Here is a 115,343-nt window from a genome sequence, read left to right as displayed (position 1 = left end):
CCCAAATTATTCGCATTATAAAAATGAAAAATTTGATCAATTGTATCTCAATTCTTTCAAGGAAAGCGATGAATTAAAAAGAGAAAAAATGTACAGAGAAATGGACAGTTTGATGATGAAATCGGCACCGATCGTTCCGCTTTTCTATGACCAAACGAGTATTTTTCTTCAAAAAAATGTAAAAGGATTTACGATGAGTCCTGTCAAATTATTGGATTTAACTAGAGTTTATAAAACGAAATAAATGAATATACCGGAAATAAATCTTAAACGAATTGTCATAATCGGAGGTGGATTTGGTGGACTACGATTGGCCAAAAAGCTTTCAACTAAAGATTATCAAATTGTTTTGCTCGACAAACACAATTACCATGCGTTCCAACCTCTCCTTTACCAAGTTGCAACAGCCGGATTGGAGCCTGATTCCATTGCACATGCTATAAGACAGATTTTTGCAGGGAAAGAGAATTTTTATTTCCGAATTGCAAATGTAGATCGAGTCGATACCAATTCGCAGAAAATTTATTCCGACATCGGAGATTTAGACTATGACTATTTGGTCATTGCAACAGGTTCTGACACCAATTATTATGGAAATCAAAACATCGAAAGAAATGCGATGCCTATGAAATCCATTCCCGAAGCTTTGGATTTAAGGAGTTTGATTTTACAAAATTTAGAAAAAGCCTTGTTAACCAATGATTTGGACGAGCGATCAAGATTGATGAATTATGTCATCGTCGGTGGTGGCCCAACCGGAGTGGAATTGGCCGGAGCGATGGGTGAATTGAAAAAACACATCTTACCGCATGATTATCCGGATTTGGATATCCGTCGGATGAATGTGCATTTGATACAGGGTGCAGACCGATTGTTGCCAACCATGTCCCAAAACGCTTCAGAAAAATCATTTAAATATTTAGAAGATTTAGGCGTTCAGGTTTGGTTTGATATGATGGTGAAAGATTATGACGGAAAAATCATCACAACCGATAAACGGCCTTTTGAAGCGACAACTTTGATTTGGGCAGCCGGTGTAAAAGGAAGTTTAATTCCGGGTATTGAAGGTGAAGGCTTGATAGTCGGTGGTCGTTATGTGGTCAATGAATTTAACCAAATGAAAGGATTTGATAATTTATTTGCCATCGGAGACGTTGCATTGATGATTACGGAAGAAAATCCCAAAGGTGACCCGATGGTTGCCCAAGTATCCATCCAACAAGGGAAATTGTTGGCTGAAAACTTCAATAAACTCAAATTGAAAAAAGCCTTAAAACCTTTCCGATATAAAGACAAAGGTTCCATGGCTACAATTGGTCGTGACAAAGCTGTGGTGGATTTACCCGGTTGGAAATTCCAAGGTTGGTTTGCCTGGTTTGTTTGGATGTTTGTGCATTTGGTTTCTTTGGTAGGATTCCGAAATAAAGTCGTAGCATTGATGAATTGGGTCATCCAATATTTCCAATACAACAAAAGCGTGCGCTTGATCATCCGGCCATATAAAGGTAAAAATGGCCAAACCGGCGATGACCCAAATGTTTTCTCTTAATCTTTAATAAATCTTATACTTCCAAATGAAAAACCTTTTGTATTTGTCCGTTCTGCTCGTTTTCTTTTCCCAATGCAAAAGCAATGCGCAAACACCTGATCCGATTCCTGCACACGATTCGTTGAAAATTGAATCCAAAGAAGTCAACGAAACGAGGGTAATCAACATTTGGTTGCCGGAAGATTATACAACTTCAGGTCTCACCTATCCGGTTTTGTATATGCCGGACGGCGGAATTAAGGAAGATTTTCCACACATTGCCAATACGCTTTCCGAAATAATTTCATCCAAAAAAATTCCACCGCATATTTTGGTGGGAATCGAAAATACAGAGCGTCGACGCGACCTCACACCTCCGACTCAAGTCGAAAAAGACAAAGAAATTGCCCCAGTCGTGGGAGGTTCGGCTGAGTTCCGGGCTTTTATTCAAAACGAATTAATCCCCGAAATCAATAATCGCTATCGGACTACTTCTAAAAAAGGAATCATCGGCGAATCTCTCGCCGGACTTTTTGTAATGGAAACTCTGATAATTCAACCCGAACTTTTTGATTTCTATATTGCATTTGATCCATCCCTTTGGTGGAACGATAAATATGTAGAAAAAAATGCACCGAATTTTTTAACCCAATTTCCAACGGAACAAAAGAAGCTTTGGTTTGCGGGTTCAGATGCCAAAGACATTTATAAATCCACTCGAAAATTGGCGGATATTTTAAAAGAAAATGCACCCGAAAATTTGACTTGGACGTATTCAGACGAACCCAAAGAAAAACACAGCACCATTTTCCGTGCTACAAAAGAAAAAGCGATGATTTGGACGATGAATGAATATCAGCCCAATTAGAATAATAACAATTCGTAAATTCGCAAAAAAATTCGTTTGGAAAATTTCAGAATGCAAGCCAAAACCTTTTTCGGATTCGAAACCGTTTTGGCAGAAGAATTAAAAGCTTTGGGCGCAGCCGATGTGGAAATCAAAAACCGTTTGGTCGAATTTAATGGTGACATCGGTTTTCTATATAAAGCCAATTATAGTTTGTATACGGCAATAAGAATTTTAATGCCAATTCATTCTTTTTCAGCCAAAAACGAATTTCAATTATATGATCGATTTAAGAAGTTTCCTTGGGAAGATTTTCTCGATTTGAACCAAACTTTTATCATCGACTCGACGGTTCATTCGGATTATTTTACGCATTCGCATTATGCTTCGCTAAAAATGAAAGATGCGCTGGTAGACCGTTTTCAAGAAAAATTTGGGAAACGACCGAGTGTCGACAAACGCGATCCCGATGTGTATTTTAATCTACACATCAGCCATGACAGGGTTACTCTTTCACTAGACAGCAGCGGTGAATCTCTTCATAAAAGAGGTTATAAAACCGAACATGGAAAAGCACCGATCAATGAAGTTCTAGCCGCCGGATTGTTAAAAATTGCAGGTTGGGATGGAAAAGGAAATTTACTCGATCCCATGTGTGGTTCGGGAACGATTTTGACAGAAGCAGCTTTGATTGCAGCCAATATTCCACCACAAATCCATCGGAAAAGATTTGCTTTTGAGAATTGGAAGAATTTTGACAGTGATTTATTTGACAAAATTAGAGAAACAAGACTGAACCGCGTGCGGGAATTCAATGGAAAAATAGTCGGATATGATCTCAATCCTACCATGCTTAAAATCGCGGAAGAAAACATTACACACGCTGATTTAGAAGATTTTATCGAAGTTAAAATGAAAGATTTCTTCAAATCTGAAAAAGACATGTTTCCGGTTTTGGTGGTTTTCAATCCACCGTATAATGAACGTATAGAAAGCGACAATGAAGTGCTCTATAAATCCATCGGTGATACGCTGAAAAACCATTATCCCAACACCTTTGCGTGGTTCATTACCTCTGATTTATCCGCCAAAAAATTCGTAGGACTCAAACCTTCCAAAAAGGTGAAAGTGTTCAACGGTAAACTGGAATGCGATTTTTTGCGCTACGATATTTATGAAGGCAGTAAAAAGAATTCGAAGAATTAATAATTATTTACATTCTTTGTGAACATTGTCCCCTCTTTGTGCACTTTGTGGTTTTATTAGCATTTTTCAAATATACTTTTAACCACAAAGAACGCAATGATTTAACCCTAAGAACACAAAGTTTTTAATTCTTATTATAACACCCTAAACACCGGATATTGCATAAATCCGGGTTCCATCCAAGGTGAATTTTCATATACAAAAACAAGCTGCGCATAGGCATTTTTAGCAAATTCAGGATCGCTCTTTTTCTTTGCTTCCAATTTATTACGCAATTCCGGATTTTCCTTCAAATAATCTGCCGCTAAATCTTCAAAAACATAAGGTGAAAATCCTTCTTTTTGCTGTAAAATCCCATCAAAAAAATTCCAAGCGAAATAGGAATCCATGGCTTGAGGTTCCAGCGTTTCCATGAGAAAACGATTGGCTTTTTGGTTCATCGGAATGTACCAATCCCCTTTTCTGAATTTCTTTTTCTGAATGGTTTTAGAAATTTCGACTTTTGAATTGATGTGATGAGATTCGTAAGCAAGCGGCGAAGATTCATAATTTTCAATTTTATAAACTTCCACTTCTATTTCCGTATCTTTTTCCAATTGCCGCATTTCAATCTGGTTCAATTTTAACAACTCAATGACTTTCCACCACCCTTGTGGAATGATATAGGCTTTTGGTTTTTCTACTACCAATTCAGCATCAAAATGATTGTAAATCGGGATTTGTTTTTCGTAAGGTTTGTTTCGGTCGTAGTACAATCTCTCCAAACCGGAAACTTCGCTTTTTTTATAGCCGGCTTCAAATCCCTTGAACAGATAATTCTGAAATTTCTCCGGATTATGTTTCCAAGCAATGGGAAATTCTTTCTGCGAAATTTCCTTTGCAATGGTTTGATTTCGAAGTGATTTTATTTCCTGACTGTTTGCTGAAGTGAATTCTATAAAGGAAACCATCAGCTCATAAGTCGCATCCACACGTTGTTTGTACGGCTTCAGCATATGCGTCTCCGGTACGAAACAAAAAGTGCTCCATAGCGTCCCGAATCCGCTCGAATAACGAGGCGAATCGACATATTCATTCCAACCGTCATCAGGCGTTTTTCCCCAAACGTTTACATACGGAATCAGATCATAACCTTTTTTTTGCATGGATTTATAGAGAGCAGGTTCAAAAATTTGGTTAATGTATTTTCCCATTTCGCCACCCAGCTTGCTGTGCTGTGTGGTCAAAAGCGTCATCACATGCTGATAATCCGCACCGTTGCTCACATGATTGTCCACAAAAATATCGGGATCGAGTTCATGAAAGATTTGGGTAAAGGAACGCGCATTTTTAGAATCGCATTTTATATAATCCCGGTTCAAATCCAGATTTTGTGCATTTCCACGCGATCCAACTTCGTCCGGGCCATTTTGATCCACACGGTAAAATTCACTTCGTTTTAAAGTTCCGCCTATGTTGTAAACCGGAATGATCGCCAAAATCACGTTGTCCGGTAATTTGTATTTTCCCACTGTGATGTCCCGACCAAGCAGCATACTGGCATCGATTCCGTCCGGTTCGCCGGGATGGATTCCATTGTTGATCAGAAGGATGGTTTTTCCTTTTTGATGGGCTTTTTTGATGTCAAATTCTCCCGAATTATCGATCAAAACCAAATGAAGTGGAAATCCGGAATCGGTTATTCCTTTTTCCATCATTTTGATTTTCGTCGAATTTTCATCCAAATTCTTCCAAAAATCGATGACTTCAAAATAGGTCGATGTTTTATTTCCGTCGGTCAATTCAAATGGAATTTTTATATTTTGAGCATATTGAAGTTGGAAGGTCAAAAAGACGATTCCCCAGATTATTTTTTTCATTTCAACACAGCCTTCAGTTTATAGCCTTTCTTTTTCAATAAATTGATTACGCCTTCCTTTCCGCCCAAATGCGCCGCCCCTACTCCTATCAAAGTAGGTTTGGATTGGATTTCTTTTTCGATAACGGGAATCCAATTTTGATTTCGTTTATCCAAAAATTCGACTAAACTTCCCTGCGGAAATTTTGGATCTTCAAAACTTTTTTTGGTGAAATCGTATAAACCTTGCACATCTTGATTTCGATAATATTCCACCATTTTTGACAATTCGGATTGTGCTTCCGGAAAATTATTGACCAAATATTTGATGGCTTGAATGGATTCTTCATCCGGTTGGGAAAGAAGAAGTTCAATCTGGCTGTCCATCGATTCCAATCCTTTTATTTCTTTTTTTGCGTTTTGGGCTTCCGTCAACAACATCATATCGTAGCCTAAATCCATAGGACAATCCAATGCGGTTAAACCCAATTGCATGGAGAGTGTCGGCAGATTTAAATTGTCAAACATCATGAGTCCCATTCCCATTTTGGCTTGCAGAAGCGAGTCTACTTTTTGGGTTAAATCCGGACCTAATTTCTCGGACACTTTTTTTCCATCTTTGGAAAGAGAAGCTTCCATCATTTTCCCCATCATGCCGGGATCGTCCATATCCAATTCCAAAACGAGTTGTTCGGTTTGGTCAAAAGCAGATTGAAGTTCTGGAGACATGAGAACTTCACCCTGACAAGCAATGTGAATCGTCCCAAACAAATAAGAAGGTTTTTCCAAACCATTTCCGGAAATCTCCCAAAGAAGGGATTTTTCTTTGATTTCTTGGGAAATACCAAATTGGAAAATAGACAATAAGAGTAAAAGGAAGTATTTTTTCATAAGCTTACTATTGGATAAATTTTTCTTTTAATTCTGGAGTGGGCAACCAACAACTTTCTTGTTTTCCAAACCATTTGTATCGGTTTCTGGATACGAAATCATAAACAGAATTTCGGATGAATTTAGGGAAAGCAAATAAAAGTCCTGAAAGTTTGTACAATCCCTTTAGCTCTTTTCCTATGCGCAAAGCAGCATCAGACCGAGTATAAAACTTTTCTCCATCTACTAAAATCATCGAGTTGAATTCGTCTTTTGACAAATGATTATTTTCTAAGAATTTTTGACCGAATTCGGATTGGAGCGAAGCAAATTTGAATTGGTTTTTTGCGTCATTTTCAATCACTTTTTGAACCGTAGAATTGCATAAATTACAAACTCCGTCAAATAATATGATTTTTTCTGAATTCATCCTCAACTTCTTTACAAAAATCAATCCTTTTTAACCGATTTCACATAAAAATTCCGGTCAATTTTAAAACCCTTTTCTGTTCCACTTTTTAATTTTTCCGTTTTCCAATCGGCCGTAGGGAAAAGCCATTGATCAGAATTGGCAACTTTTACCGGCATATCAAATTTCTCTACAATATTTGTCCATCGGTAGGTGATTTCGTCACCTTTTATTTTGTATTCGAGTGTTGGTACCAACGTAGTTCGTAGATATTGATTAAAAAACTCGGTCAAATCGATTTTACTCATTTGACTCATATAGTCTTCGATTTGTTTTGTTGTAACGGTTTGATGATAAAATTTCTCGTTCAACCCACGTAAAATTCGCAGAAACAAATCATCATCTTCAAGCAAATGACGGAAAGTATGGATCATATTGGCGCCTTTATAATAAATATCGCCGCTTCCTTCTTGGTTCACACCATAAATCCCAATCATCGGAATATCATTTAAAATATTCATTCTCGTACCGATCACATAATCATTCCCAGCTTCTATACCGAAAAGTTCTTGTGTGTGAAGGGTTTCGGAATACGCCGTAAAACTCTCGTGCACCCACATATCGGCCACATCTTGGGTCGTGATGTTATTACCAAACCATTCGTGACCTGATTCATGTACCAATATAAAATCCCACTTCAATCCCCATCCGGAACTCGACAAATCTCTTCCCAAATATCCATTTTCGAAATGATTTCCATACGCAATTGCACTCTGGTGTTCCATTCCCAAATGAGGCGCTTCTACCAGTTTGTATCCGCCTTCATAAAAAGGATAAGGTCCAAACCATTTCTCAAATGATTTCAACATGGGTTTTGTTTGTTCAAATTGTTTTTCTGCTTTTTCCCGATTGTAATCCAACACCCAATAATTCAAAGAAAGCTCTCCTTTTTCACCTTTGTAAGCATCTTTTATTTCGGTATAATGACCTATATACGGAATGATATTGTAATTGTTAATGGGATTTTTTACCTCCCAAACAAATTCTAATTTATCATCGATTTGATTCATATCCACCAACTTACCATTTCCGATCGCAATCAAATCCTCCGGTACGATCATCGATAATTTTGCACCCAAATCCGGTTCATCGCCCTGGTAATCTTTATTTGGAAACCAAACACTTGCGCCCAAACCTTGGCAAGCTACCGACATAAAAGGACGACCTTTTGCGTCTTGTTCAAAAATCCAACCGCCATCCCAAGGTGGTTGAACCGCTACACGAGGGTTTCCAGAAAATTCGAGTTCTAAAATGTGTTTGGAATTGGTTTTCCATTTTTTATCGGTTTTGATAAAATATACATTTCCTTCACGACGAATATTTTGAGAATTAATTTCAACATCATCCAATTTTACTTTCCCCAAATTCATCGGTTCTTGTAAATCAATTTGAATGATTTCTCTAGAAAGATTTTCAGTAATTTCAAATTGGATTGCATTTTTTCCTTTGATAAATCGTTTTTCAAAGTCTGGTTCAACTTGAATGTCATAATGCAAAACATTCCACCAATTCCTAAATTCGTTGTTGCTCCCGCGCAAAGAATCTTGTCGTGTAAATTCTTTTTTGTGATTAAGTATTTGGGCATCAACCGTTAACGAGAAAAATACAATTAGGATATAAAACCACTTCATAGAATTAATTTGAGAATTCGAATTTACGAATAAAGCCGGATTGAAAACAATTTGAAATTTTTAGTGCATTTTCACGCAACCTTTCCTTATTTTCACATCTTATTAACAAATACTCTACCCATGCTTCAAAAACTTATATTCAGCTTTTTTTATATCTTCTTGATTTTCTTCATCGTATGTGAAAATTTCTTCCAATCCAAAAATGGAAACATCATCAGCGACCTGATGGATTAAAATTCACTTACGAAATGAAGTTTTACGGAAGGATATTTTTCTTGTGTCATCTGTATGGTAAAAGATGAATCTGCGAGAAAAACCAATTGCCCAAATTTATCATGGGCCAAATATTTCTGCTTCACTCTTTTGAATTCCTGAAACTCCGCTGATTTCTCATCTTCCACTTCTACCCAACAAGCTTTAAAAATCGAAATCGGTTCATAAGAAACTTTGGCTCCGTATTCATGTTCCAAACGGTACTGGATTACTTCATATTGCAAAGCTCCTACAGTCCCGATGATTTTCCTGTTGTTCATTTCTAAAGTAAACAACTGAGCTACACCTTCATCCATCAATTGATCAATTCCTTTTTCTAATTGTTTGGCTTTCAACGGATCAGCATTATTAATATAACGGAAATGTTCCGGTGAAAAAGATGGAATTCCTTTGAACATCATTTTTTCACCTTCGGTCAATGTATCACCAATTCGGAAATTTCCAGTATCATGAAGACCGACGATATCACCTGCAAAACTCTCATCCACGATTTCCTTTTTATCAGCAAAAAAAGCATTGGGACTACTGAATTTCATGTTTTTACCTTGTCTTACATGCAGGTAATTTTTATTTCGTTCAAATTTACCTGAAACGATTTTCACAAATGCCAAACGGTCTCGGTGTTTGGGATCCATATTAGCATGGATTTTAAAAACAAATCCTGAAAAATTATGCTCAAACGGTTCTACAATTCTTGTAGTTGTTTCTTTGGATTGCGGATGGGGAGCGATGTCCACAAAAGCATCTAACAATTCTCGTACTCCGAAATTATTTAAAGCCGAACCAAAAAATACAGGCTGTAAACGACCACTCATGTATTCTTCATTATCAAATTTCGGGTAAACTTCAGTTACCAATTCGATTTCATTTCTTAAATTTTCCGCAAAACTTTCTCCTATGATGGTATCCAATTCAGGATCATCTAAATTGTCAAATGCGATGGATTCTGAAATTTTTTGTTTGTTCTCGTTTGAAAATAGTCCGATGTTTTTCTCCCAAATGTTATAAATCCCCTTAAAAGTTGAACCAATTCCAATCGGCCAGGAAAGAGGTGTTACACGTAAACTTAGCTTTTGTTCGATTTCGTCCATCAAATCAAATGCATCTTTACCTTCGCGATCCATTTTATTGACAAAAACGAGCATCGGGATGTTACGCATACGACAAACTTCTACCAATTTTTCTGTCTGCTCTTCTACTCCTTTAGCGACATCCACAACCACGATTACCGAATCTACTGCAGTCAGAGTACGAAAAGTGTCTTCAGCAAAATCTTTGTGTCCCGGCGTATCGAGAATGTTGATTTTTTTGTTTTTATAATCAAAAGCCAAAACGGAGGTAGCCACAGAAATCCCTCTTTGACGCTCTATTTCCATAAAGTCAGAGGTTGCTCCTTTTTTGATTTTATTGCTTTTTACAGCTCCGGCTTCTTGGATTGCTCCTCCAAACAACAATAATTTTTCAGTTAAAGTCGTTTTTCCGGCATCAGGGTGCGCTACGATTCCAAATGTTTTTCTACGGCTGATTTCTGTTTCTAAGGACATAAATAAAATTTGCGGATGCAAAGATAAGATTTAGAAATTAGAATTTAGAAGTAGAATGCTAGAATCAAAGCATCATGACATCTTGAATTCCGGAAGCCGATTTATAATAATGGATAACTTGATCTGCATCCAAAACATATACGACAGCAGTCACTGATGTATATTTTCCGTTTTTGGATTCTTTCATAGAGAATTGTGGACGAGCTCCGTCAAATAATCGCTGGACTTCCGCTATCCTTTTATTGTCCGTAGGTACGATGAACTTAAAGGTATAATTGGAAGGGAATTCGGTTGTATCATCCAATCGTTCTTTAAAATTTTTGTAGAATTCTTCTTGATTTGGTGTTTGTTCGTTCATCTTTAAATTAGATTTCGTTTTTCAATAATCCGTCCAAAATAGCAACCAATTCTTGGTTGACTTGTCCGGTGACATGATCCATAGGCCGAGGCGGATTTTCATTGAGGATTTCTCCGTCTTTTCCGATGATTAAAAACTTAGGAATGGATGAAATCTCATAATCCCGCTGAAATGAAGTTCCTTTTCCAGCAAACAACTGAACTCCAGCCATTTGTTTGTCCCGGACCATTTTCTGCCACTTTCCTTTATCACGATCACTATCTATGGAAATACTGACAAATTCTATATTTTGATCACGGTATTTTTCTTCCAATTCTTTCATGGCAGGAAGCTGTTGCAAACAAGGACGACACCATGTAGCCCAAATGTCCACATACAAATATTTTCCTTTTAAATCTTCCAAACCCACTTGAGATCCATCGATCGATGCCAATTGAAAACTTGGGGCGTAATCTACGATGGAAGCGATTTCTTCCGGTGAACGTTCGGTGATTTCACCTATGGAAATTTCTTCTTTTTTTGAATCACATTGGATAAAAATAAAGACAAAAAACAATAATGGGATAGTTTTAAATGGCATACAAATCATAATTAGAACAGCAAATTTAAACAATTCCCAAAAGCTTGTCAATTAATTAGCTGTTTACTTGACTTTCGGGTATTCAGGATTGTATATTTGCGCCAAAATTTTGCGATATGAAAATGAAAACTTCCGATTTTAATTTTAAACTGCCTGAAGAACTTCTAGCGGAGCATCCATCTGAACAACGTGATGAAGCCCGATTAATGGTTCTGGACAGAAAAACGGAAACCATCGAACATAAGTTATTCAAAGATTTGATCGATTATTTTGACGAAGGTGATGTCATGATCATGAACAACACCAAAGTTTTTCCGGCTCGTCTGATGGGTAACAAAGAAAAAACCGGAGCCAAAATCGAAGTTTTCTTGCTTCGCGAATTGGATGCTGAGACTAGACTTTGGGACGTTTTGGTAGATCCTGCAAGAAAAATCAGAATTGGAAATAAATTATTTTTTGGAGATGATGATAGTTTGGTTGCCGAAGTTGTAGACAACACGACTTCACGTGGGCGAACTTTACGTTTTCTATTTGATGGAAGTTATGATGAATTTCGTCAAGCTTTGGAAGATTTGGGAGAAACTCCCCTTCCCAAATACATCAAAAGAGACGTCATTCCGGAAGATGCGGAACGCTATCAAACCATTTATGCCAAACATGAAGGTGCAGTAGCGGCTCCTACCGCCGGATTGCACTTCTCCAAACATTTATTGAAACGACTGGAAATCAAAGGAGTAGATTTTGCTGAATTGACTTTACATGTCGGACTTGGAACTTTTGCTCCTGTTGAAGTAGAAGATTTATCCAAACATAAAATGGAATCAGAACAAGTGATCATTTCTGAAGAAACTGCAAAACTTGTCAATCATGCCATAGATGAGAAAAAAAGAGTTTGCGCTGTAGGAACGACTTCTATGCGTGCCATTGAAAGTTCAGTTTCGGCCAATAACCATTTGAATCCTTTCAATGGTTGGACCAACAAATTCATTCATCCGCCATATGAATTCGGTGTTGCCAATTGTATGATCACCAATTTCCACACCCCAAAATCAACGCTAATCATGATGATCAGTGCTTTTGCAGGTCATGATTTTCTGATGAAAGCTTATAAAGAAGCCGTGAAAGAAAAATACAAATTCTACTCATACGGTGACGCCATGTTAATAATCTAAATTGACAACCAAAAAAAAAGATATCAGAAAACTAAATCTTGAAGATTTAGAAACGCATTTGACTTCGATAGGAGAAAAATCTTTCAGAGCCAAACAAATTTATGAATGGCTCTGGAAGAAAAATGCGCATAGTTTTGATGATATGACCAATTTGTCTAAAAAATTAAGAGATGAATTGGATCAAATTTTTACCATCCAAAACGCTAAAGTAGATCTACTCCAAAAATCAAACGATGGCACCATCAAAAACGGAGTGAAACTCCATGACGGCTTGATGGTCGAATCTGTCCTGATACCAACTGAAACTCGCACCACAGCTTGTGTTTCTTCTCAAGTAGGATGTTCTTTAAACTGCGAATTTTGTGCTACTGCTAAACTAAAACGGATGCGCAATTTAGATGTTGCAGAAATTGTGGATCAAGTCGCTTTAATCGACAAACAAAGTCGAGAATATTTTGATCGTCCGCTTTCAAACATCGTATTTATGGGAATGGGCGAACCCATGATGAATTATAAAAATCTGGTAGACGCCATACGGAAAATCACGACCGACGAGGGATTTGGGATGTCTGCAAGAAGAATCACCGTTTCGACTTCAGGGATTCCAAAAATGATCAAGATGCTTGCTGATGAAAAGTTAAAAGTGAAATTAGCACTTTCCCTTCACACAGCAATTGAAGAAAAAAGAAATGAAATCATGCCTTTTTCGGAAAAATTTCCCCTTACCGAAATCATGGAGAGTCTTCAATATTGGTACAAAGAAACCGGATCCAAAATTACGTTTGAATATTGTGTTTGGGGTGGAATAAATGATGGTGATGAAGACATCAAAGCATTGATTAAATATTGTCGTCAAGTACCGAGCAAAGTCAATTTGATCCAGTATAATCCTATCGGTGAAGGAAAATTTGACCATAGAAATATAAAAGCAGAACAACGCTATGTCAGCGAATTGGAAAAAGCCGGAATCACGGTTATGGTCCGAAAAAGCCGCGGTGGTGATATCGATGCTGCTTGTGGACAATTGGCCAATAAAACGGTAGAAGTTTAAACTTCTTTAATTCTCAAGTCGTACACTAAATCTTTAACTTCCAACAACTTAAAATGCTTAAGTTCAACCAAAGGATTAATGATGTAATTGAATTCTTCCGGAATGACGATAGAGGGAATTTTTAAAATTGGAACTTCTTTTTCAAATAATTTCGTTCCAAATTCTTTGGTTGAAAATGGCGCAGGAGTTTCTTTCCAATCTCCTGGTAAATCTTTAACCTTGATTTCTTTAATTTGATTTTCATCTATTTCAAAAACACAAATGCTCAAAGCCCGAGGGATAAAATCCACATTGACATTGACCGAATATTCCAAAACCGCCAATGAACGACTTTCTGCTGTATAGATACAAGGCGTATCGATTTGGTTCCATCGACCCCCGAAAAGTTTAGCCCCGGTTCCGTTTAAATCTTTGGCGTATTGCGTTTTACTTAATCGATAAACCAACATACCTAAGAATAAACACCATAAGCAATCCTTCCTATCAAATTCCGAACCTCCTCTTTTCCATAGTAGTTATCGATAATATCAAATGGCGCCATACCACCAAGTGCCTGGTTAGGAACAAACATCCATTTATTAAAGCGGTCTTTATCCTCAAAAGACTCATAACCAAACGAATACAAGTCCGCAAGTGATACAATTTTCTCGCTGATTTGGTTGCTGAATTTCTGATCACCCTTTTTATTTATCAAAGTAGCGCGTGTGACAGAAAGAGCACCTGCCAATGAGTCATAGTCTAAAGATGTCGTCTTTTTTAAAGTTTCCAAATAACTTTTTGAAATACCGTTCCGTATGATTTTCATTTTTTGAATAGAAGTCAAATCATTTAAAGGTATAGCAGCATTTCCGTCATAATACATAGTAGGTGCATCATTTACGAAATGATCTGTTTCTGATTGTTTATATCGCAAAGCCATAATAGTATATTTTTAAACTTTTTACAATTCAAATTTATACATATTATTTTAATTTTCCAATTCTTTTTACAGTATTTTCTACAATTTATTTAGCTCGACCTCAGCTGCTTAAATAGTTTGGAGTTCTAATTATGATATTTACATTGAAAAACTCTTCGTAGAGCTTCGAAGAATTAGTTAGAATTATAAAAATAAAAGCTACCTCGATTTTAGAGATAGCTTTTCTTACTATTTAATTGGTAGAATATAATACTCACTTCCAACTTTTCCCTGAGTCAAGGATAGAGCAGACTTACATATTTCGTCTGTACTTTCCTCCTACGTTGAAAAGTGAATTGGTAATTTCACCCAATGAATTATATTTCACCGCTTCCATAATTTGTTCAAAAAGATTTCCGTTGTTTAGTGCTACTTCGTTCAGTTTACCCAAACTTTTTTGGGTATGTTCCGCGTTTGATTTTTGATAATTCTTCACGGCTTCTATCTGAAACTGTTTTTCCTCTTCGGTCGAACGAATGACTTCCTTCGGTGTAACCGTAGGTGAACCATCCGCCCCCAAAAAAGTATTCACACCGATAATCGGGAATTCGCCGGTATGTTTCAAATGTTCATAATACATACTTTCTTCCTGAATTTTACCTCTTTGGTACATCGTTTCCATTGCACCCAAAACGCCTCCTCTATCTGTTAATCGGTCAAATTCTGCATAAACGGCCTCTTCCACCAAATCGGTTAATTCTTCAATGATAAAAGAACCTTGAATCGGATTTTCATTTTTAGCTAACCCCAATTCTTTGTTGATGATCAACTGAATTGCCATTGCACGACGTACCGATTCTTCGGTCGGTGTTGTGATGGCTTCATCGTAAGCATTGGTATGCAAAGAATTGCAATTGTCATAAATCGCATACAAAGCTTGCAAAGTCGTACGGATGTCGTTAAATGCAATTTCCTGTGCATGTAGCGAACGACCAGAAGTTTGGATATGGTATTTCAGCATTTGGGAACGTTCATTTCCGCCGTATTTCAACTTCATTGCTTTGGCCCAAATTCGCCTCGCTACACGACCGATTACTGCGTATTCCGGGTCGATTCCATTGGAGAAAAAGAAAGATAAATTCGGCGCAAAATCGTCGATGTGCATTCCTCTCGACAAATAATATTCAACGTACGTAAATCCATTGGCCAATGTAAATGCCAACTGCGAAATCGGATTAGCTCCGGCTTCTGCGATATGATAACCCGAAATGGAAACCGAATAAAAATTTCGGACTTTCTGTTCAATGAAATATTGCTGCACATCACCCATCAGACGAAGCGCAAATTCGGTTGAGAAAATACAAGTATTTTGCGCTTGGTCTTCTTTTAAGATATCAGCCTGAACCGTTCCACGAACTGTAGAAAGCGTTTTGGTTTTGATTTCATTGTAAACATCATTTGGCAAAACCTCTTCACCAGTTAATCCTAACAACATCAATCCTAAACCATCATTTCCTTCTGGAAGATGACCATTGTATTCGGGACGTTTCAGTCCATGGTCATCGTATTTTTCTTTGAGTTTTTCTTCAACTTTTTCTTCTAATTTATTTTCTTTGATGTAGCGTTCACATTGTTGATCAATTGCCGCATTCATAAAGAATCCGAGCAACATCGGCGCAGGTCCGTTGATGGTCATAGACACCGAAGTCGTCGGGGCACAGAGATCAAAACCGGAATAGAGTTTTTTCGCATCATCCAGCGTTGCGATCGAAACGCCTGCATTTCCGATTTTTCCGTAAATATCGGGACGAACAGCGGGATCTTGCCCATACAAAGTCACACTGTCAAATGCTGTCGACAAACGCGCTGCCGGCATTCCCAAACTCACATAGTGAAAACGACGATTAGTCCGTTCCGGTCCACCTTCCCCGGCAAACATCCTTGTTGGATCCTCTCCTGTGCGTTTGAACGGATAAATTCCGGCGGTGTACGGAAACTCACCCGGTACATTTTCCTGCAAACTCCATTTTAAAATGTCACCCCAGGCTTCATAACGAGGCAATGAAACTTTTGGAATTTGAAGGTGCGAAAGGGATTCAGTATGGGTTTGGATTTTGATTTCTTTGTCCCGAACTTTGAACGAATAAATTTCGTCTGTGTATTGTTTTTTCTTTTCTTTCCAATTCTGAATCAGCGCTTTATTTTCGGCCGATAATTCTTGGTATTTATTTTCTTTAATAGACTCTAAATCAATTGATTGATTATTATCTTTTAAAATTTTAGTTGAAAGCTCCAATGCATAGATTTCCTGGGCAATTTGGCTTTGCGCATCTGCCCATTTGTCATAGCTGTGGTTGTTCTCGACGATTTCAGAAAGGTATCGAATTCGTTTCGGCGGAATGACTGCCGTTACTTGTTCTTTGGCCACTTTGTCAAAGGTTAAATTCGACTCAAATTTCCCATCAGAATATTCATTCAAACGGTTCATCAAAGCTTTGTACAATTGGTTAGTTCCGGCATCATTAAATTGTGAAGCACGCGTCGGATACACCGGCATATTTTCTGGCGATTCGTTGAAACGTTCGTGGTTGCGTTGGAAGGTTTTTTTCACATCACGCAATGCATCTTCAGCACCTTTTTTATCAAATTTATTTATGGCTACAATTTCCGCAAAGTCTAACATGTCAATCTTCTCCAATTGCGTAGCAGCACCGTATTCCGGCGTCATCACATACAGTGGAACGTCTGCATACTCCATCACTTCCGCACCCGATTGGCCGATTCCTGAAGTTTCCAAAATGATCAAATCAAATCCCGCCGCTTTCAAAACATCCAAAGCCGGGGCAATATGTTTGGAAATGGAAGAATTCGCCTGGCGCGTTGCCATCGAACGCATATACACACGCGGATTATTGATGGAATTCATCCGGATTCTATCTCCGAGAAGTGCGCCACCCGTTTTACGTTTGGTTGGATCTACAGAAATAATCCCGATGGTTTTCTCCGGGAAATCCAATAAATATCGTCTAACTAATTCGTCAACCAATGAAGATTTACCGGCTCCACCCGTTCCGGTCATTCCGAGAATCGGGGAATGGTTTTCTTCTGCCAATTTTTTGACTTCTTTGTAATAGGAATCGTATTGGTCGATGTTGTTTTCAAAAGCTGAAATGGTTTGTGCCAAATGATGATTGTCTTTATTATCCAACGCATCGATCATTTCTTGTGTCAATTTATCGCCTGTCGGAAAATCCGATTTCATCACCAAATCGTTGATCATTCCTTGCAATCCCAACTCCCGTCCATCGTCGGGCGAATAAATGCGGCAAATTCCATACTCCATTAAATCTTTGATTTCAGAAGGAAGAATAACACCTCCACCCCCACCAAAAATTTGGATGTGTCCGGCTCCTTTTTCCTGAAGCAAATCATACATATATTTAAAATATTCGTTGTGACCGCCCTGATACGAAGTCATCGCAATGGCTTGTGCATCTTCCTGGATGGCGGTATCCACCACTTCTTCTACGCTTCGGTCGTGTCCGAGATGGATAACTTCCACTCCGGTGCGTTGAATCATACGCCGCATAATATTGATGGCGGCATCGTGTCCGTCAAAAAGGGAAGCTGCCGTTACGACACGGATGGCATTTTGAGGTTTATAAACATCTTTACGGATATCGAATTCTTTTTTTTCTATGGTATCTGACATTTGTTTTGCTTTTAAATGAAGTCTCAAAAGACTTGGTTTCAAAAATACGATAATTCGATAATTCGGCAATAAGGTTTCAAACTTTGCCAAAAGGACAGATCGAATGGATTTATTTTATTATTTTTGGATTCCAACCGGGAAACGCTCTGCATTCCAACTACCCAAACTGATTTCCTTTGTGTCTATTGTAGTCGCCCATTCCGGAATGTTTAACTGATTATAAGTATTTACACTTGAATAAACAAAACACTACCAACCTTTTATTAGTTTTCAAACGTTTGGTTGCGTTGCGTATATTTGGGAGTTGTGCGTCATTTTGGAAAAACGAACCATAAAATAAATATGAAACAGAAATTACTTTTTTTGAGTTTATTGTTTACAATTATTTTTTTGGACAAAATACTAAAATTGATTCTTTAGCATCAAAGAATTCTAATTTGAATTGGATTAATAGCTTAGAAGAGGTAAATACAAAAGGAGAAAAACTCAAAGTTATAATTGAAAAAATTAAAACAGATTCTATTATTTCCCAATCAGATATTACTGAAAAAATTGTAATTAAAGTTAATGATGGCGAAAATGTAAATGATGCAATAAACAAAAAAACAAAATGTAAAATAGTTTTTGTTTTAATTCAAGGAAAAGTTGGTCATTTGTTAGACTTAAATCAATATCCAAATTATTCAGTAGTTTTAAAATATTTAACTGAAGAAACAATAGATTCAATAGAAATTCTGAAAGATGAAAAAGCAACTTCACTTTATGGAAGTAGAGCAATTTGCGGTGCAGTTATAATGAAAAGTAACAATAAAAAACTGAAAAAATTAATCAGAAAAAGTTTGCGAAAATAAAAAACGAACGCACAACAGCAGTTTGGCAAAATGGCGGGTTTAGTGCTAAAATGAACATTTGGTTTTCAAATGAAGTTTAGTGCAAAAATGAAAGTAAGTGTTTCAAAATCCGCCACTTCGCCAAGCTGCAAAACGTTATCGGTAATGCAACAAAAAATCGACAAATCAATAAAAATTTTCAAAAAAAAAGCATAGATGAATTTATCCGAGTATATTATGAAAAGAAACGGAGTTCCAATTGGACATCCAAATTCTCTTCGAAATAACTTGCAAAAATCATTAGGTGCGAAAAACTTTCATACATTTTGGAACTATTGGAATCCAATCTTTAGCTATTATTTAGGAACAAAAATATTCCGTCCATTAAAACGAATATTTCCATTAATACTTTCTTTAATTCTAACATTTGTTTTCTGTGGCTTTATCCACGATTTAGTAACAACATTCATAAGAGGAAAACTTTCATTGTTCTTTACTGTTTGGTTTTTGTTAATGTCAATTTTTGTTGTCATTTCAAAACAACTTAATTACAATTTATCTGACAAAAAGTGGATTTTCAGAGCATTTATAAATCTGTCAATTATCGGATTTTGCTTTTTTGCCACAAAATATTTGAACATTCTATTGAGCTTCTATTAAAATAGAGTTGGAAATTAAATTTCAAAAAGGCAACTAAACCTGAAGTAAAATAAGTGAACTGAAGAAAAATTACGAAACTGAAAATGATTAAATCAATAATTAATGCGTAAATAAAAGCACTACCGCTAACATCGGTTTTGCAAAAGAGCGGGTTAAGTGCAAAATTCAACGGCAGTTCTTCGTTTGAACTTTTGTACAAAACTGAACATTTGTGCTTCGATTTCCGCCACTTCGCCAAGCTGCAAACCGTTGTGGCGAAATTGACTTCGTCGAAATATCATTCATCGACTAAAAGGAGATAATCTTCGATTTCTTCGCTGCCGCTTCGTCTTTTGCCGTGCTGACTTTTTCACACCAAATTGCAGCAGATTGCTATCCTTTAAAGAATGAGCTTTTCTGAAATATTATTTCCTGAAAATCGGTATGAAATTTAAAATGAAAGATTTTAAAAACCATCTATGAATCTAAATCGATTAAAACCCGTAAATTTGCACTTCGAATTTTCTGAAAATTATGCGCACAAAATCCACCGGGAAGAAGAAAATCAACATCGTCACACTTGGCTGTTCCAAAAACGTCTATGATTCAGAGGTTTTGATGGGACAACTCAAAGCCAACGGCAAAGAAGTCGTTCATGAAAAACAAGGTGAAATCGTGGTGATTAATACTTGTGGTTTCATTGACAATGCCAAAGAAGAAAGCGTGAATACAATCCTTGATTTCGTTCAGCGAAAAGAAGAGGGTTTGGTAGAAAAAGTTTTCGTAACGGGTTGTCTTTCGGAACGCTATAAACCTGATTTGGAAAGGGAAATACCGGATGTGGATCAATATTTCGGAACGCGGGATTTGCCTTTATTATTAAAAGCTTTGGGCGCGGATTATAAGCACGAATTGGTGGGTGAGCGATTGACCACTACACCTCGTCATTATGCCTATTTGAAAATTTCAGAAGGTTGCGATCGCCCTTGTTCCTTTTGTGCCATTCCACTTATGCGCGGTGGACACCGCTCCACCCCGATCGAAGATTTGGTAAAAGAAGCCAAAAATTTAGCTAAAAAAGGAACCAAAGAATTGATTTTAATTGCCCAAGATTTGACGTATTATGGATTGGACATTTATAAAAAACGCGCATTGGCCGATTTGCTGAAAGAACTGGTAAAAGTTGAAGGAATTCAGTGGATTCGTTTGCATTATGCATTCCCGAGCGGTTTTCCGGAAGATGTGCTCGATGTCATCCGTGAAGAACCCAAAGTTTGTAATTACATCGATATTCCTTTGCAACATATTTCGACAGAAATTCTAAAATCGATGCGTCGAGGAACTACCTATGAAAAAACCAATGCTTTGTTGGATAAATTCAGGGAAAAAGTGCCGGGAATGGCAATCAGAACGACTTTGATTTGTGGTTATCCGGGTGAAACGGAAGCACATTTTCAAGAAATGAAAGAATGGGTCAGGACGCAACGATTTGACCGATTGGGTTGTTTTACGTATTCTCATGAAGAAAACACACATGCTTTTGGTTTGGAGGATGATGTTCCGGCAGATGTGAAACAAAAAAGAGTGGACGAAATCATGGAAGTTCAGTCGCAGATTTCTTGGGAATTGAACCAGGAAAAAATTGGCAAAACATTCAAAGTTTTGATCGACCGAAAAGAAGGCAATTACTTTGTGGGACGCACGGAATTTGATTCGCCTGACGTGGACAATGAAGTTTTGATTCCGGCTGAAAATATTTACCTATCCATTGGTGAATTTGTCACAGTTGAAATTGAATCTGCAGAAGAATTTGATTTGTTCGGAAAACTGATCTAATCATTATTTTTCAAAGCTCCTGCTCCCAATTATGAACGCAAAATACTATTTGGCAGTGATGTCTGCCTTTATCATTTGGGGATTGTTTAGCTTACCCTTAAAAGCCATTGAGAACTACGCCTCATTGGACATTCTTTTATCGAGGGTTTTAATGGCCAGCGTTTTGATTTTGGCGATTAGCTTACTTTTTCGAAGAAAAATCAGTCTAGAAAACCTCCGAATTTTTAAAAATTTAAATCCGCAAAACCGACGGAAATTAATCTTTCTCAACCTGGTGAGTTCGATTTTATTGGCAATCAATTGGTACCTTTTCATTTATGTGATGAACCGAATCAGCGTAAATGCAACCTCGCTGGCTTATATGCTCTGCCCTATCATTACCACGGTTTTGGCTTATATCATCCTGAAGGACAGACTTTCAAAAGTGCAATGGATTGCGGTATTACTGAGTTTAATGAGTTGTATTTTGCTTTCCATCGGACATTTTATGGACGTTTTTTACAGTTTTATCATTGCCCTTTCTTATGCGATTTATTTAATTTTACAAAAGAAAAACCAACAACTCGACCGATTTTTCACATTGACCTTTCAAATTGTTTGCGGAACGATTATTTTACTGCCGCTGTATAGTCAGCAACAAGAATTGCCTGAAAAAGGCGCCTATTTTTATGGAATTGTTTTTCTGATTGCGGGTGTTTTTACAATACTTCCGATGTTTTTAAATGTCTTTTCGCTCAACAAGCTGAATTCTTCTACAGCCGGAATTTTCATTTACATGAATCCCGTTTTCAGTTTTTTATTGGCCTTATTGTATTTCAAAGAAGAAATGGATTCGGTTAAAATCATAGCTTATTCGGTGGTTTTTTTCTCGGTAATTTTGTTTAATCTTCCTTTGATTTCGCAATTAATTCGACCCAAAAAAAGCCTGACGAACTGAATCGCCAGGCTATCCGTAACTATTTGATAATGAATTTTACTGGACTGTAATTTTCTTTACGGATTCTTTTAATTCCTTTTGTTTTGGAAGTAAAACTTTAAGAATCCCATCTGCATAAGTTGCCTGCACATTTTCGGTATCCACCAAATCCTTTGGCAGGGCAAAACTTCTTTGGAAGTTGAAATAACTGAATTCCTTTCGGGTATAGTTCTCTTTTTCCTCCAGGTTTTCAGCCAATTTGTTTACACTTAATTTCAAAACATTTTCTTCTACTTCAATATTGAAATCTTCTTTTTTCAGACCGGGAGCGGCCAATTCGATTTCAAATTCATTCTCGCTATTTTTAATATTAACGGCCGGTACAGAGAATTTGGAATTCAATTCCGGTTTAAACCAGTTGGAATCGTTCCAAAAGTTGTCCATAAATCCGCCAAATAAATCCGGGTTTCTTTTCATCATTGTATTCATATTGTCTAAATTTTAAAGTTTAAATTATTGGTTTTGGAAAATTCAATTTGCATTCCAATCGGAATTTCAGTCATTTTTTTACGCCATTTTGTCTGAAATTCTTATGATTTCAATGATTTATACGTCAAAATGTCTTAAATTTAGAAATTCATAGAAATTAACACATCATTTGATTTTTATCCTTAACTTTATTTGCAGAAATCCAAAAAGAATTTGAAATGAAAAAAGCTTTACTATTATGTTCGGTAATGATTGCCGGTTCTTTTCTTAATGCACAAGATATCACAATTGCTACCGGGTTAAACAAAGGAAAAATTGACTTTCAAGATTTTAGAAAAATAGACCTGAATCATTTAGGTTCGACCAACGTCGTTTTAACCAAATCAGATAAAATCAATTTTGAAAACATGACTACTGAAGTAACCAAAACCTGTAGTTGTGGGAAATACATCGCTGCAATGACTGTTTCTGAGTCTGGAGATCTATTTTACATCCCCATGAACGGAACCAAAGTTTCAAGCGTAAACGTTACTTCCAAATCCGGAGCTCAGTTTGAAATCCCAAATTCTGTGATGGACAACAAAAACCAAGCTACTTATTTTGCGAGAATGACTACCGGTTCTGATGGATTTATGTATGCTTTGAATAACAACGGTTCTGAATTATTAAAAATTTCCGCCGGCGGAACGGTTCAAAATTTAGGAAGCATCCAGATCGTTGGTGAAAAAGCAAAAGCTTTGGGTGACGAAAAATTGAGTTTTGGAGGCGATATGATTGCAGATGCATTTGGAAATCTATATGTTTTCAGTGCTGCAGGACATGTTTTTAAAATCAATCCCAATCAATTGAGTTCAGGATATGTAGGGAAAATAAAAGGTTTGGCTGATGGTTATACCGTTAACGGTGCTGCCGTTACAAAAGATGGAAATGTTTTACTGGCCACATCTTCTGCTCATGGATTTTATACCATGGACATCCAAACCCTAGAGGCCAGTTTCAAAGCTGATTATGATTTGCCGGTTTATGACATGGCGAGCCCTTATTTTTTACGTCAAGATTTGATGGATGAAATCACCGAAGCCTCTTCTTATTATAGTTTATATCCGACAATCGTAAAAGACAGTGAATTGAACATCGTTTCAAAATCAAATGAAAATTCCACATTGCAAGTGACAGTTTGGAATCTTAACAATAAACAAATCTATTCCAAATCTTTATCCGTAAATAAAATAGGAGATTTTAAAGTTAGCCTTAACGGTACTTTGCAACCCGGAATTTATGTTTTAAAAGCTGTTAATCAAAAAGGCATTGAAGTAATTAATACCAAATTTACGCTGGTACGATAATTTCTGTCTTTAATTTCAAACCGAAAGTTTGGAAAAACAAGGATAGCTCAATTTACAAAAACAGACAATGCGTTCTGAGAAGTAGATTGAGCTATTTCTTTTTCACTCAATCCATAAACATCCGCCAATTTTTTGACCACATTTTGAATATAGGCAGATTCATTTCTTTTCCCGCGATAAGGAACCGGAGCCAAATAGGGTGAATCTGTTTCCAAAACGATGTGTTCCAAAGGAATTTCGTTGATAAACTGATCGATCTTTCCGTTTTTAAACGTTACGACCCCTCCTATTCCCAATTTCATATTGAAACCGATAGCACGGACTGCCTGTTCTTTTGTTCCGGTGAAACAATGAAAAATACCGAATAGTTTTTCGTCTTTTTCCTCTTCAAGCACTTCAAAAATTTCGTCAAAACTCTCACGACAATGAATCACAATGGGCAATTCTTTTTCCTTGGCCCATCCAATTTGTTTTTTAAATGCCTGTTGCTGGATGCCCAAAGTCGATTTGTCCCAATACAAATCGATCCCGATTTCTCCAACCGCAGAAAATGCCCTTTTGTCCAACCATTTTTTTACTTCTTCCAATTCAAATTCAAAAGTTTCAGGTTGAACGGAAGTAGGATGCAGTCCCATCATCAGATGCATTTCTTGAGGATAATTCCGCTCCAGATCCAACATCCGCTCTGTGTAAGTCGAATCAATCGCCGGAATATAAAACCGCTCGATTCCAGCTTCTTTTGCTCGCTGAATCATTTCAGGTCTATCCGTGTCAAATTCTTCCGAATAAAGATGTGTATGGGTGTCAATCAACATTTTCGATCATTTTTTGCAACATTAATTTTTCTTTTTGGAAACTGTTTTTTGGGAAAAGAAATTCTGCTGATTCTATTTGTTTTGCTGTTTTATAAAGAAATTCTTTATATGCCGTGGTTTTTGAATTCATAGGTCTATGCGCCATTGCCGACTTGATTTTCCCGGCAATTTTAATATTGTCAACCGTGAGATAATCAAAATAGGTTTGAGAAAATTTCTCCCAGATATATTCAACTCCTAATTCATTTGGATGCACCAAATCTTCTTTATAAAAACGATAATCCCGCAAATCATCCATCATCAATTCATAAGCCGGAAAATAATCCACATTTTCAAACTGAGAAGCGACTTGAAACAAATTAGAAATCAATTTGGATTTGCTCAATGAATTTTCCACAATTCCATCTTTCGTATGCCGTACCGGACTTATGGTAACGATGATTTGGGCTTTTGGGTTGATGTCCAGAATCAAATTGAAACAATTCCGAATTGAGGTTTGGATCTGCTGGTCATCCAACAAATATTTTTCAAAATACTTTTGCGGAACCTTATGACAATTGGCCACAAAAATACCCATTTCGGTCATTTGATAGACCCAAGCTGTACCGAAAGTCAATAGAAAAACATCGGTCTGCTGAATAAAGTCATTGGCTTTTTGTAATTCCGCATTGATATTGTCCAAAGTTTCCTCCGGCGAAATACGATTAAAAGCACTATGATGGTCCCAGCTGAAAAAGATTTCACCGTATTGTAAAATTTCCTCTCGAGTATATTGGGTAAACGAATGAATTCGCGCCAGCGCATTTTCAATGGCAAGTGGATGAAACAAAGTGCCAAAAGGATTGCGTAAAACTTGAAATTTAGCATCTGCCAACTTTTCACCCAATTCGTCGACAAAACAGGAACCGATTCCCATGATTTTACGAGAATGATTAATCTTTTGATCTGATTCCGGAATTTGTAATTCGGTTCTGAATTTCATTAGATTTGTCTATCTATCAGCGAGCCCGCCAATTCTTTGAGTTGAAGTTTCTTTTCTTCTTCCACTTCGATTTTATTGAGATAACTCATGGCGATGTCAGTATAATGACCGATTAAGGTCATCACTTCGAAATCAACTTTTGAAACACGGAATATTTTCTCCACGGCATAAACCTTATCGACGTTATCTGTTTTCATTCCATACCAAAACTTCAATTCCTTCCTATCATGCTCATCTGCCAATTCAAGTGCTTTGATGTACAGAATCGTCTTTTTATTTTCGATGATATCACCGGCGTGAATTTTCCCAAAATCCTGTTGACCAAACACATCCAGATAATCATCTTTTAACTGAAATGCAATCCCCAAATTTTTACCGAATTCATATAAATTCAAATAATCCTCTTCTTTCGCATCGGCTATCATGGCGCCGATTTGAAGAGAAGCACCCATCATCACACCGGTTTTTAGGGTAATCATTTGGATGTATTCCTCATAAGAAACTTCATTTTGGGTTTCAAAATTCATGTCGTATTGTTGACCTTCACAAAGTTCTACAGCTGTTTTGGAAAATAATTGGGTTACGGCTTTGAACTGTTCTGCCGGCAGATCTTCAAACATACGATAGGCCTGAATCAGCATCGCATCACCGGAAAGAATTCCCGTATTGACATTGTATTTTAAATGAACTGTTTCTTTGCCTCTACGCAGTGGTGCTTCATCCATGATGTCATCATGCATCAATGAAAAGTTATGAAAATATTCTATCGCCAATGCAGGTTTAACTACTTTTTCAGGTTTTCCGTCAAAAACATAAGAACCTAGCATTACGATTACAGGCCGAAGCCGTTTTCCTCCTATGCTTAAAATATAATCACATGGCTCATAAAGCGCTTTTGGCGCCATGCCTATAAACGAATTTTTTTCCAATTCAGCATTGATCAATTCCTGGTACTGTTCGATGACACTCATAGTTATTCTTTCTTGTTGTCGCAAAGATAAGCCAAGCCTTGAAGTTGGAAAAACAATTGGAAAGAGAATATGAGAAATTTCACCTTCTCCTACTTCTTAGATTTGAAATCAGTTTGCTTATATTTGAAACTTATGATTTTCTAAAAATTCAATTCATGACCAAAAGATTAGTTTCCCTTTTATTGATTTCTTCCTTATTTTCAGGACTTTTTGCCCAAGAAAACATCAGCTTTCAAAAACCGCCCAAAGAAATTTTGGATTTGGTCGAATATGAAAGAGCACCCAGTGTGATGATGGATTCCGACAAAAATTTCATGATCATGACCTATCGGGATACCTATAAAACGCTGGATGACTTGAATCAGGATGAATTAAGATTGGCAGGATTGCGCATCAACCCCAATCATCATATTTCCAGCACCATTACTTATTTGAACAACATCAAAGTCAGAAAGATTTCGGAGAAAAATGAAATTCAAGTTACCGGACTTCCTGAAAATCCAAAAATCGCTTACCTCACTTGGTCGCCGGATGAAAGCAAAATTGCCTTTACCCATACGGGAAAAAATGGTTTGGAACTTTGGGTTTTGGATGTGAAATCAGCTGCTGCACAAAAAATTTCGACTCAACCTTTAAATGCCAATTTAGGAAATCCGATTACTTGGTTTTCGGACAATCAAAATATGCTGATCACGACGGTTCAGAAGGATTTAAAATTAATCGATTCCAAAAAAGATTTACCGGAAGGACCGATTGTTTCGAATTCGGACGGTTCGGTTTCGCAGAACAGAACTTACCAAGATTTATTAAAAAATAAAACCGACGAATTCAATTTTGAACAAATCACCACAACCGAAATCTACAAAGTCAATATCAACGGTCAAACTTCACTTTTTAAAGAAAAAGCGATGTACCAAAACATCAGTTTTTCGCCAGACGGAAATTATGTATTGATTTCCACCATCGAGAAACCCTTTTCTTATTTGGTTCCGCTGAACCGATTTCCATCTGAATATTCTGTTTATACAAAAGAAGGAAAATTGACCAAAAAAGTCAATCAATTGGAATTGGCCGAAATCATGCCCAAAGGTTTTATGTCGGTGAGAAAAGGAAAAAGAGCGATGTATTGGCGACCGGATTTGGAAGCGACTTTGGTTTACATTGAAGCTTTGGACCAAGGTGATCCTGAAGTAAAAGTTCCGCATAGAGATGCGGTTTATACTTGGAAAGCGCCTTTTGATGCAAACCCTGTCCTGTTGGCCAAATTGGAACAACGCTTCCGCGGCATGGAATGGGGAAATGAAAACACGGCGATCATCTATGATTATTGGTACGATACGCGGAATATCCGCACGTTTTTGTTGGATCCATCGAAATCCAATGCACCTTTGAAATTGATTTCAGATCGAAATTTTCAAGATATTTACAGCGATCCCGGAACATTTGAAACGAGAAAAAATAAGTTCGGAAAAAATGTTTTGGCCATTGATAATAATACTGCCTATTTGATCGGTGACGGATTTACAAAAGAAGGTCAATTTCCATTTATCGACAAATTGGATTTGAATTCATTGAAAACAAATCGTTGGTACCAATCCACCTACGAAGACAAAAAAGAAAACATCATCACGATCAGTGATTTCAAAAAAGGAAAAGCATTGGTCAGAATAGAATCGGCTACGGAATATCCAAATTATTTTTTCCGAAATCTAAACAAAAAGAAAAGTTTAAATCAATTGACCCATTTTCAAAATCCGTTTGAAAGCATCAAAGATGTCCACAAAGAAGTCATCCAATACAAACGAAAAGACGGCGTCGAACTCTCCGGAACACTCTACCTTCCAGCCGGTTACGATAAAACTAAAAAAGAGAAATTACCATTGTTAATTTGGGCGTATCCAGCTGAATACAAAGACAAAAACAGCGCAGGTCAATCTTCCCAAAATCCAAACGAATTTACTTTTCCTTACTATGGGAGTTTTGTGTATTGGGTAACCCGTGGCTATGCCGTACTGGATGACGCTGCCTTCCCGATCATCGGTGAAGGAACCACCGAGCCCAACGATACATTCATCGAACAATTGGTTTGGAATGCTGAAGCCGCCATCGATGCGGTGGACAAACTGGGATACATCGATCGGAAAAAAGTAGGCGTAGGCGGACATTCCTATGGTGCTTTTATGACCGCGAACCTCCTCACCCATTCCGATTTATTTGCCTGCGGAATCGCCAGAAGCGGTGCCTACAACCGTACGCTCACTCCATTTGGATTCCAGAGAGAACAAAGAAATTATTGGGAAGTACCGGATGTTTACAATACGATGTCGCCTTTTATGAATGCTGAAAAAATGAAAACACCTTTGCTCCTCACCCATGGTGAAGCGGACAATAATCCGGGAACTTTTACGCTCCAAACCGAACGGTATTTTCAAGCATTAAAAGGACTCGGTGCTCCGGTGCGGATGGTGATTCTTCCCAAAGAAAGCCATGGATATGTTGCCAAAGAAAACATCCTGCACCTGCTCTGGGAACAAGATCAGTTTTTGGAGAAATGGTTGAAGTAAAACCATTTCAATACTGACAAAAGGAAATTAAAAAGAAATTATTATTTTTGGTTCAGCCGAAAGGATTTCTACTAAAACCTCAACTCCCAAAACCTTATTTATGGGTGTGTCGTGTTTATTGGAAACCCTATCCGGAAAGTTTAACCGATTATAAATATTTACACTTGGATATACATTTCCCCAGTAGCAAATTATTTGATTTTAAACGTTTTCAAATGAATTTGGGAGTTGCGTATATTTGAGAGTTGTAGGCAAGCGTAAAAGACGACACCGCAACCAAGAAATGGACGGACAGAAGAACATAATATTAACTTTGAAACCGAAAGAAAAAAGTAAACAACATAATGACTGAGAAAGCACAGAATAAAAATCTAAATCAAGCGAAGACCAATAAAAAGGACGAGTTTTATACACAGCTTTCCGACATTGAAAGAGAGTTAAAGTATTACAAAAAGCACTTTAAGGACAAAGTCGTTTATTGTAACTGTGACGACCCACGAGTGAGCAACTTCTTTCATTTCTTCTCATACAACTTTGAGAAACTCGGACTTAAAAAACTCATTGCGACTTGCTATAAAAGTCAAGATATGGACTTGTTCAGCCAAAACAATTCTGAACAGGCAATCTATTTAGAATATACGGGCGACAAAAACGGAAACAATGTTCCCGACCCAAACGAAATCGGAATAAAAAAACTCAAAGGAGATGGAGATTTTAGAAGTAAAGAGTGTATTGAACTTTTGAAACAAGCCGACATTGTTGTAACAAATCCACCTTTTTCACTTTTTCGTGAATACGTTTCTCAACTTATTGAATACGACAAAAAGTTTATAATTGTCGGACATCAAAATGCAATTAAGTATAAGGAAATATTTCCGTTAATCAGAGACAACAAACTTTGGTTAGGCTACGGTTTTAAAGGTGGTGCAGGACATTTCATAAACGAACACTATGAAGATTACGCAACTGCAACAGACCGAAAAGAAGGAATGATAAGAGTTTCGGGCGTTCATTGGTTCACCAATCTTGAAATCAATAAAAGACACGAAGACTTAATCCTTTACAAAAAATACACACCAGAAGAATATCCAAAATATGAAAATTTTGATGCAATCAATGTTGACGTAACTAAAGACATTCCAATGGACTATGAAGGTTTTATGGGAGTTCCAATAACTTTTATGGACAAATACAATCCTGACCAATTTGAGATTATTGGTGTAGGCATTGCAAATTTAGGTCTTGAAATGGGAATTGAACCATACAAGCCTGAACATAAGAAATACAGAAAGGAAGTTCAGAAACGTGGAGCAGTTGACGGAGATTTGTATATGATGGTTGACGGAGTTGTAACTGTTCCGTATTCACGAATAATAATTAGAAATAAGAAAGTCCAAAAATGAAAATTGAACTTAAAGAAATAACAGTCCGAGACCTTACAAACGGTTACGAAGACAATCAAGAAAACGGAGTTATTGGATATGGTGGTAAATTGGACATTCGTCCACCCTACCAACGTGAATTTATTTACAAAGACAAACAACGTGAAGCTGTAATAGACACTATTACAAAAGACTATCCTTTGAACGTAATGTATTGGGCAGTTCGTGAAGACGGCAATTTTGAAGTTATTGACGGGCAACAACGGACAATTTCAATAAGTCAATTCGTGGAAGGAGATTTTGCATTTAAAAGCAGATACTTCCACAACTTACAGAAAGATGAACAAGAGCAAATTTTGAACTACAAAATAATGGTTTATCTGTGTAGCGGAACAGACAGCGAAAAATTAGAGTGGTTCAAGACAATCAACATTGCAGGAGAAAAACTAACCGACCAAGAATTAAGAAATGCAGTTTATTCAGGTTCGTGGGTTTCAGACGCTAAAAGATATTTCAGTAAAAACGGTTGTGCTGCATACGGTTTGGGTGGCGATTATTTGAATGGTTCAGCAATTAGACAAGACTATTTGGAAACAACAATCAAATGGATAAGCAATGACGATATTGAGCATTATATGGCAAAGCAACAACACGAGCCAAATGCAAATGACTTGTGGTTGTATTTTCAAAGCGTAATAAATTGGGTTAAGGTGGTTTTTCCAAAGTATCGCAAAGAAATGAAAAGCATACAATGGGGTTTTCTTTACAACGAGTTTAAAGACAAGAAATTTGACCACAAAAAACTTGAAGAAGAAATCACCAAACTAATGCAAGACGAAGACGTGACAAACAAAAAAGGGATTTACGAATACGTTTTGACACGCAAAGAGAGATTTTTAAATATTCGTGCATTTACAGACAATCAGAAACGAGAAGCATACGAAAGACAGAAAGGAATTTGCCCTGTATGCACAGAAGAATTCAAAATTGAAGAAATGGAAGCCGACCACATTACACCTTGGCATTTAGGCGGACAGACAAGTGCTGAAAATTGCCAAATGTTGTGCAAGGACGATAACAGAAGAAAAAGCGGAAAATAATGAATATCAACGACATAGAACAAGAACGCCAGCCTACAACAGCCGTTTTGCGTAATGGCGGGTGCAGTGCTTCGTATGACAGTTTTGTGGTAGGTTCAAGTGCAGTTCTTCGATTGAACTTTTGTGCTAAAAATCCGCCACTACGCAAAGCGGCAAACCGTTAGCTGCATTTGTAAAACCACACTAAATCAAAAAATATGGGAATTCTTGACAATAAAGAGCATGCTCAGAAAATTAAATCATTAGAAAAATCTACAGAAAAATTATTTAGCATTCAGAATACTTTAGCTGATAGAATTAAACAATTAGGAAATGATTTAATTGAAGCTACAAAATCAAGTCCCGAATATGAAAAAGAAGCTAAAGAAGCATCAAGAAGAACCTCAGAATTTAAAAACAAAGCTTATCAGACTTTAGAAGAAGCTAAGGAATTTCTTGCCTCTATAGAAAGTCATAATTCAATAATTGATAATAATAAGATTGTTTCTGGGGAATTAATCGAAAAAATTAAAAGTGATTTTGAAAGTTTTAATAACGAAAATAATTTAGCACTTGAAAACTTAAATACACTTAATGAAAGAATTGATCAACTCAATGAAACAATTTCTACGTTTGAAAATACTATTGAAAATCATCCAGATCTAGAAAGCGAAATAATTGAATTAGAAACATCAATTACAAAAATTAAGGAAAATGAAAGTAAATCATCTCAATTAATCAAATCTATAACTAATAGAAAAATAGAATTACAAACCTTATACAATGAAATTTTAGGTTACGAAGAAGAAGATGATGAAGGAAATATTACTAAAGTTAATGGTTCTAAACAAGAGCTATTAGAGTCATTAGATGGTTTAGAAGAAAGAGTAAGTGATTATAAATTAGAATTTGATGAACTTGAAAAAAACACTTCAGATAGAACAACAAATCTTCTTGAAGTAAACAGCGAAAAAATATCCGAACAAATAAACGGTTGGGAAGATAAATATGAAAAACTAAATAAGAAGATTGAAAGTTTATTACCAAATGCAGTTACAGCAGGTTTATCATACGCATTTTCTAAAAAGAAAGAAGATGAAGATAAATCTTATGAAAAACATAAAAAACAATTTGGGTATGGTATTGCTGGAATGATTGCTGTTTCATTAATCCCTTTTTTAATCTCCGTATTTACTTTATTTGGTAACGATTCACTTGATGTGATAATTAATAGAGCTCAAAAATTAGTAATTGCTATTCTTCCATTATATATACCTGTTTTATGGTTGTCAATTTCTTCTAGTAAAAAAATGAATTTATCTAAAAGATTAATTGAAGAATATGCACACAAAGAAGTTTTAAGTAAAACTTTCGAAGGACTTTCAAGACAAATTCATGATTTGGAAGAAGATAACATTTCTAAAGAACTTAAATTAAAGTTATTACAAGATTTCTTACAAATGTATTCGGAAAATCCTGGTAAACTTATTTCTGACTATAATAAGTCTGACCATCCAATTATGGAATTATTAGAAAATTCCAATAAACTTGATAAAACTATTCTGAAAGTTCAAAAATTTCCGGGATTAAATAAAGTGGCTGAAATTATTGAAAAAAAATCTGAACGAAAAATTAACCAAGTAGCAGATGGGATTGAACGAACAATCGATAAAAAGCTAGCAATCGCAGAGGATAACGAAGAAAACGAAAACGAAGAAATCGCATAACAACTGTAGCTAACAAGGTTAGCCGTTGCACAACTCCATTTTTTTGATAAAATTCACAAAAAACCATGAAAATCTGACCGATTTTAAAGCTCTCTAAGCGCAGCAAAATTCAAATTGAAAAGAAGTGCGTAATTTGTTTAGTTTTGAATTGTTGGTAAAATGGGGGACTTACACTTTCTTCCGAAATACTCCCAAAACAAAAAAGAGAAGCATCCGAAACACTTCTCTTTTCAAGTTGAATAATTAAAAATTAGGAAATTTATTTTTATTTCTTTTACTATTTATTTTAGTCAACCGTTGCCAGTCGTTGTAACTTTTAACGGAATTATTCCGTTTTTGTTTTGCAAAAGTACAGGAGAATTATGGTGTATCTTGTTAACCGCTCTCAAAGGTTTGTTAACGAGTTGTTAATCGAATTTGAATCGATTGAGGAATGCGTAATATTGTGAAATATTGAAAGATAGATGCTGAAATTTGGGTATTTTTTATCTTCATCAAACATCCATCATCCAACATCTAACAAACATTAGAATTTGAAAATCAACCGTTTAAATACCATCATTTTATTAGGTCTAATTGGAACCATCGGGATTTTGATTGCGCAATTGGTTTGGACTTATAAAGCCTTTACGTTAGAAGAAAAAAAATTCTCCCAAAAAGTCCATATCGCTTTATTGGAGGTCGCTCGTGAGATTTATGCCAACAATGATCATGAAATTTCAACCAAAGATTTGATTCAAAAAGTTTCTGATGATTATTACGTCGTGAATGTAAACGATGACATCGATCCTGCGGTTTTGGAACATTTTCTGAAAACCGAATTCACCAAATTCAATATCATTACCGATTTCGAATATGCCATTTACAACTGCGAAAGCGACGATATGATGTATGGAAAATACATTTCAGTAAACGATGAAGCCAATCAGAAAAAGGAAATCCAATTTGAAAAATACAAAGATCTCGTCTATTATTTTGCGGTTCGTTTTCCGGAAGAACAGTCTTATTTATTGAGCTCTTTGAAGTTTTGGATCATTTTATCACTGGTTTTGATGCTCATTTTGGTGATTTATGTTTATTCGATTTATACACTGATTCAACAAAAGAAATATTCGGAATTGCAACGGGATTTCATCAACAATATGACCCACGAATTCAAAACACCACTCTCCTCTATCCTACTCGCTTCCAACTCTTTAAGCAACCAAAAAACGATTCAGGAAAACGAAAAACTCCATACCTATGCCGAAATCATCACCCAACAAGGCAAGAAACTCAACCATCATATTGAGAAAATTTTAAACGTTGCAAGAAACGACGAATTTGCCATGGCGCTGAATCCTGTGCCCATCAATTTGGTCGATATCTTAGGTTCAGTACGAAATTCGATTCAAACCAAACATCCGGAAGTTCAAATTCAAATCGAATCTGATCCTAACCTTTCCATTCTAGCCGACGAATTTCATTTCACCAATGTCGTCCAAAACCTCGTCGACAATTCTATCAAATACAGCGATGAAACACCAGAAATAAAAATTCAAACTCAAAAAGTCGCAAAAGGAATTCAATTAGAATTTTCGGACAATGGAATTGGTGTTTCTCCAAAAAATTTAAAATTCATATTTGATAAATTTTATCGGGTTGCGGACAAAAAAAGCAATGAGGTAACTGGTTTCGGTTTAGGACTTTATTATGTCAAACGAATTGTCCAGCAACATGGTTGGAAAATTTCTGCCCGAAACAATGTGGAAAAAGGCCTAACTATTTCTATTTTTATTCCAAATAAATGATCAATGGCGAAAAGCAAAATTCTATATGCGGAAGATGACGAAACAATTGCGTTTTTGACACAAGACAGTTTGGAACCCATCTATGAAGTCGTGCATTGTAAAAACGGCGAATCCGCTTTGGAAGCCTTTCAGCAAGGAGAATTTGACATTTGTTTGCTGGATATCATGATGCCAAAAATGGACGGATTTGAATTGGCGACGGAAATCCGAAAGTTAAATTCGGAAATTCCTATTTTGTTTATCTCTGCCAAAATCCTGAAAGAAGACCGCATCAAAGGACTGAAAATCGGAGCCGATGATTATTTGGTGAAGCCGTTTAGCATCGAAGAATTGATGCTTAAAATCGAAATCTTTTTAAAACGATCGCAGAAAAATTCGCCCAAAATTTCTACTTCTGAAATCCATAAAGTCGGGAATTGTTCATTTGACGCAAAAAATTACACCGTTACTTGCCAAAACAACACCGTTTCGCTTACACAACGGGAAGCTGAACTTCTCACCTTTTTTATTAACCATAAAAACACCGTTTTAAAACGCGAAGAAATCCTGAAAGCACTTTGGGGCGAAGATGATTATTTTATGGGAAGAAGTTTGGATGTTTTTATTTCAAGATTGCGGAAAATATTTGCGGAAGATGATTCGGTAACGATTGAAAATCTGCATGGAATCGGGTTTAAATTCAGAGTGGATTAGGACGAAGTTCGATATACGATATACGAGATTCGAAGTTTGTAATTCGTAATTCGTAATTCGAAAATAAAAAAAATACCCCGACGGACTTGCGCCCATACGAGGTATAAAGAAAAAAGTGGAATTTTAAGGTGGCTGATTCCGAAGAATCGGAATCGAAGCCACCTGTATTTATTGGATCATTCCGATTCTTCGGAACTCAATGACCAAAATTATTTCTCTTGTTTGTATCCTTTTTCGTTGGCGAATTTTAAAACGGCTTCAGTTATCGCTGCGCCAAGGTCGGTATCGGTTTCGCCACGCTTTGCCAATTCGTTTTGGATAAATTTTTCACGTTCCGTGTTCAATTCAAGGATCTCTTTTTGGATTTTTTTGCGTTCAGCTGTCATGGAATCGATTTCCTTTTTCAGCTGGGCATCGGTCATATTTTGGTATTTTTCCGGTAAAGTCTTTTTATCGATTTCTTTGATATCCGTTCCTTCCAACGAAACGGCATCCACCAAATCCCAACCGGAATTCGAATAACTGTAATTCGCTTTAGCTGCAGCACGCGTCACTTTGTTTTCCGCACTCATTTCTGCTGCCATCATGTCTTGGGTTTCCTGGCGTTCTTTCATCTTTCCGCCTTGCGCACCGTAATAAATATAGGTATTGTTCAAACGGGTGTTGCAATCGTCAATCCGTACATCATAAGGCGTAGGAATATAAATTACTTTTTGGTTGTGGTCGATGAAGAAATATTCGCCTTTTCCTTTGTCAGCACCGTCTTTCCACATTCCGTTCTGTCCGGAGTAATCGTCACCGCAATGAATCGTATTGACAAAAATTCCTTTTTTTACGGCATTTGAAATCGCTTCTATGTAGTTGACCTGACCTTGTGTAAAGGGTTCGTTTCCGGCGATATAGATCAACTTCATGCTATTTTTATTGTTGTCCCATTTTAGTTCATTTGTGGAAGTTTGAATGACTTGTCCACAATATTCCGAACCGCCGTTGGTGCGCAGTGCAAATAATTTCTCCGACAACAAATCCAAATCGGAAGTCAAAGGTGTTACTTGTCTGATGTATCCGCCATCCGGAGAAAGTCCGTCATTTCCGTATTCGTATAAACTGATTTCGATGCTCGGTTTTTTACCGTCATAACGTAAAGTTGTCAAGGTATTGACAATGTTCCAAAGTCGGGATTTCGCTTGGTCAATCAAACCATCCATGCTGCTAGAGGTATCGAGAAGCAAAGCTACCTGGATTTTTTCCTGTGCTAAATTTTCTGTTGTATCAACAGAAATTACGGATTCATTTTTTATTTCCTCTTTCTGAACAGGTGACGATAAAACTGCCAGCGTTCCCAATGATATCAATAAACTTTTCATATCTATAAAATTTAGTTTCTATAGACATAGATGCATAGAGTTTGGAAAAGGTTGGAAAAGATTTGAAAATTTTGAATGTTAAATGCTAAATTTTGAATTAAACTACTGATAATGAATATTTTAATATTCTATAAATATTCTTTCAAACGTGAAATATTTCTTTTGGTTATAGAGTCTTCAGTATATTTCTCACAAAGTTCAAATAACGTTTTCAATAATTTGGTTTGATGAGTTGAAGGCGAATTAGTATTGACATAAACAATCGTATCTCTCTCATAAATCGAAGTGAAAAATTCTGCACCATCCATCATTTCTACATTTTTAAATTGATAATTAGCTTTTTTAAAAGCTTCCCAATGCTTTAAAATGACTTTCTCTTCCTCTTTCATAATTTCATGTTGAAAATTCTGGGAAGAATTCTTTTTCATAAATTCATATAGATGATATTCTCTTTTACCTTCCGGTATTTTGTAATAATCTTCTGTGCGATTCAAAGTTTGAGTAATTTGATAAAATCCTATTTTATGATCTCTTGTCGAATAGGTTATTGAATGTCCTTGTTCAAACGATGGAAAAATTCGAATTCGAATTCTTTCCAAATCATCATTTTCAACTTCAATTAAAGAATCTAAACTCTCTACATCTCGTTGAGATTCAACTAAATATTTATCTTTTTTATAGCTTAGTTGTTCAACTGAATTTGTTGTTTTGTCTTCCCTACAATTTGCAAAACTTAGGATTATCAAAACAAACAGAACTAAATTTTTCATAATTAAAAGATATCAAATATAACTTTCAAAAAATCAAAAAATTGTTTAAAAAAATTATTGATCCACCACATAAATTCCTGATTTAATCGCAAATAAAACCAATCCAACTCTATTCTTTATATTAAGTTTGGAAAATACGGCATCCCGGTAGTTATCTATGGTTTTGGGGCTTAGGAACATTTTATCGGCAATTTCCTTATATGTTAAATCACTACATGCCAATTGTATAAACTCTATTTCTCGTTCTTTCAGGTCGTCCAACTCGTTTTTCTTTTTTAAACTGCCGAGCAGTGCATGGGTCACATTTTGGGTATGAAAAAAGCCGTGCTGTAAAGTATGGGTCAACGCTAAATACAGTATATCTTTCTGAATGTCTTTGCTCAAATAGCCTTTTGCACCGGATTTCAGCATTTGGATGATGGTATTTTCGTCTTCATCTACCGAAAGTGCCAAAACCAAAAGGTCTGGAAATTCTTTTGTAAGGATTTTGGTTGTTTCGATTCCGTTGAGAACCGGCATATTGACATCCATCAAAACGATTTGAGGTTGAATGGTTTTATTTTTCAGTGCGTTAATCAATTCCTGACCGTTGTGAAAAATTCCATCGGTTTCAAAATCATCAAAACTTTCAATCAGGTTTCCTATGGCTTGAGACAATAAAGTATGGTCGTCAACTATGGCTATTTTATGTTTCATTTTTTAAAGAATTTTTTAATTACCAACTCGGTTCCCTTATTAGGAGTGGAATTCAGGTATAGTTTCGCTCCGATTAATGCAGCCCGGGTACTCATGTTTTTGAGTCCGATTCCGTTAAAATCAACTTTTGGATTAAATCCGATTCCGTTATCATAAGTATGGATTTCCAATTCGTCCATTTTATAAATAACTTTAATTCGGAGCTCAGTTGCCCGCGAATGGCGAATGGTGTTGGCAAAAAATTCCTGTAATATGCGAAAAATTATGATTTCTTCTTTCTGCGGAATTTCAAAAGGACTTCCGGATATTTCAAATTCGGTTTTGATAAAATTCATCCGTTCGAAACGTTCGATTTCATTATTGATGGCTTCCAGCAGATTCATATTTTTCAGACTTTCGGGATTGACCGATTTTGACAATGCCCTAAGTTCGCGAAGCGCATCACCCAAAATCTGAACCGATTCGTCAATTTTTCCGGGATCTTTATTTGAATTCTGTAATTGAATTTTGGCAAGGGTTAAGAGTTGACCTATGTTGTCGTGAAGTTCCCAACTGATGTTCCGAAGGGTTTCTTCTCTTATTTCAATTTGGGATTCGGCCAGTTCGGTTTCAAATTTCTTCTTCTCTTCCATCTGCTGGTGAATCAGTTTGTTTTTACGATTATTAAAAATAACAAATAACAACACCATGGAAAAGGGTATCAGAATCATAATCCCGACTATGAAAAGCAGTTTATCTCCTTCCTGAAACATAAAATCCAATTATATATCCGCCATACAGCAATAAATTCAAAATAATGATAGCGATGTAATAAATATGTAAAATATTATATCCCTGTCCCAAATAAAGCGACAAAGGAACAAAGCCTATGTAAAACATGAGCAAACCACAAACAATCCAAAATTCCGGTAATCGCTGATAATGAATCACCTGGTTACTCCTCAGCAATTTAACAAAAAATACAAGAGAAAAGATCAGTAATAAAACCGCCTGAACATTTACCGTTGTTTTGATAAGATTTTTAATGAGATTAATTGTAAGCGCATCATAAATAAAGGCTGCCGCAAACAAAATCCAGATAATCCATTTCCAGAATCTGAATTTGAGAAGTTTGTCAAACCAATACATATATACACCGAAAGAAATCAGGATATACAAGTTGTAAAGAATCCTAACCGGATATTTGGAAGAAAGAGACATCGCCAGAATTTCATTACAAAAAGTATAAATCAAAAATGGGAGAAATATCCACATGGGCGTTTGCCTGTAATGCCGCCAATAATAAATGGCGGCACAACAAGCAAGCAGTTGGATGGTAAGGTAAATATAATTCTGAACGGACATAGATAATGAGTTATGGCGCTCCTATTCCCTCTTCCTGATCTACACTATCCGGAATTCCGGCTCCACCCAAATTTAGTCTTTGTGCATTGACAATGTTGATATTATCCGAAACTTCATCACCACCGGTAGGATTAGTAGTTGGCACAAAAAATACTGTTTGACGCGGATAAACTTCTCCATCCTGCCCCAATTGATCCTTAGCGCCTAGATATACCCGCAATCCCAGATTGTCATAACCGTTATCTTGCGCATTTTGTTCCACATATACGATATACTTTTTGATTTCTTCCAGATCAAACCAAATGTAACGAACGGCTCCATCATATCCGTTATAAGGCATAGTGCCTTCATTAAAAAGACCATAAAAGACATCTTTATAATGCTCTTCCAAAACATCTGCTTCCGCAACTGAAATCAATCCGTTTGGTTCGGTACAGGGAACTTCTATATAACAACCTGTATGAGAATGCCCATTGTCATCGTCATCTTTACAGGAAAATAAAGAAAGTAACAGCAAACTTAGAATTGGTAAAAATTTCCTTTTCATAATTTCAAGAATTTTAGAATTAATTACTGTAAAAATAAGAAGCTCCTTGGCAAAAAAAAGGGGTAAAGCACCCTTTTTAATTTTTTACTACAAAAAAGAAGCTCTCTACAAATTGAAAGCTTCTGATGGTGTAGAATATTTGATAATGTATGAGGTTTAAACACTAATTCAAGATGCGAGTATTCGTTTTACACCATTTATTTATATATCATGAACAACAAGGGGTGAGTTCAAATAATTGCATAATTTCACTTTGAGTCAAAACCTGACCAAATAAAGCCACATCATCCAAAACTCCCGTAAATTCTTTTCCTAAAAACAAATCACCTATAGGATTGGTGCCTTGTGGATTACTACATCCGGTTGATGGCGTATCTGAAGTTTGTACACCGTCAATGTACATCATCGTTCCTCCCGGAGTTCCGTCAGAGGTAACTACCAAATGATGCCAAACATTGGTAGAAGGATCATTTGCACAATCAGTATCACCGTAAAAATTTGGATAGCCATCGCCCCATAAACTGTAATCATTGATTCCAAAAACTGAATTACGACAATCATATAAACCCAGCGACCATTCACCATAGGTATCAGGACAATGCAAACCGGTATCTCTTCCGATCAATTGCTCATAAATTCCTCCACTTCTCGTTCCTTCTGCCTTGAACCAAAGCGAAACCGAAAAAGGTTGACTATCAAAGCCATTGATAAAAGTCGGATTGGCATAGGTTAAAAACTCACCATTGGCAGCATCAAATGAAAATGCGCAATTTGCATTACCATTTCTGTCCTGAGCAGGCATAGCAGTAGTGGAATTAGATAAATTATAATTATTACCGGAAAAATCATTTATAGAACCACCTGAAAATGGGTAAAATGCAATCAGATTGGTTTGTAAATTTGCAGGAATACAGCTGACTTCGGGATCAGGTTGAGGATCTGGATTATCATCATTGTCACATGAAATTATCAGACCGATAATCAGCACAACATAAAGCAGGTTAAATTTTAAATTTTTCATAACTAATTGTTTTTAAGATTTATATTGCAAAGATTCACAAAGCATATTTCAAACCGATTCGGAGAATCCTCCTTTTCCCATGGGTGAAATCACCCTTTCTTATTACTGCTCAATGGTTAATATTTTGTATTTTTGCAAAATGTTTTCAACGAATAAAACAGTCGCTTTTCACACACTCGGATGTAAATTGAATTTTTCCGAGACGTCTACCATTGCCCGAAATCTTTTGGACAATGGCTATCAGCGCGTGGAATTCTCAGAACCCTCAGATGTTTATGTGATTAATACCTGTTCGGTTACGGCCAATGCCGACAAAGAATGCCGAACAATTGTAAAAAATGCATTAAAAGCCAATCCCGAAGGATTTGTGGTGATTGTGGGTTGTTATGCTCAATTAAAACCGCAAGAAATCGCCGAAATGGAAGGCGTGGATTTGGTGTTGGGTGCGACGGAAAAATTCAACATTGTTGACTATTTGGAAGATTTGAACAAAGTGGATGAAACGGTGGTTCATTCCTGCGAAATAGAAGATGCCGATTTTTATGTAGGTTCTTATTCGATTGGCGATAGAACACGTGCTTTTTTGAAAGTGCAGGACGGCTGTGATTATAAATGTACATATTGCACGATTCCGCTCGCAAGAGGGATTTCCCGTTCGGACACGATGGAAAACGTCATCCGAAATGCAAGAGAAATTGCTTCGCAAGGTATCAAAGAAATCGTTTTGACCGGAGTCAATATTGGTGATTATGGAAAAGGAGAATTCGGCAATAAAAAACACGAACATACTTTTCTGGAATTGGTTCAGGAACTGGATAAGGTTGAAAATATAGAACGAATACGCATTTCATCCATCGAACCGAATTTACTTCGAAATGAAACCATCGATTTTGTTTCCAAGTCAGAAAGATTTGTGCCGCATTTTCATATTCCATTGCAATCCGGAAGTGATGCGATTTTAAAGAAAATGAAACGTCGGTATTTGACCAAATTGTACAAAGAACGCATCGAAAAAGTTCGGGAAGTCATGCCGCATGCCTGCATCGGTGTGGATGTGATTGTAGGATTTCCGGGCGAAACGGAAGAGCATTTCCTCGAAACGTATAATTTCTTGAATTCACTTCCGATCAGCTATTTACACGTTTTTACGTATTCGGAGCGCGACAATACAGAAGCAATTGATTTTGAAGGAGTTGTTCCACAAAACATCCGTAAACAACGCAATAAAATGTTGCGAATTCTTTCCGAGAAAAAGCGAATGGCTTTTTATCAATCTCAATTGGGAACGACACAAAAAGTGCTTTGGGAATCGGAAAATAAAAAAGGGAAAATCAGCGGATTTACGGAGAATTATGTGAAAGTCGAAACTGATTTTGATGAAGAATTGATTAACCAAACCGAAACGGTGGAATTGTTGATGCTGAATCAAAATGGAAATGTGAATGTTATCAGAAAATCACAAGTTTTTTCCTTTGCATAAGATGAAATTTAAAAGCAGAAAAGACGTTTTAAACACTGTAACTTATTGGATTTGTTTGCTTTTAATTTTGACAGTTATTCCTTTTATTTGGATAGAAGATACAGAAAGTTTGGCGGTAAAAATATTTGTAACCATCCTTTTGACTGCTGTTTCAAGTTTTATGATTTCGCTATTTTACGGTACTTTTTATGAAATAAATTCTGATGAAATCTTAATTCAAAACGGACCAATTATTGGCAAAATAAAAATCGATTCCATAAAAGAAATCATTTCAAACACTACAATGTGGGTTGGGTTTTGGAAACCGGCAACGGCGATGAATGGTTTGATCATCAAATACAATAAGTTTGACGAAATTTACATTTCACCCAAAACCAATAAAAAATTCATCGAAGAAATCCTGAAAATCAATCCTGAAATTAAGATTACGAGAAAATAAAAAACTTAAATTTCATTTTGTAAATTTGTGTTATGCTGACAAAAAATGAAATAATTAATCAATTAAAAAAAGAAAAAAAATTCTTGCGTGAAAACTTTTACGTAACAGAAATTGGTTTGTTTGGTTCATTTGTACAGGAAAATGCGGATGAAAATAGTGACATTGATTTATTGGTTGAAATCGTTGCTCCACTAGAAATCTATAAAAAAACCAAAGAAGATTTGAAATGCTATTTGGAAAAATTATTTGAAAGAAGTATAGACTTAGCCAATCCAAACTCCCTCAAACCTCATTATAAAACAAAAATTTTAAAGCAAGCGGAATATGCTTAACGAGAAAGATAAAACCAACATTGAAGAAGTTTTATATGCCATTTCTCAAATTGAAAAATATCTAATAAGCATTCATTCAATTGAAGATTTGATTCAAAATCAAATGGTTTACGATGCCGTTCAAATGAACTTTATTTTAATCGGAGAAGCTACAAAACGAATCAACGAAGACTTTAAAATTACCCATTCGCAAATTGATTGGAAAGGAATGATCAGCTATAGAAACTTTGTTGTTCACGAGTATTTTGGAGTTGATGTTAAAATTCTTTGGGCAGTGATTTCCTATGAACTTCCGCATTTAAAAACTGAACTGCACCAAATATTGAATTATAAATGAAAATCTACCGAATCAGCGGACTAGGCGCAAATGATCAAGCTTTTAAATGGATGAATTTTCCGGAAGGATTTGAAGTGGTTTATCTGCCTTGGCTCACACCGGAACCCAAAGAATCTTTGGCGCATTATGCAGAAAGGATGGCTGAAAAAGTTGACACAACCGAAGATTTTGTATTGATGGGATTGTCATTTGGTGGAATCATCGTTCAGGAAATGAATCGGTTTTTGCATCCGAAATTGAACATCTTGATTTCTACGGTAAAAAGTAGAAATGAATTGCCGGGATTTATGAAAATGTCCGCGCATACGCAATTGCATAAATTGATTCCCAACCATTTTTTTGATTCCAATAAAAGAGTTTCCTATGCCATGATTCGTAAATTTTATGATGCCAAAATGCCAGAATTGGATGAGTTTTTTGAATTTCGAGATCCGAAATATTTGCATTGGGCGATCAATGAAATCGTAAATTGGAAAAATACCGTAGAAATGAAAAATTATGTTCATTATCATGGCAACAAAGATGTGGTTTTTCCTTTTTCAAAAATCCAAAACGCAGTAGAAATAGATGGAGGAACCCATCTGATGGTGATGCAAAAAGCGAAGAAGTTGAATGAGTTGATCAAGGAAAAATTGGTGGAAATTGGAAATATTTAGCGATTTGTTTCTGATTCTTTTTCCTCTTCTTTTTCTAATTTCGCTTCCAACTCCTCATCTCCCACTTCCAATTCCGTTTCTTCATCGACCGTAGTAGTTTTCCATAGTTTGGTTCCGCTCACATAAGCCGTTCTGGAAATCATAAATGCTGCGACGGGAGAAGTGATAAACAAAAAGAAAATGATAGCAAAAACCTTGGTGGAAACCGCAAATTCATAAAAATAATAAGCTACCGCAATTAATATAAATCCGACACCGAGCGTACTTGCCTTTACCGTAACGGAAAGTCGCGTATAAAAATCAGGCATTCTATAAATCCCAATCGCCGAAATCAGAATAAAAATCGCACCAAGCGTGCAGAAAACCATCACCAGAATATCACTCATCTTTTTTTGGTTTATTGTTCTCACCATTGTCCAAATAATACGAAAAAGCAATCGTACTCAAAAACGCAATCAACGCCAAAATCATCGCTACATCCAGAAACGAAGCATTGTTGTACAAAATGCAAAAAACACCGATCAATCCTATTCCCGACGTGATGATCAAATCAATCGCCACTACTCTGTCCACGACTTTCGGGCCTTTTAAAAACCGAAAGAAAATCAGGAAAAATGCCAGACAGATGATGGGCATCACGACGTACATTAAATATTGGTGAACAGACATATCAACGGATTACTTCGATTAATTTTTTCTCCAAACCATTTCTCAAATTGGCGATAAAACGACTTTTATCTTTCATGTTAAAGGTATGGATGTACAATAGTTTTTTATCATCACTGATTTTCAACACCATGGTTCCCGGTGTTAAGGCAATCAGATTACAAAACATGGTGATTTCAAAATCAGAATTCAAACGATGTTCAAATGCGACAACTGCAGGTTTTAATTGAAATCTCGGTGTTAAAATTTCTTTGGCTACTTCCAAATTGGCACGAAAAATATCGTACAAATAAAACAAACTGAACAACAACAAACGCGGAACTTTGTAGAAATAGCCTTTTTCTGCAGAATTCCTTTTCCGATTCAGCACCCATAAAATCAAAAAACCGAGAAAAAAACCAAAAATGAAATTGACATAGTTCAAATGACCGGTAAGCGCCACCCAGACCAAAGAAAGCAATATATTGAGTAAAAAATTCTTTGTCATTTCCCGTAATTTCCATTTAAAACTGCGTCGATATACATATGCGGATTCATCAACTCAGCCGCCGTTTCCTGTGCCAATTCATAGATTTCTCCGGCATTTAAACCCAGATACAAAGATACCAAAGACAAAAGGCTTACCGGTAAAACCAAAGCCAATTTTCTGACAAATAATAAATCTTTGAATTGATCTATTTCTGCTGTAATTTCAGTTGGAGAATTCTTCCAAAAAACTTCAGACCACATCTTTGCCATCACAAAAAGCGTCACAAAACTCGCCAAAACAAATGCTCCAAAAAGAAAATAATGTCCCGATTTTAAAGATTCACCAAAAAATTGAATCTTTGGCCAAAACCCTGACAACGGCGGAATTCCAACTAAAGAAAACATCGCAATTCCGATGACCAAAGATAGTTTTGGATAATCCTTATACAAACCACCTAATTTGGTCATATCCACCGTTCCACGCATCTTTTGGATGATTCCGGTGATCATCAACAAATTGCTTTTTACGATCACATCATGCATCAAATAAAAAATAACACCCACAAAAACGATTTCGGTATAAATTCCAATTCCCGCTATCAAATAGCCGATATGACAAACGATCAGATAAGACAATAAACGCCTGATGCTTCTCTTGTTTACCGTCCCCAAAGCACCGGTTACCATCGTCAAAATCGCAATGACGATGAATACATTTTTCGTGAATTCATCCGGTTGAAAAATCAAAGTAAACGATCTAATCATCGCATAAACACCCATTTTCGTCAATAAACCACCGAAAATGGCAGCTATTGCAGATGGTGGTGTATGATAGGAGGATGGCAACCAAAAATACATGGGAAATACCGCTGATTTAATCCCAAATCCGGCAAAAAATAATAAAGCCGTCACTGAAACCAATCCTTTGTTTTGGATTTCATCAATTTTAACTGCCAAATCAGCCATGTTCAAAGTTCCAGTAATTCCATACAAAATCCCGATGGCTGTAAGGAAAATGATGGACGCCAACATGTTCATCGCCACATATTTGATCGCTCCTTCCATCTGCATTTTCTTTCCACCCAAAGTCAAAAGAACGAAAGATGAAATAATCACCACTTCAAACCAAACATACAAATTGAAAATATCGCCGGTCAAAAATGCGCCCAAAAGTCCCATCACCAAAAAATGGAAAATCACAAAATATCCATACTTAATTCGACTTGGATTTAAAGCTGCAGTCGAATAAATCCCAACCGCTAAACTTACAATTGCTGTAAGCAAAACCATAATCGAACTAAAAGTATCTGACACAAAAATGATCCCAAATGGCGCTTCCCAGCTTCCGACTTGAACAATCAAATAATTGTATAAATCAGTTGCATAAAATAACCGCAAACAGAGTAAAAATGCCAAGATATTTCCCACCACACTGATTACCCTTTGCGCCGCGATATTTCGCCAAAAAAACAACAGTAAAATCGCCGTTATCATGTGAGCAAAAATCGGAGCGAGTATAAAGTTGGTAATCATATATCTAAATCCTGAATGTTTAATGAATCCAAATCATCTGATCCGGTCGCTTGGTATACTTTTTTCAATAAAATAATTGCAAATGCAGTTAAGGCAAAACTGATGACAATCGCTGTTAAAATCAACGCTTGTGGAACCGGATCTGCATAAGCGTCCGTAAAATGTTTTTCCGCTTGGTCGATGATCGCCGGTTTTCCTTTGGTCAAACCTCCGGTTAAAAAAATCACGATATTGGCTCCGTTACCCAAAAGCAATAGTCCCAATAATAATTTCACCATGCTTCGGCGCAACATCAAAAATACGCCTGCCGAATAAAAAATTCCAACCAATAAAATCAATAATAACTCCATCAAACATTATCTTTTATCGTAAATAAAATAGTCAATGTCACACCTACAACTACAGTGTACACACCAATATCAAAAAACAAAGCCGTCCCAACAGAACCAATTACTGCAATCGGTTCTTCCAACCATAAACCGGTAAAAAATGGCGCTCCTATAAACACAGGCAACAATGCACTTAACAATGAAATACTCAATCCTATTGGAATCAAAGTTTTTGGTGAAAAACGAAACAACGACAAAGTTTCTTTGGTCGTATGCGCAAATGAATGTAACACAAAAGCAATCGAAGCAATTAATCCGCCTACAAATCCACCGCCTGAAAGATAATGTCCTCTCAATAAAACAAATACAGAAAAAAGCAACAACAACGGAATCAAATAATTCGTCGCCGTTTTCAGAATGATCAAATCAAACTTTTTGGATTTCTTTCTGTTAGTCTGCTTTTTCATTGATTCCTCTGTATTTTAAAATTCCATAAACCCCAAGCGCTGCAATCGATAAAACGATGGATTCAATCAACGTATCAAATCCTCTGAAATCAACCAAAATCACATTCACCACATTCTTTCCTTTGGCCAATGTGTATGCATTATCTGCATAAAATCTGCTGATTTCTTTACTCGCCGGATACATCAAAGATTGCAATGCAATCAACATGATCAATCCGCCAAAACTCAAAGAAATCACCGCATCCCGAAAGATTATTTTTTTATTTCGAAACGGAAGAAACGAAGGTAATTTGAATAAAACCAAAACAAATAAAACCACCGTTAGCGTATCGATGGCAAATTGGGTCATCGCCAAATCCGGCGCTCCATAAAAAACAAAAATCAAACTAATTCCATATCCTATGATTCCTAAACTCGCAATTGCCGTCAATCGAGAAGTCGTAAACAAAATATAAAAAATAGAAATCAGAATGATGATGAAAACGGTCAATTCGTATATCCGAAAACCTGATAAATCTTCTGTAATCACTTGAATCGGAATGGTAGAAAAGAATCGATAACCTACTAATAATGTGATAAATACTATTATTACTATTAAATAATTTCGCAAATATCCATTGTGCAATAATCTGGTGTAGATAAATGCGAAATTTCTAAAACTCTCACCCAATCTTTGGCTTATATTTTCTGGTGAAATCGAATTCAATTTGTTTAGAGTATTGGAAATCGAATTGAAATATTGATTGGCAAAAAACAATAAAGTTCCCAAAACAATTGTCAAAACCGATAATCCCAAAACCAAATTAAATCCATGCCAAAGTTTCAAATACAAATTCGTCTCAACTATCGAAATAGAATCAAATGCATATTTTAAAATTCCTTGATCCACAAAAAATGGTAGCATTCCAAAAATTAAGGTCAAAACACTCAAAACCACAACCGGAAACCATAAATAAAATGAGGGTCGATGTACTGCTGAAGCTTCATGAGAAGGTTTTCCGATGAAAGGTTTGATTCCTGCTAAAAATCCGGAGCAAACCAAAAAAACATTGGTCGCAACTGCTAAAGCCGTCAAACCAATTCCCCATTGAGCAAAATTTAAAGTAGATTCATAAATCAAATCCTTACTGATGAACCCAAACATTAATGGAACGCCTGCACTCGAAAGCGCAGCAATCACCGCTGCAATTCCCACCAATGGCATGTATTTCCCTAAACCCGAAATTTGCGTAATATTTCGCGTATGAACACCATGATCGATGATTCCGGCTGTTAAAAACAAGGCGGCTTTGTACAAGGCATGCACCACGATAAACGTCACTGCTGCATAAATGGCGTATTCAGTCCCGATTCCCAAAAGAAATACGATGATTCCCAATGCGGAAATGGTTGAATAAGCCAAAATCGCTTTTAAATCGGTTCGAAAAACACTGTGAAACGCTCCATAAATCATGGTGATTCCACCGACGATCATCAAAGTTTGGTTCCAATAACAACCATCGCTCAAAAGCGGTGTAAATCGCGCCAATACATAAATTCCCGCTTTTACCATCGTTGCCGAATGCAAATATGCAGAAACCGGAGTCGGTGCTGCCATCGCTCCCGGAAGCCAGAAATGAAAAGGGAATTGAGCTGATTTGGTGAAGGCTCCACCAAAAATTAAGGTGATCAACAAAATGTAAATTCCGTGATTTTGAATCAATTCTTTTGAATTTAACAATTCAGTGATGGAATAACTTCCGCCTAAATTTCCTAAAATTAAAAATCCGGAAAGCAATAAAAATCCGCCCAAACCAGTAATGGCAAACGCTGTCATCGCACTTTTTCGAGAGGATTCTTCTTCGTTGTTAAATCCGATTAAAAAAAACGAACTGATGCTCGTCAATTCCCAAAAAATAAACAATGTGATGAGGTTGTCTGAGAGCACCAAACCGAGCATCGCACCCATAAATAGTGTCAGATAGCCATAAAATCGGTTGAGATAAGCGACTTTTTTTAAATAATTGGAAGAATAAAAATAAATCAAACTCCCAATTCCGGTAATCATCATCGCAAACAATACCGAAAGTCCGTCGATCTTAAAGTCCAAATTGATCCCCAAAGTTGGAATCCAATTGTATTTCAAAAGCAATTCAGGTTCCCATTGCAAATTGATCAGATAATAACTGAAATAAGTAAAAAGCAATAACGGAAAAACCGTAAAAACTTTAAAATATTTAGGAAGAATGAATTTCCCCGAAAATAAAATCAGAAAAGCAAGGACAAAAACGGACAGTAAAACAATTAACATATAGGTTTTTGTTTCTGAATGCGTAAAAATAAAGATTCCAATTCAGAAAAACGGTATGAAAACAACGAATCTGGTAAAATTTTGAAGTAATTATTTTAGCTTCCCCATCGCTACCCTTTCCCAAAATTCTTCAACATCATTTGGAATCTCAACCTTCCCATCTGAAAATGAACCGATAAAATACCGAAAATCTGAAAGCGTAAATCCCGATTTGAATTCGTTTTTCATTTCAGATTGATTTTCAAGAAAACAAAGATTTCCTTCCGACTCATTTTCATAAAATGTCAAGCCGATTTGTTCTTCGATTTGATGAATTAATTTCACATCCATACCTCACCATCAATCTTTGTCCACTCCATCTGCAAACATGGACTTTCTTTTTTCCATTTGTTCTTTTCGCATTTCTTCAAATGCTGTTTTGGAGATCTCTTTTCCTTTTTTAGGAAGTGAAATCTTATTTTTCTCATCTACAGTAACAGAAATAGCTGAATAAGAACGAGTTGACAAACCTGAATGAGGGTTTTCTTTATTGATTTGAATTTCCAAAATCAATCCAGGAAGACCATCGTAAACATCCGGTCCATTTTTAAAATTCAATTTTGGAGCATACCAAGCAACCGCCGTTGTGATGCTATCAATCTCAACTTCAGCTTTTCGGACTTCATATCCTAGCAATTCTTTGGAATCTTTGGAGATTTTCCAATCAAACTTTTTGATGGAATCTTTTACCAAATAATTGCTATTTAAAAAGGACATTTCCTTTAAGGAAAAATTATTCTGAAAATCTTTGTACAAAACACCTTCGTTACTTCTCACAGCCAAATTAATTGCGAAACCATCAGTTTGATCATTACTGATTCTCTCTATATGTTTAAACTCTGACTCATTTTTGTTTAAAATCAAACTATAAAAGGCAGGTTCTTTCATTTTTTGCGCCACATTTCTTTTAATTTCATTCATATCGACTCCTGCACCTTCTACCCTGATTTGAAGTTTTTCAACATCAAATTTCAAATAGCTTTCATATTCAATATTCAATATATCTTGCGTATAAACCTGAGTAACTGCGACAACTAAAAATAAAATGCTTAAAAATGATTTCATTGGTTAATTTTTTCTAAATATAATTATTATTTAAGATTTCGGAAGTATGGTCAAAAAAACTCACAAACTAAAAACCTCAGATGTATTGAAAACATCTGAGGTTTAGGTTTTACAGTATTTGAAATAACTTAAAACCCTTTCAACTGTTCTTCGATTTGTGCAATTTTCTCCACGGCATCGGCTTCTTTTTTCTTTTCCGCTGCTACAACCGCATCTGGTGCACCGCTGACGAATTTTTCATTGGACAATTTTTTACGAACCGAATTCAGAAATCCTTCCAGATATTCTTTTTCCTTTTCTAATTTTTCTTTTTCCGCTTCCAAATCCACATTTTCAGAAACCGGCACTAAAAACTCAAAAGTTCCCACTCTAAATGTGAAACCTTTGTCCGGAAATTCGTCTGAAAATTGAATCGAAACATTGCCCAATTTTTCTACTAATTCCGAATTCAATTCTTCTTTCGCCGAATTCGAAGCAAATAATTCCAAATTTTCTTTGGGTGAAATTCCCTTTTCGTTTCGGATGGCACGGATACCGGAGACTACTTCAGAACTGGTTTCAAATTGCTTTAAAACACCTTGCCAATAGTTGAATTGTTCCGGATATTCAGCCACAATTAAGGCTTCTTCCGGCGTTCTTTCAGCCATCAATTGCCAAATTTCTTCTGTCAAGAAAGGCATGAAAGGATGCAAAACTTTCAAACAATTCCCTAAATATTCGAGCGTTGTATCATAAGTTTTACGGTCAATAGGTTTTCCAAATTCAGGTTTTACAGCCTCCAAATACCAAGCACAGAAATCATCCCAAATCAATTTGTAAACCGACATCAAAACATCTGAAATTCGGTATTTATCATAATTGTCTTCGATGGATTGTAGTTCCGAATGGAATTTCGAATAAAACCATTCCATTGCAAATTCGTTCTCAGCTGGTGCTTCCAGCGACTCATCCACTTCCCAACCTTTGATGAGTCGGAATGCATTCCATATTTTATTGGCGAAATTTCGTCCTTGGACACATAATTCTTCATCAAACGGCAAATCGTTTCCGGCAGGAGACGATAGCAACATCCCAACGCGAACGCCGTCTGCACCGTACTGTTGCATCAATTCGATTGGATCCGGCGAATTCCCCAAAGATTTGGACATTTTCCGGCCTTGTTTGTCGCGAACGATTCCGGTGTAATACACATTTTTAAACGGCAATTCACCTCGGTATTCGTATCCGGCAATGATCATCCGCGCCACCCAGAAAAACATGATTTCAGGAGCCGTTACCAAATCCTGAGTTGGATAATAATAATTGATTTCTTCGTTGTCCGGTTCGTTGATTCCATTGAAAACCGAAATCGGCCATAACCATGAAGAAAACCAAGTGTCCAAAGCATCTTCATCTTGACGTAAATCTTCATCAGCCAACACCAAATTTCGTTCTCTTTTGATGATTTCAAGTGCTTCCTGTTTGTTCAACGCCACCACAAAATCTTCTTGACCATCACCATAATAAAATGCCGGAATCTGGTGTCCCCACCACAATTGACGAGAAATATTCCAGTCATGGACATTCTCCATCCAGTGTTTGTAGGTGTTTTTGAATTTCGCAGGATGGAATTGGATCGTATCGTTCATCACATTTTCGAGTGCCGGTTCTGCCAATTCTTTCATTTTCAAAAACCATTGAACCGAAAGTTTGGGCTCGATGACAGCTCCGGTTCGTTCCGAAGTTCCTACTTTATTATTGTGATTTTCAACTTTTTCCAATAATCCTTTGGCTTCCAATTCTATTTCAATTTCTTTTCGAACTTTAAATCGGTCTTTGCCTTCATAATGCAATGCGAAATGGTTCAAAGTCGCATCATCATTGATCGCATCGATGATTTCCAAATCATGTTTTTTCCCTAATTCATAATCATTCACATCATGCGCCGGCGTTACCTTCAAACATCCGGTTCCGAATTCGATATTGACATATTCGTCTTCAATAATTGGAATCACTCGGTTTGCAATCGGAACAATTACATTTTTTCCCTTTAGGAATGAGTAGCGTTCATCATTTGGATTGATACAAACCGCTGTATCACCAAAAATCGTTTCGGGGCGTGTAGTGGCTACTGTAATTGAATCCTCACTTCCTTCTATTTGGTAGCGTAAGAAATAGAGTTTTCCTTGTTTTTCTTGGTAAATAACTTCCTCGTCCGAAATATTGGTTTGGGCTTCCGGATCCCAATTGACCATGCGGTAACCTCTATAAATCAAACCTTTGTTGTACAAATCCACAAAAACTTTGATGACTGATTCTGACAAATCTTCGTCCATGGTAAATTTGGTACGGTTCCAGTCGCAAGAACAACCGAGCGTTTTCAATTGTTCCAAAATGATTCCACCATGTTTATGTGTCCACTCCCAAGCGTGTTCAAGGAATTTTTCTCTTCCGATCTCAAATTTGGAAATGCCTTTTTCTTTAAGTTTGGCCACAACTTTTGCTTCGGTGGCTATGGAAGCATGATCTGTTCCCGGTACCCAACAAGCATTGAATCCTTTCATACGCGCACGACGAATGAGTACATCTTGAATCGTATTGTTCAACATATGTCCCATGTGAAGTACACCAGTGACGTTTGGAGGAGGAATTACGATGGTGTAAGACTTGCGATTATCCGGTTTGGAGAAAAAATATTCGTTTTTCATCCAGTAATCGTACCACTTCTGCTCTACACTGTTTGGATTGTATTTAGTTTGTAATTCCATTTTACTAAAAGATTAATCGGTATTTAATTGTTAACGAATTGCAAATGTAAGATTAGTAAAGTCTAATTGTAAATTTAATTTCTAAATTTGTTCAATAAAAACACACTCAATATGAAAAAAATCTTTTTAGCAACTGCATTTTTTATCGGTGGAATTGCCTTAATGAATGCACAAGAAATTGAAATAAGCGAGTCAAACGTAGATTTAGGAAACATTAAATATGGTGGAAAAGCTGTTTCAACTGTACAAATTAAAAATACAGGTGACAAACCATTGATCATTTCAGATGCAAAAGCTTCTTGTGGATGTACGGTTCCAAAATGGCCAAAGGATCCGATTGCTCCGGGCAAATCTGCTCCCATGACAGTTGAGTATACCACTACTTCAAAAGCAGGTGCTTTCAATAAAACAGTTACCATCAGTTCAAATGCTGTTACGGAAGGTCGTAAAATTTTCCGAATCAAAGGAGTGGTAGAAGCCAATCCAAATGCACCAACAACTGCAGCAACAGGAGCTAAAAAATAATTAGAATAATTTACTAAATTAGAAATCCTTCTTCGCTTCGGCGGATGGAGGATTTTTTATATTTAAATCGAAATCGCAACGTGAACTATAAAGAACATATCAAACGAAATCTTACGTTGGCTATCCCAGTGATGATCACACAAGCAGGTCAAATCATCGTCAATTTGGTGGACAACATCATGGTAGGTGGTTTGGGAGGGAAATACGATTATATCGTAGACGAAACGCTTGGAAAAACTGCATTGGGTGCGGTATCACTTGGAAATGCGGTATTTATTACTGCACTTGTCGTTGCCTTTGGATTTAGTTTTGCGATTTCACCGTTAGTTGCGGCGGCCGATGCAAAAAAGGATAAAGTTGGTGCCGGAAAGATATTTTCACATGGCATGGTGCTGAATTTGATTTTGGCAATAGTCTTACTGGGCGCTTTAGAATTGGCCAAACCCATTCTTTACTATATGGGTCAACCGGAAGATGTAATCGATATGACCATGCCGTATCTTTCTATCATGGCTTGGTCCATGATTCCAATCATGATTTTTCAAACTTTCAGACAATTTTCCGAAGGATTATCGCTTACCCTGCCTGTTACAGCGGCTACGATTGTAGGAAATATCGTAAACATTGCGTTGAATTATGGTTGGATTTATGGTTATTGGGGATTTCCAAGATTGGAGGTCGAAGGAGCCGGTTTAGGGACATTTTTTTCCAGGGTCAGCATGATGCTGACGTTGATTTTGGTACTTTGGAGTTATAAAAAGACCAAAGCATATTTAAGTGTCATTCAATTCAAAAAATTTGAGTCGGCCATTTATAAAAAAATCCTCAACATGGGGATTCCAACTGCATTAACTTCATTTTTTGAAGTGAGCGCTTTTGCAGCAGCAGCTTTTATTTGTGGTTATGCGTTTTCACAAGAAGCAGCAGAATTACAATTGGCCAAAACCAATTTGGCAGCACACCAGATTGCAATCAGTTTGGCATCCACTACTTTCATGATGTGCATGGGACTAAATGTGGCGGCAACTGTAAGAGTCGGATACCAATTGGGACTAAAAAATTATACTGTACTAAGGGAAGCCGGATGGTCTTCCATCATCATGGTCGCCATTTTCATGATTTTATGCGGAATTTTGATGATCGTATTCCGTTTTGAATTACCGGTTGTGTATTTGGACAATCAACCTGTAATTGATTTAGCGGCACAATTGCTCATCATAGCTTCTTTGTTTCAGCTTTCAGATGGCATCCAATTGGTCGCGCTTGGTTCATTGCGAGGGATGCAGGATGTGAAAATTCCTTCGATCATTTCATTTGTTGCTTATTGGGTGATTGCAATGCCATTGGGTGTAATATTGGCAATCTATTTCGAGATGAGAGCTTATGGAATGTGGATTGCGCTTTTTGTAGGTTTGACAATTGCGGCAATTCTATTACTTTTACGCTATCATTTACAAACCAAAAAATTAATTTATGGAAACACCCAAATTTCTGATAGCCGACAACTCTGATTTCCCCGATAAAATTTTCATCATTCACACTGATTTCCCGAGGTTTATGCTCGATGTAGAAACGGAAGAAATCGAATGGTTTGATGAACTTGAAGAAGAGCCGGATGTAGATTTGGAAACCGAAATTGCGGAGTTAATGGAAAAGGCTTTTGATTTCTTTGACAGAGAAATGGATACCTACGATGAAGAATAAATATTTTCTGTAACCATTTTTTTTATTAATTTGTCAAAGAATTTATCTTTTTTATGAAAATAACACGACTATTTGATTTTTTAGCTTACCAACTGAAAAATTCACCGCGACCAGACAGCATCGTCATGAAAAGACATGGTGAATGGATTCCGATTTCTACGCAAGAATATGTCAACAAAGCCAATGCGATCAGTCGTGGTTTTTTAAATTTAGGCGTAAAACATGGTGATAAAATTGCGATTGCTTCCACTACAAATCGTACCGAATGGAATTTACTGGACATTGGATTACAACAAATCGGATGCATCAGCATTCCAGTTTATCCTACCATTTCTGAAAGTGATTATGCTTATATTTTTAATGATGCAGAAGTAAAATTTGCTTTTGTTTCAGATGCTGCACTGTATGAAAAAATAACTTCCATAAAAAACCAAGTACCTTCTTTGGTTTCGGTTTACACATTTGATAATGTAGATGGAGCGCCCAACATCAATGAAATTTTGGATTTGGGTTCAGATGCTGACAATCAACATGAAGTCGATGCGGTAAAACAACAAGTGAAATCAGAAGATTTGGTGACGATCATATACACTTCCGGAACAACCGGAAGACCTAAAGGTGTGATGTTAAGCCATAATAATATTCTTTCCAACGTACTGGGAAGCAATCCAAGAGTTCCTAAATTTCCTTCTGAAAAGCCAAAAGCACTCAGTTTTCTTCCTTTGTGTCACATATTTGAACGCATGCTGATTTATCTTTATACCTATAATGGAATTGGGATTTATTATGCTGAAAACATGGAAACCATAGGAGACAATTTAAAAGAAGTTCAACCGGATGTGATGACCGTGGTTCCGAGATTGGTAGAGAAAGTTTATGCCAAAATCTATGACAAAGGAGCTGCTGCCGGCGGTATCAAAACCAAAATTTTCATGTGGGCTTTGAAATTGGTAGAAGATTATCAACCATTTGAAAGCAAAGGTTTGGGCTGGACAATCAAACATAAAATTGCAGATGCTATCGTATTTAAAAAATGGCGTGAAGGAGTTGGTGGAAATTTGACTTGTATGGTTTCTGGAAGTGCAGCACTTTCTCCTCGATTGAACAGAATGTTTTGGGGAGCGGGAATTCCTATTTTAGAAGGATATGGATTGACAGAAACTTCACCGGTTTGTTCTGTAAACAGTATGTCTAAAGACGGATTTGGAATCGGAATGGTTGGAAAACCGATCGATGGTGTAGAAATTAAAATTGCAGATGACGGTGAAATTTGGGTAAAAGGCCCCAATGTGATGATGGGCTATTATAATAATCCGGAAATGACAGCCGATGTGATTACACCGGACGGATATTTTAAAACGGGTGATATCGGAGAATTGATCAATGGAAATTTAAAAATTACCGACCGTAAAAAAGAAATTTTCAAAACTTCAGGTGGAAAATACATCGCACCGCAAAATATGGAAAACGATTACAAACAATCACGATACATCGAACAAATCATGGTTATAGGCGAAGGCGAAAAAATGCCGTGCGCCCTGATCCAACCTAATTTTGAAAATGTAGCGACCTGGGCTAATACGGAAGGTATTTCAGTTCCGAGCGCCAAAGAAGAAATGGTGAAAAATGAAAAGGTAATCGATTTGATTCAAAAAGAATTGGATACTCACAATAAATCTTATGGTCACTGGGAACAAGTAAAACAATTTCGATTGACTCCAACCGAATGGTCGATAGACGGTGGTGAACTTACGCCTACATTAAAATTGAAAAGAAAAATTGTCCTAAATAAATACAAGGATCTTTACAAAGAGATTTATGGACATTTTCCAGGTGAATGATCAATTTCTCCTGAAAAAATAACAAAATAAAAATCCCGAAAGTTACCTTTCGGGAATTTTTAAAATTATGAACAAATTAAAATCTTACTTGTTGAATTTTGCGTATTTGTTTTTGAATTTATCAATACGTCCTGCGGTATCTACCAATTTCACTTTACCAGTATAAAATGGATGTGAAGTACTTGAAATCTCCATTTTTACCAATGGATATTCTACACCGTCTACTTCGATTGTATCTCTAGTTTCAGCAGCAGAACGAGTGATGAAAGTTTCATCGTTACTCATGTCTTTAAATACTACTAAACGGTAATTTTCTGGATGAATGCCTTTTTTCATAGCTTTTTATTTTTTATATCAGCAATTTCCACTTCCTTCCGTTTCCATTGCAATTAACTTTATTATTTTGAGTGTGCAAAGATAATGCTTTTTACTAAACAAAAAATATTTTAAGAAAAATTATTTCATACTTTTATTTGGCTGTAATTCAATAAAAAATAAGGAATAAACGTTCTACTTTGTACATTGGACAGATTTAATTAGTTTTGTTTCCACAATAAATATATTTTATGAAAACCCGCAACCTGATTGTATTCAGTATCATCGCCCTGATCGTAGGCATTTCTTCTTGTCGTGATGATTTTGATTTTGATGCTGCTTCGGATAACCTATCATTTTCGACAGATACTTTGAATCTTGACACGATTTTCAATCATACCAATTCCCAAACCTATAAATTGACCATTCACAACAACCAAGATAAAGATGTGGTAATTCCCAGAATTTATTTGACCAATGGTGAAAGTTCACTTTTCAAAATCAATGTCGATGGTATGGCCGGATATGATTTTGAAAATATTGCGGTTCGCAAAGACGATAGTATTTTCATTTTTGTCGAAATTGGAGCTGGAGAAGTTATCAACAATTCTTTATATGAAGACGAAATCAATTTCGAAACCACCAATGCCAATCAGCACGTGAAACTCCTCTCCTATTTGGAAAAAGCGATTTTCCATACCGAAGACCAACCGATCGGAAGTCAAAATTGGGACAGCGAATGGTCTCATGTGATATTTGGAAATCAAACTGCCGAAAACTTGAACATTGGCCCGGGAACCAAAGTGTATTTTCACAATGCAGCCAATTTGACCATCAATGGAAGTCTGAATGTCGTTGGTAATTTAGATAATAAAGTCATTTTCAGAACCGATAGAATGGATGATAGATCTGACTCTATTCCCAATACTTGGGGAAAAATTCATTTAAAACCAAATAGTAATTCTTCTATAGAATATGCCATCATAAAAGGTGGAAACCGTGGATTGGAAGTTGAAAATGCTGATTTGGACATTAAGAATTCTTTTGTATTGAACAACGAAGAGTTTGGAATTTATAGCCATGGAAATTTATCCAACATAAATGGAAATAATTTAGTTGTAAACAATAGCAACCAAGCTTCCATCAAAATTGAAGGAGGAAATTATGATTTCAGACATTGTACCATTGCCAATTTCCATAACATCGGTCAAGGTGCTGGCGACAATGTAAGTTTATGGGTAAAAGGTTCAAATTCAGGCGGTTTCTATAATTCAATTTTTTATGGAAGAGCCATGGATGCCATCTATCTTGAAGATGCCAGCGGAAATCTTAATTTTAATTCCAACATCATCAGAGGAACCGCACCAAACAATTCCACCAATGGTTTAGATGAAGATCCTATGTTTGTCAATTCAGGTTTCGGTGCCAATGATCTGCGTTTATTGCAAAAAGAGGATTCAGAAATTCCTGGACATGCGAGTGCTTCCAATTTAAACACTGAAACAAACAGCGATATTTTAAATATCTCAAGAACAGACAATCTAAATAACCTTACGCCAGGAGCTTACCAAGTTTTAGTTGATCCTGAAACTTTAGACTAAATTTAGATTTTCACATAAATAAAAAGCGCAAATTCTACTAAAGTTTGCGCTTTTCTATTTCATCGAATTTCGAATTAGAAATACTTAAAATCCTGATTGTTTTTAATTTTCTTTACTGTTTCATACATCAATTTGATCGTATTTTCCACATCATTTTTATGCACCATCTCCACCGTGGTATGCATATAACGCAATGGTAATGAGATCAATGCCGAAGGTACTCCACCGTTACTATACGCAAAAGCATCTGTATCCGTTCCGGTAACACGGCTACTTGCAGCTCGCTGAAAAGGAATTTTTTTCTTGTCTGCAGCATCGATGATCAAATCACGCAAATTATTTTGCACAGCCGGCGCATAAAAAACAACGGGGCCATCGCCGCATTTTATTTCGCCTTCTTTCATTTTATTCATTTTCGGTGTAGAAGTATCATGCGTCACATCAGTGACGATGGCGACATCTGGCCGAATGGTTTTGGTGATCATTTCCGCACCGCGAAGCCCGACTTCTTCTTGAACGGAATTGGTGAAATATACGCCGAAATCAATTTTGTCTTTGTTTTCAAAAAGCAATCTGGCGACCTCCGCAATCATAAATCCACCTACCCGATTATCCAAAGCTCTGCAAACAAAATAATTTTCATTTAAAACCATGAATTCATCTGGATAAGTAATCACACAACCCACATGAATTCCCAATTTTTCTACTTCTTCTTTTGAACTTACGCCACAATCAATCCAAATCGTATCAATTTTAGGCAACTCATCCTTATCACCTACCCGTACATGAATCGCCGGCCAACCAAAAACACCTTTTACAATTCCGTTTTTCGTATGGATATTCACCCTTTTTGAAGGTGCAATCACTGCATCTGACCCTCCATTTCGGATGACGTAAATCATTCCGTCTGAAGAAATATAATTCACATACCAAGAAATTTCATCAGCATGTGCCTCCAAAATCACTTTATACTTCGCATCAGGATTGATGATTCCATAAGCAGTTCCATAATTATCTGATCTGATTTCATCAACATATGGCTTCACATAATCCACCCAAACCTTCTGACCTTCAGATTCATAACCTGTAGGAGAACTGGTATTGAGGTAATTTTCAAGGAAGTTCATTGAATTTTTGGAAAAGAATTTTGATTTTGGCATTTCTTAAATTTTTAACAAATGTAAGGATTTAGGAACAATATTTGCTATCGGTGGCTTATGTATTGGAAGCTATTTATACTTACAGTTGTTTTGAATTCATTTTTATTGGGACAAGAGTTGTCTTCCAAAGAAAATTCACCTCTCACAAAAGATTTAGCAGAAATGGACTCCATATCACCTGAAGATTTGGCTATTTTTGACACCATTCAGTTGGAAAATGCCGAAATGATGCATTTGCATCTGGAAAATGAAATGGAGAAAAAATATTATCTATGGCTTCGTAAAAGAGTCAGAGATGTTTGGCCTTATGTCAAAGTTGCGGTAGAAGAATACAATGCGATTCAGGATACTTCACAATATTTCAGCAAAAGAGAAAAACGTCAATACATCAAGGAACGCCAAGGTGTTTTGGCTGATCAATTTGAAAATAAACTAAAAGATTTATCGCTTTCACGCGGACAAATTCTCATCAAATTGATCCATAAAGAAACGGATCGTACTTCATTTGAAATCATCAAAGAATTAAGAGGTGGACTGAACGCTTTCCTTTGGAATTCAGCGGGAGGAGCTTTTGATCTGGATTTAAAATCTAAATTTGACCCTCATAAAACCAGAGAAGATTTATACATTCAAGTGATATTGGAGAAAGACTTTAGATCAGGCAGACTTGAGCGGATTAAAGATTCGGACTGATGGAAATCTTTCCATGAAATTTGTTTTAGATTCACTCTCCAATTCCTTATATTTGCATTTCTTAAATATGTAATAAAAGAGTGGCAAAAACTACCTTGAAAAAAATTGGCGTCATGACATCTGGAGGTGATTCTCCGGGTATGAATACAGCGATCAGAGCTGTCGCTCGTGCGTGCGCATACTACCAAATCAAATGTGTGGGGATCAAAATGGGTTATGAAGGGTTGATCCATAATCAAATGTCCGAATTGGGCGCTAGATCTGTAAAACACATCATCAACAGAGGTGGAACATTTTTACAAACCGCCCGATCAGAAGAATTCCGAACCAAAGAAGGACGTGCAAAAGCATTTGAGAATTTAAAGAAAAATGAATTGGATGCATTGATCATCATAGGTGGAGATGGTTCATTTACAGGTGGAAATGTTTTCTTTAAGGAATTTGGAATTCCGTTTATTGGAGTTCCGGGGACGATTGACAATGATATTTTTGGAACGGACTTTACCATCGGATATGATACCGCGCTGAATACGGTTATAGAAGCCATCGATAGAATCCGTGATTCTGCGACTTCGCATAATCGGGTATTTTTCGTAGAAGTAATGGGGCGTGATGCCGGATTTATTGCTTTAAACAGTGGAATTGCTTCAGGAGCTCAAGATATTTTGATTCCGGAAAAGAAAGATAGTTTAGATGATCTGTTTGGTTCGCTCCAGCATTCTCAACAGTCCAATAAAAATTCAAGTATCATAGTAGTTGCCGAAGGAGAAGAATTAGGAAATGTTTATGATTTGGCAAAAGCTACAGAAATGAGATTTCCAGATTATGATGTCAGAGTTACGGTGTTGGGTCATATACAAAGAGGTGGAAATCCAAGTTGCATGGACAGGGTTTTGGCAAGTCGTTTAGGCGTAGCTGCAGTTGAGGGATTGCTAGATGGAAAATCAGATGTGATGGCAGGGATACGGTCCAATAAGATTGTTTTCACTCCCATAGCCGAAGCCATCAAAAAACACAATGAAATAGATAAAGAATTAATAAAAGTCGCTAAAATTTTAGCTATTTAATAACATTTAAAAACAAACGAAATGTCAACAATCAAAGTAGGAATCAACGGTTTTGGTCGAATTGGAAGTCTTGTATTCGGTGCTCTTTTAGAAAGAGAAAATGTAGAAGTCGTTGGAATAAATGATTTGATCGATGCGCATTATATGGCATACATGATCAAATATGATTCTGTTCATGGACGATTCAAAGGAGAAGTAAAAGTAGAAGGAAATAATTTGGTCGTTAATGGAAAAACTATCCGAGTTACTTCTGAAAGAGATCCAAACAATTTGAAATGGAATGAAATTGGGGCCGAATATATCGTAGAATCAACTGGTTTATTTTTAACAAAAGAAACAGCACAGGCGCATATCAATGCTGGCGCAAAAAAAGTCATCCTTTCCGCTCCTTCAAAAGATGATACACCTATGTTTGTAATGGGTGTAAACCATAAAGAATTGACCGCTGATGTTCAAATTCTTTCCAATGCTTCATGTACGACAAACTGTTTGGCTCCATTGGCTAAGGTTGTTCATGATAATTTTGGTATTTTGGAAGGATTGATGACCACTGTCCATGCTACTACTGCGACCCAAAGAACAGTTGATGGACCATCTGCCAAAGATTGGAGAGGTGGACGTTCTGCTTTGTTAAATATCATTCCATCTTCAACCGGTGCTGCAAAAGCGGTAGGAAAAGTAATCCCTTCTTTGAACGGAAAATTAACCGGAATGGCTTTCCGTGTACCAAATGCTGATGTTTCAGTTGTAGATTTAACAGTAAGATTGGAAAAGTCTGCTTCCTATGAAGAAATTTGCGCTGCTATGAAAAATGCTTCTGAAGGAGAGTTAAAAGGTATACTAGGTTACACTGAAGATTTAGTTGTTTCTCAAGATTTCGTAGGAGATAAAAGAACTTCCATTTTTGATAAAGATGCAGGAATTATGCTTTCTCCAAACTTTGTAAAATTGGTTTCATGGTACGATAATGAAATGGGATATTCTAATAAATTGGCAGATATGTTGATTCATTCAGCTTCTTTGTAACTCTATTTTTTCAAAAATATTTTAAGCTGCTTTGTTAAAAAGCAGCTTTTTTTATGAAAAAAATCATTTTTTAAGAAAATTTTATATCTTTGTTTATCATAACACTTAAAAACATCTGCTTATAGATTATATATTCTATCTTTTTAACATTTGAAGACTAAAGAAGAAGAATATGGAATTCATTGATGATTCTCAATTAGTAGATTCGTACATACTTGGAAACGAATCCGCATTGGCAGAGTTGATAGAACGATATAAGAATAAAGTATATGGTTTTATTTTCTCCAAAGTTTTAGACAAAAACATAGCAGAAGACATTTTTCAAGACACTTTTGTAAAAGTTATTTTGACTTTAAAAGAAGGAAAATACAGCGAAGAAGGAAAATTTTTACCTTGGGTGATGCGTATTGCACATAACCTCACTATCGACTATTTTCGTTCAAAATCCAGAATGCCTATCATCGGCGAAACATTTGTAGATGAGGATTTTAGCATTTTTGACTTTTTAGCCGATCCGGAAGATTGCTCTGAAACCAAAATAATTAAAACCCAAATCGAAAACGATTTGCGTCATATCATTGAATTTTTACCGGAAGATCAAAAAGATGTATTGGAACTAAGGATCTTCAAAGGTCTTAGTTTTAAAGAAATTGCTGAGGAAACGGATGTGAGCATCAATACAGCTCTGGGAAGAATGAGATATGCACTGATAAACTTAAGAAAACTGATAGAAGAAAAAAAACTAACTTTAACATTAGTTTAACTCTTCATCGCTTGTTTAAGACAATAATTTGAGTGGGTATACGTTAAAAGTATAGAACTCAAAATCAATGTAAATGAAGCAAAATTACTCTTTTATCGGTGAGCAATTATCACCAAAACCGGAAACGGTTCAAAATATTTTAAATTTTTCAAAAACATTATCAGTTATTAGAAGTGGAATCTTGAATAAGAAAATAATCCTTATCAAGAATTAAAAAAAGGGGAAGCAAAAAGCTTCCCCTTTTTATTTACGTTTCTTTAAAATTAGTTTTTTCCGAAAAATCCGCCAAGTAATTTACTTCCTAAATCCACTACATCATCCATGGCATCGCCATCTCCATCTTGATCCAAAAGTCTTTCGATGGTGCCCATTTCTCGTTGGTTCGTTTGAGAAGCTCCTCCAACCAAACCACCTAATAAAGATGAAAGTCCACCAGCATCCAATCCATTTTGGCTTTTCTCTTTACCCAAATATCCCATAACTATCGGCGCAAGCATAGCCAAAATTTGAGCGATTTGTCCGGAATTTAGTCCAGAAGTTTTCCCGATTGCATTCTCAACCTGTGCTTGTTTTCCTCCCAAAACATGATTTAAAATATTTGCACCATCTGAAAAATTGCCGCCTTGCAAAAATCCGCCCAAATTATCCAGAATACTTCCATCATGATCCCTTTCAAGTGCATTGGCTATATTTTGCGCATCTCCACTGTTGGCATTTTTATTTAAAGCTGTCAAAAGCAATGGAACTGCGGCCGAAATTGCCATCTTAGCCTGTTCGTTTTCTATTCCTAATTGGTTAACGACACCGCTCACCATTTGTTGGCCCATAACCCCCTGTAATAAACTCGAAATATCCATTTTTTCCTTAAATTTGGTTAAACTCAAATATAAAACTAAAATTCAAATAATATTATGAATCCTATTTGAAATTTCTAATTTTGTAGGCTAAACACTTAAATTATGAGAAGATTTACACAAATCCTTATCTTGTTGGTAATCGGCATCTTATTGCTTCCTCTTTTTCTTCCCAAACAACTCAATGCTGAAGTTGAAAAAGAGTTTGATTCTCCTCCCGGAATTATTTTTGAAGAATTCAACAATTTAAAAGAATTTTCTGAATGGGATCCTTGGTCTTCCAGCGATTCACTTACCACTCAGGAATTCTTTGCTCCTTATAGAGGAATGGGTGCTGGATACAAATGGAAATCAATCGATTCAGAAGCTGAAATTACCATCAACAAATCCGACATCAACAAAACCATAATCTATGCGTTGAACGGATTGAATTTAGGTGAAAATGCCGAAATGAAAGTTAACTTCCAATCATCTACTCCAAATAAAACCAAAGTAAAATGGAGTATCATTACAGAGGAAATTGGCTATTTCTCCAGATATTACAGTTATTTTACTTCTAAAAAATTAACAGAGAAACTCCAATTGGGTTTATCCAAATTAGAAGCCAACTTAAAAAGCTCGGCACTCACTCCAGAACAAGCCATTTCACTTGCTCCGGGAATGATTAAAACCGAAATTTTTGAAGGTCAAAAATTGATCACTGTCATGAATGAAACTTCTCTGGAAAAAGAAGAAATGGAAACAGCTTCAGAAGAATCTTTTGGTCTAATTTATAGTTATCTCGTCGATTTTTTAAAAATCTCTCCTACCAAAATCGGATCTCCTGTAACCTATTTTGAATATGTCGATCTGGCTGCTAAAAAAGCTAAATTTTATTCTGGTTTTCCCATTTCAGAATCTGTAAAATTGGGAGAAGGAATGGAGTTAATGGCACTTCCCGCAACTGAAACGCTCGTTTGTATCCATAAAGGAAATCATACTACCATTCAAGAATCAATATCAAAAATGAAAGATTTCGCTAAAAAGAACAATTTAAAATTAGAAAATTCCCACTGGGAAGTATTTCAAAATGACCCGAAATCCACTCCAAAACCGGAAGAACTTCTAACCAAAATTTATATCCCGATTAAAAAATAGGTTCTTCCCAAAAACCTGAATTCGATTAATCAGATTCTCAGGTTAAAAGGAATTTAGAATCTTTTTTTTTCGTAGTAAAATCACGTAAATTTGCAGCTTGATTTTGAGCAAAATGAGTGATTTTATAGAGGTTTACGGTGCCAGAGAACATAACTTAAAAGACGTTGATGTAAAAATACCAAGGGAAAAATTGGTTGTCATAACGGGATTGAGCGGAAGTGGTAAATCCTCACTTGCATTTGATACGATTTATGCCGAAGGACAACGCAGATACATCGAAACCTTTTCTGCTTATGCACGTCAATTTCTAGGAGGAATGGAACGACCCGATGTAGATAAAATCGAAGGACTTTCTCCAGTTATCGCCATCGAACAAAAAACGACCTCAAAAAGCCCGCGTTCCACAGTAGGAACGATAACGGAAATCTATGATTTCTTAAGACTTCTTTACGCCAGAGCCTCTACCGCTTATTCTTACCATACAGGAGAAGAGATGGTGAGTTATACAGATCAGCAAATCCAAGAACTCATCAAAGAAAAATTTGCACAAAAAAAAATCGCCATACTCGCACCGTTGGTTCGCGCCAGAAAAGGTCATTACAGAGAGCTTTTCGCCCAAGTTTCCAAAAAAGGCTACATGGAAGTCCGTGTAGACGGAAGCATCAAAGAGATCACGCCCAACTTAAAATTGGATCGTTACAAAGCCCATGATATAGAATTGGTCATCGACAAATTAAAACTAAATGATGCCGTTTCTGACGATCGATTATTAAGTTCCATAGACACCGCAATGCAACAGGGAGACAATGTCATGATGGTGTTGGATTACGAAACAAATGAAGCCCGATTTTACAGCCGAAATTTAATGTGTCCAACGACCGGAATTTCCTACCCCAACCCTGAACCCAACACCTTTTCTTTTAATTCTCCCAAAGGCGCCTGTCCAAATTGTAACGGTCTGGGAGAAACCAAAGTTGTCGATATTGATAAAATAATTCCAGACCCAAATCGAACTTTGAAAAATGGCATGTTGGTTCCATTGGATGAACTAAAAAACACCACTAGAATTAAAAAACAAATCGAATCCATCTATGCCAAATATGGTGAACCACTCGACACGCCGTTTAAAAAACTGAACAAAGAGCTCGTTCAGGATATTTTGTATGGTTTGAAAGAAACGGTCGATGTACAATTAAAATTTGCGGATGTCAGTAAAGTTTATAAAATTGATTTTGAGGGAATTGTGCCGTTTTTAGAAGAAATGATGGAAGATAAATCCCTTCCTTCTTCTTGGTCAGTTTCTAGAAAATTTTCCAAAACAATTCCTTGTTCTTCTTGCCAAGGATTTCGACTCAATAAGGAATCTCTTCACTTCAAAATTGATCAAAAAAACATAGCCGAAGTCGCTCATTTCGATCTTCAGTTTTTAAGAAATTGGATCCAAACTTTAGACAAAAAACTAGGAAAAAAGGAAAAAATCATCGCCCAAGAAATTCTGAAAGAAATTGAAACAAGATTAAGTTTTTTATTGGATGTCGGATTAAATTATTTGGCATTGGATCGCCCTTCCAAATCCCTTTCCGGAGGAGAAGCACAACGCATCCGATTGGCTACACAAATCGGTTCCCAACTCGTAAACGTCCTCTACATTTTAGACGAACCTTCCATCGGATTGCATCAGCGAGACAACATCAAATTAATTGATTCACTGAAAAAACTACGCGACATCGGTAATTCGGTTTTAGTGGTAGAACACGACAAAGACATGATCATGGAGTCTGACTATGTCATCGATATCGGACCAAAAGCCGGCCGTAGAGGCGGAAAAATTGTTTGGCAAGGAATTCCGGAAGAAATCAAAAAAGCACATACGCTTACTTCGGATTACTTGAACGGAGATTTGAAAATCGAAATTCCGGAAAAACGCAGAGAAGGAAATGGACACAAACTTTTGTTGAAAGGTGCAACTGGAAATAATTTAAAAAATGTCAATTTAGAAATTCCATTGGGCAAACTTATTTTGATAACCGGTGTTTCGGGAAGTGGAAAATCGACATTAATCACGGAAACCCTCTACCCGATTTTGTCTAAACATTTTTACAGATCGGAACAAAATCCAATGCCCTATAAAAAAATTGAAGGACTGGAACATTTGGACAAAGTCATCGAGGTCGACCAATCACCTATCGGTCGTACACCACGCTCCAATCCGGCAACTTATACCAATTTATTTTCAGACATCCGTAATCTTTTCACCCAACTTCCTGAAGCAAAAATCCGTGGCTACAAACCCGGACGTTTTTCGTTTAATGTCAAAGGTGGACGTTGCGAAACTTGTGAAGGAGCAGGACTCAAAGTCATCGAAATGAATTTCTTACCGGACGTTTATGTTCCTTGTGAAACTTGCAATGGAAAACGATTTAATCGAGAAACACTTGAAGTCCGATACAAAGGAAAATCTATCGCTGATGTGCTTGATATGACCGTGAATGAAGCGGTAGAATTCTTCGAACCCATTCCAAAAATCTACCGAAGCGTGAAAACCTTACAAGACGTCGGACTAGGCTATATCACGCTTGGACAGCAGTCCACTACCCTTTCCGGTGGTGAAGCACAACGTGTGAAGCTCGCTTCCGAATTGAGTAAAAAACAAACCGGAAAAACGATTTATATATTAGATGAACCCACAACTGGACTACATTTTGAAGACATTAGGGTTTTGATGGATGTTATCAATCAAATTGTGAATCACGGAAATACAGTCATCATCATCGAACATAATTTGGACGTAATAAAATTGGCCGATCATATCATCGACATTGGTCCTGACGGTGGCGAAGGTGGCGGAAAAATTGTTGCTCAAGGAACACCTGAAGAAATTGTGAAAAATACGAAAAGCATTACCGGAAGATTTCTTGCAGAGGAAATGAAAAATTGATCAATCCATTTTTTCCTTTTCCAAAAGGTTGGATTCTTGCGCTTGTTCCATCAAATTTTGGGAAAATTCTTTTTTATTTTTAATGCCCAATTTTTTCATTTCTAAACTTTGATTGACCAAATTCCCTCTTCCTTCTGAAAGTTGTTTCAAAGCGTCAGTATAAGAAGATTTGGTTTGATCGATGTTTTTCCCGATTCGTTCTAAATTCTCCACAAAACTCACAAATTTATCGTACAATTTCGCACCGCGATTGGCGATTTCGATGGAGTTTCGGTTTTGGTATTCCCTTTTCCACAAATCGGCAATGAGTTTTAAGGAAGTGATCAAATTGCTTGGATTCAACAGCAAAATTCTTTTATCATAAGCAAAATTCCAAAGGTTGGGATCAGCTTGCATCGCTGCGATATAAGCGGGTTCACTTGGAATAAACATCATCACAAAATCCAGTGATTTTCCATAATCGTCATAAGCTTTGTTGGATAGTTCTACGATATGATTTTTTATGGAACCCAGATGTTGATTGAGTTTCAGCTGAACGACTTCGGCATCATTTTCATCCACCAATTCCGTAAAAGCCGTCAAAGAAACCTTAGAATCGATGATCACATTTCGTTCATCAGGATATTTCACCACCGCATCAGGACGCATTTTTTTACCGGAAAATTCAGAAAAAAGCGCATCATTATTTTCGTCCGTCAGCTGATATTCCATGAAATATTCTCTACCTTTTACCAAACCGGATCTCTCCAAAATGCTTTCCAAAATCATTTCACCCCAGTTTCCTTGGGTTTTGGACTCACCTTTCAGTGCACGTGTTAGATTTTTTGCGTCCTCTGAAATTTGTTGGTTGAGCTCCGCCAATTCTTTTACCTTTTCGGCCAATGAAAACCGTTCTTTGTTTTCTTTTTCGTAAGCTTCGTTCACCCGATTTTTCAATTCGGTCATTTTTTCTTGAAACGGTTCCAATATCGTCTTTAAATTGGTTTGGTTCATGGCTGTAAATTTTTCCGATTTCTCTTCGAGAATCTTATTGGCCAAATTCTCAAATTGCAATTTCCCTTCTTCTTGAATTTTTTGAATTTCGATTTTTTGGGTTTCGAGTGATGAATTTAAAGTATCGTTAATAGCTGAAAGTTCAGCGTTTTTAGCAAAAACAATTTGTTTTTCATTTTGCAAATTTTGAATTTGATCCGATTGTTTGGAATTGATTTCTTTTTGTTCAAACAATTGATTTTTCAATGCCTGATGCTCCGCTGAAATCTTAGAAAAATCATTTTTAAGACTCACAATCAATTGATTATAATCAGAATTAATTCTTTTTTCTGAAGAAATAATTTCATTTAGTTCAAGGATTTTCCTTAGTGAATTCTCAAAATCAGATTGAATTTTAATAAAATCATTGTTGAGTGAATCATATTGTTTCTTGCTCACAGATGAATTTTTCATTAAAACATACAAAACTACTGCGCCGATGATTCCGCCTAAAATTATTCCGATCAATAAATAAATTGTTTCCATAATTCAAAATTACAATACCCAAACGACAAAATATGTCATTCAAATTTTTGGATTTATAAAGTTCAACATTTCGCATTCTCTACTTACTCCGAAAAATAATGTAGTTTTGCAATAAATTATAGGTTTTGCAATCCAACTTCGTAGATTACATCAAAATATATTGTAAAAGTGGAAATGGTGGAGCAGGTTCTGCTCACTTACACCGTGAAAAATTCATCGAAAAAGGAGGTCCTGATGGTGGTGATGGTGGTCGAGGCGGACACATCATCATGAGAGGGAATTCCAATCAATGGACGCTTTTACCACTTCGATATACACGTCATTTAAAAGCTGAAAATGGTAAAAATGGTGGTTCTTCCCGTTCGACCGGAGCTGATGGAAATGATGTATACATCGAGGTTCCCATCGGAACTGTTGCTAAAGATGAACAAGGAAACTTCCTCGGCGAAATTACCGAAAACGGACAAGAATTGATTTTACTTCAAGGAGGAAAAGGTGGACTGGGGAACTGGCATTTTCGTTCTGCTACACGACAAACACCTCGATATGCACAGCCAGGTCTTCCAGGTGTAGAAATGCCCATCGTTTTGGAACTAAAAGTACTGGCCGATGTCGGTTTGGTGGGCTTCCCAAATGCCGGAAAATCCACTTTGCTTTCTGTCGTTTCTGCTGCCAAACCTAAAATTGCAGATTATGCTTTTACCACTTTGACGCCCAATTTGGGAATTGTTGAATACCGAAACCACCAATCTTTTGTGATGGCTGACATTCCCGGAATCATCGAAGGAGCGGCAGAAGGAAAAGGATTGGGACATCGTTTTTTAAGACATATAGAAAGAAATTCGGTTTTACTTTTTCTCATACCGGCTGATGCTAAAGACTATGCAAAAGAATATGACATTCTACTCAATGAATTGAAGAAATTCAATCCGGAATTACTTGATAAAGAAAGGGTTTTGGCCATTTCAAAAAGCGATATGCTGGACGATGAATTGAAAAATGAAATCGCTCAATTATTGCCCAAAGACATTCCGCATTTGTTTATTTCTTCTGTTGCGCAACAAGGTTTGATGGAGTTAAAGGATTTGCTCTGGAAAGAGATCAATAAAGAGATTTAAGCTGATTTTATAAATACAAGTTTTCATGGTCAATTATTCGGTGTAATTTCAGAATATATTGGCAAAATTTCTATGAAATAAACTTTTTCGAATATCATGAATCAAGAAAAATTTAGGGAATAAGCAAAAAAATGATACGATTTGGTCCAAAACTTCATAAAGCAAACACCATCAAACTAGAAACCCGTTGATTTTCAGCGATATTTTTTATCATTCTGCGGAGAAAGAGGATTAACTCATTGAATCCGAAAAAGGAAGTACTACAAACAAAAACCATTAATGCTTCGCATCTATTTTTTTATTCAAAACCATTTGAAAGCAAACTTTTTACGCTTTTTTCACATAAAAAAAACCGACTGGATTCCCAATCGGTTTTTATTTGCGGAGAAAGAGGGATTCGAACTTAATCACAAAACCCTTATTCAGCTTACTTTTATTTTAAGCGTCCACACAAAATTAAGTGTAAAACCTTAATTTTAGAAGATGAAAAAAGAGAGAAAAATTTATGATCGAGCCTTCAAGCTTTAAGCCGTTGAGTTGAGTAATGAACGAAATAACGTATCGGATTTAGCACGCGAACTGGACATACGACCTTCGTTGTTATACCGATGGCGTGCTGAGCAAGGCAATTTTGGAGAAGGAAGTTTTCCGGGTAAGGGAAACGCAAAACTAACGCCTGAACAAGAAAAAATCCGAAATCCTCCTTAAGAATTTAACATGAAATGTCTAATTTAGTTTGAAAACATACACAATCAAATTTCTATTATTAGAAAGGCAACGGAGTCTTCATCCAATTTCCTTGCTCATCTTGTATATAATAATTGTATACTGACAAATCGACTAAATACGGATTGTACTCATAGCTGATCAGTTTTAGTATGAAATTATCTCTTTCTATGTGCGTGACCAATTGATCTGGATTAAAAATCCCTGCAAAATAGAAATCAGGTACTTTTAGTTGTACATCTCCTTCGATTCTTGTAAGTCCGTACAACAAATTAGCATTGACTAAAATCTGATCGGTTACAAAAACGTGTTGCTGACCTGCCATTTTTTGATATATCAATTCATAACCCACAGATTTAATTTCAGATAGTAAAGCATCTTTTTGGTCTACAATTCGTTCGAAACTCAAGGGCGTAATTTCCAAAAATTCATTTGATAACGGAAGTTCGGGATTCATCTCATTTATCCTGTCGCTTAGGTTTTGTATGCGTTGCGAGGTAACCACTTTTTCACCGTGACCATTGTCTCCGAATGTGTAGTAATTTCCTAAAGTATCAGCAATTACAAAATCAATCATTTCGTCTTGAGGAACATAGAGAATCGTTCCATTTTCGTGGTGGTACACCCAAAATTCTCCTTCCGAATCCGGATAAGTATATTGGTAAATGAGTGCCCTATCGAAAGAAAATTCTTTGGATGTTTCAACTTTTTTCTGTTGTGCCCCAACTGTTTGGAATGTCAGAAGGATTAAAAGAATGTGGGAGTACTTCATTTTTATGAATTATAAACACAAATTTATTATTTTACGGGAAGCATTTACGACGAGTTCCACTCCTTTTTGGCGGTCATTTTTACCCCAAGGTCCCACTTGTCCCCGAATTTGAAAAAAAACATTTCCGCAAACTACATAAAGATCATTTGTTTTGCTGTTGTAAACCGCATAATCACCCAAATCCTGTATTTCTGTGTAAGCATTTTTCTCCATGTCCAGAAACGTATCCTGCATTTCATTTTTTACCTTTTCCTCGTTTTCATCCAACTCCGGGTTTTGTTTTTCATATTGCTCATTGAGTAATGCTTTGTTTTTATCTATTTCCTCATCCGTTTTGTTGGCATAGGTTTTCTGGACGTATTCTACTAACGTGAGATTTTTGTTTTTAAAAACATATTCGTATTGTTTTTTGAGATTATCCAGATGGGTCAAACTTTCGATGCTTAGAAAATAAGGTTGGCTGTCTTTTTCCCAAGAAGCCGTATAGTAAATATAATTTCCTTTGCCGTTTTTTTCTACTTTGGCAGGATTAGTTTCTGCAAATTCAGATACAAATTCCTCATTAAAAAAAGTAGGATCTGTATCATATTTTTCTAGGCATTTGCAAGCAGCAGTTTCTTGTTTGGTCGTTGGATTTACTTTTGATTTCACTTTATTTTCCGGTTTCTCACAAGAAATTTGAGTGAAAAATAGCATGGATAAAAAGATTGGAAAATTGTATTTTATTTTCATATAAAGATGATTAAATTATTAATTGAATAACTCATAAGCGCAGCTGAACACTTGGTTCAGGAAAAAATTTCAACTGCGCTACAGAGTACAAACATGAAAAAAGTCTGATAATGTTAGTTTTATCTATTTCTTTAAAAGTTTTTGTTTGTAGATTTCCCCTTTTGTTTCTATGCTCAAAACATAAGTTCCAGCTGGTAAATCACTTATATTTAATGTGACTATATTTTTTCCCGTAAAATCATTTTTAACTTTTTTTCCCGTTAAGTCATGAATAGTAATGTTATTCAAAGGAAATTTAGATTGGATATGGACAAAATCGGAAACGGGATTTGGATACACTTTCAATTTAATCTCTTCCAATTCATCCAAACTCAAAGGATCTGCTGCGAGTGATAACACCCAAAGATCATAATCACCTTTATTCAAATCTATATCGCCATCATCAGAAAGTGTGTAGCCTACAATTTTATACGAGCCGTCCTCTGCTACCGCAAGCCCTCTGCCATAATCACGATCTGAACCACCCATGCTTTTTTGCCAAATCAATTCTCCTTCAGCATCTACTCTCATCACCCAGAAATCAAAATCTCCTTTATTTTCGGTCAGATCTCCGTCAGAAGAATTTGAGTATCCATGGGCAACAAAACTGTCATCGGCAAATAATTCTATCCCTCTGAATTGCTCCGATTCCGAACCGCCATAGTTTTTCTCCCAGCTTAATTCTTTGTTGGCATCCAATCTCAGAATCCATGCGTCTGAACCTCCATTTCCATCCGAAACATCACCGTCTTGAGAAGAAGTAATGCCGGCAATGAGGTAGCCGTCGTCCGTCGTTTGTTTCAGATCAAATGCATCTTCCACATTGCTTCCTCCAAAAGTTTTCTGCCATAAAAGCGTTCCGTCAGGTGAGATTTCCAGCAACCAAATGTCACCGTTTCCTTTATTTTCTGTTACATGGTTGTCATTGGAAAAAGTTTGCCCGGCTATGAGGTAATTTCCATCCGAATTCTGAATCACAGCTTTGGGCGTGTCATTTTCAGAACCTCCATACGTCTGATTCCATTGGATAACGCCTTGGGCATTTATTTTGACAACCCAAACATCCAATCTTCCAAAATTTTGATTTAAATCTCCGTCTTCAGAATCCGTGAAACCAACGAATAAAACCCCGCCATCTTCCGTCTCAATCAAATCGACGGCGACATCATCGCCCGATCCTCCATAATTTTGAACCCAATCTGCTCCTCCATTTTCATCCAGTTTAAGCATGATGGCATCTATACCTCCTTTATTTGCTGCGAAATCATTGGACATACTTTCGCCCGCTATAAGCAGACCATTATCGGTAGTTTCAATGATCGCGCTTGCGGCGTCATATTGAGAACCTCCTCTTGTTACTTCACCGTAGAGTTCCCCATTGGGTAAAATCTTCACCAGCCAAATGTCATTTCCGCCGTGGTTCGTTGGAGAATCTCCGTCCGCAGATTCGGAATTACCAATGATTACAAAATTCCCATCTGAAGTAGGAATAATCCCCATCCCGCTGTCATACAAACTTCCACCAAAAGTCTTTTGCCATTGTAAATAGGGTGTTTGAGCAATTGATAATGAACTTATTAGCAGGACAAGCAGTTTATATATATTTGCTGAATTTTTCATTTTTCTAATTTTTAATTAATTTGAGTGTTTTCCATGCTTTATGCGATCTGATTTTTACCACGTAAACTCCTTTTTCAAATGGAGTCGAATTAATTTTAACCTCTTTTTGATTAAATTCTTTTTGAAAAATCAATTTTCCCGCAACATCATAAATCAAGACTTGGTCAATCATTTGATCAGACGAAATGTAGAATTCATTTTTAACAGGATTTGGATATAAGTGAATCGAAGTTGAAATAAAGTCTTGAACATTCATATTTTCGGAGGTAAACTTCCATAGTTCCAGTCCGTCATTGGTAAAATTAGCATTGAAATAAAGACTATTCTGGTATTCAAATAACTGATAAGCTCTTCGCATGGGACCTGAATTAGTGGGCTCAGAACCGGGCGCAATTTCAGGTGCTATTTTTTGGGTTCCTGCCTCCGTGCCATCTGTTACCCAAAATTCTATTCCGTTTGAGCCGTCGTCTGCCGTGAAATATAGTTTTTCATCATAAACGGTAAAAAATCCCGGAAACGAATCAGCAGTAGGATGAATATTTTTCAGCATCATGGTGCCAGCTTCCGTTCCATCTGATACCCATAGTTCAGACCCATTTGAATTGTCATAAGCTGTAAAGTAAAGTTGGTTATTAAAAACAACATAATCTCTCGGGGAACCATTTCCGTGTAACGGATAAATATCTTTGACCATCTGCGTGCCCGACTCGCTGCCATCCGTTACCCAAAGCTCAATGCCATGATCTGATGTGCTGGCGGAAAAATAAAGTTTATCGTTCATGATAATAAATCCGTTTGGATTGGAACCCTCTATGGTGTTTATATTTTTAACCATCTGCGTTCCGGTCTCTGTGCCATCTGTGACCCACAATTCATCGCCATCAGAGCCGTTGTCAGCGGCAAAATAGAGTTTTCCATTGTAAGGCGTAAAATATTTGGCAACAGAACTGCCATAGCCAGGTCGGATATCTTTCAGCATTTGCGTTCCGGCTTCTGTGCCGTCTGTAACCCATAGTTCTCTACCATTGGCTACATCGCCATAGGCAGAAAAGTACAACTTACCATCAAAAACGGTCAAAAAACCTGCTCCGGCTCCCTCGCCTGGATTACCATTGATGTCTTTGAGCATTTGTGTCCCGGCTTCGGTACCATCTGAAACCCAAAGTTCCCGTCCATGTAGATCATCGTTTGCTTCAAAATAGAGCTTCCCGTTATAAACCGTAAAATAATTGGGAGAAGAATCGCCGGATGGGTTGATGTCTTTTACCATCTGTGTTCCGGCTTCTGTTCCATCGCTGGTCCAAAGTTCATGACCGTTCACACCGTCAGTGGCAACGAAATATAATTTGTTTTCATAAACCGTTAATCCACCCAAATTGGAGTTTCCTAAAGAATTTATATCTTTTACCAATTGCGTTCCTGATTCGCTGCCATCGCTTACCCAAAGTTCTTTTCCGTCATTTTCAGAATTGGCTTCGAAATAAAATTTGCCATTGTATGCCGTAAAAAATAAAGGTGATGAATTTCCGGTAAGATGAATGTCTTTTACCATTTGGAATTCTTGTGCATCTGCTAAAGAGATTGCACAAAAAAAAGTTAGTATCAATATGATTGATTTTTTCATAATCTTGATTTAATGAGGTTATTTTTTTTAATAGAAAAATTATTCTTTGTTGTTTTCAATCGTAAAATTATTTATGTAGTTCAATTTAAGATTCTTACCTAAAAAATTCTTTTTATTACTTTGAATTTACAAATTGTACAATTCCTTCTATTTTAACTTCTTCGCCGGAAATATTTTCTTTAAACAATCCGGAAAAACTCATGTTCACATTTCTTTTAGTGAATGTATGATTGATCATTTCGTCTTTGATATTTACATCTTCATAAGACTCGACTTTGGTCTGTCCGCTGATCGATGTGAAATGATAGTCCTTTCCATCTTTTTTTAATTTGAATTCTAAAAATGTACCTTCCGTTGCATCAGGATTGGCGCTGAGGGCTTTGGTTTGGTTTCCGTCCCAGCTGATGTTTGCAGTAGAATTTCCTTGTTGAGGATCCACAAAAGTTACGGAAGTCAACTGTACATTGCCGTTTTCATCAGCTCGGAATCCATCGTAGGTACTTACATAATCCGGAACAGAAAATTGCACACCTTTTAAAGTTCCTTTCTGGATTGTTAAACTGTAATAGGATTGATTTTCCAAATCGGATTTGTCGATGCCTAACTCTTCGGCCACTTTATTTTTGGCATTTTCTTCAGGATTTTGTCCGCAAGAAATGACCATCGCAAGGATGCAAAACATCATTGACGAGAATTTTAAGATTTTTTTCATGATTTGATTTTGTTTTACTAATTAAGAATCCCTTTTACATTTGCATCCGTTTGTATTGAGAGGTGTTGATGGAATGATTGGTTTTGGAAATTTCCCGGACGGTCATGGAAGTACTGAAGTTGTTTTGTTCATCGACAGTATTCATTTCCATCATAAATCCATTTTGTAAAACTTTGAAACTGGGTAGCTTTTCGCTTGCGTTTTTCCCAACACTGAGAAAAGCTTTTGAAAATTGACTCATATCAATATCCACTTCCGAACTAAACCAGAATTCTCCTTTTAAATTCTCAGATATTAATTCATATTTATCGCAATTGTAACCGGCAATTTTTTTAGAACCCGGTACTTTTTTGAACGTGAAATCATCTTGATCTTCCTCTTCCGAATTTCCGAAAATCGCACCAAACATATCCATGGAAATTACCTGCATGGTTTTGTCTTTATTGGAAAACATAATCATCGCATTTTGTTTCATGTCGTAAAGGATAAATGCGTTTGCATCAGCAGACATGTCCACTCCCAAAATACCTTTATCCGTACCGAAGTAATACGTAAGTTCACTGGATTTGTTTTGATTTTTATCCCTGAGGGTATACAAAACTTTCTGATTGAAATGGTATTTTCCTGCAACTTCGATATCAGCTGAAGACTGCATGGCGCCCATCATGTCTTCGATACTGATATCAGTCGATTTATTATTGGCCTTCTTATTTTCCTTTTTGTTGTTTTTTTCTTTTTTAATTTCCTCGTTGATCGCATCTTCGGGTGTATCAAAAACCTTATCTACACCTTCTTCTATTTTACGGTCTAATTTTGCTTCTTGTTCTTTTGTTTTTTTATCAATTTTTCTTTCAACCGCATTTTCTACTTTCTCACCCAATTTTTTTAGAAATTGAGCATTGCCATTGATTCCGCATCCGATAAAGAACACCAGAGTCATGAATTTAAAAATTGTTTTCATATCTGTATGAATTTAATCTTGGTAAAATTTAGTGTCAACCGTGCCCGTAACTTGATATTCTTCAGGATCATTGGTTCCCGTAATACCTCCCGTAAAAACACCTGTAAATGAAATTTTAAATGAAGCGGTAGAACCTTCCGTACCTACTTCAAACCTTTCAGAACTACAATTTCCGGAAATACTTTCCAAGGTATAAACCTGTCCTTGATGGCTGAATATGATGTTTAATTGGGAATCTTCAATATTGTTTCCGGAATTATCGCCCAACGGACGGATGTTGTTATTATCTTTTAGAAAATTCCCTGCAATGGTTTCAGTTCCATTCGATAATGAAAAATAAGCTCCCATGTAAGACGAGTTGGGAATAGGCGTATAAAAATTATAAATTTCCTGATTGGGAACCGTGGCTGTAAAAGTTTCACCATTCACTCCGGGACCAGTGATTGTAAAGGTGTACGAATGATCTCCTCCGGTCTGACCGGGTTGGTCGCCGTTATCATCGCTTGAACAAGCTGTGATTGCAATGGCAAATAAGCAAATAAATATAAATTCTAATTTTTTCATGTTTTGTATTTTTTAATTGTTATAAACTTCTATTTCCCCTTCCGTTATCTGAAAGGTTTCGTTGATGTTGACTATATTCCGGAAAGTCCCCGAGAAGCCAACTTTAAATGTAGATTTTCCTGAATTGGTGACACCGAAAGGAAATGTTTCCATAAAATAGGAAGTACAGGTTCCGGAAACACTTTCCAGTGTATAATTCTGTCCTTGATGCGTGAAATTCACAAATATGACGGAAGTATCCTGATTATCCGTTTCATTCAGAGCTAAAGGTTGTATGATATCACCTAAGTAAACAAAGTCGGCTTTGATTCCCGGATCGTTGTTCTGATGATAGGCAGAGACCACAACATAATCATTTTCAGGCTCAAAATAAGCGAGTCCACCTCCATGGTCATCATACGGAATTCCAAATGCATACGTAGCGTTCGCAATATCGTTTCCATTGACTTTAAATGTGTAACGATGCGTTGGGTTGTCATCTCCCTGAGGGGCGCCTGGATCGTTATTATCATCACTACCCGAACAAGCAATCAAAGAAACTGAAAGGACTGCAAATGCAATGAATTTCTTAATTATTCTTTTCATATTTATTTGTTTAAAGGTTAAACTTCACTCCAGCAGCGATGACGAATTGATCAAAGTCACTCAAAATGTATTTTACTTCAGCAAAGGGAAGAATTCTGCCTCCTAAATTGAAATTGGTTCCGGCTCCGATGTTAAGTCCGACTTTTCCTTCGCTGGTACTGCCATCTCCCAGAATACCAAAATCAATGTCGGTTTTCACATGGCTGTAATTGACTCCCGCCAATCCGTAAACGCCTAAAGCATCTGTGGTAAGGAAATAATAATTGGCGTTTGCATTGAATTCGAAAACATTCGTTTTGATAAAGTCATCATCCTTTGGCAGATAAAAAACAAAAGAGGGAGAAACAGTCAGGTTTTTCATAACCGGAAATTCGGCGTTGACTCCTACGCCAAAAGATTCTATTTCAGAACCATAACCGACTAAAGCGCCGATACGAATGTCTTCTTGCGCCTGAACACCTATTGATATCGTGATGGTCAAAATGAAAATTGATAGATTTTTTTTCATAACTTCATTAATTAATTTATAATTGTTAACATTTAGCTCTGACGATACAAAGCGATTTCTTTAATTAGTGAAGGAAAAAGGAAAAAGTAAACATCAGAAAAATAAAATGCTTACCAAAATGTAAATTTCACACTAATGAATAAAGACTATCAGATAATTAGCTTATTGAAAAAAGGTGATGAAAAAACAATTCAGCATTTTTATAAAGAACACAAATCTGAATTTTCACGTTTTGCAAGCCGATATGAGATGGCCAAAGATGAGATTTCAGATGTTTATCAAGATGCTTTCATCGCACTTTGTGAAAACGCCAGAAAAGGAAAGTTGGATGAACTGAACAGTTCACTGAAAACCTATTTTTTTGCCATCGGAAAGTATATGATTTTTGGAAAAATGAAAAGCGAGAAACCTGCTGTTTTAAATGAAGAATTAAAAGATTTTCAAATAGAATGGGAAACGGAGTCTGATTTGGAACCTGATGAAAACGTGAACCTTTTGAGAGATAACCTCAAAAAATTAGGAGGACAATGTCAGCAAATCCTGACTTTGTTTTATTATGAAGAAAAAAAACTGGATCATATTACGGAAATCATGAAGTATGAAAATAAAGATGTAGCCAAAAGTCAAAAAGCCCGCTGTTTGAAAAAACTAAAAGAACTTATAAAAAACCAATCATGAATCATGAATACTTAATTGTAAAAAACTTTGAAAATTCTCTCACAGAGGAAGAAAGAGTCATTTTTCAAAATCTTTTGGCAACGGATGCTGAATTTAAAAAAGAATTTGAATTCCGATTACAGTTAAAGAAAGCCATTACCCTGAACGAAAGAGAAAAATTACGTGAAAAATTAGTTCAAATAGAAAAGAATAATACGCCTAGGAAAATGAGGTTTATTTGGTACGCAGCGGCTTCGGTTGTGTTATTTTTAGGTTTTTATTGGGCATTTTTAAATCAAAATCATTCTACGGAACAGTTGTATCAAGAATATTATGAAGAATATCCAAACATCATACATTCAACCGTCAGAAGTGGAAATACTGAAAATGATCTGAAGAATCAAGCTTTTATGGCGTATGACAATCGTGAATTTGAAAAATCCTCTGTTTTATTTGAATCCCTTTATAAAAAAAATAAAGAAGAGTATGCACTTTTTTATCAGGCGAATTCCTTATTGAGCGAAAACCATACGGAAGAAGCTGTGAAAATCTGGGAATCAAATGCTTGGACAGAAAAATTTGCGGACAAAGTAACCTGGTATCTTGCACTTGCCAAATTGAAACAAAAGGATGTGGAATCAGCCAAAAGACTACTTCAGGAAAACTTAAAATCAAATCGATTTAAAATTCAGGAAACCAAAGAATTATTGGGAAAATTAGATTGAATTAGAATTCTTTTTTTTGAATACGAAAAACAAAATTGCTGAAATTACCAATCCGATAATAATCCACCAAATCCAGTCCGGTTGCGCATTCAGAGAACTCGTATCACCTGTTACGATAAATCCTGCCCAATAATAAGGATGTTTCAATTCTTCCACCTCTGTATTCTTCAGATAATTCAATTTTGCTTCTTGCAAAGCTGCATCTTTGGTCTGACCCGCTTTTAAATTTTCATAAAATGAAAGCATGATTTCCGGTGTTTCCTTGTCCGGAATCTGCCAAAGGCTCATCAGGGTGCTTTTTACACCGGAAAAAGTAAACGCACGTGAAATACTTATCACTCCTTCACCCGCTTTCACATTTCCTAAACCTGTATTACAAGCACTTAATACAACTAACTGAGCCGGCAAATCAATTTCATAAAACTCATGAAAATAAAGTCGTTCATTTCCCTGGAAAATCAAATTGGACTGATTGTTATCTGTTTCATCCACCACGGCATGCATCGCAAGGTGAACAATATCTACATCTTTGGCAAATTTCAGAAAGTTAGTTTTTGATGCTTTTTGCCCATCATAAAGCTGACCGTCCCATAATTTAGAAATTTGATTTGCTTCTTTTTTTGCTCCTCTTAATTCTACGTTTATTTCCTGAGCATTTAGAAGAGAATCTTTTTCAAAACTATTTTCTGAATATTCCGGCGAAAAGGCAATGAAATTGGAAGTGTTAACTTTTCCTTTCTGACGTTGTATATTCCATAATTTAAGTGAATTAGAGTAACTGATTTGTTTTTTTTCCAATAAAAAAAAATCCTTTTCATCCATCAAAGTTTCAAAAGGCAAATAGCTCAAAAAGCTGTCGTTGATGAAAATAATTTTTTGATTTTCTTTTAGATTCAAAGGTTCGACCAAAATTTTATAAAGTACTTTGGAAAGTTGTTTGTACTGAGGCGAACGTTCTTTTAAATTTTGCAGATACAGCCCGACCTGCTGGCTCAAATAGTTTTCTGAAACCAATGTTTTCCTGATTTCAGCTTCTGTTTTTGTTAATTTCAAAGTGTATAAACCGAAATCCGTTACGATATGTTTGATGATGATTTCATCCTTTTCTAAATCAGATTGTATCGCATCTAAACTGATGCTGCTTTTGGTAAAATTGTGAAAAGACCGGAACTCCGTTTCCAGTTGAGCACTGAGTTTTGTAATGCTGTCTTTTTTAATTTTTAATTCATTTTTTAATTCATTCAAATCTGATTTATCATCCTCATTTTTAGTTTGTAACTGTAGTTCCAGCTTTTGCGTTTCATTTTCCAGCTGGATGAGATTTTCTTTCAATTCGATGGGGAAATTCAAAAATCCCTCAGATTGTTTTTTGATAAAATTGGTCCATAAAAAATCGGAATTGTTCATTTCGATTAATTCCATCGCTTCTTTTTGTTTATCCTTTAAAATAAACGAACAATAAAGCAGTCCATCGGTGATAAAACGGTGATGAACCGATAAATAATCATTGTAAATATTTCCCTGATATACAGAAGAAAACAATTCGGAACTCATCCGAAAAGCTTCATAAGCCTTCTGCAAAATTTTCTTGTCCTTCAGGTCTTCATAAATTTCGATGTAAATATTTCCCACTTCATACAAGTCACGCATGGCATATACACCCTGATAGGTCTCCTTTTCTGTTTTGTAGGAATTCATCATCTGATCAAAATGTTTGACTGCATTTTCAAATTCACAATTGTAGAAATAAGACGACCCCAGATTTTGATGAATGGTCACGGCATAGGTATAATTTTCATACTCCGGATTTTTCAGACATTCTTTTAAATAATAAATGGCTTTTTCCAAATTTTGACTTTGTATATAATGGTAGGCGAAAAAATAGCTTACATCTAGGATTCCCCATTGAAAATTATTTCTTTGATTGATCTCCAATACATCTTCAAAATAGGGAACGGCTTTTTCATAATCCTGCAAATAGCGGGTATGGTAAAGTGCCATTTGGATGTACAGATTATTGATCGACCATAAATCTTCTTCGTCATAATCCGTTTTCTGTTTGTCAATTTCCTTTTCAAACAGATTGAAATATTTTGTGACTTCCTGATGGTTTCCTTCTATGATCGGGACTCTCAGGTTGGTCAAAAGATAATTGGCATAATTAGATTTCAAAACCAAATGTTTTTCTTCTTCCAACTTCATGAAATTGGCATCTTCTTGATTGGATTCAAAAACGAAATTGCTTTTTTTCAGGTATTTTTTAGCCATTTCCATATCTCCATAATAGATGTAGGAATGGACAAACAACATGAAGACATTATAAACCCACTGTTTATCCGTAATTTCATTTTGATCAATGATTTGCTCTGCTTTTTCCAAAGCTTTCATCTTTTCATTAAAATTGTCCACCTCATTATTTACATACGCAATCAGGTAATAAATTTTTAATTTCTGATCGGAATGAGATCGGGATATTTTTTTTTCAATTTCCAGGGCATCATTATAAATGGAAAGAGCTTCTTTGTAAAGTTTGAGGTGCGAGTACATGGAACCTAAATCCAAAAGAATCTCAATTGCTTCATTTTGAAAATAAAATGAGGTAAATTTTTTAGAAAATTCAAGTGCTATAAGTCCTTTTTCAATTGCCTTTTCTCTTTCACCTGAATCCATTAAATCTTTGTAGTCTCGTTTCATTTCCTTTAATATTTCTTTTTCACTTTCAGTCGAAACCGAAACAATTTCTTGTATCGCAATAGAAGATGATTGCGAACCTGAAATCAAAAAAAAGCAAGCAATTAATAGAGAGAGGTACTTCATGTTTAATGATTTTATTAATAATTTTTGAAAAAAATTCAATTTATAATAATATTCAAAAAAAAATTATCTTCGCTAAAGATATACCTAATTTCCATTGAAATTATTATTCAAAACGCAAAAAATAAAACAATCTATTATTGTAAATCGTCTGCAAAAAGTGGACACAATTTTTAAAAACTTAAGGAGTGTTTTTCAAAATTTTGAAAAGTCATAAGCATAAAAAAAATACCTGTAATTAATTGATAATCAAAGGTTTTAAAGATTTTTGAGTGATTTTGAAAACTTTTATTTTCTTACTCAGCGGAGAAAGAGGAATAACTCATTGAATCCGAAAAAGGAAGTACTACAAACAAAAACCATTAATGCTTCGCATCTATTTTTTTATTCAAAACCATTTGAAAGCAAACTTTTTACGCTTTTTTCACATAAAAAAAACCGACTGGATTCCCAATCGGTTTTTCTTTGCGGAGAAAGAGGGATTCGAACCTCTCTCTTCAATCTTGATATACATTGACTTTTCGATTTAAAAATCTATAGTGCCATGATTTATATTTTATAAACAAATTTCCTGTAATGAATTAATTCAAAGAACTATTTTTTTCAAAATTAATAAAAAAATTAAACTTATTATATTATTCTAAATTTCAAGTTTAGAAAAACATAATAGAAAAGTTATATTTTATTTTAAAGCCTATCCTTTTAGGTTTAACACCTGAATCAATTCTATAGCTTCCTCCTCGATCCACTCTTCCTTAGAAATTAGCTCTTGAATTAATTCGATCTGTTCTTCTGCGAAATCAGCTTTTACTAAACCTGAAAACTCTGCTTTCTTCCATTTACTTTTATGATGCTTTACAGATACAGGTAGTCTTTTGGCATTTGATAATGGTTGTATTATCTCAATGTTTTTGGCTTTCGCATCAAAAATTTTCTTTATTTGAGAATAGATAGAAAGACCACTATAATCCCAATCACAGAAATAATAAAGTGGCAATTGCAATTTTTCTGAGGGAATATCTAACAAAGGTTTGGTATTTTGACCACCTACATACCACAGCTCTATATTGTTTTTCTTGTATTCTATCGGTACTTTAAGACAATCTAAATTTTCACATAAAACGATAACTTTAGGATCCAGACAATCTACAACAAATCTCCATTGTTGATTTTTGGGATCTTTTTCCGGAAACTCATTAATTTCTAATAATTGCAAAACAGCATTTTTTAAGCTTGGTTTATTCTCTAAATATTTTGAATTTGCATATTTGAAAACCTTTGCAGAAAATTTCTTTTGAGTTGTAAGGTTCTTTTGAAGTTCCGTTTTATTATAATAAATGAAAATTAAGGCTTTTAGGTCTTCTTCTGTAAAAGGCTTTTTTGCATTGTTTTCTATTCCTGACTGTTCAAAAAAAGCGTTATAGTAATTATAAGTATCTAAAAACTCTTGTTCATAGAATTGTGGATATCGATGATTTGCTTCAATAATAGAGTGATTGCCTGATTTATACTTAATCAATTTTTTTTGTGTGAACAATATCTGGTTAATATAATCATTGTTTAAAATTTTCAATTTAGTTTTTTTCTCTGTATAGAGTTGATGTAAACCTTTTAAATATTTCCATTCGACATTTTTCATTATTTATCGATTTAATTAGTTGAGCCAAAAATAGGAATCGGATCATAATTTATTTTTTCATCTTCCTGACTATTATGGAGTAAATATATGTTTTGTTTTTCAGCATCAATTTTATTTGGATTAATAGAAAGGGACAGTATCTGATAATCATTTGCACGAGCAATCTTATAAAGCATATCAAAATTACTTCCTAAACCTTCTGCTTCGTCGATCGCCATAAAACGAATGGATTCAACAAACTTATTCTTTGATTGTTTGTTTAATAAAGACAATTTTGCAATACATAAAAGGGAAATAGCTGCATACGTTTGGCTGGTACTTCCGTCATTCTTTTTACCTTGACTTGTCTTAATTGAAAATCTCAAACTATAATAAGATTTTGGGTTTAATAAATCTTTAATTGTAGGTTTTAAACTTTGTGAACCTCCTGATCTATAAAAAGCTTGTAATAATTTATCTTTTAATAAAGGGTATTTTTCCAAATCATTTGAAATTCCTTTTTCGGATTCAAATAAAGAGTCATTAATACCCAATTCAAAATCTTTGTTAATGTTTTCTGTGAATTCATTCATCCAATTTGGGGAAAAAGAATTTTCATCATAATAATCCAAACTTACTTTATGTCCTCCAGTTATTTTTGTTTCTTCGGAATTCAGAAAGTTATGTATTTCCCGAATATTATTCTTTTGTTCACTTACTTCAACTCAAAGAAGTTTTCATACTCTCTTGTCAGATTATCTTTAAGTGTTGTCAAATCACTTCTATACCTATTTAATCCAGAATATACTACTTTACTTTGTTTAAAATCTTCCTCAATGGAGTTTTGAGTGTATAAATTGGAATATTCGAAGAAATCTTCTTGACTTGTTTCGTACATTTCGTGAGTTTCGAGTTGTTCTTCCAAATCTGTTTGAGTATTCCACGCTTTTAGATACTCATCAGGATTTTCTAAATTCTCGAAAACATTTTTTAAAATGTTTTTTTCTTTAATCTCTTTTTCTAAGCTTGTAATACCATTCAGAATACTTGTGGTCTCCTTTTCAAAATATTCCTTTATCTTATTTTTATCTTGGGTGTTGAAAATTGGAGAAAAATCCGTTGAAAAGAATTCGATAACACCATTGAGATTAAGCCAAAACGCCTTATCTTCACTTTTATATACAACAATATTGTTCAGCAATACTTCAGGAGTAGGGATATATCTTTTTGAGGAATCAACAGGAGTTTCTATTTTGACACCTTCATTCTGATATTTACGAATAATCGCTTCCTGATTCAAGTTTAATTTATCCGGTGACTGTAAAGCCCAGTGAGCCAAAGAATGTTTGTCATCAATATTATTTAAAGTTTTGAGTTTATTTTTAAGCTCTAAATCTGTTTCTAACTTCTCAAGTTGTTTATCAATTTGATTGACGATATTTCTCTCCTTATACTCATTACTTTTGAATGCAGTAAGAATATTTTTAGATTTTAAAAGTCCTTCTAATTCCTTTATTTTGTTTATAGTATCTTTGGATTTATGGTATTTATTGAACTTTTCTATAAGTTCTTCTTGTGAACAATTAAAGGCCTGCATCCAAGAGAAGAATTTTTTCCTTTTGGAAACTTTGTCCTCTAGCTCGTTTTTGACTTTAAAAGCTTCTTCCCATTTTGGTTCTACTTTTTCTAACTCTGTTTTTGTCCAAGTAATTTTTTCGTAAATATTTTCTTTTAACGAAGGAAATGATTTCAGACTGTAATAATAATCATTTAACAGAGTTTGAAGTTTATTTGAGTTTATGGAAATTTGATTTGTATAATAGTTATAGGAAGATTTTAAATATAATGTATGAGTATTTTCTTTTGCTTTCTTTAAATCCAGTAATTCACTAAGATGATTTTGTTTGGTGGTTAATGACTCTATTTCTTCTAAATTATTTTCAAACTGTACCGTATCCTCTTGTAATTCTTCTACGGTATCATAAAACTTTTTAATTAATTCCTGTTCTTTATCATCTCCAAATAAGAAAGATTGTAAGCTATAACTTTTACTTACATCCAAAGATTCTCTGGAAAATGCCTGTATGATTTTAGCATAATTATCCAATGTTTTAGTGTTCAGAGAAAGATCTATCGGTAATATATTGTTGTTGAAAAGTATCTTATGATAATTGGATGTTCTTTCCCAAGATACACAAGTCAGGCTTAAGTTATTTTGTATGTGCTCTTTTAATTCATTGATTGGATAAATGGTGTTGTTTTTTTGAAAATCTTCAACTCCTAATAATTTCGAAAATGGAATCAACTGAGTATCCGTATCAAAATTATTTCCGTCCTGAATGATAAACATATTGGAAGTACCTGAACTCTCCAAATAAATACCTATAACCAAATATTGATTTTCAGCCTTTTCAATATTGATAAATGCATAACCCATATCAGTTCCTTTACCCTCAGTTCTTAATACCATCGTATGAGGTTTTCTTGGACGTGTACTTTTCGTTGGTGAATGAAATGCTTTTGTTCCAACACAAATCAATTGCAGAAGGTCAGAAATCATACTTTTTCCTGCTCCTCCTTCTCCAACAAAGTCGGTTCTGAAAGGACTGAATTCATAATCAAAATTCTGATGATGAATAATTCCCAAGGTAGATAACCTTTTTATTCTCGGATAGTCTTTCATTTCAATTCATTTAGGGTTTCATCAATATTCAGGATATATTCTTCATAAACCTTTATCAGCCTGTCAAAAGCCGGAAGTAAACTAAACTCATCCTTGCTTAATTCAATCCAGCCAATTTTTCTGAATTCTTCCAATGCTGACTGGATTGTATTATCTATTGTGTTATCATTAAGATTTCCCGGAGTAGTATTTCTTGATTTTGCAATTAGTCTATATATTCCCGGTTTGTAGTCTTCATATTCGATTCTTATTTTTTCTTTTAGTTTTTGAACTGAATCCAAATCGATTTCTTTATCAATATAAATGATTTTATAGATGATAAAACCAATGATTACATACTCACTTTTCAATATTTCCCTATGTCGGGAAGATATGTTTCCACGACTATTTCCGTAAAAATCTAAATAGAAATAGTTAATTGGTTTTTCACCTCCTTCAGAAAGCTCTACATCGAAAAAATCCTGATAATAAAGCCTTAGGCTGTCAATGTTTTTATCGATAAAATTGAAATGACGTATCTGATTACCTTGTTTCTGAAAGTGCATTCCATCTTTTAAAAGATAGTCAATTTCTGCAAAAAGTTCTTTTGCATTTTCTGCATATAAAAAATCACTTATTGTAGTTTTGTTATCGACATTTTCCATAGTGATACATTTTTAAATTCATCTTTTGTTTCTAATGATTTTTCTATTGCCAACCGTAATTTCTCAGGATTATTGTATGTGTATTTTATCAAATTAAAAAGGGCAGTTACTGCTATCTGACTGTTGTTTTCTTCTTTCAGAATTCTAAAAAACACTTCCGATAAATTAAGTTGACCTCTTAATGCTATTTCAGATAGAATAAGATCCTCCCATTTTCGAATAGTATCAATTTCCTTAATTTTCGCTAGTACTTTTTCCTTGTTTTTACTGATAACACTTTCGTTCTGTTTATACTGTTTTCTTTCTTTGGGCTTAGGTGGAAACAGTTCCTTATCTCTACTAATTATGGTAAAATTCGGTGTAGGTATATGTACAACAGGACAGGGAATTTTCTGAGGAAAAATAATATTTTTTTTATTATCCAGTTCGCTATTCTTAAGAAGAAATGAAATAAATTTTTCAATTTTGGAATTAAAAGCAGGCTTGTTTAAAGTCGAGAAAAGCTGGCGAATTTTAGGCTGAATCCGGTCTAATTTCCGGTCAATTGAATTTAATCGGTCATTGATATATTTAATAAAAGAGTGTACCTCAGAAATCAAACCGTTAATCTCATTATCAGAATTATCTTTCTGTTCCAATAATCCTCTCATAGTTTTGGTTTCAGAATAAGCGGATCGTAATTCTTTTACGTGAGATTGTGATTTTGTCAAACGTTCTTCGGTTGCTACTAAAACATCAATAAAACTTTGGTTTAACAGGTTGGTTTCTTTTTTTAAATCTTCAATAGATAAAGAAATCTGGCGATCAAGAAAGTCTATTTGTTCTCTTAAATCAGGTTCGTATTACTTGAACTCCTCTTCTAACCAAAATCTAAGGTCATTCGAGTTTCTTAAAGTGTTTGTCAGGTGAATACAGATTTTCTGGATCCGGGTTGGATTAAATGCTCCCTGTAAAGTTTCTTTTGCGTGCTTACAAAACTTATACGCATAATCTTTGAAATAGTACTTTTGAGTTTGTTGGTCATAATCCAAGAAGTATTCCTGAAAGTTCATTATCTGCTCACTGTATACTTCTTTCGGATAACGCTCTTTGGTTATATAGATCTGTTCAAAGGCTTCGTGTAAGTCTTTTTCTGTGAATTTACCGTCTTCAAAAGTTTTGTTTTCAATCTTCTCGAAAATTAAGACAATAGCCAATCCTACTTCTCTTTTAGGGAAAAGAAGTTTATACGTTTTGTCCTCGTTGAGTATTTTAACGAAGTCAAAGTTTGGATTGTTTTTTTTACTCATTTTAACTCAAACCTTCAATTTCTTTTATGATTCTATCCTTTTCTTTTTCTAAGTACTCTCTTCTTGCATCATTACCAAATATTTCAGAGTACATTTCAATTAATTTGCTTTTAATAATTGGCTCATCTATTATTTCGATTACCCTTTTATGATTTTCTTTTTTAGATGATAACTTATCGAATTTATTTACTTGTAATTTCTCATTTTTCAATTGCTCTTCTCTAGCTAAATTTAGCCAATCAATTGTTTCAGAGATTTTGCTTTTAGCATATTCTCCTATTAGTCCATCTCCTATAAAAAAAGAGTCGGATAACAAATCTGAAATGTTGGCTGCAAATGTGTTTGTGCTTTTAAATCTGTCTAAGCCAACAGGTTTTCCTTGTTCCAAGAACAGAACATTTTGTTTTGGTATATCTGATAATATAAATGGAGAATGTGAAATTATTAATATATTAATACCTCTTATATCTCTCAATCTTAGCTTGCTTATTTCATCAATCAACCTTTTAATAAACAGTTTTTGAAATTCAGGATGAAAATAAAGTTCTATTTCATCTAAAATAATATTTACATAATTGTATTTATTAAGATGGCTATCTCTTTCAACTGAGTTTAAGTTAGTAAGATGATAGAGAATTGTACTTATAGAATGAATAAGCTGTCTTTCTCCTGAACTTATTCTATCCAATAAATCTATTTTATTTTTTGAAAACAATTTTGTTTGAAAAATAGGAGGAGGAAGCAATTCAATAATTGGAGTATTTTTATCAGATTTTAAATTTAATTCTTCTGATAATTTTTTGATATTAATAAAATCTTCGGTTATATATTTTGACCATATTTTTTCGTAGTTCTTAATAAAATTGATGATTTGTTTTAATTTGAAGATAATATGACTTTGGCTATTTTCAATTTTACTTAGGAATGCTTTTATATCAATTGTATAGAATGTTATTCTTTGTTTATCTTGTTCAATTATAAATTGATTATAACTTACATATTTTTCGCAAATACTTATAATTTTATAAAGAATATAGAGGTCTATTTTATATTGAAAATCAGGGATTTCTATTTTATCGATACCATATTTAGTTTTAAACTCCTTTAAAACAACTTTTAAATTTTTGTATAGTGTAGAAGGCGTTCTGGTATTATTCATATTAAAATTTATACCATATTCAGAATTTAATAATTTATAAAAATCATTCTTTATCTCTTCTTCCTCTTCATATTGCCTTCCTTCTTGCTTATCATTAAGTGCAAAAAAAGTTTTAGAATTTTTAAAAATTAGATTTAAGTATTCCGTTGGCAAATTATCTGTAATCCTAAATTTAGGATTAGAAAGTATAATAGACAATAACCTTTGTTGTAATAGGTAGCTCTCTGTATTAATATTAATTATTCCTGCCCAACCATCTTGTTTGCTTTCTCTTTTTGGATTAATTACAACAGGAATTTGATAAGAATCATTTTTATGGAATAAATAATCAATCCAATCTCCAATTTCCCAGGAATTAAAAGCATAAACAGAATAACTTATTACTTCAGAATAAAAAAATTGTTTTAAATCAAATTCACTTTCCCCTTTTATGTTTATAGTTTTGAATGTAAAGTCATTATCATTAATAATTATTTGAAAAAAAGTATTGTCTATCTGATAAAATATCTCACAATGAATTATACTTTCATTATCTTTTTCTTTGTTAGTTGATTCGAGTTCTGCCGTTGTGTTCAAAAAACCGTCATCTCTAAGTTTTAGAGAGATTTGATTTATGGAGGCTATAAACAAATCTATAATACTACTCTTGCCGCTACCATTTTTACCGATAATAGCAGAAATATTAATTTTAGTAGAAAAAAAATCAACAGGTAATTTTTCTATTTCAACAATATTATCTACAATTTTGTACTTTTCAGTCTTAGGTAAATCATCAATTCTAGTTTGAGAATTATAAAACTCATAATTGTCATAGAATTTATAAATCCTATTCATTTCTAAATTTTTAAGAAATTTCACACCACATTTTTCAAGTGGCCTAATTGCAAGTAATTTAAATCCCATTTTTCTTTAAATGTTTTAATATTCCCAACTCTTCTAAAATATCCTTTTTCATTTTGCTCAAAGGTCGTCTGTCAAATTTTGTTTCATCTATATAAGTTCCGAAAGCCAATCGATATATTTCTTCATCTGAAATAGAAGTGTCTTTCAAAATATTTTTCTTGAGTATTTCTAAGTATTTATCAGAATAAACATCTCTTAATCGTCTCAAATCAGTGATTTCATCTTCGTGAGTTTCATAAATCTCTATTAATTTAAAGGCTTCTGTTGAGTCTTTAGAAAATTTATTATTATGCTTAATTTTAAACTTAAAAGTTGAGTAGTCTTTATGTTCATAACTAAATTTAAAATCCATTTTTAGATTGTCATCGTTATGTTTAATATATGGATGAAAGTGTGTATCAATCTGAAATGAATTATTTCCCTTTACACCACTATTACAAATAGAGCAACTCGGTATTAAATTAAAAAAGGATAATGCGAGTAAAGGATAATCACTTTTTGAAAACCAATGATCAAAAGTAGGTCGGGTTATTTTGGAAGGATTTATTACAGTTTTAGTATAGATTCTATTACAATATGTACAAGTAGGAATATCAAGATTTTCTGCTAAATTATACGCATCGTACATAGTTTTCTTTTTTTGGTCGAACCAGCCTTGATATTTGAAAACTTTTTGAATAGTCGTTGTAAGTGCTGGTGTTAGATGAGGCTCAACTCTATTATGACATTCCAATAATTCTATTGGATTCCCTTTTATTATTGTTTCTAAATATGGATTAATGTAATTATCAAATGCTGATACTATGGGTAAATCTGTAATGTCATTAATTTTCTTACGAATTGAGTCTATTAATCCTTCATAATGCTTGTCTTTTGCATCAATAATATGGGGAAGATTTATATCAATGTAATTCATTGTAATTTATCTCTTTTTTCTGTTAAAAATCTTATTTCATCATTCAAAATTTGCCTTTGAAAATCATTTGAATCTTCCAATTCAGAAATCATTTCAGATAGTTTAATTTTTACAACAGGTTCATCAATAATTGATATTACTTTTTTGTGATATTCTAATTCTCTTGAAAAAGAATCTCTATTTCTGCTTTTAAGTTCTATATTATTATTAATCCACTCTATTGTTTTTTCAATCTTCTCTTTAGCAAAATCTCCTATCAATCCATCATTAACAAAAAATGAATCAGCTAATAAATCACTAATGTTTGCTCCGAAAGTTTTGGTTGGTCTTTGTTTGGATATCTGGTCTAAGAGTTCTGTTTTTCCGTCAGTTGTTTTGTATAAATAAACAATATTATTATTGGGTATGTCTGATAAAGTTAACGGGTCGTGTGTTGTGATGATTATTTGAATATTTTTACCTTTAAAAATAAAAGGTATGACCTGTTGAATAATATTTATATACCTTTTTTCCATTCCGGATGAAATCCTAAATCTGCTTCATCCAATAATATAAGAAAATTGGTGCTTAGCTTTTTTCTCTTATTAAAAATACTATAATCCTTATGTATTTTGTTTTCAGTTCTGAAATTGAAATCATTTAATACAGAAAACAAATCATACAGACCTTTTTCTCCTGAACTTAAATTTCGAGAAGGATTAAAGGTCATTAAAACTTTTTTATCGTAAGCAAAATTATCTCTGAATGCGAGTAGGAATTTTTCATAAGCTTTGTTTATCTCTAATGCCTGTGAAAAATTTACATCAAATTCAGTCCAATTATCTATATCTTCATTTTCAGGTAAATAAGATAAAATTGTTTCAATAAGGGTTTTTATTTCATCTGTAGGGAAAAGAATTTTATCACTTTTTTCAGATAGCTGAATATACGAATTTTCTAAAAACCAATAGAAAGCATCCTTTGAATTAAGAGCTTCTTGAAACACCTTACTATCTATTGTTTTTCCACCATTTATGTAGCCCTCTTGTAAATATTTATTTCCTGAACGTTCAAGTATGTTCTGGACTTTAGATATTACTCTTCTTATTACTTCTAACTCTAATCTAATTTTCTTTCCTGCTTTCTTCTTTTGAAACTCTTTAACCCCTATTATATCTATTATAGCTTGTTCCCGATTAGTTCTTTCGTTATCTATTTTTTCTTTTAAAGCTTCAAAAAATGGTCTAAATTGATATGATGTATCGTGTGATTCAATATGTATGTGGTTAATTTTTATTTTTATTTTATCAAATGTGGGTAAAGACATTTTTTCGAGTAGGTTGTTTAGATCCTTTAACTCAATAAATTTTATCCATCTTTTTAAATTTTCAGAATTGTGTAATTCTAACAAAGTGGCCAGGTCTAAATTTTCGTGCTCCGTATCATCAATCATCATTTGATGTTTAGACAAATCTCTAAAGTTTCCATTTTCGGAATCAGAAATGTTTATATTAAAAAAAGCTGAATAGTAGATGATCTCATTTATTTCAGCATTATCAGAGATAATCTGCTCATCTGAATCTAGGACTTCATAAATAAATTTATAAAATGAGTAATGTCCCCTTAAAGAATTTAATATAGTTGTTTTTCCCGTTCCGTTCTCACCAACAATAGCAGAAACCAATTGAATATTGTTCAACCAAAAATTTTCAATGTATTTTAGGTTATCTTTTTTTTCTTTTAGAACAATCTGATCTTCGGAATCTTCTTCAAATGTATAAATATACTTACCACCAAAATTAATAGTTTGTCCTTTATGGTCTTCACCAAAAATATGGGGTAAAATTCCGCCTGGAATATATATTGCTGATAATCTCATAGAATAATTATTGATTAACTTTTACCTTTCCAAAGGTTTCTAATTCCATAAACTTCGATTTGAAAAGGTTTGACGGAATCTTTTTCTTTAAAAGATTATGAAAGTTTTCATCGTGTGTTGATAATATTATTTGTTTTTGCTGATTGGCTATAATACTTCTCAGCAGGTCAATGGTTGATAAGATATTTATACTATCCATTGATTGAATAGGATCATCGACAAAAATACAGTCAATAGAGTTTCCTTTATCGTCTTTAGCATTTAATGCTTTCGCTAAAAATATACATAAGCTCAAAATATTTAATTGAGCTTGACTGAAATATAAATTAGGGATTATGAATTTATCACTTTCATCTTCTTTATAGACACAGACATTTAATTTAGGTTTGTTATCCTTAAAATCAGGAATAAATTTTACTTTTTTATAGTCAGGATGAGGATCTATCCGTTTATACAAATCATTGATTAAATCTTCGTAAAAGAATGATTTTATTTGTTTCTCTATATGCTCAGAAACGTTTGTAATCTCTTCTTTTAGTTTTTTGTTGATTTTATCTTTTAATGATTTACTGGTTTTTAGATCACTTTGGATTTTTTTATTCTCTTCAAATTTTAAATAAGGCAATACGTTTTCTTTTAGCTGAGATAGTAAGTTTAATTCTTTTACTTCAGTTCGATAATCTGAAATCTTATCGTCATTTGATTTTTTTATATCGTTAATAATTTTATTAAAAGCTTCCTCTTCAACTGTATTAATGTCTAAATCAGTATATTTCTTTACTTCTATTTTATATATTTCAGTTACTCGAGATATTGTGTCAATGTTGCTATTTAATCCTTCTAATTCCTGTTTTAAAGAATCTTCATTAAAACTACCTAAATCTTTTTCATTTAGCTCAATGTCATTCCTTAATCTTTCAAAATTGGATTGATACTCTTTTTGAGTTTTGGCTAAGCTTGACAAATCCTCATTAATATATTTAGAGTCTAAATCTAGATTTGGGTAATTTTCCGAAAAGAAATTTCCCACCTCATTAACAACCTTGTCATTTTTAAGGGCTTCTATATCTTTATTCGACAAGTCTATCTTTGTGATTGCAATTTGAGATTGCTCCTCGTTATTTTTTATTTTGTCTTTTAATGATGTTAAATCCGATTGGTATTTCTTTATTTCTTCACCCAATTTCTCTAATTGTTCTTTAGCCCATTCATTATATTCTTTAATAGATTTATTTAGAATTGAACTTCTAAGGTCAGCTAACCTCTTTGATTCATTCTCTACTTTAGCTTCAACGTCAGCTATAGATTGTTTGAGATTAAGTACTTGAGTCTTTAATTCCTGTATTTTTAACTCACTTTCAGAAATATCCTTTTTGATTGAGTTTACAATTAGTAAAGTAGTTTTGTGTATATTTTCAGAAATATCATTGACATTCTTTTCTATCTCATTTTTTCTGTTTAATAATGCATTCGACGCTTCGGGCAGCAATTTATTATTTGCTACTTTGTCAGCTAAATCAGCATAAGATTTATATTCCTGGTTACATAGAGGACAGATGTCTGTTTTTTTATCATTAATTATTGATAAACCTTTTGAAATAAAGTTTTCTAACTCAGTTTGAAAGTTATCGTGTTCAATAGCTTCTTGTTTAACAAGGTTTAAACTCTTGTTTTCTTCCTCAAGTTTTTTCTTTAATCTATCGTGGCTCTGTAAAAGTTCTGAATATTTTACAAAGTTTTTATCGAACTCTGAAGGGAAAATGCTATTTTCAATATTTAATAAAGCATTACTTAAATCATTGATAAAAATCTCTAATGAATCTATATTTTTGGATTTCTTCTCTAATTCGTCTTTTTTTAAGTCGGTCTCCTTATTTAATTGCTTAATTAGATTTTCAGAATTGAGGATATTTTGTTCTTTTTCAGGTAATTTTACGACAATTTGATTAATGTGATTAATCTCATTTTGATTCGTTGAAATTTGAACTTCAAGTTTTGAAATTTGTATTCTCTGATCCGATATTTCCTTATTTATAGTTTCTTGTGACGATTGTAAAGATTTAATTTCTTTATCTTTGTCTTTAATACGTTTAATGGTATCATTATACTTACTAAATAGACGTAATATCTTTTCCTTTTGTTCTTTTTCCTTTGTCAGCTTTACATTAAGATTCTGAGTTGAAGCCAACTCGTTTTTTTTCTTTTTTAAATCCTCAAATCCAGCTAAAATCAGACTCAATTCCTTTTGTTTTTCTGCTAGCTTTTTTAGATTATCAGAATGCTCTTTAAATTGCTTAAAACCAATCAATACTTCGTTTCCAATGATTAGTCTATCTAAATCTGAAATAAGATCTTGATGTCTTGCAACTTCAAAGTCAATATCGCTTATTCGTTCAGTTATGGAATTAGTAAGATCAAGTATATCAATTTCAGATGTTTGAGAATCTATTCTATTGAAAAACTTTATTTTTTTATTCAGAAGCTCAATTGTATCATTAATTTTAGAAAGAATATCCTTATCCCCATCATATTTGAACTCCAACTGAATTCCTTTAAGTTGCTCATTTAACTTTCTTATTTCCTTCTCATTTTGAGAAAGAAGTGCCGTAAGCGTATTGTAATACTTATCAAGCTCCTGGTCACCAAAATATACAATAAATGTTTTATATCGCTCTTCTGGTGTCTCCTCTTTAAGAAATCCACTTATCCAATCCTGAGATAAAATAACTTCTCTAAAATACTTGTTCTCAGTTTCCTTTTCATCAAACTTAAAGTCAGAAGATCCTTTTCTAGGAATAGAAATATTTCTTACTACATCTTCTTTATTAGTATGTAATTTTACGAAGCTATCCAAATCAGAGTTAGAATACCTATTTCTTAGAATATACTGTTTTTCATTATTACTAATGATCTTTTCTGACTTTGCTATATCTTTATTATTCTTGTTTTTTAAAAGCCTATCAATATTGTTTGTATAACTATATTCTATTGCATCATAGAAGGAAGTCTTACCAAATCCATTCGGAGCGTATAAAGAAATAAAATCTGCATATTCTTCTTCACCAAGTTTGAAATCAAATGTTCCATTTTCAACTCTATCGTATGCTCTAAAAGCCTGAATTTCTACTTTCTTAATTTTCATTGCTTAATGTTTTTTCAAGGTGATTCAATACTTTCAACAGATTTTCTTCCTTAATTGAAGTGGTTTTATTAAAGGAAGTTGATTTGAGAGCTTCATTGATAATTGCATTCTTTGAAAAAGATTCAATATTTTGGTTTTCAACATCAAATTTTATATTGTCGTTGATGATATGTTCAGATAATATGCTCTTTATCGTGTTGTCATCAACGGCCTGATCAATAGACTCTATTACAATTTTTCTGGTACTGAATTTATTGTTTTCAATCTCATATTTTAAGGGCTTTTTTACAGTACTTTCAGTGAGATAAAAAACATAAGAATTCCATTTAGAAAAATCATTTTTTAGCTTTGCTAAGTATTCGGCAGTGATAAAACTGTTAAAGTCTTTCCAGTATTTTTCTAAATCATTTAAGTGCTTAAACAGGATGAAAACAATAGGGATATTATCTCCAAACATTAAATTTCCAATAATAACATTTTGGATATCGAAGGACTTTCTAATTTGACTATAGATTTCCTCTTTACAGTCTATTTTTTTAAATAATTCCATCCGTTAATTCTTTAATTGTGGTTTTTGAGTTTACACCATTTATATTTGCCAACTGCATTACATTATTAATAATGTGGTGTTGAAATTTAAAAATATTGACCAGTTTTAAGTCGCTAAAAGGATCTTCAACAGTATTACTAATGTTCATTTTGTCCAAAGGCGTAGAGATATCAGTGATGACACGTAGTTCTTCTGCCGAAATTTCGGTTCTACTTGGAACTGATTCATTTGTTGCACAAATAACTATGCTTCCTCCTTTTTCTATTTCAGATAAATCAGACTTATAAATTTCTTCTAATTTTTTAGTCCAATTATTCGTATCAACTATTAGCATTTTTCTTTTCTTATGAATATTTGTAAGATTATCAAGATCAGTCGTTTCTTCATACAGCTTGATTATTGTCAAAAATTCAAGTAGAGATTTCCATAAAGATTTGTGATAAATAATGTGAGTGGGAGTTCCATTTACTAAAAATTTTTGTCCATACTCTTTAATGATTTTATCTGGACTAGTACCGCCACAGATACTTTCGGAAATAGCTAATAAAGTACTTCTAACCAACTCTTGTTTAACAATTAGATTAGGAAAAGGAAAAATCTCTTGCAGTAAAATATTAAATGTACCGATATAGGGTGGGAATAGTGGTGATAGATTTGCTTTATTTTCCTCGATTATTTCATCAAAAAATGATAAAGGAGCAAAATGGATTCTTGAAAGAGTTTCTTCTTCATCTTCAACAGCCATTTTTTTCTGTATACCTGCTAAAAGAAAACAAGAACTTTCAGATTTGACTATCCCGCCTCCTGATTGTCCAACTATCTCTGAATGGTTTACATTTCTTTCAATTTCGCCCTCAATATATAGCTCTACAGGATTTTCTATTTTGAGCTTATTCTTTCTATATGAAAAACCATTATTTTCCCTTGAATCAGGATGCCCACACAGATACCAGTTTTCTTTTTCTATTTTACTCAAATCCGACCTTAATAAGGATTCAATGCCATCAATTTTTTTAATTTTAATTATGGCAGCATCCTTATTGGGATTGCTATGTATATATGGAATTTCTAGTATTTCAAGTGTCTCATCTATTTTGTTTCCATCTTTTCCAATGTATTGTCTGACTATTTCTATATTCTCAACGCCCTCAATAACGTGCTTAGCTGTCAAAACGTAACTATACTCACTATCTAACGGTTGAAATAAACAACCACTCCCACTCGCTACTTTTACAGTAAAAAATTGAAAATCGTCTCTCATAATTGTAATTTATAATGATTCTGTATCAAGAAACTCAAAGGTTGGATAATCAGTTTTGTCTTCTTCTAAAATCAGTTTTGAAATTAACTTTGGATAATTGAAATATATTTTTGCATTTGGATTACCACTAACAATGCGCGCAATAGTAGACTTGTCGGGATGGCTATGTAAATCTCCATTAGTGCTCACGATATAGTTATTTGTTTTTATTAAATTTAACAATTCAGTAGAGGTATTCTTTTGACTACCGTGATGGGATAATTTGAATAATTCTACATTAAGCTTATTATCCTTATTGTAACCTAGGTTTTTTAATGCTGTCACTATTTCAGAAGGATGTGAATCCCCTAGAAACAAATAATTTTTGAAATCATTTTTTATAATGAAAGCGATAGAACTTCCATTATAAACATCTTTATCTTCTTCAAAAATATCGTCTTCGATAAGCGTTTTTAGCGTTTTTTTATAATCATCTTTTCTGGAAGTATCTATTAAAGATTCAGAAGTTTTCTTTTGCCATTCTTTTAGTAATTTCTTCAACTTCTCTTTGCCAGGAGATAATATTTGAAAAGAAATTCCATTCCAATCGATTATATCTCCTTGTTTGATTACTTTTTCATCCCAAGCTTTTTTTTCACGAATATAATTTTCAAAATCAACCCCTTGCTTTACACTTGTCAAAGTCGTTTTTTCTTTAAATTTTAGAGACTCAATTTCTGATTCTGTATTGTTTAAATATTTCTTGATAGTTTTCCCTGAATTAAACCATACCTCTTTTATGTTCTGAATCGCTGTTTCATCCTTGCTAAACCATTTCAGAAATCCATCTATATGGTCATCGTCTATATGCGTGAGTATTACTAAATCTAGTTTTTCACCTCTATATTTTATACAATCTATTAGTTTCTTTAAATCTCCATCTTTTATTTTCCCATCTTTTTTGTCTTTATAAGTATAAGTAGTAGATGTTCCACCATCAACTAGAATATTTATGGGTTTTTCATTTTTCAAGAAAGAAATCCAAATAGAATCTCCATGAAAAGCTTGCAAAAATTTTATTTTCATAGTAGATATAAGTTAGTAAAGAGTATGCTAAATTTAACAAATATAGCCAAATAAAAGCTTTCTCGATTTCGGAAAAGCAAATAGCATTCTCTTCGGCATATAAGGACTAGGACTTATACGCTTTTACTGCATCATCAATATCCTCCTTGATAAACTCCCAATATTTACCCCTTAAACAGATTGGGTCAAAATCATCATCAGCCAGTTGAAAATTTGTAAAGTTATTCAATATGAGTTCTTTGTCATGCCAATATGGATAACGTTGTAGATGGAGAGAAATCATGCTAGAAAAATTGTAATTCTGGAGCAATTCATGTAAATCCCAAAAATCCTTTTTACGACCTACACGTTGTACTACATCGATTTTCATAGCAATGATTTCTTCGGTAGTAGCCATTCTAATTTCATCTACAATCAAAGGAGGCTGTATAAACGTATCCGTATAAAACACATCTAATTTTACCACATTATCCTTATCTGTACCCACACTGTAAGATTTACCCATTGCCGGATCAAGATTTGAAAAATGACGGTGATACGGAAATGTTTTCTCTATAAATTCATCAATAGCTTTAAAATCAATGGAGCCATAAGGAGCATCACTGAATAAATCTATGTCCACAGACACACGATGCCCTAATTGAAGACTTAATGCTGTACCGCCTACCAAACGGAAGGATTCAAACACAGAAGACTCCATTAGAGTAATCAATGTTTTTATTAAAAGATTATTTACGGTATTATAGTATATCATTAGGAAGCTTCGGTTTATTGGATTTGTAAATGGTATATGGATTTCTCACATCGGACTCCTGCAGAGCCTGTTTTATTTTCTCAGTTCCATAAAAACGAATGATCTCATTTTTATCACTTTCATTTCCTCGCTCAAAAACTCGTTGAATGACGGCCCTGTATTGCTTTACCCAATCAATATGATGAATATCTGTATCCCAAAATAAGGATTTGCTTAGTATATTCAGATTTGGAATTTTGCGGGTTTCTTTTCTCTTTGTTTTTTCAATATCATGATACGCTTGCAATATTACTAAGGTACCTTCTTCCAATCCAAGCTCTCGCTCTATTTTTAACGCCAATGAAGTGCTTATTCCTCTTTTACCTTTTGTAATAGCATTGAACGTTTGTGGATGTTCCTCTAAAGACAATGCAAAAGGACGTTGCCTGATTGAAAGCTTTTTTAATTCTCTATCAAGTATAATCCCCGGATGAATCCCTTTGTATTTCTCAAATTGCTTATTCATAATACAAATATAAACATTTTTGCTTACACTTTATATAACTTTCTCATTTTAGGAAATATTAGTAAGCATTTACTCTTATTTAAAGATGTCCATCAAAAGTTTACCATCAATTAGATTCCTTGTCAAACTTTATGACACCAAGAATTATCCACAATAATTTTCAAGTCGAAACCGTAAAAAAGGCCGCAAATGTTTTGTTGCAAATCTTTATTTAAAGCCAAAAGACTACGGCATAAACGGTCTCCGCCCTAAAGGTTCCCTCCAATTATTCCGTTTCCTTTTGGCTTCAAGATTTCCAACAACCTTTTCGTGCTTTCTTTTTTCCGGTTTTTCTTTTGAAAAATTGCTCAAGCTTAAAGGCTTATAAAGAGGAAAGAAAATAAATAATTGTTTAATTCTTAAATCCTAAATTATGTCACACAACATTCATTACAACAGCCAAACAGGACGTTATTCCTTCTTTAGTGTTAAGGAAAAAGCCTGGCATAGCCTTGGACAGATTGTCCAGGATTATCCTACCAGTGAACAAGCCATCAAACATGCGGGCCTAGACTTTCAAGTTATTAAATGTCCGCTATTTGCAACGGATTCTGAAAATGAGAATATCAGCTTCACCGAAAACATTCCCGTTCCTGATTATTTCGCAAATATTCGTACGGATAACAATGCAGTTTTAGGTGTGGTGGGTAAAGATTATCAAATCGTTCAGAATCGAGATGCTTTTACGTTTTTTGATTCTATTGTAGGGGGTGGTCACGGAATCTTATATGAAACAGCCGGCGCCTTAGGTAATGGCGAACGAATTTTTATTACCGCAAAACTACCGGATTATATCCGAGTAGGAAACGGTGATGATATTACTGAGAAATATATTTTCCTCACGACTTCTCACGATGGAAGCGGAAGTATTACCGCTGCCTTCACTCCTATTCGGATTGTTTGCCAAAATACCCTTAATGCCTCCCTTAAAAATATGAGTAATGTTATTCGCATAAGACATACTGCAGGAGCTATGCAAAGATTGGAAAATGCACATCGTGTCATGGGAATTGCAAATACTTTAAGTAATCAACTGGAATTTATTTTTAACCAATGGGCAAAGATCCGTGTGAAAGATGAAGAAGTTAAAAAACTCATTGAACTTGCTTTATGTCCCAATAAAGAAACGCTCTCAAATTTAAAGAACGACAATCAAGATGAATTATCAACAGTATTTAAAAATATGGTAGATGATGCATTTCTTTATGCAATGGTTAGCGAATCACAACAAATGGCAACTGCTAAAGGAACTTTGTTTGGTGCTTATAATGCCGTTACTGGTTATTTTCAAAACGTAAGAAAATACAAAAACGAGGAAGCGAAACTACAATCCATTATATTGGGCGGGAATGCACATCTAAAATCTCAAAAAGCTTTTGATCTATGTACATCCTTTGCTAATTGTGGTGAAGACGCTTTTCTTTTAAATTAATTTCTGGCGGCCGCCTTTAAGGCGGTCGTTTTTTCTTTCAATTATTCTTTCAAAAAGACATCCTCGTATAACTTCGGAAGTCTTTTTTTAGGTATATAGCTCAATCACTTTTCCCTTTTCAGCCGACAATATGTAAGACGCCTCTCCGGATGCACCGTCCATATTTCTTTGAACGCTCAAAGAGATTGGCGTTTTATAAATATTCTTAAATTGTTCATACCAAAAATCAGTTGAATTTCAATCAGGAAAAACCCTTTATTTTTTACAGGATTTTTCCTGTTTTTAGTAAAACATGATAAATATCAGATATACTATTTAATCAGAAATTAACTCTTCCTTTTTAATTTGCTGACCTTAATCAACACATGCCCCCATTATGAAAAACAAGCTCAACTGCTATTGTTCTATTGTTTCCATTTCCTTTTTTTTATTTTCAAACCTTTTAACTGCTCAAGATATCGAGTGGCAACAAGTCTTAGGTGGTGTTCACAGCGAATATCTTTATGATTTAAAGGCTACTCCCGATTATGGTTTCCTTTTGGCCGGAAGTTCTTTTTCGGCAGATTCAGGCAACAAATCAGGGGAAGGACAGGGTGACTTGGATTACTTTCTCTGGAAGATGGACGAAGCTGGCAAGATGGAATGGCAGAAAACATTTGGCGGTTTAGCAAGTGATTATCTCTACAGCGTGTCACTGACCAGCGAAGGTGGTTTCATTTTAGGTGGAAGCTCCAATTCTCCTAAATCCGGTGATAAATTAGAATATGGTTTTGGAAATATGGATTTCTGGATTTTGAAACTTGATCCTACCGGTGAAGAAGAGTGGCAAATTACATTGGGAGGAATTGGCAATGACCAATTGCAGAGTATACAGCAGACACCGGATGGAGGGTTTATCATAGGCGGTAGTTCGGACTCTTCGCCAATACAAGATACGGAAGGAGAAATCATCGGAAATAAATCGGAAGAAAGCAGAGGAAGTTTTGACTATTGGATAATCAAATTATCCGCAAACGGCGAAGTGGAATGGGAAAAGACATTCGGTGGAATGTTTGCAGACCAATTAAAGACCGTCCTAATTACAGAAGACGGCTATCTGGTTGGCGGAACTTCCAACTCCTTCGTATCGGGAAACAAATCAGCTCAAAGCTTGGGAATGAGTGATTATTGGGTTATAAAACTTGATTTGAACGGAGACCAGCAGTGGCAACGCACGTATGGTGGTGAAGGCGATGAAACACTTGCGCAAATAGTGGAAACGAATAACGGCTTTCTCATAGCCGGAAGCTCCAACTCCAAAACATCGGAAAACAAGAAGTCCGGCAGTGTTAACGGTACGGACTTCTGGGTATTGGAAATCGACAAAGATGGAGAAGTCGCATGGGACAATACGTATGATACAGGGAAATGGGATATACTTGTCAATGTGACAAAAGCGGAAGATAATACCTTTCTTTTGGGTGGTTACGCTTCTTCCGAAACACTGCACAAGCGCATTGATAACAAAGGCATCAATGACTTCATCGCCATTAAAATAAACTATAGGGGCGAAATGCTTTGGAGCAAGACCATCGGTGGCACCGGAACCGACCAGCTCAAAGGTCTTGCCCAAACCCGTGACGGTGGCTACATCCTTGCCGGGAATTCAGACTCCAAAAAATCGGATGATAAAGACAAAGCTTCCATTGGTGGGAACGACTATTGGGTGATGAAATTGGGCGATGAAAAGAAGCAGGAAGAAGAACGCCAGCTTATCGAAATTTATCCGAATCCTACCTATCAATACACCAACATCATTATTTCACAGGATTTCAAAGAAGCGGAGGTTCAGGTTTTCAACCTGAACGGACAGAAACTTCAGCAAAAGAAACTTCTTTATCGTTCTACTCCCGTTGACCTTCAGAGTTATCCTCCCGGTGTGTATATCCTTAAAATTATCATCGACGGACAGATTACAGATGTGAAAGTCATCAAAAAAGGAAATATATAAACTGAACAGATCAAAAATAACCAATCGTATAAAATAATTTTATGAAACTGATAAAACGCTGTATTGCGATCATATTAATCTTACTGAGCAACCTTAATTGGTCCCAAAGCTTACCAATACCCCAGGGAGTTCAAAGCCCAACGGCGTCTTCATTGGGGAAATTCGGGGATTTGCCCGTTAGTTACTACACCGGTACCGCTGGCATTTCCATCCCTATCCATACAATGACTGAAAAAAATGTACCATTAGATATCTCTTTGAACTATGATACATCCGGAGTACGCTTAAATGCCATTCCGGGATGGGTCGGAGAGAATTGGTCGCTAAATGCAGGTGGTGTCATTACACGTCAGGAAAAAGGATTGGCTTTTGATGAGTTTCATTATAATACAACTATTGGTACACACCAAAGAGGCTACTTCTATTCCCATAGTTTATTAGATGTATCTAACTGGACTTCTTCCGCTTTTCTGTTAGCCATTAATAGTTTCTGGGATAAAGATACCACACCGGATATTTTTACATTTAATTTTATGGGTCATTCCGGTAAATTTTTTTTAGGGCAAGATGGGTCGTGGAAAGTTGCAAGCGACTCCAATATGAAAGTTATCATCAATATGGATGATAACAGGTATCCACCTCAAGAACCGAATTATGCCTACAAACTGATTTACAAGATTACATTAATTGACGACAACGGAACAAAGTATGTATTTGGAAACAAGCAGGATGCAATAGATTACAGCGTAAATTTCTTTCAGCAGTTTCGTGGCGACTCGAATAACCGTGTTTATTGGAGAGCAAATGCCTGGTACTTGACCGAAGTTAGAGATCACTTGGGAAATCTTCTGTACGATCTATCTTACGAAAGGAAAGAATATACAGTGTCCTTTAATTATTACCATGAAAGCGAAAGATGGGGAACAACCGGAGGTGATTGGAATGCAAATTGTTATTCTTATAAAGGTGGAGTTTACGGTATTGCAGGCGAGCTGATGTCCAGCGTTTATTTAAAAGAAATAAAAGCACTGAGCGGAGAATCCGCACTATTCAATATTGTAGCAAACAATAACGGTCAGGGAGATCTTGGAAATGCATATTATGACAGATACAGTGGGCAAAACAACCCTTCCGGAGTACCTTCTTTAACAGGTTGGATTACACAGTTTATTGAAAATAACTATCCTGTTGGCAGTAATAATTTATTTCCCTACTTGCAGGAAATCGGCGGAAGTGTAAACGACATATATAATCAATTCAAGTGGTACAGATTAAACCAAATTGAAGTTAAGCTCAATAATTCTACTGTCCGAAAATTTATACTCCGACACAACAACCTGCCTTATCAAAGTGGTCAGCCATCTCCCCGGATGCAATTGACAGAATTGGAAAGAGCTAACACGATAGCCCAACCTACTTCTAGCTATTACTTCCAATATAATTCTCCACTTCCAAGAGATTATATGACCCTTCAGACAGATCATTGGGGATATTACAAGGGTTCTTTCTATTCCGTAAGCGGATTTGGTTCGAGTCCGGCCAGCGCCACAGCTATGTACAATTCCAGAATGCCTAACGGAACGTACTCTTTATATGGTTTGCTAAATACCATTATTTATCCGACGGGTGGAAAAACAGTTATTGAATACGAACCGAATACGTACAACAGCTATGTTTCAGATGATAGGTCATCTTTAATTTCAGAATCCACTACGTTGGCCGGTGGCACAAGGGTAAAACGCTTGTTAGATTATTCTGAAGGAACAACGCTTTCGAAAGAAAGAGAATTCATTTACCAGAAAGCAAATGGGACAGGTAGCGGTATCTTGGAGTATAAACCTGTTTATTTTTGGGATTGGACTTATCCATCGGTCACTAACGGAGCAGTAGCCCGTCAGCAAAAATATTCAACCAACACTATACTTCCGCTATCCAATTTCTTCGGTTCTCACATAGGTTATTCGGAAGTCAAAGAGATTGTTAAGTCAAACGAAGGAAATTTCCACACGATATATAAGTACACGAGCAATGCCGAATCAAAATATCGTGATGAGTTAGGGCTTACAAACTACGGAGCCTCGGGCTTTAGTCCTTACAGTACAAAGAATGACAAAAGCTTGTATAGAGGCAAATTGTTATCTACCGAAGAATATAATTCTTCAAACCAACCGGTGAGAAAGATTGAAAACACTTATCCTGCGCTGTCTTATCTAAATAGTCATGTGGCAAGGGGAATAGACGTTGTACCCGTCAATTGTCCGCAGGGATTGGCATCCGGCTTTTACTTAAAAGGTAGCGCGTACTATCTATATTACTTGGATATGGCTCCTTCTACAACTGTTGTAACAGAATACTTTCCGAATGCAAACAATATAGTGTCAACGACTACTTTTGATTATAAACAGCATCCGCCTACAAACAGAGGCAACAATTACTTAAATTACCAACTATTTGAGTCAACTTCTTTAGGGGAAAAGATCAAGGAGAACCATGCATACACTTTTGATGGAACATTTATAGTAGATCATGAGAATTCGACTTTGCTTCAATCTATTTTACTTACGGCGAATGTCATGAAACCTTATAAGACCACTAATGAAAAATTGGTAGGCAGTGTTACTGAAAAGATAGCGGAATCTAAGACCATTTACGGTCAATTTACGGGTAACGGCACTGTATTTCCTCGATTTTTGTACAAGTCTAAAGCAAACCGCCCTCTGGAAAAGGAACTAACTTTTGATCGCTACGATGCTATCGGAAATCCGGAACAATATACGATTGAAAACCAGGTTCCTGTTGTTTTGGTTTACGGCTACAATAAGAAGTTTCCAATAGCTAAGATAGAAGGAAAAACCTACGGCGAATTGCCCCAGACGTTGATTCAGGATATTGTCGATGCTTCTAACGTACCCGCCAATCAGAATAATCCGGCTACTCTTATCGCAATGTTACAAGGACTTAGGGAACACTCTTCCCTTTCCAATGCTTTGGTAACGACATACACCTATCGTCCGGTTTCGGGAGTTTCAAGTATTACTCCTCCAAATGGTATAACAGAATATTATCACTATGACGTGTATGGAAGATTGCAGGCAGTGAAGGATCACAATGGTAAAATCATTCAGGAATATAAATATAACTATAAGCCATAAACCCATGAATCTATTTTCTCAACATACGCTAAAAACTTCAGCATTAGCTGGCTTTCTGTTTACATCGGTTGTTTACGCACAAACACCGACAAGTACTGAAAATTATATCTACGTAGTAGAACCTACGGTAGAAGTGTCAGCGATTGACGATCAAACTCCTGCAATCCGCACGGTTCAATACTTTGATGGGTTGGGGCGTCCCAAACAGATTAACCAAATAAAAGCTTCCCCGGACGGAAAAGATATTATTACCCATATAGAGTATGATGGTTTTGGAAGACAGGATAAAGATTTTCTTCCGTGGCCGAGCGGACAGCAGAACGGCGCAGTAGTCAATCCGACGACTTTAAAGAACAATACCGTTAACTATTATAAACAGGAATACCTTTGCCCTCCCAATAATACACAGTGCAACTTAAACCCCTACACGCAAAAGAAATTTGAAAATTCACCGCTAAACAGGGTAGTACAGGTAGGAGCGCCAGGGAATGATTGGAAGATCGGCTCCGGCAACGAAATGGAATTTCAGTACCAGGCCAATACGGTGGGCGATGGCGTAAAACAATTCAAGGCGACCACTACTTGGGTGGAGGCGCAGAAAATTTACAACATAGCTTTAACCCAGGATGGCACTTATCCTGCAAACCGTCTCTATAAGACTATTACTACCGATGAGAACGGGCATAGCATCCACGAATTTACAAACAAGGAAGGGCAGATAGTCCTGAAAAGGACTTTTGTAGCCAACGGCTCTGTTGCCGGACGGGATACTGACCCCGGAACGGAGTTACAGATACGCGCGGACACGTATTATGTTTATGATATTTACGGCAATTTAACCTATGTAATACCGCCGATGGCTTCCGTTAAATCCAATGTCAACACGGTGCTGGATGAACTATGTTATCAGTATAAGTACGATTCGCGCAACCGTTTGGTGGAGAAAAAACTTCCCGGCAAAGGATGGGAGTGGCTGGTATATGACAAGCAGGACAGGCTCGTTGCCACAAAGGATGCAAAGCAGGTAGCAGAGGGAAATAACGAATGGACGTTTACGAAGTATGACAAGTTCGGCAGGGTGGCTTATACCGGTTTGGTCGGAGATGCCGGAACACGGATACAGGTTCAGAATTGGGTGTACAATACTTTTGGGAGCAACAATGCCGAATACGACGCCACGGGCTTTATGCACGACGGGCTAAGGGTTTATTACAAAGCGGACAAAGGCTATCCTGCTTCCGGTTTCCAGATACTCACCGTCAATTATTATGATTTCTATGCACCTTCCCGTTCAACGGACGGGGCAAACTTCCCGAATATGCCGGGAGTGGACATCCGTGATGGAAGCAATACGGCAAATGAAAGTCTGAAAGGATTGCTGACCTCTACGGTCACCCGCACTTTGGGAACGTCAAATTTTGAGAAATCCTATATGTTCTATGACGTGAAGTCACGCCAGGTCTATACACACAAAATCAACCGTCTGGGAGGATATACTAAAATTCAAAACAATCTTGATTTCAGAGGGAAACCAACTTCAACTATTACACTTCATAAATACAGTTCCAGCACCCCTAATGAACTGAAAGTACAGGATAATTTTTCCTATGACGGACAGGAGCGATTTAAGCATCACAGTCAGTCGATCAACAATGGGGTTGTTCAGCGAATAGCCTCCAATACCTACAATGAGATCGGGCAGTTGACCTATAAGCTGGTAGGAAATAACAACAGCTTACCGGCTTTGCAGGGTGTGGATTACACCTATAACATTCGGGGCTGGCTCACGGGCATAAACAACATTGCGGATGATCTTCAGCTTAGAGGGCTCCCCGGTGAACCGCTGGACGATATTTTCGCATTTAAGATACAGTACAATGATTTGGTTTACGGAGGAGAAGTGGCCACAGAACCTTTGTACAATGGGAATATTTCACAGACCTTCTGGAAAACGGCGACAGACAACATCACCCGTGGATACTCCTATGAATTTGACCAGATGAACCGATTGCGGTTCGCGCACTTCAACAAAGTGACCGGTACACCGCCCACAGGCTATTATCCCGGCGCTTTTGATGAGAGTATGGCCTATGACCTTAACGGGAACATACTGCACCTTGTCCGGCATACGGAAGATTTCTACGGGGCGGAAAGTGCTATGGATGACCTGAAATATACCTACAAGAATGACAACAGGACTTCTAACCAACTATCCAAAGTGATCGATGACGAAAACAGTAGCTTTGGATTTACGAACGGTAATTCCGGCACAAGCAACGATTATACCTATGATGCCAACGGCAACATGATTTCCGATCTTAACAAGGCAATCGCTTCCATCACTTACAACCACTTAAACCTGCCAAAAGCGATTACCTGGACCTCGGGCACAACTAAAAAAATTGAGTACCTTTACGATGCTTTCGGTGTCAAGGTTCAAAAGAAAGTAACTTCCGGAAGCACCGTTTATACAACCGATTATATGGATGGATTTCAGTATTATAACGGAGTTCTGCAATTTTTCCCGCATCCTGAAGGATATGTAAAACAGACAACGGTAAACAACCAGATGACCTTTGACTATGTATTCAATTATACCGATCATTTGGGGAATGTACGGTTGAGCTATGCGAAAGATCCCGCGACAGATGAGCTCAAAATAATGGAGGAAAACCATTATTATCCGTTTGGATTGAGGCATAAGAAATATGCGCTATCCACGCCTAAAGACATTCTTTCCAACGAAACGGAAACCGATAAAGCGCTTCAGGACATTGACCCTACCAATCCGGTTTTGAACATCTATGCCAACTACGACTATAAGTACAACGGTAAAGAGTATCAGGATGAGCTTGGGCTTGGGTTGTACGACTATGGATGGAGAAATTATGACCCAGCATTAGGACGGTGGATGAACATAGACCCTCTCGCAGAGAAATATGCTTCATCTAATCCATATAATTATGTATTGAACAATCCCATTAATTATGTTGATCCAGATGGAAGGTATGTGAAAATATCATATAATGCAGAAACTGGAGAGTTATCCATTGAAGATATGGATAATCACAAGAAAGGGCTACAGACTGTTTACGTTTCTGCAAAAGGTTATAATGTCAATGGAATTAGAGATAAAAAAGGAAATTTAATAGCAAATCAGGTTTTAGTTATTAAAGGTGTATTTAGTGGAGGGATTTCGGATAGCGAAGGTAATATTAATCAAGGAGATGAAAATGGAACTGATCATGCAACACGTGGTGAAAAACAAGTTCCAATACCAAACGGAGATTATGACATTTTAGATAATAAGGGTGGTAAAAATAGTACTTGGTTCAGGTTAGACCCTCAAGATAGTTATAGATATGATGATACTCATCAAGGGGTAAAAGGAAAAGATGGAGATAACCGTAAAAACTTCAGATTACATTTAGGAATGGAGAGTCATGGTTGCGTAACTATATGCTCAGCAGATGAATCAAGTGATCGTAATTTAGAATGGAATGTAATTAATCAAATCATGAATACCACGTCTACAAGTGAAGTTCCAGATAGGCAAGGTCTTCAAAGGTTTAATCCAACTTCTACAAGAACAAAATATGGTACTATGGAAGTAATAGGTACAAGCGTAAACCCAAAAAAATCTCCAAATGCAAAACCTTCAAATATTAGTCCTACAGTCTTAGGGCCAGTAGGAAGCTTGTAAATATTGAGAATATGAGAAATATTTTATATATGTTATTAGCAACCTTGAGTTATGGTTGTTATCAATCAAAATGTGATTCAATAATCAAAATAGAAGATATTGTATTATATAATGCAAATCAAGCCGGCATTTCTTATTGTAAATTGGTAAATGAAGCATTAGTAGGAGATTCAAAAGCTATTAAAGAATTATTTTGTCAACATCCTTCATATTTAGATGGAGAATCATCCTATTTACATTCATTTTATGTTTATAAAATAACTCAAGAACTGGGAGAAGTTAAGATAATCTCTGTAATGAAGTCATTTAATAGTAAAGAGTTAATGTATTATTATAGTAATTTAGAATTTGGAATGCAACAAGAAAGTCTTGATCAAACCGTTAAAGATGCATTTCCTAAATTATACGATTCGCTATGGAATGGAGAAAATCCAATTAATTCACAAAATAAGTAAAATAAAAGGATACAAAGGATCTCCTTGGCAAGTGGGAAGAATAGTCCAGCGAAGCTGTTGGTCGTAATGATAGCAACCTCCTGTTTTTGGTCATAGCAATAACGGGTCATGAAAAATCATATACAGAATTAAGACCTGATACCACTTTTGACATTTTTGGATACAATATCATAGAATGATTCAGCTTTATAAAGGATAATCTATTTTAACATGTACAACGTTGTTATTCAGTCATTTGTGATGTTGAATACAAAAATTTTTATTATAATACTTTTCTAATTTCTTTAACTGCATTCGT

Annotated in this window: 103 protein-coding genes (2 of these 103 cut by a window edge); 41 read left to right on the top strand and 62 right to left on the bottom strand. The window is 35.4% G+C overall.

Going from position 1 to position 115,343, the window contains the following annotated elements:
• The 4 genes in view from HU137_RS11905 to HU137_RS11890 are tightly spaced (at most 51 nt apart) and all read left to right on the top strand, a layout consistent with a single transcriptional unit that may run on beyond the window.
• A protein-coding gene (locus HU137_RS11905) for an ABC transporter substrate-binding protein (RefSeq protein ID WP_182044075.1) crosses the window boundary here: on the top strand, positions 1-244 show its end. It extends 1,355 nt beyond the left edge of the window; the window shows 244 of its 1,599 coding nt (coding positions 1,356-1,599); its start codon lies beyond the left edge, outside the window; the stop codon is at positions 242-244.
• A complete protein-coding gene (locus HU137_RS11900) occupies positions 245-1,549 on the top strand; it encodes an NAD(P)/FAD-dependent oxidoreductase (RefSeq protein ID WP_182044074.1) in 1,305 nt (434 codons plus the stop codon). It abuts the gene before it with no gap.
• 25 nt (positions 1,550-1,574) lie between these two features.
• Positions 1,575-2,396 (top strand): alpha/beta hydrolase, encoded by an 822-nt coding sequence (locus tag HU137_RS11895; protein ID WP_182044073.1) that lies wholly within the window; start codon positions 1,575-1,577, stop codon positions 2,394-2,396.
• Positions 2,397-2,447: 51 nt separating this feature from the next.
• Positions 2,448-3,581, top strand: a complete 1,134-nt coding sequence (locus HU137_RS11890; RefSeq protein ID WP_182044072.1) for a THUMP domain-containing class I SAM-dependent RNA methyltransferase — start codon at positions 2,448-2,450, stop codon at positions 3,579-3,581.
• A 134-nt stretch (positions 3,582-3,715) separates the two neighbouring features.
• Here HU137_RS11890 and HU137_RS11885 read toward each other — a convergent pair whose 3' ends face one another.
• The 7 genes from HU137_RS11885 to HU137_RS11855 all read right to left on the bottom strand — a co-directional run bounded on the left by HU137_RS11885 (position 3,716) and on the right by HU137_RS11855 (position 11,143).
• Complete coding sequence (locus tag HU137_RS11885; protein WP_182044071.1) at positions 3,716-5,440, bottom strand: M14 family metallopeptidase; 1,725 nt, start codon at positions 5,438-5,440, stop codon at positions 3,716-3,718.
• On the bottom strand, positions 5,437-6,309 hold the full coding sequence (locus HU137_RS11880; protein ID WP_182044070.1) for a TraB/GumN family protein: 873 nt from the start codon (positions 6,307-6,309) through the stop codon (positions 5,437-5,439). Before HU137_RS11880 ends, HU137_RS11885 begins: the two co-directional genes overlap by 4 nt.
• Before the next feature lie 7 nt (positions 6,310-6,316).
• The gene (locus HU137_RS11875) at positions 6,317-6,718 is read right to left on the bottom strand and encodes a thiol-disulfide oxidoreductase DCC family protein (protein WP_182044069.1); all 402 of its coding nucleotides are present in this window, start codon (positions 6,716-6,718) and stop codon (positions 6,317-6,319) included.
• Between the two features lie 20 nt (positions 6,719-6,738).
• Complete coding sequence (locus HU137_RS11870; RefSeq protein WP_182044068.1) at positions 6,739-8,388, bottom strand: M1 family metallopeptidase; 1,650 nt, start codon at positions 8,386-8,388, stop codon at positions 6,739-6,741.
• Between the two features lie 230 nt (positions 8,389-8,618).
• A complete protein-coding gene (locus HU137_RS11865; protein ID WP_182044067.1) occupies positions 8,619-10,205 on the bottom strand; it encodes a peptide chain release factor 3 in 1,587 nt (528 codons plus the stop codon).
• Positions 10,206-10,269: 64 nt separating this feature from the next.
• Complete coding sequence (locus HU137_RS11860; protein WP_182044066.1) at positions 10,270-10,563, bottom strand: DUF493 domain-containing protein; 294 nt, start codon at positions 10,561-10,563, stop codon at positions 10,270-10,272.
• Between the two features lie 7 nt (positions 10,564-10,570).
• Entirely contained in the window at positions 10,571-11,143 is a 573-nt protein-coding gene (locus tag HU137_RS11855) for a TlpA family protein disulfide reductase (protein WP_182044065.1), read from the bottom strand.
• Positions 11,144-11,265: 122 nt separating this feature from the next.
• Here HU137_RS11855 and queA point away from each other — a divergent pair, with 122 nt between their 5' ends.
• Both queA and rlmN read left to right on the top strand, forming a co-directional pair.
• Positions 11,266-12,315 (top strand): tRNA preQ1(34) S-adenosylmethionine ribosyltransferase-isomerase QueA, encoded by a 1,050-nt coding sequence (gene queA / locus HU137_RS11850; RefSeq protein ID WP_182044145.1) that lies wholly within the window; start codon positions 11,266-11,268, stop codon positions 12,313-12,315.
• A 1-nt stretch (position 12,316) separates the two neighbouring features.
• The gene (gene rlmN, locus HU137_RS11845; RefSeq protein ID WP_182044064.1) at positions 12,317-13,366 is read left to right on the top strand and encodes a 23S rRNA (adenine(2503)-C(2))-methyltransferase RlmN; all 1,050 of its coding nucleotides are present in this window, start codon (positions 12,317-12,319) and stop codon (positions 13,364-13,366) included.
• On the opposite strand, the gene HU137_RS11840 is transcribed toward rlmN, so the two are convergent.
• From HU137_RS11840 to HU137_RS11830, 3 genes are all read right to left on the bottom strand, one after another.
• Positions 13,363-13,815: an RES family NAD+ phosphorylase gene (locus HU137_RS11840; protein WP_182044063.1), complete on the bottom strand. Its 453-nt coding sequence runs from the start codon at positions 13,813-13,815 to the stop codon at positions 13,363-13,365. The two genes, rlmN and HU137_RS11840, sit on opposite strands and share 4 nt — an antisense overlap.
• Positions 13,816-13,817: 2 nt before the next feature.
• A complete protein-coding gene (gene parS / locus HU137_RS11835; RefSeq protein ID WP_182044062.1) occupies positions 13,818-14,285 on the bottom strand; it encodes a type II RES/Xre toxin-antitoxin system antitoxin in 468 nt (155 codons plus the stop codon).
• A 292-nt stretch (positions 14,286-14,577) separates the two neighbouring features.
• A complete protein-coding gene (locus HU137_RS11830) occupies positions 14,578-17,976 on the bottom strand; it encodes a methylmalonyl-CoA mutase family protein (RefSeq protein ID WP_182044061.1) in 3,399 nt (1,132 codons plus the stop codon).
• A 437-nt stretch (positions 17,977-18,413) separates the two neighbouring features.
• Here HU137_RS11830 and HU137_RS11825 point away from each other — a divergent pair, with 437 nt between their 5' ends.
• The 3 genes from HU137_RS11825 to HU137_RS11815 all read left to right on the top strand — a co-directional run bounded on the left by HU137_RS11825 (position 18,414) and on the right by HU137_RS11815 (position 22,218).
• Positions 18,414-18,827 carry a hypothetical protein gene (locus HU137_RS11825; RefSeq protein ID WP_182044060.1) on the top strand — a complete coding sequence of 138 codons (414 nt, stop codon included), beginning with the start codon at positions 18,414-18,416 and terminating at the stop codon, positions 18,825-18,827.
• A 1,152-nt stretch (positions 18,828-19,979) separates the two neighbouring features.
• Positions 19,980-21,281 (top strand): 30S ribosomal protein S12 methylthiotransferase RimO, encoded by a 1,302-nt coding sequence (rimO, locus tag HU137_RS11820; protein ID WP_182044059.1) that lies wholly within the window; start codon positions 19,980-19,982, stop codon positions 21,279-21,281.
• A gap of 31 nt (positions 21,282-21,312) precedes the next feature.
• A complete protein-coding gene (locus HU137_RS11815; protein WP_182044058.1) occupies positions 21,313-22,218 on the top strand; it encodes an EamA family transporter in 906 nt (301 codons plus the stop codon).
• A gap of 36 nt (positions 22,219-22,254) precedes the next feature.
• Here the strand turns inward: HU137_RS11815 and HU137_RS11810 are convergent, their stop codons facing one another.
• Positions 22,255-22,686 carry an Hsp20/alpha crystallin family protein gene (locus HU137_RS11810; RefSeq protein ID WP_182044057.1) on the bottom strand — a complete coding sequence of 144 codons (432 nt, stop codon included), beginning with the start codon at positions 22,684-22,686 and terminating at the stop codon, positions 22,255-22,257.
• A gap of 218 nt (positions 22,687-22,904) precedes the next feature.
• On the opposite strand from HU137_RS11810, the gene HU137_RS11805 reads away from it, so the two are divergent.
• Positions 22,905-24,032 carry a T9SS type A sorting domain-containing protein gene (locus tag HU137_RS11805; RefSeq protein WP_182044056.1) on the top strand — a complete coding sequence of 376 codons (1,128 nt, stop codon included), beginning with the start codon at positions 22,905-22,907 and terminating at the stop codon, positions 24,030-24,032.
• 47 nt (positions 24,033-24,079) lie between these two features.
• On the opposite strand, the gene HU137_RS11800 is transcribed toward HU137_RS11805, so the two are convergent.
• Genes HU137_RS11800 through HU137_RS11790 form a run of 3 tightly spaced genes read right to left on the bottom strand, consistent with a single transcriptional unit; the run spans position 24,080 to position 26,800 of the window.
• Positions 24,080-24,847, bottom strand: a complete 768-nt coding sequence (locus tag HU137_RS11800; RefSeq protein WP_182044055.1) for a TatD family hydrolase — start codon at positions 24,845-24,847, stop codon at positions 24,080-24,082.
• Entirely contained in the window at positions 24,837-25,829 is a 993-nt protein-coding gene (locus HU137_RS11795; protein WP_182044054.1) for a GSCFA domain-containing protein, read from the bottom strand. Before HU137_RS11795 ends, HU137_RS11800 begins: the two co-directional genes overlap by 11 nt.
• Positions 25,829-26,800, bottom strand: coding sequence for a polyprenyl synthetase family protein (locus HU137_RS11790; protein WP_182044053.1), 972 nt, complete (start codon positions 26,798-26,800; stop codon positions 25,829-25,831). Before HU137_RS11790 ends, HU137_RS11795 begins: the two co-directional genes overlap by 1 nt.
• A gap of 155 nt (positions 26,801-26,955) precedes the next feature.
• Between HU137_RS11790 and HU137_RS11785 the strand changes: the two genes are divergently transcribed.
• The 6 genes from HU137_RS11785 (at position 26,956) to HU137_RS11760 (ending at position 36,035) form a co-directional block, all read left to right on the top strand.
• Positions 26,956-29,364, top strand: coding sequence for a S9 family peptidase (locus tag HU137_RS11785; RefSeq protein WP_182044052.1), 2,409 nt, complete (start codon positions 26,956-26,958; stop codon positions 29,362-29,364).
• Positions 29,365-29,708: 344 nt separating this feature from the next.
• Positions 29,709-30,767: an adenine-specific methyltransferase EcoRI family protein gene (locus HU137_RS11780; RefSeq protein WP_182044051.1), complete on the top strand. Its 1,059-nt coding sequence runs from the start codon at positions 29,709-29,711 to the stop codon at positions 30,765-30,767.
• Positions 30,764-31,846: a GmrSD restriction endonuclease domain-containing protein gene (locus tag HU137_RS11775; protein ID WP_182044050.1), complete on the top strand. Its 1,083-nt coding sequence runs from the start codon at positions 30,764-30,766 to the stop codon at positions 31,844-31,846. The genes HU137_RS11780 and HU137_RS11775 overlap by 4 nt, the downstream gene beginning before the upstream one ends.
• Before the next feature lie 197 nt (positions 31,847-32,043).
• Complete coding sequence (locus HU137_RS11770) at positions 32,044-33,552, top strand: coiled-coil domain-containing protein (RefSeq protein WP_182044049.1); 1,509 nt, start codon at positions 32,044-32,046, stop codon at positions 33,550-33,552.
• Between the two features lie 533 nt (positions 33,553-34,085).
• Positions 34,086-35,342 (top strand): sensor histidine kinase, encoded by a 1,257-nt coding sequence (locus HU137_RS11765; protein ID WP_182044048.1) that lies wholly within the window; start codon positions 34,086-34,088, stop codon positions 35,340-35,342.
• A gap of 3 nt (positions 35,343-35,345) precedes the next feature.
• A complete protein-coding gene (locus tag HU137_RS11760) occupies positions 35,346-36,035 on the top strand; it encodes a response regulator transcription factor (RefSeq protein ID WP_182044047.1) in 690 nt (229 codons plus the stop codon).
• Positions 36,036-36,244: 209 nt separating this feature from the next.
• On the opposite strand, the gene HU137_RS11755 is transcribed toward HU137_RS11760, so the two are convergent.
• The 7 genes from HU137_RS11755 to HU137_RS11725 form a co-directional block, all read right to left on the bottom strand.
• Positions 36,245-37,402 (bottom strand): vWA domain-containing protein, encoded by a 1,158-nt coding sequence (locus tag HU137_RS11755; RefSeq protein WP_182044046.1) that lies wholly within the window; start codon positions 37,400-37,402, stop codon positions 36,245-36,247.
• Positions 37,403-37,530: 128 nt separating this feature from the next.
• Entirely contained in the window at positions 37,531-38,172 is a 642-nt protein-coding gene (locus HU137_RS11750; RefSeq protein ID WP_182044045.1) for a hypothetical protein, read from the bottom strand.
• A 54-nt stretch (positions 38,173-38,226) separates the two neighbouring features.
• Positions 38,227-38,868 carry a response regulator transcription factor gene (locus HU137_RS11745; protein WP_182044044.1) on the bottom strand — a complete coding sequence of 214 codons (642 nt, stop codon included), beginning with the start codon at positions 38,866-38,868 and terminating at the stop codon, positions 38,227-38,229.
• Positions 38,865-39,620 (bottom strand): sensor histidine kinase, encoded by a 756-nt coding sequence (locus HU137_RS11740; RefSeq protein WP_182044043.1) that lies wholly within the window; start codon positions 39,618-39,620, stop codon positions 38,865-38,867. Before HU137_RS11740 ends, HU137_RS11745 begins: the two co-directional genes overlap by 4 nt.
• Entirely contained in the window at positions 39,601-40,212 is a 612-nt protein-coding gene (locus tag HU137_RS11735; protein ID WP_182044042.1) for a hypothetical protein, read from the bottom strand. The genes HU137_RS11740 and HU137_RS11735 overlap by 20 nt, the downstream gene beginning before the upstream one ends.
• A 10-nt stretch (positions 40,213-40,222) precedes the next feature.
• The gene (locus HU137_RS11730) at positions 40,223-40,759 is read right to left on the bottom strand and encodes a hypothetical protein (protein ID WP_182044041.1); all 537 of its coding nucleotides are present in this window, start codon (positions 40,757-40,759) and stop codon (positions 40,223-40,225) included.
• Between the two features lie 208 nt (positions 40,760-40,967).
• Entirely contained in the window at positions 40,968-41,780 is an 813-nt protein-coding gene (locus tag HU137_RS11725; RefSeq protein ID WP_182044040.1) for a LamG domain-containing protein, read from the bottom strand.
• A gap of 139 nt (positions 41,781-41,919) precedes the next feature.
• Between HU137_RS11725 and mtaB the strand changes: the two genes are divergently transcribed.
• Genes mtaB through HU137_RS11700 form a run of 5 tightly spaced genes read left to right on the top strand, consistent with a single transcriptional unit; the run spans position 41,920 to position 45,024 of the window.
• Positions 41,920-43,260 (top strand): tRNA (N(6)-L-threonylcarbamoyladenosine(37)-C(2))-methylthiotransferase MtaB, encoded by a 1,341-nt coding sequence (gene mtaB / locus HU137_RS11720; RefSeq protein WP_182044039.1) that lies wholly within the window; start codon positions 41,920-41,922, stop codon positions 43,258-43,260.
• Position 43,261: 1 nt separating this feature from the next.
• A complete protein-coding gene (locus HU137_RS11715; RefSeq protein ID WP_182044038.1) occupies positions 43,262-43,699 on the top strand; it encodes a PH domain-containing protein in 438 nt (145 codons plus the stop codon).
• 32 nt (positions 43,700-43,731) lie between these two features.
• Positions 43,732-44,031 (top strand): nucleotidyltransferase family protein, encoded by a 300-nt coding sequence (locus HU137_RS11710; protein WP_182044037.1) that lies wholly within the window; start codon positions 43,732-43,734, stop codon positions 44,029-44,031.
• Entirely contained in the window at positions 44,024-44,368 is a 345-nt protein-coding gene (locus tag HU137_RS11705) for a HepT-like ribonuclease domain-containing protein (protein WP_182044036.1), read from the top strand. The genes HU137_RS11710 and HU137_RS11705 overlap by 8 nt, the downstream gene beginning before the upstream one ends.
• A complete protein-coding gene (locus HU137_RS11700; RefSeq protein ID WP_182044035.1) occupies positions 44,365-45,024 on the top strand; it encodes an alpha/beta hydrolase in 660 nt (219 codons plus the stop codon). The genes HU137_RS11705 and HU137_RS11700 overlap by 4 nt, the downstream gene beginning before the upstream one ends.
• Here the strand turns inward: HU137_RS11700 and mnhG are convergent.
• The 10 genes from mnhG to HU137_RS11650 all read right to left on the bottom strand — a co-directional run bounded on the left by mnhG (position 45,021) and on the right by HU137_RS11650 (position 54,628).
• Entirely contained in the window at positions 45,021-45,410 is a 390-nt protein-coding gene (gene mnhG, locus HU137_RS11695) for a monovalent cation/H(+) antiporter subunit G (protein WP_182044034.1), read from the bottom strand. The genes HU137_RS11700 and mnhG overlap by 4 nt on opposite strands.
• The gene (locus HU137_RS11690; RefSeq protein WP_182044033.1) at positions 45,403-45,693 is read right to left on the bottom strand and encodes a cation:proton antiporter; all 291 of its coding nucleotides are present in this window, start codon (positions 45,691-45,693) and stop codon (positions 45,403-45,405) included. Before HU137_RS11690 ends, mnhG begins: the two co-directional genes overlap by 8 nt.
• A gap of 1 nt (position 45,694) precedes the next feature.
• A complete protein-coding gene (locus HU137_RS11685) occupies positions 45,695-46,177 on the bottom strand; it encodes a Na+/H+ antiporter subunit E (protein ID WP_182044032.1) in 483 nt (160 codons plus the stop codon).
• Positions 46,174-47,691: a proton-conducting transporter transmembrane domain-containing protein gene (locus HU137_RS11680; protein ID WP_182044031.1), complete on the bottom strand. Its 1,518-nt coding sequence runs from the start codon at positions 47,689-47,691 to the stop codon at positions 46,174-46,176. The genes HU137_RS11685 and HU137_RS11680 overlap by 4 nt, the downstream gene beginning before the upstream one ends.
• Complete coding sequence (locus HU137_RS11675; protein ID WP_182044030.1) at positions 47,688-48,041, bottom strand: Na+/H+ antiporter subunit C; 354 nt, start codon at positions 48,039-48,041, stop codon at positions 47,688-47,690. Before HU137_RS11675 ends, HU137_RS11680 begins: the two co-directional genes overlap by 4 nt.
• Entirely contained in the window at positions 48,041-48,487 is a 447-nt protein-coding gene (locus HU137_RS11670; RefSeq protein ID WP_182044029.1) for a Na+/H+ antiporter subunit B, read from the bottom strand. The genes HU137_RS11675 and HU137_RS11670 overlap by 1 nt, the downstream gene beginning before the upstream one ends.
• Positions 48,471-50,777, bottom strand: a complete 2,307-nt coding sequence (gene mbhE / locus HU137_RS11665; RefSeq protein ID WP_182044028.1) for a hydrogen gas-evolving membrane-bound hydrogenase subunit E — start codon at positions 50,775-50,777, stop codon at positions 48,471-48,473. Before mbhE ends, HU137_RS11670 begins: the two co-directional genes overlap by 17 nt.
• 90 nt (positions 50,778-50,867) lie before the next feature.
• A complete protein-coding gene (locus HU137_RS11660) occupies positions 50,868-51,107 on the bottom strand; it encodes a hypothetical protein (RefSeq protein WP_182044027.1) in 240 nt (79 codons plus the stop codon).
• 9 nt (positions 51,108-51,116) lie between these two features.
• The gene (locus HU137_RS11655) at positions 51,117-51,881 is read right to left on the bottom strand and encodes a GLPGLI family protein (RefSeq protein ID WP_182044026.1); all 765 of its coding nucleotides are present in this window, start codon (positions 51,879-51,881) and stop codon (positions 51,117-51,119) included.
• 128 nt (positions 51,882-52,009) lie between these two features.
• Complete coding sequence (locus HU137_RS11650) at positions 52,010-54,628, bottom strand: valine--tRNA ligase (protein ID WP_182044025.1); 2,619 nt, start codon at positions 54,626-54,628, stop codon at positions 52,010-52,012.
• Positions 54,629-54,739: 111 nt separating this feature from the next.
• Here HU137_RS11650 and HU137_RS11645 point away from each other — a divergent pair, with 111 nt between their 5' ends.
• The 4 genes from HU137_RS11645 to HU137_RS11630 all read left to right on the top strand — a co-directional run bounded on the left by HU137_RS11645 (position 54,740) and on the right by HU137_RS11630 (position 58,698).
• Positions 54,740-55,153 carry a DUF1573 domain-containing protein gene (locus tag HU137_RS11645; protein WP_182044024.1) on the top strand — a complete coding sequence of 138 codons (414 nt, stop codon included), beginning with the start codon at positions 54,740-54,742 and terminating at the stop codon, positions 55,151-55,153.
• Between the two features lie 80 nt (positions 55,154-55,233).
• Positions 55,234-56,664 (top strand): MATE family efflux transporter, encoded by a 1,431-nt coding sequence (locus HU137_RS11640; protein WP_317169923.1) that lies wholly within the window; start codon positions 55,234-55,236, stop codon positions 56,662-56,664.
• A complete protein-coding gene (locus HU137_RS11635) occupies positions 56,627-56,857 on the top strand; it encodes a hypothetical protein (RefSeq protein WP_182044022.1) in 231 nt (76 codons plus the stop codon). The genes HU137_RS11640 and HU137_RS11635 overlap by 38 nt, the downstream gene beginning before the upstream one ends.
• Positions 56,858-56,910: 53 nt before the next feature.
• Positions 56,911-58,698 carry an AMP-dependent synthetase/ligase gene (locus tag HU137_RS11630; RefSeq protein ID WP_182044021.1) on the top strand — a complete coding sequence of 596 codons (1,788 nt, stop codon included), beginning with the start codon at positions 56,911-56,913 and terminating at the stop codon, positions 58,696-58,698.
• Positions 58,699-58,782: 84 nt separating this feature from the next.
• Here HU137_RS11630 and HU137_RS11625 read toward each other — a convergent pair whose 3' ends face one another.
• On the bottom strand, positions 58,783-59,034 hold the full coding sequence (locus tag HU137_RS11625) for a type B 50S ribosomal protein L31 (RefSeq protein ID WP_182044020.1): 252 nt from the start codon (positions 59,032-59,034) through the stop codon (positions 58,783-58,785).
• A 230-nt stretch (positions 59,035-59,264) separates the two neighbouring features.
• Here HU137_RS11625 and HU137_RS11620 point away from each other — a divergent pair, with 230 nt between their 5' ends.
• Positions 59,265-60,614 (top strand): hypothetical protein, encoded by a 1,350-nt coding sequence (locus HU137_RS11620; protein ID WP_182044019.1) that lies wholly within the window; start codon positions 59,265-59,267, stop codon positions 60,612-60,614.
• Positions 60,615-60,688: 74 nt separating this feature from the next.
• Here HU137_RS11620 and HU137_RS11615 read toward each other — a convergent pair whose 3' ends face one another.
• Entirely contained in the window at positions 60,689-61,774 is a 1,086-nt protein-coding gene (locus HU137_RS11615) for a M42 family metallopeptidase (protein WP_182044018.1), read from the bottom strand.
• Positions 61,775-61,831: 57 nt separating this feature from the next.
• Between HU137_RS11615 and HU137_RS11610 the strand changes: the two genes are divergently transcribed.
• From HU137_RS11610 to HU137_RS11595, 4 genes are all read left to right on the top strand, one after another.
• Positions 61,832-62,467 (top strand): DUF4294 domain-containing protein, encoded by a 636-nt coding sequence (locus HU137_RS11610; protein WP_182044017.1) that lies wholly within the window; start codon positions 61,832-61,834, stop codon positions 62,465-62,467.
• Between the two features lie 80 nt (positions 62,468-62,547).
• Positions 62,548-63,534, top strand: a complete 987-nt coding sequence (gene pfkA / locus HU137_RS11605; RefSeq protein WP_182044016.1) for a 6-phosphofructokinase — start codon at positions 62,548-62,550, stop codon at positions 63,532-63,534.
• A 21-nt stretch (positions 63,535-63,555) separates the two neighbouring features.
• Positions 63,556-64,560 carry a type I glyceraldehyde-3-phosphate dehydrogenase gene (gene gap / locus HU137_RS11600; RefSeq protein WP_182044015.1) on the top strand — a complete coding sequence of 335 codons (1,005 nt, stop codon included), beginning with the start codon at positions 63,556-63,558 and terminating at the stop codon, positions 64,558-64,560.
• 172 nt (positions 64,561-64,732) lie between these two features.
• Positions 64,733-65,323, top strand: a complete 591-nt coding sequence (locus tag HU137_RS11595; RefSeq protein WP_182044014.1) for an RNA polymerase sigma factor — start codon at positions 64,733-64,735, stop codon at positions 65,321-65,323.
• 263 nt (positions 65,324-65,586) lie between these two features.
• Here HU137_RS11595 and HU137_RS11590 read toward each other — a convergent pair whose 3' ends face one another.
• On the bottom strand, positions 65,587-66,180 hold the full coding sequence (locus HU137_RS11590) for a DUF937 domain-containing protein (RefSeq protein WP_182044013.1): 594 nt from the start codon (positions 66,178-66,180) through the stop codon (positions 65,587-65,589).
• A gap of 102 nt (positions 66,181-66,282) precedes the next feature.
• Between HU137_RS11590 and HU137_RS11585 the strand changes: the two genes are divergently transcribed.
• Together HU137_RS11585 and uvrA are read left to right on the top strand one after the other, a co-directional pair.
• A complete protein-coding gene (locus HU137_RS11585; protein WP_182044012.1) occupies positions 66,283-67,314 on the top strand; it encodes a GyrI-like domain-containing protein in 1,032 nt (343 codons plus the stop codon).
• A gap of 112 nt (positions 67,315-67,426) precedes the next feature.
• Entirely contained in the window at positions 67,427-70,252 is a 2,826-nt protein-coding gene (gene uvrA, locus HU137_RS11580) for an excinuclease ABC subunit UvrA (protein WP_182044011.1), read from the top strand.
• Here uvrA and HU137_RS11575 read toward each other — a convergent pair whose 3' ends face one another.
• On the bottom strand, positions 70,253-71,770 hold the full coding sequence (locus tag HU137_RS11575; protein WP_182044010.1) for a DNA recombination protein RmuC: 1,518 nt from the start codon (positions 71,768-71,770) through the stop codon (positions 70,253-70,255). It lies immediately after the preceding gene.
• Positions 71,771-71,895: 125 nt separating this feature from the next.
• On the opposite strand from HU137_RS11575, the gene obgE reads away from it, so the two are divergent.
• Together obgE and HU137_RS11565 are read left to right on the top strand one after the other, a co-directional pair.
• A complete protein-coding gene (obgE, locus tag HU137_RS11570) occupies positions 71,896-72,888 on the top strand; it encodes a GTPase ObgE (RefSeq protein ID WP_182044009.1) in 993 nt (330 codons plus the stop codon).
• A gap of 537 nt (positions 72,889-73,425) precedes the next feature.
• On the top strand, positions 73,426-73,596 hold the full coding sequence (locus tag HU137_RS11565) for a transposase (RefSeq protein ID WP_182044008.1): 171 nt from the start codon (positions 73,426-73,428) through the stop codon (positions 73,594-73,596).
• A gap of 58 nt (positions 73,597-73,654) precedes the next feature.
• Here the strand turns inward: HU137_RS11565 and HU137_RS11560 are convergent, their stop codons facing one another.
• The 9 genes from HU137_RS11560 to HU137_RS11520 all read right to left on the bottom strand — a co-directional run bounded on the left by HU137_RS11560 (position 73,655) and on the right by HU137_RS11520 (position 81,731).
• Positions 73,655-74,386, bottom strand: a complete 732-nt coding sequence (locus tag HU137_RS11560) for a hypothetical protein (RefSeq protein WP_182044007.1) — start codon at positions 74,384-74,386, stop codon at positions 73,655-73,657.
• 9 nt (positions 74,387-74,395) lie between these two features.
• Positions 74,396-75,118 (bottom strand): hypothetical protein, encoded by a 723-nt coding sequence (locus tag HU137_RS11555; protein WP_182044006.1) that lies wholly within the window; start codon positions 75,116-75,118, stop codon positions 74,396-74,398.
• A 123-nt stretch (positions 75,119-75,241) separates the two neighbouring features.
• Entirely contained in the window at positions 75,242-76,777 is a 1,536-nt protein-coding gene (locus HU137_RS11550; protein WP_182044005.1) for a T9SS type A sorting domain-containing protein, read from the bottom strand.
• A 4-nt stretch (positions 76,778-76,781) separates the two neighbouring features.
• Positions 76,782-78,401, bottom strand: coding sequence for an ELWxxDGT repeat protein (locus HU137_RS11545; RefSeq protein WP_182044004.1), 1,620 nt, complete (start codon positions 78,399-78,401; stop codon positions 76,782-76,784).
• Between the two features lie 115 nt (positions 78,402-78,516).
• Positions 78,517-79,113: a hypothetical protein gene (locus HU137_RS11540; RefSeq protein WP_182044003.1), complete on the bottom strand. Its 597-nt coding sequence runs from the start codon at positions 79,111-79,113 to the stop codon at positions 78,517-78,519.
• 34 nt (positions 79,114-79,147) lie between these two features.
• Complete coding sequence (locus HU137_RS11535) at positions 79,148-80,074, bottom strand: DUF4412 domain-containing protein (RefSeq protein ID WP_182044002.1); 927 nt, start codon at positions 80,072-80,074, stop codon at positions 79,148-79,150.
• Between the two features lie 12 nt (positions 80,075-80,086).
• The gene (locus tag HU137_RS11530; protein ID WP_182044001.1) at positions 80,087-80,638 is read right to left on the bottom strand and encodes a hypothetical protein; all 552 of its coding nucleotides are present in this window, start codon (positions 80,636-80,638) and stop codon (positions 80,087-80,089) included.
• 12 nt (positions 80,639-80,650) lie between these two features.
• Positions 80,651-81,223 carry a hypothetical protein gene (locus HU137_RS11525; protein WP_182044000.1) on the bottom strand — a complete coding sequence of 191 codons (573 nt, stop codon included), beginning with the start codon at positions 81,221-81,223 and terminating at the stop codon, positions 80,651-80,653.
• A gap of 10 nt (positions 81,224-81,233) precedes the next feature.
• The gene (locus HU137_RS11520; RefSeq protein ID WP_182043999.1) at positions 81,234-81,731 is read right to left on the bottom strand and encodes an outer membrane protein; all 498 of its coding nucleotides are present in this window, start codon (positions 81,729-81,731) and stop codon (positions 81,234-81,236) included.
• A gap of 135 nt (positions 81,732-81,866) precedes the next feature.
• Between HU137_RS11520 and HU137_RS11515 the strand changes: the two genes are divergently transcribed.
• Positions 81,867-82,409, top strand: coding sequence for an RNA polymerase sigma factor (locus HU137_RS11515; protein WP_182043998.1), 543 nt, complete (start codon positions 81,867-81,869; stop codon positions 82,407-82,409).
• Positions 82,406-83,113 carry a tetratricopeptide repeat protein gene (locus HU137_RS11510; RefSeq protein ID WP_182043997.1) on the top strand — a complete coding sequence of 236 codons (708 nt, stop codon included), beginning with the start codon at positions 82,406-82,408 and terminating at the stop codon, positions 83,111-83,113. Before HU137_RS11515 ends, HU137_RS11510 begins: the two co-directional genes overlap by 4 nt.
• Here HU137_RS11510 and HU137_RS11505 read toward each other — a convergent pair.
• The 17 genes from HU137_RS11505 to HU137_RS11430 form a co-directional block, all read right to left on the bottom strand.
• Positions 83,105-85,930 carry a CHAT domain-containing protein gene (locus HU137_RS11505; RefSeq protein WP_182043996.1) on the bottom strand — a complete coding sequence of 942 codons (2,826 nt, stop codon included), beginning with the start codon at positions 85,928-85,930 and terminating at the stop codon, positions 83,105-83,107. The two genes, HU137_RS11510 and HU137_RS11505, sit on opposite strands and share 9 nt — an antisense overlap.
• A gap of 691 nt (positions 85,931-86,621) precedes the next feature.
• Positions 86,622-87,566 (bottom strand): hypothetical protein, encoded by a 945-nt coding sequence (locus HU137_RS11500; protein ID WP_182043995.1) that lies wholly within the window; start codon positions 87,564-87,566, stop codon positions 86,622-86,624.
• A gap of 11 nt (positions 87,567-87,577) precedes the next feature.
• Complete coding sequence (locus tag HU137_RS11495; RefSeq protein ID WP_182043994.1) at positions 87,578-88,138, bottom strand: hypothetical protein; 561 nt, start codon at positions 88,136-88,138, stop codon at positions 87,578-87,580.
• A 122-nt stretch (positions 88,139-88,260) separates the two neighbouring features.
• Positions 88,261-90,228, bottom strand: a complete 1,968-nt coding sequence (locus tag HU137_RS11490) for a hypothetical protein (RefSeq protein WP_182043993.1) — start codon at positions 90,226-90,228, stop codon at positions 88,261-88,263.
• Positions 90,225-90,872, bottom strand: coding sequence for a condensin complex protein MksE (locus HU137_RS11485; protein WP_182043992.1), 648 nt, complete (start codon positions 90,870-90,872; stop codon positions 90,225-90,227). Before HU137_RS11485 ends, HU137_RS11490 begins: the two co-directional genes overlap by 4 nt.
• Complete coding sequence (locus HU137_RS13020) at positions 90,842-91,522, bottom strand: hypothetical protein (RefSeq protein ID WP_246361552.1); 681 nt, start codon at positions 91,520-91,522, stop codon at positions 90,842-90,844. Before HU137_RS13020 ends, HU137_RS11485 begins: the two co-directional genes overlap by 31 nt.
• A gap of 192 nt (positions 91,523-91,714) precedes the next feature.
• Positions 91,715-92,161, bottom strand: a complete 447-nt coding sequence (locus HU137_RS13015) for a hypothetical protein (protein ID WP_246361551.1) — start codon at positions 92,159-92,161, stop codon at positions 91,715-91,717.
• A 1-nt stretch (position 92,162) separates the two neighbouring features.
• Positions 92,163-94,223, bottom strand: coding sequence for a hypothetical protein (locus HU137_RS11475; RefSeq protein WP_182043991.1), 2,061 nt, complete (start codon positions 94,221-94,223; stop codon positions 92,163-92,165).
• Positions 94,213-95,139, bottom strand: coding sequence for a hypothetical protein (locus tag HU137_RS11470; protein ID WP_182043990.1), 927 nt, complete (start codon positions 95,137-95,139; stop codon positions 94,213-94,215). The genes HU137_RS11475 and HU137_RS11470 overlap by 11 nt, the downstream gene beginning before the upstream one ends.
• Complete coding sequence (locus HU137_RS11465) at positions 95,136-95,654, bottom strand: hypothetical protein (protein WP_182043989.1); 519 nt, start codon at positions 95,652-95,654, stop codon at positions 95,136-95,138. The genes HU137_RS11470 and HU137_RS11465 overlap by 4 nt, the downstream gene beginning before the upstream one ends.
• Entirely contained in the window at positions 95,636-96,997 is a 1,362-nt protein-coding gene (locus HU137_RS11460) for a P-loop NTPase family protein (protein ID WP_182043988.1), read from the bottom strand. The genes HU137_RS11465 and HU137_RS11460 overlap by 19 nt, the downstream gene beginning before the upstream one ends.
• A gap of 7 nt (positions 96,998-97,004) precedes the next feature.
• Positions 97,005-100,139: an AAA family ATPase gene (locus HU137_RS11455; RefSeq protein WP_182043987.1), complete on the bottom strand. Its 3,135-nt coding sequence runs from the start codon at positions 100,137-100,139 to the stop codon at positions 97,005-97,007.
• On the bottom strand, positions 100,129-100,689 hold the full coding sequence (locus tag HU137_RS11450) for an ABC-three component system middle component 1 (protein WP_182043986.1): 561 nt from the start codon (positions 100,687-100,689) through the stop codon (positions 100,129-100,131). The genes HU137_RS11455 and HU137_RS11450 overlap by 11 nt, the downstream gene beginning before the upstream one ends.
• Positions 100,676-101,950: an ABC-three component system protein gene (locus HU137_RS11445; RefSeq protein ID WP_182043985.1), complete on the bottom strand. Its 1,275-nt coding sequence runs from the start codon at positions 101,948-101,950 to the stop codon at positions 100,676-100,678. Before HU137_RS11445 ends, HU137_RS11450 begins: the two co-directional genes overlap by 14 nt.
• Positions 101,951-101,959: 9 nt before the next feature.
• Positions 101,960-103,015 (bottom strand): ComEC/Rec2 family competence protein, encoded by a 1,056-nt coding sequence (locus tag HU137_RS11440; protein WP_182043984.1) that lies wholly within the window; start codon positions 103,013-103,015, stop codon positions 101,960-101,962.
• Between the two features lie 106 nt (positions 103,016-103,121).
• Positions 103,122-103,715, bottom strand: coding sequence for a nucleotidyl transferase AbiEii/AbiGii toxin family protein (locus HU137_RS11435; RefSeq protein ID WP_246361550.1), 594 nt, complete (start codon positions 103,713-103,715; stop codon positions 103,122-103,124).
• 40 nt (positions 103,716-103,755) lie between these two features.
• Entirely contained in the window at positions 103,756-104,274 is a 519-nt protein-coding gene (locus HU137_RS11430) for a helix-turn-helix transcriptional regulator (RefSeq protein WP_182043982.1), read from the bottom strand.
• Between the two features lie 412 nt (positions 104,275-104,686).
• Here HU137_RS11430 and HU137_RS11425 point away from each other — a divergent pair, with 412 nt between their 5' ends.
• The 5 genes from HU137_RS11425 to HU137_RS11405 all read left to right on the top strand — a co-directional run bounded on the left by HU137_RS11425 (position 104,687) and on the right by HU137_RS11405 (position 115,045).
• Positions 104,687-105,745: a DUF932 domain-containing protein gene (locus HU137_RS11425; protein ID WP_182043981.1), complete on the top strand. Its 1,059-nt coding sequence runs from the start codon at positions 104,687-104,689 to the stop codon at positions 105,743-105,745.
• Between the two features lie 376 nt (positions 105,746-106,121).
• On the top strand, positions 106,122-107,735 hold the full coding sequence (locus tag HU137_RS11420) for a T9SS type A sorting domain-containing protein (protein WP_182043980.1): 1,614 nt from the start codon (positions 106,122-106,124) through the stop codon (positions 107,733-107,735).
• A gap of 41 nt (positions 107,736-107,776) precedes the next feature.
• A complete protein-coding gene (locus HU137_RS11415) occupies positions 107,777-110,887 on the top strand; it encodes an RHS repeat domain-containing protein (RefSeq protein WP_182043979.1) in 3,111 nt (1,036 codons plus the stop codon).
• 4 nt (positions 110,888-110,891) lie between these two features.
• The gene (locus HU137_RS11410; protein ID WP_182043978.1) at positions 110,892-114,590 is read left to right on the top strand and encodes a DUF6443 domain-containing protein; all 3,699 of its coding nucleotides are present in this window, start codon (positions 110,892-110,894) and stop codon (positions 114,588-114,590) included.
• A gap of 11 nt (positions 114,591-114,601) precedes the next feature.
• The gene (locus HU137_RS11405) at positions 114,602-115,045 is read left to right on the top strand and encodes a hypothetical protein (protein WP_182043977.1); all 444 of its coding nucleotides are present in this window, start codon (positions 114,602-114,604) and stop codon (positions 115,043-115,045) included.
• Positions 115,046-115,307: 262 nt separating this feature from the next.
• On the opposite strand, the gene HU137_RS11400 is transcribed toward HU137_RS11405, so the two are convergent.
• A protein-coding gene (locus tag HU137_RS11400; RefSeq protein ID WP_182043976.1) for a leucine-rich repeat domain-containing protein crosses the window boundary here: on the bottom strand, positions 115,308-115,343 show its final stretch. The gene runs 3,369 nt beyond the window's last position; 36 of the gene's 3,405 nt are visible here — the last part of the coding sequence; its start codon lies beyond the right edge, outside the window; it ends in the stop codon at positions 115,308-115,310.

It is taken from the genome of Moheibacter lacus (assembly GCF_014042165.1).
Lineage (GTDB): Bacteria > Bacteroidota > Bacteroidia > Flavobacteriales > Weeksellaceae > Moheibacter > Moheibacter lacus.
This window is presented reverse-complemented; position numbering and strand designations above follow the sequence as displayed.

What these genes read in the sequence shown, in the direction of transcription:
- HU137_RS11900 (WP_182044074.1), top strand. Translation starts at nt 245, where the DNA reads ATGAATATACCGGAAATAAATCTTAAACGAATTGTCATAATCGGAGGT.
- HU137_RS11895 (WP_182044073.1), top strand. Translation starts at nt 1,575, where the DNA reads ATGAAAAACCTTTTGTATTTGTCCGTTCTGCTCGTTTTCTTTTCCCAA.
- HU137_RS11890 (WP_182044072.1), top strand. Translation starts at nt 2,448, where the DNA reads ATGCAAGCCAAAACCTTTTTCGGATTCGAAACCGTTTTGGCAGAAGAA.
- HU137_RS11885 (WP_182044071.1), bottom strand. Translation starts at nt 5,440, where the DNA reads ATGAAAAAAATAATCTGGGGAATCGTCTTTTTGACCTTCCAACTTCAA.
- HU137_RS11880 (WP_182044070.1), bottom strand. Translation starts at nt 6,309, where the DNA reads ATGAAAAAATACTTCCTTTTACTCTTATTGTCTATTTTCCAATTTGGT.
- HU137_RS11875 (WP_182044069.1), bottom strand. Translation starts at nt 6,718, where the DNA reads ATGAATTCAGAAAAAATCATATTATTTGACGGAGTTTGTAATTTATGC.
- HU137_RS11870 (WP_182044068.1), bottom strand. Translation starts at nt 8,388, where the DNA reads ATGAAGTGGTTTTATATCCTAATTGTATTTTTCTCGTTAACGGTTGAT.
- HU137_RS11865 (WP_182044067.1), bottom strand. Translation starts at nt 10,205, where the DNA reads ATGTCCTTAGAAACAGAAATCAGCCGTAGAAAAACATTTGGAATCGTA.
- HU137_RS11860 (WP_182044066.1), bottom strand. Translation starts at nt 10,563, where the DNA reads ATGAACGAACAAACACCAAATCAAGAAGAATTCTACAAAAATTTTAAA.
- HU137_RS11855 (WP_182044065.1), bottom strand. Translation starts at nt 11,143, where the DNA reads ATGCCATTTAAAACTATCCCATTATTGTTTTTTGTCTTTATTTTTATC.
- queA (WP_182044145.1), top strand. Translation starts at nt 11,266, where the DNA reads ATGAAAACTTCCGATTTTAATTTTAAACTGCCTGAAGAACTTCTAGCG.
- HU137_RS11840 (WP_182044063.1), bottom strand. Translation starts at nt 13,815, where the DNA reads ATGTTGGTTTATCGATTAAGTAAAACGCAATACGCCAAAGATTTAAAC.
- parS (WP_182044062.1), bottom strand. Translation starts at nt 14,285, where the DNA reads ATGGCTTTGCGATATAAACAATCAGAAACAGATCATTTCGTAAATGAT.
- HU137_RS11830 (WP_182044061.1), bottom strand. Translation starts at nt 17,976, where the DNA reads ATGTCAGATACCATAGAAAAAAAAGAATTCGATATCCGTAAAGATGTT.
- rimO (WP_182044059.1), top strand. Translation starts at nt 19,980, where the DNA reads ATGCGCACAAAATCCACCGGGAAGAAGAAAATCAACATCGTCACACTT.
- HU137_RS11815 (WP_182044058.1), top strand. Translation starts at nt 21,313, where the DNA reads ATGAACGCAAAATACTATTTGGCAGTGATGTCTGCCTTTATCATTTGG.
- HU137_RS11810 (WP_182044057.1), bottom strand. Translation starts at nt 22,686, where the DNA reads ATGAATACAATGATGAAAAGAAACCCGGATTTATTTGGCGGATTTATG.
- HU137_RS11805 (WP_182044056.1), top strand. Translation starts at nt 22,905, where the DNA reads ATGAAAAAAGCTTTACTATTATGTTCGGTAATGATTGCCGGTTCTTTT.
- HU137_RS11800 (WP_182044055.1), bottom strand. Translation starts at nt 24,847, where the DNA reads ATGTTGATTGACACCCATACACATCTTTATTCGGAAGAATTTGACACG.
- HU137_RS11795 (WP_182044054.1), bottom strand. Translation starts at nt 25,829, where the DNA reads ATGAAATTCAGAACCGAATTACAAATTCCGGAATCAGATCAAAAGATT.
- HU137_RS11790 (WP_182044053.1), bottom strand. Translation starts at nt 26,800, where the DNA reads ATGAGTGTCATCGAACAGTACCAGGAATTGATCAATGCTGAATTGGAA.
- HU137_RS11785 (WP_182044052.1), top strand. Translation starts at nt 26,956, where the DNA reads ATGACCAAAAGATTAGTTTCCCTTTTATTGATTTCTTCCTTATTTTCA.
- HU137_RS11780 (WP_182044051.1), top strand. Translation starts at nt 29,709, where the DNA reads ATGACTGAGAAAGCACAGAATAAAAATCTAAATCAAGCGAAGACCAAT.
- HU137_RS11775 (WP_182044050.1), top strand. Translation starts at nt 30,764, where the DNA reads ATGAAAATTGAACTTAAAGAAATAACAGTCCGAGACCTTACAAACGGT.
- HU137_RS11770 (WP_182044049.1), top strand. Translation starts at nt 32,044, where the DNA reads ATGGGAATTCTTGACAATAAAGAGCATGCTCAGAAAATTAAATCATTA.
- HU137_RS11760 (WP_182044047.1), top strand. Translation starts at nt 35,346, where the DNA reads ATGGCGAAAAGCAAAATTCTATATGCGGAAGATGACGAAACAATTGCG.
- HU137_RS11755 (WP_182044046.1), bottom strand. Translation starts at nt 37,402, where the DNA reads ATGAAAAGTTTATTGATATCATTGGGAACGCTGGCAGTTTTATCGTCA.
- HU137_RS11750 (WP_182044045.1), bottom strand. Translation starts at nt 38,172, where the DNA reads ATGAAAAATTTAGTTCTGTTTGTTTTGATAATCCTAAGTTTTGCAAAT.
- HU137_RS11745 (WP_182044044.1), bottom strand. Translation starts at nt 38,868, where the DNA reads ATGAAACATAAAATAGCCATAGTTGACGACCATACTTTATTGTCTCAA.
- HU137_RS11740 (WP_182044043.1), bottom strand. Translation starts at nt 39,620, where the DNA reads ATGTTTCAGGAAGGAGATAAACTGCTTTTCATAGTCGGGATTATGATT.
- HU137_RS11735 (WP_182044042.1), bottom strand. Translation starts at nt 40,212, where the DNA reads ATGTCCGTTCAGAATTATATTTACCTTACCATCCAACTGCTTGCTTGT.
- HU137_RS11730 (WP_182044041.1), bottom strand. Translation starts at nt 40,759, where the DNA reads ATGAAAAGGAAATTTTTACCAATTCTAAGTTTGCTGTTACTTTCTTTA.
- HU137_RS11725 (WP_182044040.1), bottom strand. Translation starts at nt 41,780, where the DNA reads ATGAAAAATTTAAAATTTAACCTGCTTTATGTTGTGCTGATTATCGGT.
- mtaB (WP_182044039.1), top strand. Translation starts at nt 41,920, where the DNA reads ATGTTTTCAACGAATAAAACAGTCGCTTTTCACACACTCGGATGTAAA.
- HU137_RS11715 (WP_182044038.1), top strand. Translation starts at nt 43,262, where the DNA reads ATGAAATTTAAAAGCAGAAAAGACGTTTTAAACACTGTAACTTATTGG.
- HU137_RS11710 (WP_182044037.1), top strand. Translation starts at nt 43,732, where the DNA reads ATGCTGACAAAAAATGAAATAATTAATCAATTAAAAAAAGAAAAAAAA.
- HU137_RS11705 (WP_182044036.1), top strand. Translation starts at nt 44,024, where the DNA reads ATGCTTAACGAGAAAGATAAAACCAACATTGAAGAAGTTTTATATGCC.
- HU137_RS11700 (WP_182044035.1), top strand. Translation starts at nt 44,365, where the DNA reads ATGAAAATCTACCGAATCAGCGGACTAGGCGCAAATGATCAAGCTTTT.
- mnhG (WP_182044034.1), bottom strand. Translation starts at nt 45,410, where the DNA reads ATGAGTGATATTCTGGTGATGGTTTTCTGCACGCTTGGTGCGATTTTT.
- HU137_RS11690 (WP_182044033.1), bottom strand. Translation starts at nt 45,693, where the DNA reads ATGTCTGTTCACCAATATTTAATGTACGTCGTGATGCCCATCATCTGT.
- HU137_RS11685 (WP_182044032.1), bottom strand. Translation starts at nt 46,177, where the DNA reads ATGACAAAGAATTTTTTACTCAATATATTGCTTTCTTTGGTCTGGGTG.
- HU137_RS11680 (WP_182044031.1), bottom strand. Translation starts at nt 47,691, where the DNA reads ATGATTACCAACTTTATACTCGCTCCGATTTTTGCTCACATGATAACG.
- HU137_RS11675 (WP_182044030.1), bottom strand. Translation starts at nt 48,041, where the DNA reads ATGGAGTTATTATTGATTTTATTGGTTGGAATTTTTTATTCGGCAGGC.
- HU137_RS11670 (WP_182044029.1), bottom strand. Translation starts at nt 48,487, where the DNA reads ATGAAAAAGCAGACTAACAGAAAGAAATCCAAAAAGTTTGATTTGATC.
- mbhE (WP_182044028.1), bottom strand. Translation starts at nt 50,777, where the DNA reads ATGTTAATTGTTTTACTGTCCGTTTTTGTCCTTGCTTTTCTGATTTTA.
- HU137_RS11660 (WP_182044027.1), bottom strand. Translation starts at nt 51,107, where the DNA reads ATGGATGTGAAATTAATTCATCAAATCGAAGAACAAATCGGCTTGACA.
- HU137_RS11655 (WP_182044026.1), bottom strand. Translation starts at nt 51,881, where the DNA reads ATGAAATCATTTTTAAGCATTTTATTTTTAGTTGTCGCAGTTACTCAG.
- HU137_RS11650 (WP_182044025.1), bottom strand. Translation starts at nt 54,628, where the DNA reads ATGGAATTACAAACTAAATACAATCCAAACAGTGTAGAGCAGAAGTGG.
- HU137_RS11645 (WP_182044024.1), top strand. Translation starts at nt 54,740, where the DNA reads ATGAAAAAAATCTTTTTAGCAACTGCATTTTTTATCGGTGGAATTGCC.
- HU137_RS11635 (WP_182044022.1), top strand. Translation starts at nt 56,627, where the DNA reads ATGGAAACACCCAAATTTCTGATAGCCGACAACTCTGATTTCCCCGAT.
- HU137_RS11630 (WP_182044021.1), top strand. Translation starts at nt 56,911, where the DNA reads ATGAAAATAACACGACTATTTGATTTTTTAGCTTACCAACTGAAAAAT.
- HU137_RS11625 (WP_182044020.1), bottom strand. Translation starts at nt 59,034, where the DNA reads ATGAAAAAAGGCATTCATCCAGAAAATTACCGTTTAGTAGTATTTAAA.
- HU137_RS11620 (WP_182044019.1), top strand. Translation starts at nt 59,265, where the DNA reads ATGAAAACCCGCAACCTGATTGTATTCAGTATCATCGCCCTGATCGTA.
- HU137_RS11615 (WP_182044018.1), bottom strand. Translation starts at nt 61,774, where the DNA reads ATGCCAAAATCAAAATTCTTTTCCAAAAATTCAATGAACTTCCTTGAA.
- HU137_RS11610 (WP_182044017.1), top strand. Translation starts at nt 61,832, where the DNA reads ATGTATTGGAAGCTATTTATACTTACAGTTGTTTTGAATTCATTTTTA.
- gap (WP_182044015.1), top strand. Translation starts at nt 63,556, where the DNA reads ATGTCAACAATCAAAGTAGGAATCAACGGTTTTGGTCGAATTGGAAGT.
- HU137_RS11595 (WP_182044014.1), top strand. Translation starts at nt 64,733, where the DNA reads ATGGAATTCATTGATGATTCTCAATTAGTAGATTCGTACATACTTGGA.
- HU137_RS11590 (WP_182044013.1), bottom strand. Translation starts at nt 66,180, where the DNA reads ATGGATATTTCGAGTTTATTACAGGGGGTTATGGGCCAACAAATGGTG.
- HU137_RS11585 (WP_182044012.1), top strand. Translation starts at nt 66,283, where the DNA reads ATGAGAAGATTTACACAAATCCTTATCTTGTTGGTAATCGGCATCTTA.
- uvrA (WP_182044011.1), top strand. Translation starts at nt 67,427, where the DNA reads ATGAGTGATTTTATAGAGGTTTACGGTGCCAGAGAACATAACTTAAAA.
- HU137_RS11575 (WP_182044010.1), bottom strand. Translation starts at nt 71,770, where the DNA reads ATGGAAACAATTTATTTATTGATCGGAATAATTTTAGGCGGAATCATC.
- HU137_RS11560 (WP_182044007.1), bottom strand. Translation starts at nt 74,386, where the DNA reads ATGAAGTACTCCCACATTCTTTTAATCCTTCTGACATTCCAAACAGTT.
- HU137_RS11555 (WP_182044006.1), bottom strand. Translation starts at nt 75,118, where the DNA reads ATGAAAATAAAATACAATTTTCCAATCTTTTTATCCATGCTATTTTTC.
- HU137_RS11550 (WP_182044005.1), bottom strand. Translation starts at nt 76,777, where the DNA reads ATGAAAAATTCAGCAAATATATATAAACTGCTTGTCCTGCTAATAAGT.
- HU137_RS11545 (WP_182044004.1), bottom strand. Translation starts at nt 78,401, where the DNA reads ATGAAAAAATCAATCATATTGATACTAACTTTTTTTTGTGCAATCTCT.
- HU137_RS11540 (WP_182044003.1), bottom strand. Translation starts at nt 79,113, where the DNA reads ATGAAAAAAATCTTAAAATTCTCGTCAATGATGTTTTGCATCCTTGCG.
- HU137_RS11535 (WP_182044002.1), bottom strand. Translation starts at nt 80,074, where the DNA reads ATGAAAACAATTTTTAAATTCATGACTCTGGTGTTCTTTATCGGATGC.
- HU137_RS11530 (WP_182044001.1), bottom strand. Translation starts at nt 80,638, where the DNA reads ATGAAAAAATTAGAATTTATATTTATTTGCTTATTTGCCATTGCAATC.
- HU137_RS11525 (WP_182044000.1), bottom strand. Translation starts at nt 81,223, where the DNA reads ATGAAAAGAATAATTAAGAAATTCATTGCATTTGCAGTCCTTTCAGTT.
- HU137_RS11520 (WP_182043999.1), bottom strand. Translation starts at nt 81,731, where the DNA reads ATGAAAAAAAATCTATCAATTTTCATTTTGACCATCACGATATCAATA.
- HU137_RS11515 (WP_182043998.1), top strand. Translation starts at nt 81,867, where the DNA reads ATGAATAAAGACTATCAGATAATTAGCTTATTGAAAAAAGGTGATGAA.
- HU137_RS11510 (WP_182043997.1), top strand. Translation starts at nt 82,406, where the DNA reads ATGAATCATGAATACTTAATTGTAAAAAACTTTGAAAATTCTCTCACA.
- HU137_RS11505 (WP_182043996.1), bottom strand. Translation starts at nt 85,930, where the DNA reads ATGAAGTACCTCTCTCTATTAATTGCTTGCTTTTTTTTGATTTCAGGT.
- HU137_RS11500 (WP_182043995.1), bottom strand. Translation starts at nt 87,566, where the DNA reads ATGAAAAATGTCGAATGGAAATATTTAAAAGGTTTACATCAACTCTAT.
- HU137_RS11495 (WP_182043994.1), bottom strand. Translation starts at nt 88,138, where the DNA reads ATGAATGAATTCACAGAAAACATTAACAAAGATTTTGAATTGGGTATT.
- HU137_RS11490 (WP_182043993.1), bottom strand. Translation starts at nt 90,228, where the DNA reads ATGAAAGACTATCCGAGAATAAAAAGGTTATCTACCTTGGGAATTATT.
- HU137_RS11485 (WP_182043992.1), bottom strand. Translation starts at nt 90,872, where the DNA reads ATGGAAAATGTCGATAACAAAACTACAATAAGTGATTTTTTATATGCA.
- HU137_RS13020 (WP_246361552.1), bottom strand. Translation starts at nt 91,522, where the DNA reads ATGAGAGGATTATTGGAACAGAAAGATAATTCTGATAATGAGATTAAC.
- HU137_RS13015 (WP_246361551.1), bottom strand. Translation starts at nt 92,161, where the DNA reads ATGAGTAAAAAAAACAATCCAAACTTTGACTTCGTTAAAATACTCAAC.
- HU137_RS11475 (WP_182043991.1), bottom strand. Translation starts at nt 94,223, where the DNA reads ATGGGATTTAAATTACTTGCAATTAGGCCACTTGAAAAATGTGGTGTG.
- HU137_RS11470 (WP_182043990.1), bottom strand. Translation starts at nt 95,139, where the DNA reads ATGAATTACATTGATATAAATCTTCCCCATATTATTGATGCAAAAGAC.
- HU137_RS11465 (WP_182043989.1), bottom strand. Translation starts at nt 95,654, where the DNA reads ATGGAAAAAAGGTATATAAATATTATTCAACAGGTCATACCTTTTATT.
- HU137_RS11460 (WP_182043988.1), bottom strand. Translation starts at nt 96,997, where the DNA reads ATGAGATTATCAGCAATATATATTCCAGGCGGAATTTTACCCCATATT.
- HU137_RS11455 (WP_182043987.1), bottom strand. Translation starts at nt 100,139, where the DNA reads ATGAAAATTAAGAAAGTAGAAATTCAGGCTTTTAGAGCATACGATAGA.
- HU137_RS11450 (WP_182043986.1), bottom strand. Translation starts at nt 100,689, where the DNA reads ATGGAATTATTTAAAAAAATAGACTGTAAAGAGGAAATCTATAGTCAA.
- HU137_RS11445 (WP_182043985.1), bottom strand. Translation starts at nt 101,950, where the DNA reads ATGAGAGACGATTTTCAATTTTTTACTGTAAAAGTAGCGAGTGGGAGT.
- HU137_RS11440 (WP_182043984.1), bottom strand. Translation starts at nt 103,015, where the DNA reads ATGAAAATAAAATTTTTGCAAGCTTTTCATGGAGATTCTATTTGGATT.
- HU137_RS11435 (WP_246361550.1), bottom strand. Translation starts at nt 103,715, where the DNA reads ATGGAGTCTTCTGTGTTTGAATCCTTCCGTTTGGTAGGCGGTACAGCA.
- HU137_RS11430 (WP_182043982.1), bottom strand. Translation starts at nt 104,274, where the DNA reads ATGAATAAGCAATTTGAGAAATACAAAGGGATTCATCCGGGGATTATA.
- HU137_RS11425 (WP_182043981.1), top strand. Translation starts at nt 104,687, where the DNA reads ATGTCACACAACATTCATTACAACAGCCAAACAGGACGTTATTCCTTC.
- HU137_RS11420 (WP_182043980.1), top strand. Translation starts at nt 106,122, where the DNA reads ATGAAAAACAAGCTCAACTGCTATTGTTCTATTGTTTCCATTTCCTTT.
- HU137_RS11415 (WP_182043979.1), top strand. Translation starts at nt 107,777, where the DNA reads ATGAAACTGATAAAACGCTGTATTGCGATCATATTAATCTTACTGAGC.
- HU137_RS11410 (WP_182043978.1), top strand. Translation starts at nt 110,892, where the DNA reads ATGAATCTATTTTCTCAACATACGCTAAAAACTTCAGCATTAGCTGGC.
- HU137_RS11405 (WP_182043977.1), top strand. Translation starts at nt 114,602, where the DNA reads ATGAGAAATATTTTATATATGTTATTAGCAACCTTGAGTTATGGTTGT.